At 70.6% G+C, this 115,343-nt stretch carries 92 protein-coding genes and 4 pseudogenes (2 of these 96 running past the window's edge); 44 read left to right on the top strand and 52 right to left on the bottom strand.

Features of this window, described 5'->3' with window-relative positions; genetic code table 11:
• Positions 1 to 663, bottom strand: the 5' portion of a protein-coding gene (locus tag BG482_RS04955) for an SDR family NAD(P)-dependent oxidoreductase (protein ID WP_069767648.1). Its footprint begins 36 nt before the window's first position; the window shows 663 of its 699 coding nt (coding positions 1-663); its start codon is at positions 661 to 663; its stop codon lies off the left edge, out of view.
• 114 nt (positions 664 to 777) lie between these two features.
• On the opposite strand from BG482_RS04955, the gene BG482_RS04950 reads away from it, so the two are divergent.
• Positions 778 to 1,644, top strand: a complete 867-nt coding sequence (locus BG482_RS04950; RefSeq protein WP_079141594.1) for a helix-turn-helix transcriptional regulator — start codon at positions 778 to 780, stop codon at positions 1,642 to 1,644.
• Positions 1,645 to 1,865: 221 nt separating this feature from the next.
• On the opposite strand, the gene BG482_RS04945 is transcribed toward BG482_RS04950, so the two are convergent.
• From BG482_RS04945 to BG482_RS04935, 3 genes are read right to left on the bottom strand one after another with little or no spacing between them, the layout of a single operon-like run.
• Positions 1,866 to 2,534 carry an ABC transporter permease gene (locus BG482_RS04945; protein ID WP_069767590.1) on the bottom strand — a complete coding sequence of 223 codons (669 nt, stop codon included), beginning with the start codon at positions 2,532 to 2,534 and terminating at the stop codon, positions 1,866 to 1,868.
• Entirely contained in the window at positions 2,531 to 3,247 is a 717-nt protein-coding gene (locus BG482_RS04940; protein ID WP_069767589.1) for an ABC transporter permease, read from the bottom strand. The genes BG482_RS04945 and BG482_RS04940 overlap by 4 nt, the downstream gene beginning before the upstream one ends.
• A complete protein-coding gene (locus BG482_RS04935) occupies positions 3,244 to 4,398 on the bottom strand; it encodes an ABC transporter ATP-binding protein (RefSeq protein WP_079141586.1) in 1,155 nt (384 codons plus the stop codon). Before BG482_RS04935 ends, BG482_RS04940 begins: the two co-directional genes overlap by 4 nt.
• A 285-nt stretch (positions 4,399 to 4,683) precedes the next feature.
• Between BG482_RS04935 and BG482_RS44955 the strand changes: the two genes are divergently transcribed.
• Positions 4,684 to 4,818, top strand: a complete 135-nt coding sequence (locus BG482_RS44955; RefSeq protein ID WP_256096259.1) for a hypothetical protein — start codon at positions 4,684 to 4,686, stop codon at positions 4,816 to 4,818.
• 350 nt (positions 4,819 to 5,168) lie between these two features.
• Here BG482_RS44955 and BG482_RS04930 read toward each other — a convergent pair whose 3' ends face one another.
• From BG482_RS04930 to BG482_RS04920, 3 genes are read right to left on the bottom strand one after another with little or no spacing between them, the layout of a single operon-like run.
• The gene (locus BG482_RS04930) at positions 5,169 to 5,894 is read right to left on the bottom strand and encodes an FAD:protein FMN transferase (RefSeq protein WP_079141593.1); all 726 of its coding nucleotides are present in this window, start codon (positions 5,892 to 5,894) and stop codon (positions 5,169 to 5,171) included.
• Positions 5,895 to 5,917: 23 nt separating this feature from the next.
• Positions 5,918 to 6,331, bottom strand: a complete 414-nt coding sequence (locus tag BG482_RS04925) for an FMN-binding protein (RefSeq protein WP_069767586.1) — start codon at positions 6,329 to 6,331, stop codon at positions 5,918 to 5,920.
• 10 nt (positions 6,332 to 6,341) lie between these two features.
• Complete coding sequence (locus BG482_RS04920) at positions 6,342 to 7,679, bottom strand: ferric reductase-like transmembrane domain-containing protein (protein ID WP_079141585.1); 1,338 nt, start codon at positions 7,677 to 7,679, stop codon at positions 6,342 to 6,344.
• A gap of 92 nt (positions 7,680 to 7,771) precedes the next feature.
• On the opposite strand from BG482_RS04920, the gene BG482_RS04915 reads away from it, so the two are divergent.
• From BG482_RS04915 to BG482_RS04905, 3 genes are all read left to right on the top strand, one after another.
• Positions 7,772 to 8,524, top strand: a complete 753-nt coding sequence (locus tag BG482_RS04915) for a response regulator transcription factor (protein WP_079141584.1) — start codon at positions 7,772 to 7,774, stop codon at positions 8,522 to 8,524.
• Positions 8,521 to 9,954 carry a cell wall metabolism sensor histidine kinase WalK gene (locus tag BG482_RS04910; protein WP_069767583.1) on the top strand — a complete coding sequence of 478 codons (1,434 nt, stop codon included), beginning with the start codon at positions 8,521 to 8,523 and terminating at the stop codon, positions 9,952 to 9,954. Before BG482_RS04915 ends, BG482_RS04910 begins: the two co-directional genes overlap by 4 nt.
• A 462-nt stretch (positions 9,955 to 10,416) precedes the next feature.
• Positions 10,417 to 11,355: a lysylphosphatidylglycerol synthase domain-containing protein gene (locus BG482_RS04905; RefSeq protein WP_370745748.1), complete on the top strand. Its 939-nt coding sequence runs from the start codon at positions 10,417 to 10,419 to the stop codon at positions 11,353 to 11,355.
• A 243-nt stretch (positions 11,356 to 11,598) separates the two neighbouring features.
• Here the strand turns inward: BG482_RS04905 and msrB are convergent, their stop codons facing one another.
• The 4 genes from msrB to BG482_RS04885 form a co-directional block, all read right to left on the bottom strand.
• Entirely contained in the window at positions 11,599 to 12,009 is a 411-nt protein-coding gene (msrB, locus tag BG482_RS04900; protein ID WP_069767582.1) for a peptide-methionine (R)-S-oxide reductase MsrB, read from the bottom strand.
• A gap of 13 nt (positions 12,010 to 12,022) precedes the next feature.
• The gene (gene murC, locus BG482_RS04895; RefSeq protein ID WP_079141583.1) at positions 12,023 to 13,408 is read right to left on the bottom strand and encodes a UDP-N-acetylmuramate--L-alanine ligase; all 1,386 of its coding nucleotides are present in this window, start codon (positions 13,406 to 13,408) and stop codon (positions 12,023 to 12,025) included.
• A gap of 315 nt (positions 13,409 to 13,723) precedes the next feature.
• The gene (locus BG482_RS04890) at positions 13,724 to 14,197 is read right to left on the bottom strand and encodes an indole-3-glycerol phosphate synthase (protein ID WP_176741307.1); all 474 of its coding nucleotides are present in this window, start codon (positions 14,195 to 14,197) and stop codon (positions 13,724 to 13,726) included.
• A 191-nt stretch (positions 14,198 to 14,388) separates the two neighbouring features.
• On the bottom strand, positions 14,389 to 15,216 hold the full coding sequence (locus BG482_RS04885; RefSeq protein WP_069767579.1) for a pyrimidine reductase family protein: 828 nt from the start codon (positions 15,214 to 15,216) through the stop codon (positions 14,389 to 14,391).
• Between the two features lie 37 nt (positions 15,217 to 15,253).
• On the opposite strand from BG482_RS04885, the gene zapE reads away from it, so the two are divergent.
• The 8 genes from zapE to BG482_RS44945 all read left to right on the top strand — a co-directional run bounded on the left by zapE (position 15,254) and on the right by BG482_RS44945 (position 23,911).
• Positions 15,254 to 16,360, top strand: coding sequence for a cell division protein ZapE (gene zapE, locus BG482_RS04880; RefSeq protein ID WP_069767578.1), 1,107 nt, complete (start codon positions 15,254 to 15,256; stop codon positions 16,358 to 16,360).
• A gap of 183 nt (positions 16,361 to 16,543) precedes the next feature.
• On the top strand, positions 16,544 to 16,957 hold the full coding sequence (locus BG482_RS04875; protein ID WP_069767577.1) for a hypothetical protein: 414 nt from the start codon (positions 16,544 to 16,546) through the stop codon (positions 16,955 to 16,957).
• A gap of 91 nt (positions 16,958 to 17,048) precedes the next feature.
• A complete protein-coding gene (locus BG482_RS04870; protein WP_069767576.1) occupies positions 17,049 to 17,630 on the top strand; it encodes a carbonic anhydrase in 582 nt (193 codons plus the stop codon).
• An 8-nt stretch (positions 17,631 to 17,638) separates the two neighbouring features.
• Entirely contained in the window at positions 17,639 to 19,147 is a 1,509-nt protein-coding gene (locus tag BG482_RS04865; RefSeq protein WP_069767647.1) for a SulP family inorganic anion transporter, read from the top strand.
• 136 nt (positions 19,148 to 19,283) lie between these two features.
• Positions 19,284 to 20,486, top strand: coding sequence for a slipin family protein (locus BG482_RS44950; protein WP_079141582.1), 1,203 nt, complete (start codon positions 19,284 to 19,286; stop codon positions 20,484 to 20,486).
• A gap of 507 nt (positions 20,487 to 20,993) precedes the next feature.
• Positions 20,994 to 22,367 (top strand): alkaline phosphatase PhoX, encoded by a 1,374-nt coding sequence (locus BG482_RS04855; RefSeq protein ID WP_069767575.1) that lies wholly within the window; start codon positions 20,994 to 20,996, stop codon positions 22,365 to 22,367.
• Positions 22,368 to 22,724: 357 nt separating this feature from the next.
• Entirely contained in the window at positions 22,725 to 23,621 is an 897-nt protein-coding gene (locus BG482_RS04850; RefSeq protein ID WP_069767646.1) for a polysaccharide deacetylase family protein, read from the top strand.
• Positions 23,622 to 23,722: 101 nt separating this feature from the next.
• On the top strand, positions 23,723 to 23,911 hold the full coding sequence (locus BG482_RS44945) for a hypothetical protein (protein ID WP_079141581.1): 189 nt from the start codon (positions 23,723 to 23,725) through the stop codon (positions 23,909 to 23,911).
• Positions 23,912 to 24,077: 166 nt separating this feature from the next.
• Here the strand turns inward: BG482_RS44945 and BG482_RS04845 are convergent, their stop codons facing one another.
• Together BG482_RS04845 and BG482_RS04840 are read right to left on the bottom strand one after the other, a co-directional pair.
• Positions 24,078 to 24,749 (bottom strand): ABC transporter, encoded by a 672-nt coding sequence (locus tag BG482_RS04845; protein ID WP_069767574.1) that lies wholly within the window; start codon positions 24,747 to 24,749, stop codon positions 24,078 to 24,080.
• Positions 24,746 to 25,687, bottom strand: a complete 942-nt coding sequence (locus BG482_RS04840) for an ATP-binding cassette domain-containing protein (protein WP_079141580.1) — start codon at positions 25,685 to 25,687, stop codon at positions 24,746 to 24,748. Before BG482_RS04840 ends, BG482_RS04845 begins: the two co-directional genes overlap by 4 nt.
• 238 nt (positions 25,688 to 25,925) lie before the next feature.
• Here BG482_RS04840 and BG482_RS04835 point away from each other — a divergent pair, with 238 nt between their 5' ends.
• The 6 genes and pseudogenes from BG482_RS04835 to BG482_RS04815 all read left to right on the top strand — a co-directional run.
• A complete protein-coding gene (locus tag BG482_RS04835; RefSeq protein ID WP_069767573.1) occupies positions 25,926 to 26,627 on the top strand; it encodes a peptidyl-tRNA hydrolase in 702 nt (233 codons plus the stop codon).
• A gap of 244 nt (positions 26,628 to 26,871) precedes the next feature.
• On the top strand, positions 26,872 to 28,458 hold the full coding sequence (locus tag BG482_RS43755; protein WP_256096258.1) for a DUF692 domain-containing protein: 1,587 nt from the start codon (positions 26,872 to 26,874) through the stop codon (positions 28,456 to 28,458).
• A 255-nt stretch (positions 28,459 to 28,713) separates the two neighbouring features.
• Positions 28,714 to 29,507, top strand: a pseudogene (locus BG482_RS04825) (DUF4142 domain-containing protein).
• A 218-nt stretch (positions 29,508 to 29,725) separates the two neighbouring features.
• The gene (locus tag BG482_RS04820) at positions 29,726 to 30,523 is read left to right on the top strand and encodes a TIGR04222 domain-containing membrane protein (protein WP_069767572.1); all 798 of its coding nucleotides are present in this window, start codon (positions 29,726 to 29,728) and stop codon (positions 30,521 to 30,523) included.
• A 135-nt stretch (positions 30,524 to 30,658) separates the two neighbouring features.
• A pseudogene (locus BG482_RS46035) lies at positions 30,659 to 31,243 on the top strand (alpha/beta hydrolase); the annotation flags it as partial.
• A 1-nt stretch (position 31,244) separates the two neighbouring features.
• Positions 31,245 to 32,479, top strand: a 1,235-nt coding sequence (locus BG482_RS04815; protein ID WP_141746543.1) for an alpha/beta hydrolase, incomplete at its 5' end; no start/stop codon positions are given.
• A gap of 89 nt (positions 32,480 to 32,568) precedes the next feature.
• Here the strand turns inward: BG482_RS04815 and hemQ are convergent.
• Together hemQ and hemG are read right to left on the bottom strand one after the other, a co-directional pair.
• Complete coding sequence (gene hemQ / locus BG482_RS04810) at positions 32,569 to 33,300, bottom strand: hydrogen peroxide-dependent heme synthase (RefSeq protein ID WP_069767571.1); 732 nt, start codon at positions 33,298 to 33,300, stop codon at positions 32,569 to 32,571.
• 5 nt (positions 33,301 to 33,305) lie between these two features.
• Entirely contained in the window at positions 33,306 to 34,763 is a 1,458-nt protein-coding gene (hemG, locus tag BG482_RS04805; protein WP_069767570.1) for a protoporphyrinogen oxidase, read from the bottom strand.
• 193 nt (positions 34,764 to 34,956) lie between these two features.
• Between hemG and BG482_RS04800 the strand changes: the two genes are divergently transcribed.
• Together BG482_RS04800 and BG482_RS04795 are read left to right on the top strand one after the other, a co-directional pair.
• Positions 34,957 to 36,015: a DUF4349 domain-containing protein gene (locus BG482_RS04800; protein WP_079141579.1), complete on the top strand. Its 1,059-nt coding sequence runs from the start codon at positions 34,957 to 34,959 to the stop codon at positions 36,013 to 36,015.
• Between the two features lie 27 nt (positions 36,016 to 36,042).
• Positions 36,043 to 37,431 (top strand): FAD-dependent oxidoreductase, encoded by a 1,389-nt coding sequence (locus tag BG482_RS04795; RefSeq protein ID WP_069767568.1) that lies wholly within the window; start codon positions 36,043 to 36,045, stop codon positions 37,429 to 37,431.
• Positions 37,432 to 37,577: 146 nt separating this feature from the next.
• On the opposite strand, the gene BG482_RS04790 is transcribed toward BG482_RS04795, so the two are convergent.
• The gene (locus BG482_RS04790) at positions 37,578 to 37,847 is read right to left on the bottom strand and encodes a hypothetical protein (RefSeq protein WP_079141578.1); all 270 of its coding nucleotides are present in this window, start codon (positions 37,845 to 37,847) and stop codon (positions 37,578 to 37,580) included.
• Between the two features lie 125 nt (positions 37,848 to 37,972).
• On the opposite strand from BG482_RS04790, the gene BG482_RS04785 reads away from it, so the two are divergent.
• Positions 37,973 to 38,785 (top strand): rhomboid family intramembrane serine protease, encoded by an 813-nt coding sequence (locus BG482_RS04785; RefSeq protein WP_069767566.1) that lies wholly within the window; start codon positions 37,973 to 37,975, stop codon positions 38,783 to 38,785.
• 245 nt (positions 38,786 to 39,030) lie between these two features.
• Here the strand turns inward: BG482_RS04785 and hemE are convergent, their stop codons facing one another.
• Positions 39,031 to 40,098 carry a uroporphyrinogen decarboxylase gene (hemE, locus tag BG482_RS04780; protein WP_069767565.1) on the bottom strand — a complete coding sequence of 356 codons (1,068 nt, stop codon included), beginning with the start codon at positions 40,096 to 40,098 and terminating at the stop codon, positions 39,031 to 39,033.
• Positions 40,099 to 40,547: 449 nt separating this feature from the next.
• Between hemE and BG482_RS04775 the strand changes: the two genes are divergently transcribed.
• The 3 genes from BG482_RS04775 (at position 40,548) to BG482_RS04765 (ending at position 43,654) form a co-directional block, all read left to right on the top strand.
• Positions 40,548 to 41,174 carry a DUF3000 domain-containing protein gene (locus tag BG482_RS04775; RefSeq protein ID WP_069767564.1) on the top strand — a complete coding sequence of 209 codons (627 nt, stop codon included), beginning with the start codon at positions 40,548 to 40,550 and terminating at the stop codon, positions 41,172 to 41,174.
• A 242-nt stretch (positions 41,175 to 41,416) separates the two neighbouring features.
• The gene (locus BG482_RS04770) at positions 41,417 to 42,076 is read left to right on the top strand and encodes a response regulator transcription factor (protein WP_069767563.1); all 660 of its coding nucleotides are present in this window, start codon (positions 41,417 to 41,419) and stop codon (positions 42,074 to 42,076) included.
• Between the two features lie 291 nt (positions 42,077 to 42,367).
• The gene (locus tag BG482_RS04765; RefSeq protein WP_079141576.1) at positions 42,368 to 43,654 is read left to right on the top strand and encodes a ribonuclease D; all 1,287 of its coding nucleotides are present in this window, start codon (positions 42,368 to 42,370) and stop codon (positions 43,652 to 43,654) included.
• A gap of 271 nt (positions 43,655 to 43,925) precedes the next feature.
• Here BG482_RS04765 and BG482_RS04760 read toward each other — a convergent pair.
• Positions 43,926 to 44,275: pseudogene (locus tag BG482_RS04760) on the bottom strand (ABC transporter permease subunit); the annotation flags it as partial.
• On the opposite strand from BG482_RS04760, the pseudogene BG482_RS04755 reads away from it, so the two are divergent.
• From BG482_RS04755 to BG482_RS04740, 4 genes and pseudogenes are all read left to right on the top strand, one after another.
• Positions 44,271 to 44,822: pseudogene (locus BG482_RS04755) on the top strand (substrate-binding domain-containing protein); the annotation flags it as partial. The pseudogenes BG482_RS04760 and BG482_RS04755 sit on opposite strands and share 5 nt — an antisense overlap.
• Before the next feature lie 156 nt (positions 44,823 to 44,978).
• Entirely contained in the window at positions 44,979 to 46,199 is a 1,221-nt protein-coding gene (locus tag BG482_RS04750; protein WP_069767562.1) for an acetyl-CoA C-acyltransferase, read from the top strand.
• A complete protein-coding gene (locus BG482_RS04745) occupies positions 46,196 to 48,328 on the top strand; it encodes a 3-hydroxyacyl-CoA dehydrogenase NAD-binding domain-containing protein (protein WP_069767561.1) in 2,133 nt (710 codons plus the stop codon). Before BG482_RS04750 ends, BG482_RS04745 begins: the two co-directional genes overlap by 4 nt.
• A gap of 565 nt (positions 48,329 to 48,893) precedes the next feature.
• Positions 48,894 to 49,265: an NTP pyrophosphohydrolase gene (locus tag BG482_RS04740; RefSeq protein ID WP_069767560.1), complete on the top strand. Its 372-nt coding sequence runs from the start codon at positions 48,894 to 48,896 to the stop codon at positions 49,263 to 49,265.
• Between the two features lie 182 nt (positions 49,266 to 49,447).
• On the opposite strand, the gene BG482_RS04735 is transcribed toward BG482_RS04740, so the two are convergent.
• From BG482_RS04735 to ngcE, 9 genes are all read right to left on the bottom strand, one after another.
• Positions 49,448 to 50,980: an amino acid permease gene (locus BG482_RS04735; RefSeq protein ID WP_069767559.1), complete on the bottom strand. Its 1,533-nt coding sequence runs from the start codon at positions 50,978 to 50,980 to the stop codon at positions 49,448 to 49,450.
• Positions 50,981 to 51,137: 157 nt separating this feature from the next.
• Positions 51,138 to 53,072: a 1-deoxy-D-xylulose-5-phosphate synthase gene (gene dxs, locus BG482_RS04730; protein WP_069767558.1), complete on the bottom strand. Its 1,935-nt coding sequence runs from the start codon at positions 53,070 to 53,072 to the stop codon at positions 51,138 to 51,140.
• 264 nt (positions 53,073 to 53,336) lie between these two features.
• Entirely contained in the window at positions 53,337 to 54,728 is a 1,392-nt protein-coding gene (locus BG482_RS04725; RefSeq protein ID WP_370745747.1) for a sugar ABC transporter permease, read from the bottom strand.
• Positions 54,725 to 55,516 (bottom strand): ATP-binding cassette domain-containing protein, encoded by a 792-nt coding sequence (locus BG482_RS04720; protein ID WP_069767557.1) that lies wholly within the window; start codon positions 55,514 to 55,516, stop codon positions 54,725 to 54,727. The genes BG482_RS04725 and BG482_RS04720 overlap by 4 nt, the downstream gene beginning before the upstream one ends.
• A 289-nt stretch (positions 55,517 to 55,805) precedes the next feature.
• The gene (locus tag BG482_RS04715) at positions 55,806 to 56,903 is read right to left on the bottom strand and encodes a sugar ABC transporter substrate-binding protein (protein ID WP_370745746.1); all 1,098 of its coding nucleotides are present in this window, start codon (positions 56,901 to 56,903) and stop codon (positions 55,806 to 55,808) included.
• A gap of 123 nt (positions 56,904 to 57,026) precedes the next feature.
• Positions 57,027 to 58,226, bottom strand: coding sequence for an ROK family transcriptional regulator (locus BG482_RS04710; RefSeq protein WP_069767555.1), 1,200 nt, complete (start codon positions 58,224 to 58,226; stop codon positions 57,027 to 57,029).
• Between the two features lie 676 nt (positions 58,227 to 58,902).
• A complete protein-coding gene (locus BG482_RS04705) occupies positions 58,903 to 59,835 on the bottom strand; it encodes a carbohydrate ABC transporter permease (protein WP_069767554.1) in 933 nt (310 codons plus the stop codon).
• Positions 59,836 to 59,837: 2 nt separating this feature from the next.
• Positions 59,838 to 60,764: a carbohydrate ABC transporter permease gene (locus BG482_RS04700; RefSeq protein WP_069767553.1), complete on the bottom strand. Its 927-nt coding sequence runs from the start codon at positions 60,762 to 60,764 to the stop codon at positions 59,838 to 59,840.
• A 44-nt stretch (positions 60,765 to 60,808) separates the two neighbouring features.
• Positions 60,809 to 62,302, bottom strand: a complete 1,494-nt coding sequence (ngcE, locus tag BG482_RS04695; RefSeq protein ID WP_256096257.1) for an N-acetylglucosamine/diacetylchitobiose ABC transporter substrate-binding protein — start codon at positions 62,300 to 62,302, stop codon at positions 60,809 to 60,811.
• A 432-nt stretch (positions 62,303 to 62,734) separates the two neighbouring features.
• Between ngcE and BG482_RS04690 the strand changes: the two genes are divergently transcribed.
• From BG482_RS04690 to BG482_RS04680, 3 genes are all read left to right on the top strand, one after another.
• Positions 62,735 to 66,523 carry a GH92 family glycosyl hydrolase gene (locus BG482_RS04690; protein WP_069767642.1) on the top strand — a complete coding sequence of 1,263 codons (3,789 nt, stop codon included), beginning with the start codon at positions 62,735 to 62,737 and terminating at the stop codon, positions 66,521 to 66,523.
• Positions 66,524 to 66,636: 113 nt separating this feature from the next.
• Complete coding sequence (locus BG482_RS04685) at positions 66,637 to 67,161, top strand: hypothetical protein (RefSeq protein WP_069767552.1); 525 nt, start codon at positions 66,637 to 66,639, stop codon at positions 67,159 to 67,161.
• A 269-nt stretch (positions 67,162 to 67,430) separates the two neighbouring features.
• Positions 67,431 to 69,425: an alpha-glucuronidase gene (locus tag BG482_RS04680; RefSeq protein ID WP_069767551.1), complete on the top strand. Its 1,995-nt coding sequence runs from the start codon at positions 67,431 to 67,433 to the stop codon at positions 69,423 to 69,425.
• Positions 69,426 to 69,472: 47 nt separating this feature from the next.
• Here the strand turns inward: BG482_RS04680 and BG482_RS04675 are convergent, their stop codons facing one another.
• The 6 genes from BG482_RS04675 to BG482_RS04650 form a co-directional block, all read right to left on the bottom strand.
• The gene (locus BG482_RS04675) at positions 69,473 to 71,470 is read right to left on the bottom strand and encodes a beta-galactosidase (RefSeq protein WP_069767550.1); all 1,998 of its coding nucleotides are present in this window, start codon (positions 71,468 to 71,470) and stop codon (positions 69,473 to 69,475) included.
• A complete protein-coding gene (locus tag BG482_RS04670; RefSeq protein WP_069767549.1) occupies positions 71,467 to 72,141 on the bottom strand; it encodes a hypothetical protein in 675 nt (224 codons plus the stop codon). Before BG482_RS04670 ends, BG482_RS04675 begins: the two co-directional genes overlap by 4 nt.
• A gap of 274 nt (positions 72,142 to 72,415) precedes the next feature.
• The gene (locus BG482_RS04665) at positions 72,416 to 73,924 is read right to left on the bottom strand and encodes a xylan 1,4-beta-xylosidase (RefSeq protein WP_079141574.1); all 1,509 of its coding nucleotides are present in this window, start codon (positions 73,922 to 73,924) and stop codon (positions 72,416 to 72,418) included.
• Entirely contained in the window at positions 73,921 to 75,576 is a 1,656-nt protein-coding gene (locus tag BG482_RS04660; RefSeq protein ID WP_069767548.1) for an extracellular solute-binding protein, read from the bottom strand. Before BG482_RS04660 ends, BG482_RS04665 begins: the two co-directional genes overlap by 4 nt.
• Positions 75,577 to 75,609: 33 nt before the next feature.
• Positions 75,610 to 76,524 (bottom strand): carbohydrate ABC transporter permease, encoded by a 915-nt coding sequence (locus BG482_RS04655; RefSeq protein WP_370745745.1) that lies wholly within the window; start codon positions 76,522 to 76,524, stop codon positions 75,610 to 75,612.
• Positions 76,521 to 77,510, bottom strand: a complete 990-nt coding sequence (locus BG482_RS04650) for a sugar ABC transporter permease (protein WP_069767547.1) — start codon at positions 77,508 to 77,510, stop codon at positions 76,521 to 76,523. The genes BG482_RS04655 and BG482_RS04650 overlap by 4 nt, the downstream gene beginning before the upstream one ends.
• Before the next feature lie 270 nt (positions 77,511 to 77,780).
• On the opposite strand from BG482_RS04650, the gene BG482_RS04645 reads away from it, so the two are divergent.
• Positions 77,781 to 78,773: an acetylxylan esterase gene (locus BG482_RS04645; protein WP_069767546.1), complete on the top strand. Its 993-nt coding sequence runs from the start codon at positions 77,781 to 77,783 to the stop codon at positions 78,771 to 78,773.
• Between the two features lie 731 nt (positions 78,774 to 79,504).
• Here the strand turns inward: BG482_RS04645 and BG482_RS04640 are convergent.
• Together BG482_RS04640 and acnA are read right to left on the bottom strand one after the other, a co-directional pair.
• A complete protein-coding gene (locus BG482_RS04640; RefSeq protein WP_069767545.1) occupies positions 79,505 to 80,569 on the bottom strand; it encodes a lytic polysaccharide monooxygenase in 1,065 nt (354 codons plus the stop codon).
• An 864-nt stretch (positions 80,570 to 81,433) separates the two neighbouring features.
• Positions 81,434 to 84,151 (bottom strand): aconitate hydratase AcnA, encoded by a 2,718-nt coding sequence (gene acnA / locus BG482_RS04635; RefSeq protein WP_069767544.1) that lies wholly within the window; start codon positions 84,149 to 84,151, stop codon positions 81,434 to 81,436.
• Between the two features lie 586 nt (positions 84,152 to 84,737).
• On the opposite strand from acnA, the gene BG482_RS04630 reads away from it, so the two are divergent.
• On the top strand, positions 84,738 to 85,547 hold the full coding sequence (locus BG482_RS04630; protein ID WP_069767543.1) for a hypothetical protein: 810 nt from the start codon (positions 84,738 to 84,740) through the stop codon (positions 85,545 to 85,547).
• A gap of 361 nt (positions 85,548 to 85,908) precedes the next feature.
• The gene (locus tag BG482_RS04625) at positions 85,909 to 86,727 is read left to right on the top strand and encodes an SAM-dependent methyltransferase (RefSeq protein WP_069767639.1); all 819 of its coding nucleotides are present in this window, start codon (positions 85,909 to 85,911) and stop codon (positions 86,725 to 86,727) included.
• A gap of 238 nt (positions 86,728 to 86,965) precedes the next feature.
• Here the strand turns inward: BG482_RS04625 and BG482_RS04620 are convergent, their stop codons facing one another.
• The gene (locus tag BG482_RS04620; protein WP_256096256.1) at positions 86,966 to 87,631 is read right to left on the bottom strand and encodes a hypothetical protein; all 666 of its coding nucleotides are present in this window, start codon (positions 87,629 to 87,631) and stop codon (positions 86,966 to 86,968) included.
• Between the two features lie 326 nt (positions 87,632 to 87,957).
• Between BG482_RS04620 and BG482_RS40540 the strand changes: the two genes are divergently transcribed.
• Together BG482_RS40540 and BG482_RS04615 are read left to right on the top strand one after the other, a co-directional pair.
• Positions 87,958 to 88,158 (top strand): DUF4236 domain-containing protein, encoded by a 201-nt coding sequence (locus BG482_RS40540; protein WP_079141572.1) that lies wholly within the window; start codon positions 87,958 to 87,960, stop codon positions 88,156 to 88,158.
• Positions 88,159 to 88,222: 64 nt separating this feature from the next.
• A complete protein-coding gene (locus BG482_RS04615; RefSeq protein ID WP_069767542.1) occupies positions 88,223 to 89,752 on the top strand; it encodes a UDP-N-acetylglucosamine 1-carboxyvinyltransferase in 1,530 nt (509 codons plus the stop codon).
• 408 nt (positions 89,753 to 90,160) lie between these two features.
• Here the strand turns inward: BG482_RS04615 and BG482_RS04610 are convergent, their stop codons facing one another.
• The gene (locus BG482_RS04610) at positions 90,161 to 90,589 is read right to left on the bottom strand and encodes a DUF6299 family protein (protein ID WP_069767541.1); all 429 of its coding nucleotides are present in this window, start codon (positions 90,587 to 90,589) and stop codon (positions 90,161 to 90,163) included.
• Positions 90,590 to 90,819: 230 nt separating this feature from the next.
• Here BG482_RS04610 and BG482_RS04605 point away from each other — a divergent pair, with 230 nt between their 5' ends.
• A complete protein-coding gene (locus BG482_RS04605; RefSeq protein ID WP_107450349.1) occupies positions 90,820 to 91,038 on the top strand; it encodes a DUF5999 family protein in 219 nt (72 codons plus the stop codon).
• Between the two features lie 26 nt (positions 91,039 to 91,064).
• Here BG482_RS04605 and BG482_RS04600 read toward each other — a convergent pair whose 3' ends face one another.
• Both BG482_RS04600 and BG482_RS04595 read right to left on the bottom strand, forming a co-directional pair.
• Positions 91,065 to 91,484, bottom strand: a complete 420-nt coding sequence (locus BG482_RS04600) for a RidA family protein (RefSeq protein ID WP_069767540.1) — start codon at positions 91,482 to 91,484, stop codon at positions 91,065 to 91,067.
• Positions 91,481 to 92,830 (bottom strand): acyl-CoA dehydrogenase family protein, encoded by a 1,350-nt coding sequence (locus tag BG482_RS04595; RefSeq protein WP_079141590.1) that lies wholly within the window; start codon positions 92,828 to 92,830, stop codon positions 91,481 to 91,483. The genes BG482_RS04600 and BG482_RS04595 overlap by 4 nt, the downstream gene beginning before the upstream one ends.
• 429 nt (positions 92,831 to 93,259) lie before the next feature.
• Here BG482_RS04595 and BG482_RS04590 point away from each other — a divergent pair, with 429 nt between their 5' ends.
• Together BG482_RS04590 and BG482_RS04585 are read left to right on the top strand one after the other, a co-directional pair.
• Positions 93,260 to 94,864: an AMP-binding protein gene (locus tag BG482_RS04590; protein WP_069767539.1), complete on the top strand. Its 1,605-nt coding sequence runs from the start codon at positions 93,260 to 93,262 to the stop codon at positions 94,862 to 94,864.
• A 16-nt stretch (positions 94,865 to 94,880) separates the two neighbouring features.
• Positions 94,881 to 95,693 carry a PaaX family transcriptional regulator C-terminal domain-containing protein gene (locus BG482_RS04585; RefSeq protein WP_069767538.1) on the top strand — a complete coding sequence of 271 codons (813 nt, stop codon included), beginning with the start codon at positions 94,881 to 94,883 and terminating at the stop codon, positions 95,691 to 95,693.
• A gap of 58 nt (positions 95,694 to 95,751) precedes the next feature.
• Here BG482_RS04585 and BG482_RS04580 read toward each other — a convergent pair whose 3' ends face one another.
• Both BG482_RS04580 and BG482_RS04575 read right to left on the bottom strand, forming a co-directional pair.
• The gene (locus BG482_RS04580) at positions 95,752 to 98,055 is read right to left on the bottom strand and encodes a bifunctional salicylyl-CoA 5-hydroxylase/oxidoreductase (protein ID WP_069767537.1); all 2,304 of its coding nucleotides are present in this window, start codon (positions 98,053 to 98,055) and stop codon (positions 95,752 to 95,754) included.
• Entirely contained in the window at positions 98,040 to 98,867 is an 828-nt protein-coding gene (locus tag BG482_RS04575; protein WP_069767536.1) for an enoyl-CoA hydratase family protein, read from the bottom strand. The genes BG482_RS04580 and BG482_RS04575 overlap by 16 nt, the downstream gene beginning before the upstream one ends.
• Before the next feature lie 312 nt (positions 98,868 to 99,179).
• Here BG482_RS04575 and BG482_RS04570 point away from each other — a divergent pair, with 312 nt between their 5' ends.
• On the top strand, positions 99,180 to 99,641 hold the full coding sequence (locus BG482_RS04570; protein WP_069767636.1) for an ATP-binding protein: 462 nt from the start codon (positions 99,180 to 99,182) through the stop codon (positions 99,639 to 99,641).
• A gap of 394 nt (positions 99,642 to 100,035) precedes the next feature.
• On the opposite strand, the gene argF is transcribed toward BG482_RS04570, so the two are convergent.
• Together argF and BG482_RS04560 are read right to left on the bottom strand one after the other, a co-directional pair.
• The gene (gene argF / locus BG482_RS04565) at positions 100,036 to 101,043 is read right to left on the bottom strand and encodes an ornithine carbamoyltransferase (RefSeq protein WP_069767535.1); all 1,008 of its coding nucleotides are present in this window, start codon (positions 101,041 to 101,043) and stop codon (positions 100,036 to 100,038) included.
• Positions 101,044 to 101,149: 106 nt separating this feature from the next.
• Positions 101,150 to 102,373 carry an arginine deiminase gene (locus BG482_RS04560; RefSeq protein WP_069767534.1) on the bottom strand — a complete coding sequence of 408 codons (1,224 nt, stop codon included), beginning with the start codon at positions 102,371 to 102,373 and terminating at the stop codon, positions 101,150 to 101,152.
• Positions 102,374 to 102,565: 192 nt separating this feature from the next.
• Here BG482_RS04560 and BG482_RS04555 point away from each other — a divergent pair, with 192 nt between their 5' ends.
• Positions 102,566 to 103,702, top strand: coding sequence for an SPFH domain-containing protein (locus BG482_RS04555; RefSeq protein WP_069767533.1), 1,137 nt, complete (start codon positions 102,566 to 102,568; stop codon positions 103,700 to 103,702).
• Positions 103,699 to 104,613, top strand: a complete 915-nt coding sequence (locus BG482_RS04550) for an NAD(+)/NADH kinase (RefSeq protein ID WP_069767532.1) — start codon at positions 103,699 to 103,701, stop codon at positions 104,611 to 104,613. Before BG482_RS04555 ends, BG482_RS04550 begins: the two co-directional genes overlap by 4 nt.
• A gap of 48 nt (positions 104,614 to 104,661) precedes the next feature.
• On the opposite strand, the gene BG482_RS04545 is transcribed toward BG482_RS04550, so the two are convergent.
• The 4 genes from BG482_RS04545 to BG482_RS04530 all read right to left on the bottom strand — a co-directional run bounded on the left by BG482_RS04545 (position 104,662) and on the right by BG482_RS04530 (position 111,092).
• Positions 104,662 to 107,256 (bottom strand): polynucleotide kinase-phosphatase, encoded by a 2,595-nt coding sequence (locus tag BG482_RS04545; RefSeq protein WP_069767531.1) that lies wholly within the window; start codon positions 107,254 to 107,256, stop codon positions 104,662 to 104,664.
• Entirely contained in the window at positions 107,253 to 108,818 is a 1,566-nt protein-coding gene (locus BG482_RS04540) for a 3' terminal RNA ribose 2'-O-methyltransferase Hen1 (protein ID WP_069767635.1), read from the bottom strand. Before BG482_RS04540 ends, BG482_RS04545 begins: the two co-directional genes overlap by 4 nt.
• A 252-nt stretch (positions 108,819 to 109,070) precedes the next feature.
• Positions 109,071 to 110,045: a DUF4232 domain-containing protein gene (locus BG482_RS04535; protein ID WP_069767530.1), complete on the bottom strand. Its 975-nt coding sequence runs from the start codon at positions 110,043 to 110,045 to the stop codon at positions 109,071 to 109,073.
• 123 nt (positions 110,046 to 110,168) lie between these two features.
• The gene (locus BG482_RS04530; protein WP_069767529.1) at positions 110,169 to 111,092 is read right to left on the bottom strand and encodes an LLM class F420-dependent oxidoreductase; all 924 of its coding nucleotides are present in this window, start codon (positions 111,090 to 111,092) and stop codon (positions 110,169 to 110,171) included.
• A 244-nt stretch (positions 111,093 to 111,336) separates the two neighbouring features.
• Between BG482_RS04530 and BG482_RS04525 the strand changes: the two genes are divergently transcribed.
• Positions 111,337 to 111,516 carry a hypothetical protein gene (locus BG482_RS04525; RefSeq protein WP_069767634.1) on the top strand — a complete coding sequence of 60 codons (180 nt, stop codon included), beginning with the start codon at positions 111,337 to 111,339 and terminating at the stop codon, positions 111,514 to 111,516.
• A gap of 9 nt (positions 111,517 to 111,525) precedes the next feature.
• Here the strand turns inward: BG482_RS04525 and BG482_RS04520 are convergent, their stop codons facing one another.
• From BG482_RS04520 to BG482_RS04495, 5 genes are all read right to left on the bottom strand, one after another.
• Positions 111,526 to 112,005 (bottom strand): DUF6099 family protein, encoded by a 480-nt coding sequence (locus BG482_RS04520; RefSeq protein ID WP_069767528.1) that lies wholly within the window; start codon positions 112,003 to 112,005, stop codon positions 111,526 to 111,528.
• Positions 112,006 to 112,206: 201 nt separating this feature from the next.
• Positions 112,207 to 112,536, bottom strand: coding sequence for a nucleotide pyrophosphohydrolase (locus tag BG482_RS04515; RefSeq protein WP_069767527.1), 330 nt, complete (start codon positions 112,534 to 112,536; stop codon positions 112,207 to 112,209).
• Positions 112,533 to 113,642, bottom strand: a complete 1,110-nt coding sequence (locus BG482_RS04510; protein WP_069767526.1) for a biotin transporter BioY — start codon at positions 113,640 to 113,642, stop codon at positions 112,533 to 112,535. Before BG482_RS04510 ends, BG482_RS04515 begins: the two co-directional genes overlap by 4 nt.
• 736 nt (positions 113,643 to 114,378) lie before the next feature.
• A complete protein-coding gene (locus tag BG482_RS04500; protein WP_176741305.1) occupies positions 114,379 to 114,768 on the bottom strand; it encodes a cell division protein SepF in 390 nt (129 codons plus the stop codon).
• Positions 114,769 to 115,148: 380 nt separating this feature from the next.
• A protein-coding gene (locus BG482_RS04495; RefSeq protein ID WP_069767523.1) for a YceI family protein crosses the window boundary here: on the bottom strand, positions 115,149 to 115,343 show its end. It continues 321 nt past the right edge of the window; the window shows 195 of its 516 coding nt (coding positions 322-516); its start codon lies off the right edge, out of view; its stop codon occupies positions 115,149 to 115,151.

Here is a 115,343-nt window from a genome sequence, read left to right as displayed (position 1 = left end):
GCGTCCGGTGCCTGCACCGGACTTCTCGGTGGCGAGAGCGACGATCGCGTCCGTGCCTTCGGTGACGGTTTGGGGACCGCTGTGACCGTTGAGGTCGGTCGCGGTGTAGCCGGGGTCGGCGGCGTTGACGCGGATGCCCTCGAGTCCCTTGGCGTACTGCGTGGTCAACATCGTCAGCGCCGCCTTCGAGGAGGTGTACAGCGGCGCGACGACGTGCGACTCGGGCCGGTCGGGGTCGTGGGTGAGGGCGAGGGAGCCCATACCGCTGCTGACGTTGACGATCACAGGGTCGTCCGAGCGGCGCAGCAACGGCAGGAATGCGGTGGTGGTGCGGACGACGCCGATGACGTTGACGTCGAGGACGGCGAAAGCGTCGGCGGCGGTGAGGTCCCCGGGATCGCCGACGGGGCCGTGCACACCGGCGTTGTTGATCAGGACGTCGATCCTGCCCTCGCGTTCGGCGATGTTCGCGGCGGCGGCGGCCACGGACGCGTCGTCGGTCACGTCGATGAGGACGTGGCGTGCGCCGAGGGTGGCCGCGGTCTCCTCGCCCTGCCCGCGGTCGCGGGCTCCGACGAGCACGGTGTGGCCGCACTCGATCAGGCGACGGGCGGTCTCGCGGCCGAGCCCTTTGTTGGCTCCGGTGATGAAGGTGATCGTCATGCGGTCGATGCTCGCCTCGTCGAGGCGGGTGGGCCAGGGACGCTTCGACGGTAGGACGACCAGTACCACCCTTGCGCCCACCCGCACGACCGGGGATGCGGAAGGATGGAGATCATGTCGACGACACCCGGAACCGGACTGGGCGCGATGATCCGCACCTGGCGGGACCGGCTCCCCCCGTCGGCCGCCGGGCTGCCGGTGGCCCGCGGACGCCGGGCGGCCGGGCTGCGGCGCGAGGAACTGGCCGACCTCGCCGGGGTATCGGTCGACTACATCGTGCGCCTGGAGCAGGGGCGGGCCACGACACCGTCAGCGTCGGTGGTGGCGTCCCTCGCGCGCGCCCTGCAGCTGTCCACGGCCGAGCGGGACCATCTGTACCGGCTCGCCCAGCTCGTGACGCCGGTGGGCGGGGCGGTCTCCGACCAACTTCCGCCCGGCGTGCAGCGGGTGCTCGCCCGCCTCGCAGACCTGGCGGTCGCCGTGTTCGCGGCGGACTGGCAACTGGTGTGGTGGAACCGTGGGTGGGCGTCCCTGCTGGGCGACCCTGCCGCCTCGCCGCCTCGGCTGCGCAACTTCGCCCGCGACAGGTTCCCGGTGGACGCCGGCCCCGCCCGCCTCGCGCTGTGGCCGGTGACCGAGACGGACCGCGACGCCACTGATGCCGCCGTCGTCTCCGACCTGCGCCGGGCCACGGGTCGATTTCCTCAGGACAGTCGCTTGGCTGCGCTGATCCGTGAACTGAACGCGGGCAACACGAGGTTCGCCGAGCTGTGGGCGACCGGAGAGGTGGCCGCGCACCGCGAGGACCGCAAGACGATCGACCACCCGTCGGTGGGCCCGGTCATGGTCGACTGCGACGTCCTGACCGACGGCGACCGGGAGCTCAAGATCGTCATCATGACCGCTGTGCCCGGCAGCGAGGACGAGACCAAGCTCCGGCTCACCGCCGTCACCGGTGTGCCGGCCACCGCGCGCGACTGATCCGACCTGTGCGTCGACCGACCGGCCGCATGTGCGCAACCACGATGGAGGAAGACGGTCCGGCGTCCGGTCAACAGGCTCAAGGCCTGGCGAGGCATCGCCGCCCGGGACGACAAGGCCCCGGGCAGCTTCCTCGCCGGCCGTTCGCTACCTGCGCGCCTCGCTGATCCGGCTCCAGGACCTCACGAGGACCACCCCTTCCCCACAGCTCGATACGCGCCCTAGTTGCTCCTGCGCACCCCGGGTGAGACGGCCGCCTTGGTCGCCGCCCAGAACAACGCGAGGGTCACCAGTGCAAGACCGGCGACCAGGGCGGCACCGCCCACGACCTTCTCGTAGTCGTGCTGGTAGAGACCGTCGACGATGTAGCGTCCGAGGCCGCCGAGGCTGACGTACGCGGCGATGGTGGCCGTGGAGACGATCTGGATGGCCGCCGAGCGCAGTCCGCCGAAGATCAGCGGGAGTGCGACGGGCAGTTCGACGCGCAGCAGGACGTCGGTCTCGCGCATGCCCATGCCGCGAGCGGCGTCCACCGGGGACGGGTCGACGGAGCGCACCGCCTCGTAGGTGGTGACCAGGATCGGCGGGACGGCGAGGATGACGAGCGGGATCATCACCGGCAGCATGCCGAAGCCGAGCACGATGGTCGTCACGACCAGCAGGCCGAAGGTGGGCAGGGCCCGGGCCGCGGTGGCCACCAGAGAAAGGACGTTTCCGCCTCGTCCGTAGTGGCCGGTCATCAGGCCCACGGGAAGTCCGATGGCGGCAGCGAGTGCAAGCGCTTCCAGGGAGTACTGGACGTGTTCCCAGACGCGGGTGGGAATTCCGTCGTAACCGTGCCAGTGGGCGCTGTCGCTGAAGAAAGCGCTGACGAAATTGAGTACGTTCACCGGGCTGCGTCCTCCAGGGCGGGCACGGCCGGGTCCGGCCGGACGCCTGCACCCCTGGACCGGCCGCCGCTCGTGCCGCTCGGCATCCAGGGGGTGAGCAGGACGCGCACGACGACCAGGAGGGCGTCGGCCAGGACCGCGAGGGCGGCGCTGGTGAGCACGGAGTTCCAGGCGAGTTCGGGCCGGTTGTAGATCTGCGCGTCGTGCAGCAGGTTGCCGAGCGCGCCCTGGTTGCCGATCAGCATGCCCACGCTGACGAGGCTGATGCTGGACACGGTCGCCACCCGCAGACCGGCGATGATGGCGGGCACCGCGATCGGCAACTGGACCTGGACGTAACGGCGTACGGGGCCGAAGCCCATGGCGGTCGCGGCGGCCAGGGTCTCCTGCGGCACCGAGCGGACGCCGTCGACGATCGCCGGCACGAGCACCACGAGGGTGTAGATCGTGAGCGGGATCATGACGGTGAGCTCGGTCTGCCCGGTGTAGTCGATGAGGACGACGAAGAAGGCCAGGGACGGGATCGCGTAGAGCACGGTCGTCACCCACAGCACGGGCGGGTACAGCCAGCGCAGACGCACGCACAGCTGGGCCAGCGGGAGCGCGAGCAGCAGCCCGGCCAGCACCGGCAGCAGGGCCTCGCGCAAGTGCAGCCCGATCAGGCCGAGCCAGTCGTGCTGGAGGTCGCTCGGGATGTCGAAGAAGCGGTTCACCGGATGACCTTCCGGGTGCCGGCTCCGGTGGTCCGCGGCTCCTCACGGCCCGCCGCGTGGGCGCCGCGGATGGCCTCGGCGATGGAGGCCTGCGAGACGACTCCGGCGGCCCTGCCCTCGTCGTCCACGGCGACGGCCCAGCCGGTGGGCGACAGGACGGCGCAGTCCAGCGCCGCTCTCAGCGAGTCCTGGCCGGCGACGAACGGCCGTCCGCACGACAGCAGTCCGCCGACGTCGACCTGCCCTGCCGTCAGCCGGTCGGGCTCGCTCCAGCCGAGCGGACGGCCGTCCAGACCGGTGACGAGGACGTAGGGGGCCTCGGTCGTGCCGCGGGCGGCGATCTGTTCGGCGGTGGCGTCGATCGCCACGACCGGGGCGGTGAGCAGCTCCAGGTCGGCGGAGGAGAAGAACGACAGGCGCCGGATGCCGCGGTCGGCGCCGAGGAAGTCCTCGACGAACGCGTCGGCGGGGTCGGACAGCAGCTCGGCGGGCGGCGCGAACTGGGCGAGCCTGCCTCCGGTGCGCAGCACGGCGACCATCGTGCCCAGCTTGACGGCCTCGTCGATGTCGTGGGTGACGAAGACGATCGTCTTGCCCAACTCCGCCTGGATGCGCAGAAGTTCATCCTGCAGCCCCTTGCGGACGACCGGGTCGACAGCGGAGAAGGGCTCGTCCATCAGCAGCACGGGCGGATCGGCGGCGAGCGCCCGGGCCACGCCGACGCGCTGCTGCTGGCCGCCGGACAGCTGGTAGGGGTACCGCTTCGCGAACGAGGCGTCGAGCCCCACCCGTTCCATCAGCTCGCGGGCCCTTGTGCGGGCCCTGTCCTTGCTCCAGCCGAGCATCCGGGGCACGGTGGCGATGTTGTCGACGATCGTGCGGTGCTGGAAGAGTCCGGCGTTCTGGATGACGTAACCCATGCCACGGCGAAGGGTGTTGACCGACTGCTGCCGGCTGTCGACGCCGTCGATGAGGATCGCGCCCTCGCTGGGCTCGACCATCCTGTTGATCATCCGCAGGGTGGTCGTCTTGCCGCAGCCCGAGGGGCCGACCAGGACGGTGATCGAACGGTCCGGTATGTCGAGGGAGAGCCGGTCGACCGCCACCGTGCCGTCCGGGTACCGCTTGGTGACTGAATCTATCCGTATCAAAACGCCGAATACCCTTCGGGTCTGGCAATTTCCGCCCGCACTCGACCGATCGAGTCCAGGTCATTGCGGGGAGAGTCTAGACCGCTTACCAGATGAGCTCTCCGTCTCCCGGCCCGCCGGACATACCGCACGGTCGCCACGATGCCGACCGGTCGGGCGCCGATGGGACAGCCGGTGTTGTGAGAACGGTTTCTGCCTGTGCGCGCCTTGTGAGTCCGCCGGATCTCACTCATCCCTCAGGAACGGCTCAGGGTTCCCACAGACAGGCCCCCGATCGTCATGGCCATGAACGAGACGAAGGTGAGAGGCGTCCGACAGCGCTCGGTCGCGGTCGTGGCGCCGACGCCGGCGCCCGACGAGACCCATGCCCTCGCCGACACGGCGCCGGCCTCCTCCCCGCCCGCCCAGGGTCATTCCTAGGGATCAGGCCGACCGGAGAGCGGGATCCGGCGCCGTGCGTCGCAGGGCGGCGGAGGGCTTCATCGCCGAGCCACGGCAACCGACGACGACACCGCGAGGCGCGGCACCGGACCCCACGAACTCGGCGTGTCCCGAACGACGGACGCAAGTGGCCGACACCCACCTGGAGCACGCGTCATGACGACCCTCGCCCCGCCGCCCGCTCCCGCCCGGGAGGACGCCCCTCCGCCTTCAGCGGCACCGGCGTTGGCGCGGTAGGGTGCGTCGTCCTCGGCCCGGGGTCCAGGCGACGACGGCCGCGCCCCATCCGAGGAGCCACACAGCCGTTCCCAGCGCCCCCGCCGTGACGCTCACGCGGCCGCTGCGTCTGACGTCGGGAAGCCGCCGCTGCGCAGTACGCGCCCACCGGGCAACACTGCGTACACCTCGCAATCCTCCTGCGCCGCCGCCCACTCGACGCCCTCCGGGCCCAGGGCGAAGGCGGCGGTCGCGACGGTGTCGGCCTCCGTGAGGGTCGGGGCCACGACGGTGAGGCTGTCGATGCCGGTGACCGGCCGTCCGGTGCGTCCGTCGAGGATGTGGTCGCCGCGTTCGTAGCGTGCGGAGGTGGCGACCGCGGCGTCGGTGAGGTCGAGGACGACGCACAGCCTGTCGGCGAGTTCGGGGTGCCGCACGCCCACCCGCCAGGGGCCGCCGGAGACGACCACGTCGCCGCCGGCGTTGAGGCAGAACCGGCTGAGTCCGGCGCTGGTCAGCAGGTCGGCAGCGCGTTGCACGGACCAGCCCTTGACCACTGCGCAGGGGTCGAGGCCGCGGCCGGGCAGCCGGACGTCGAAGGCGCCGCCGGTGGCCGCCCGGTAGCGCTCGCAGATGTCGAGGACGTCCACGAGGTCGGCGCTGAGCTCGTCGGCCGACAACTCGCCCCGGTCGTACCGGGACACCTCACTGCCGGCCTTGAAGGGGCTGAACCGTTCGTCGACCGCGCGCAGCCAGGCGAACACGGCGTCCCCGCTCTCCCCGGCGGTCTCCTCGGCGACGAGGGGGTCGTCGATCCGCAGGGAGACCGGGAACCCCATGACGTGCTCGACGCGCTGCAACGTCAGGCCCCCTTCGCGTCGATCGCCGCCTGCAGGGACTCCTTGTAGCCGTCGCTGGTGAGGGTCGCACCGGAAACGGTGTCTATGTCCGCACTCTGTGCTGTAAGCGTTTCCGCAATCAGCTTCGGCACTGCGGCCGTCGTCTGCGGATGGTTCGGCTGCTTGAGCATCCTCACAGCCGTGATCTTGTCGCCGTCGTAGGTGACCTGGACCTGCACATCGCCTTTCTCCGTCGTCACGGTCGTGCCGGTGAGGACCGGCGACCCCGAGGGGGAGGTGGAGGACGAGCCGTCGGAGGACGCGGGGGGCGTCGAGACGGCTTGGGTGGTGGAGGTCGTACCGGTCGACGGGGCATAGCGCCAGACCGGGATCAGACCCGCCACGGACAGGACCAGGACAGGCAGTGCTCGCTTCACGATGTCTCTCTCATCCCGCCAGGCTGAAGCGCTCGAAATGGATCTGCGGCTTGGGCACGTCGAGCTCGCGCAGGGTGCCGAGGACCGCGTTCATCATCGGCGGCGGTCCGCACAGGAAGACGTCGCGCTGCGCGATGTCCGGTACCAGCGCGGCCAGTTCGCGAGGCGCCAGCCGGTCGGGGGCCGACGGCCCGGTGACCAGGTGCAGTTCGGCGCCCTTGGCGAGCGCCAGCTCGCGCAGCTCGTCGTAGAGGACGGCGTCGCGCTCGCCGGCCACCCGGTAGATGACGACCGCGTGCCCGTGGATCTCCTCCAGCAGGGCCCGGATCGGGGTCACGCCGACGCCGCCGGCGATGAGCACGGCCTCCGGGCGGGTGCGGTGCATCGCGGTGAAGGCTCCGTAGGGGCCTTCGGCGAAGACGCGGGTGCCGGGTGCGAGGTGACGCAGGCTCGCGGAGCCCTCGCCGGCCGCTTTCGCGGTCAGCCGCAGGCGGGTGCCGTCGGGTGCGGCCGACAGGGAGAAGGGGTTCGCCTGCCACCAGCGGTCCCTGGTAAGGAATCGCCACAGGAAGAACTGGCCGGCCCGGGCGGGCATCTTGTCCAGGTCGCGGCCGGTGATGTACACGCTGACGACGTTGCCGGCCTCGGGTACGACCGCCTCGACGCGCAGTTGGTGCCGCCAGTTCCGCCACAGGGGCAGGACGAGGCGGCCCAGCAGGACGGAGCCCAGGGCGACGCCCCACACCGCGTACCAGTAGGCCGTGGCGGCGGACGACGAGGTGAACGTCGTCCCCGCCGCGACCTGGTGGGTGAAGGCCAGCACCACGGCGACGTAGGCGTACAGGTGGATGAAGTGCCAGGTCTCGTAGGCGAGCCGGCGGCGGGCCCAGCGGGCCGAGGCGCCGCCGATCACCAGGATCAGTCCCATCGCGACGACCGCGCGGAAAACGCCTTCGACGGTTTCGGCGAGGTCGACGATCTGGCTCACGGGGTTCATCGAGGAGGACTCGGCATAACCGAAGGCGATGAAGACCACGTGTCCGACCAGCGTCCACAGCAGACCGAAGCCGGTCCAGCGGTGCCAGTTGGTCAGCCGGTCCATGCCGATGCGGCGGTCCAGCCAGGGCAGCCGGGCCACCAGCAACAGCTGGAACGCCATCAGCAGGGCGGCGTACAGGCCGGCGAACCGGCCTACGACGACGAGCGTGTTGGAGGCGAAGCCCGCCTGCACGGCGAACCAGGTCACGACGGCCGCGTTCGCGGCCAGAACGGCGTACAGGCCTGTGCGGGCCACCACTCTCGGGCGTATCGCCGTGGGGGGCGCGGGAGGCGATTGAACGGTCGTCACGGACGGAAACTCCTAGATCGGGGCCTCAGGTAACAGAGCTTCGCCGTGCTTTGCTGTCGTTTTCCTGTCGTACAACTTTCAAGAGCTTATCGATGCGCGCGCAGGGCGGACGCGGGTCTCGCGTCGGGGGGCGCGTGGCGCACTATGAGCGGGTGGAAAAAGTACGACTCCTCGTCGTGGACGACGACCCGCCGATCGCCGACCTCGTGGCGACGGTCGCCCGCTACGAGGGCTGGGACGCGGTCACCGCGAACTCCGGAGAGGAAGCGCTGCGTCGCGCCGCCGACTTCCATCCTGACATCGTGGTGCTCGACCTGATGCTGCCCGACCTCGACGGCTTCGGCGTGCTCGACCGTCTGCGGCGCTCCGGCACGATGGTGCCGGTCGTCTTCCTCACGGCGCGCGACGGGGTCGCCGACCGCGTGGCCGGGCTGACCCGGGGCGGGGACGACTACCTGGTGAAACCGTTTGCTGTGGAAGAGCTGATGGCGCGGCTGCGGACCGTGCTGCGGCGCAGCGCCGGGCCCGGTTTCCAGCGTTCCGTGCTGCGGGTGGCGGATCTCGTCATGGAGGAGGACACCCGGGAGGTCCGGCGCGACGGAAAGCTCCTGACGCTGACCCCCACCGAGTACGAGGTGCTGCGTTATCTGATGCGGAAGTCCCCGACCGTGCTCACCAAGGCGCAGATCCTCGACCATGTCTGGGAATACGGTTTCGGCGGACGTTCCAACGTCGTCGAACTCGTCGTCAGCCGGTTGCGCCGCAAGCTCGACGCTACGGGCGACGATCCGCTGATCCAGACGGTACGCGGTTTCGGATACGTCATCCGGCAGGCGGCCGAGTGATCGCCTGGCACCGGCAGTCCTACCGGCGGCTGCGGCTCGGCACGCGGCTGGCTCTCGGTCTGGGCGCGCTGTCGCTGGTGGTGTTCGCGGTGGTAGGAACGGCCCTGACCACCTATATGCGCGACTACCTGTCGGCCCAGCTCGACGACCAGCTCGCGATCGCCCAGGTCGCCCAGTCCAAGAGCATCGTGGACTCCGGGTCGCTGGCCGGGAAGAAGTACTGGGGCTGGTACTACGCCGTGTACGACATACGCGCAGGCGAGCCAGTGCTGCGCAAGCCCGAGGACCCCAGTGACGTGCCCCAGGACGTCGACGACCTCACCGCCCTGGCCAAGGCGCAGACCGCCTCCGACGCCGAAGTGCTGAGCACGGGGCACATCACGGGGCAGGGCGACTACCGGCTGCGCGCCTGCGAGGTGGAGCCCGGGGTGGTGCTGGTCAGCGGCGCCCCCATGGACGACCTCGAGGACACCGTCGGCCAGTTGATCACGATCCAGGTCGTCACCTTCGGCCTGGCCCTGCTGGCGCTCGTGGTGTTCGGCCGAGCCCTGCTGCGGCGCGGGCTGAAACCGCTCAGCGACATGGCGCGCACCGCGCACGGCATCGCCTCCCACGACCTGACCGAGTCGGCGTCCCGTGTCCCCCTGCGCGCGGACGCCCTCGGCGGCGGCCCCGAGGTGGAGGAGCTGCGCACGGCCTTCAACACGATGCTGGAGCACTTCGACGACTCCCTCGCCGTGCGCGCCGAGGCCGAGCAGCGGCTGCGGCGTTTCGTCGCCGACGCCTCGCACGAGCTGCGCACCCCCCTGATGTCAGTACGCGGTTACGCCGACCTTTTCCAGTACGCGGCCGCCAACGCGCCCGAGGAGCGTGACAAGCACCTGGCCCGACTGCGCGCCGAGGCCGCCCGTATGGGCTTTCTCCTTGACGACCTGCTGTTGCTGGCCCGTCTGGACGCGGCCGAGGTGGAGACGCCGCTGCGAATGGAGAACGCCGATCTGGTGGAGCTGGTCGAGCAGGCGGCCGACGCGTTTCGCGCGAGCCACCCCGGCCATCCGCTGACCGTGATGCCGGGCCCCGACGCCGTACCGCTGCGGATGGACCCGCACCGCATCCGCCAGGTGCTGGACAATCTCCTCACCAACGCCGCCGTGCACACCCCGGCGGGCACGCCGGTCCGCGTCGAGGTGACCGTCTCGCCGGACGCCGCGCGGGTCCACGTGGCCGACCAGGGCCCCGGCATCCCGCCCGACGATCGCGACAGCGTTTTCGACCGTTTCTACCGCGTCGACAAGGCCCGCAGCCGCGATCGCGGCGGCAGCGGTCTGGGCCTGTCGGTCGCCCGCTCCCTGGTCCAGGCACACGGAGGCTCACTGAAACTGAGCCCCACGGCGAAAACCACGGTGTTCTCGGTGACGCTGCCACTGTGACAGGGGGCGCGGGGTCGCCGGGCCCCGGGGGGCGAGACCTGGCGAGGCTGGGCGGGACGGGTCGGGTCAGGCGGGACCGGGTCGGGCCGACTCCCCGCGAGTGCGCGGCGGCATCACGTAGGCGAGACCCAGCCAAGCCGAACGCGACCTGACGGTCCCTCACCAACCTTCACCGGGAGGGGCCTTCGGTGCTGCCGGCGAGGTGAACCTCCGCGAGTGGCCGGGATGAACCGCGGGGTGCGCGGGCAGAAATCACACAGCCTCAGCGCACCTCTCCTGCGCTTACACAGCACCACCCCCGCACCACCGCTCCGCGGTCACCCCTCGGCCCGCGCTCCCTCGGCCGCCGGACACCGCACCGACACACCCGAGGGGAACCGCTCCCCCGTTCCCTCCCCGGGCTCGCCCTCGATCCGTCACGCCGCCGCCGCGCGGTCACGACGCGGAAGGACGACGTGCGCCGTGTCCCTGCTGCCCCTGGACGAGACCGCGTCGACGCACCCGGTCGCGGACGTCCGCCTAAGCCGCCGCACACCGGGCGCGACCGCGGCCCGCCGCGCCCTCGGCCTGTTTCCGCCGCTGCTCCTCGCGGTGTGGGCAGCGCTCGACCGGCGTGCCGTGCACGACGGCGCCGCCCGGCTGGCCGTCGCCGACCCCTGGTGGCTGCTGGCCGGGCTCCTCCTCACCTACCTGGGTGCGGTCGCCGCGGCGTGTGTCCGTCAGGGCGCGATCCCCGAGCGGCTGCCGCCCGGCCTGCTGGTGGCCTCTCAGATCGCCGCGGGCGCCGCGAACCATGTGCTGCCCGCGAGCATCGGCGCCCACGCGGTCAGCGTCCGGTTCCTGCTGCGCCAAGGCGTCCCACTGCCCCGGGCCACTGCCTCGATCGCCCTGTACTCCCTGGTCAGAGCGGCGGCGAAGACTCCGTTGGTACTGATCTTCGTGCTCGCCGCGCCCACCGCCGCGCCCCCGGTCCGGCTTGTCCCGGAGGGCCGCACGCTGGTCCTGGCCGCCGTCGGCCTCCTGCTGGCACCCGTGGCGGCCGCGGTGGTCTACGTCCTCGTACGGCCTCTGCGCCGGCCCGCCCTGGACTTCGTCCGTACGGCGCTCACCGATGCCCGGCGGCTGCACAGCCGTCCCTCGCGCTTTCTGCCCCTGTGGGGCGGAGCGGTCGCGGCCCCGTTGATCCAGGCGAGCGTGGTGGCCTCGGTGGGAACGGCGCTGAGTCCGCCCCTGTCCTGGCCGCAGTTGCTGTTCGCGTTCCTCGCGGCGAGCACGGCGGCCGGCGCCGTCCCCGCGCCTGCGGCATCGGCCCGGTCGACGCAGCCCTGGTCTTCACCCTGGTCGGCTACGGCACCCCGCTGCCCCTGGCCACGGCGACGGTCGTCGGCTACCGGGCGCTGACCGTGTGGGTGCCGCTGCTGCCGGGGATGCTGGTGCTGTCGGCGCTCGTGCAGCGAGAGCTGCTGTGAGCACCGACAGCGATCAGCGGCCAGCCGTCGCCGAGACCCGTCGTGGTCGCCGTCAGCGGCCGGCCAGCCGTCGCCGAGACCCGTCGTGGTCGCCGTCGGCCCTCGGTCGTCACCGTCAGCTGTCGGGGCCCTGAGCTCGACTCGTCCGCCCTGAGCTCCGCTCGCTCGTCCGCCGTCAGCTCTGGTCGTCCTCCGCGAGCCGCAGCGAGATGCTGTTGATGCAGTACCGCTGGTCGGTCGGGGTCGCATACCCCTCGCCCGCGAACACGTGTCCGAGGTGAGAGCCGCAGCGGGCGCAGCGCACCTCGGTGCGCACCATCCCGTGCGTGCGGTCCTCGATCAGCTCCACCGCGTCGGTGTCCTTGGGGTCGAAGAAGGACGGCCAGCCGCAGTGGGACTCGAACTTGGTGTCGGAGGTGAACAGTTCCGCGCCGCAGGCCCGACAGGAGTAGACGCCCTTGGCCTTCGTGTCGGTGTACTCACCGGTGAACGCGGGCTCGGTCGCCGCCTGACGCAGGACGGCGTACTCGGCAGGCGTCAGCTCCGCCCGCCACTGCTCGTCCGGCTTTTCGACGTCGTACGACATGAGCCTCAGCCCCTCACTGCGAAAGACGGTCCAGGATGCGCGGGCCCAGGTCGGTCACATCTCCCGCGCCCATGGTGAGAACGAGATCACCGGCCTTCGCCATTCCCGCGATCACGGACGGCGCGTCGTCCTTGTCGTGGACGGCCGTCACGTCGGCGCCCGCCGCGCGCGCCGCGTCGATGATCAGCTCGCTGGTCACGCCCGGGATCGGGTCCTCGCGGGCCGGGTAGATGTCGAGGACGACGGATGCGTCCGCCAGGGCCAGCGCCTGTCCCATCTCCGTGCCGAGTTCCTGCGTCCGGGAGAACAGGTGCGGCTGGAAGAGGACGAGGATGCGGGCGTCGCCGACCGCCGCGCGCATCGCTTCGAGGTCGGCCGTCATCTCGGTCGGATGGTGGGCATAGGAGTCCACGACCTGGACACCTGCCGCTTCGCCCTTGAGCTGCAGCCGCCGCTTGACGCCCGTGTACGCGGCGAGAGCCGGGGCGAGCTCCGCGGCCGGGACGCCCAGGGCGACGCCCGCCGCCAGCGCGGCGACGGCGTTGTGCGCGTAGTGGCGGCCGGGCACCGAGACGGCGAAGGTGAGCTCCTCGCCCTCCAGCACGACGGTCACCTCGCTCTTCAGCCCCTGCGGGACGACGGAGAGGACCCGCACGTCGGCGTCCGCGGCCTCCCCGTACGTCACCACCCGCACGCCCTCGACGCGCCGGGTCAGTTCGCGGGCGCCCTCGTGGTCGGCGGTGATCACCAGTGTGCCGCCGGGCACGATCTTCCGGGCGAAGGTCTCGAAGGACTCGTAGATCTCGTCCATCGAGGCGTAGTTGGCGTGGTGGTCGAGTTCGACGTTGAGGACGATGGCGACCTCGGGCGCGTACTTGTGGAAGCTGCGGTCGGATTCGTCCGCCTCGGCCACGAAGATCTCGCCCTCGCCGTGCAGGGCGTTGGAACCGGGCGCGTCCAGGTCGCCGCCGATCGCGTACGACGGGTTCAGCCCGAGCTCGGACAGCGACACCGCCAGCATGGACGTGGTCGTCGTCTTGCCGTGCGTGCCGGCGACGGCGATCGGACGCAGCCCGTCCATCAGCCGGGCAAGCGCGTCCGAACGGTGGACCACCGGAATGCCGAGCTCGGCCGCGCGGGCGAGTTCCGGGTTGTCGGCGCGGATCGCCGACGACACGACGACGCAGCTCGCGTCGTCGGCCAGATGCCCGGCCGCGTGCCCGATGTGCACGGTCGCCCCGAGCGCCCGCAGTGCCGCCGCCGTCTCCGACTCCTTGGCGTCGCTGCCCGCCACCTTCGCCCCGCGCTGGGCGAGGATCTTCGCGATCCCCGACATCCCGGCCCCGCCGATGCCGATGAAGTGCGGTCGGTCCATGGCGGTAGGAAGGCCGGGTGCCATGTGCTGTCTCCCAAGGTGCGCTACGACGGTCCAGTGCGTCCCCACCCTATGGGGCGGGCGCCGCCGCGGCCGACTCGGGCCGCGAGGAGCCGTGCCCCACCTGCCCCCGTCGGCCCACCGGCTCCCCGCATCTGGCCTGTCGAGTTTCCACAGCGCCGCGCCGCGCGCGTTTCCCGGGCCGGGCAGGGCCGAGCAGACGAGCGCGGCGGCGGGCCTCACCCCTGAGCAGTCGCCTCGGCCGCCTGGGCTGCCTGGGCTGCCTGGGGCCACCTCGGCTGCCTGGGCCACCTCGGCCGCCCGGTCCGGCGGCTCGCCCTATGCCTTGCTGTGCGAGAACAGTTTCAGCACCGGCACGCCGACCTTGTGCCGCGCCCGGGAAGCCCAGTCCCGGTGGAAGAACTCCTCCACGTAGTGGGGATCGGTCAGCACGATCACCTCGTCCGCCCCGGCCTCCGCGACGAGGGACTTCAACGCGTCCAGCGGGTGGTCCTCCACCAGCCGGCCCACCGCCGGGCTGCCGGAGGCCTGCAGCGCCTGGAGGGAGACCTCCAGAGCCCGCACGCCGAAGCCCTTGGCCTCGTCGCCCTCCGGCGTCTCGTTCTCCCGGGCCGCCTCGTCCAGTTCGCCGAGGGCCACGTCGTCGATGGCCCGCAGCAAGCGGTCCGCCTGGTCGCCCCGTGGCTGGAGCAGCACGTGGAAGGAGACCGGATCGTCTCCGTGCAAGGTGGTGACGAACTCCACGTCGGCGGACGTCAGGGCCTTCTCGATCATCAACACGCTTGTGAACACCAGCGCCCCATTCTCCTTCGAGGGCCCCCGTGGCCCTCTGTCCTCCGTGGGCCGTTCAGGCCCTGCGGAAACCATCCTTCCCCGTGCTCGCACGGGAGGCTGCGAAACTCAGTGTGCCCGCCGGAGACCAAACGGAACGGTTGATTCCGCCGATTCGGGACCCCGACGCCGACACTGACCCATATCCGGCGTCATGGCCGCCGATACCTGCCGAAGAGGAAACCCTCCTCCTCCAGGAGGGCCGCCAGGGCGAACCGCTGCGGAACCGCGAGCGACGGTCCGCCCGCGATCCGCTGCGCGTCGCCGACGGTGAGCATCGGCGAGACCGTCAGACAGAGCTCGTCCAGCACCCCCGCGGCGACGAACTGCCCCAGCAGCCGGGGGCCGCCCTCGGTCAGCAGCCGGGTGTGTCCGAGGTCGCCGAGGGCACGGACCGCCCGGTCCGGCTCGACGCCCATGCCGTCGCCGGCGATCACCACGCGCGCGCCCGCGCGCTCCGCCGCCGCGACCTTGTCGAGCGCGGCGGCGGCGCCCGTCAGGATCAGGGTGGGGACCAGGGGCGAGGTGAAGAGGGGGAGCGTGAAGTCCAGATCGAGTCCGGCCGTGACGACCGCGACGGCCGGCGCGGGCCCCTGCCCGGCCTCCTCGCGCCGCCGAGCGAACTCGGCACGCGCGCGTGCGGGACGGTAACCCTCCAGGCGTACCGTTTCCGCACCGACGACGACCACGTCCGCGAGCCCTCGCAGTGTGCCGAAGATGCGCATGTCGGCGGCGGTGGAGATGGGCTGCGAGCGCCCTTCGTGCTGGGCCGCGCCGTCGAGCGTGGACACCATGTTCGCCCGCAGCCAGGGCCGCGGCTCCCCGGGGACGGGCTCCGGATAGGCGTAGGCGTCGGCGAGCTCGTCGAGGCTCCACTCACGGTCCTGAGCCGCGTCACCCCCCTCATCCCGGGCCCCGAGAGGGGTCCCGCCGGAGTGGGTCGGCACTGTCTGGTCGGTCACAGGGAACAGCCGTCGCATGTCAGGCAGTCTGGCACGCCCCGTAGCATGGGGAACCGTGTCGTCCTCCTCCCCCGCCCCCGGTCTCAGCCCGATAGCCGACGCGGCTCCGGTGTCCCTCTGCACCCGTCAGCCGCATGTCCCCGCGGACCGGCTGGTGGCCGAGATGGTGCCGCCTCCGCGCTTCGACTCGGTCCGTTTCAGCACCTACGTCCCGGACCCGAACCAGCCCAGCCAGACCGAGGCGGTCGGCGTGCTGGAGAACTTCGCGGCCGGACTGGGCGGGGCGCACGCGACGGGCGCCGCCAGGCGGGGGTTCTTCGGCTTCGGCCGGACGAAGGCGCCCCGCACGCCCGCCGGACCGCGCGGGGTCTACCTGGACGGTGGTTACGGCGTCGGCAAGACGCACCTCCTGGCGTCCTTGTGGCACGCGACCCCGGCCGAGCCCGCGCTCAAGGCGTTCGGCACGTTCGTCGAGCTGACCAACCTCGTCGGCGCCCTGGGCTTCCAGCAGACGGTGCGCACCCTGTCCGGGCACCGTCTGCTGTGCATCGACGAGTTCGAGCTGGACGATCCGGGAGACACCGTTCTCGTGTCGACGCTGCTCGGCAAGCTGGTCGAGGCGGGCGTCGCGCTCGCCGCCACCTCCAACACGCTGCCCGGCAAGCTCGGCGAGGGCCGGTTCGCGGCCGCTGACTTCCTGCGCGAGATCCAGGGGCTGTCGGCGCACTTCCGCGCTCTGCGCATCGACGGCGAGGACTACCGCCACCGGGGCCTGCCCGAGGCGCCGGCGCCGTTCTCCGACGAGCAGGTGACCAAGGCGGCGTACGCGGCCGAGGGCGCCTCGCTCGACGACTTCCCGCATCTGCTGGAGCACCTCGCCAAGGTCCACCCGAGCCGTTACGGCGCGCTGACCGACGGCTTGAGGGCGGTGTGCCTCACGGACGTGCGGCCGGTGCCCGACCAGTCCACGGCGCTCAGGCTGGTGGTCCTGGCCGACCGGCTCTACGACCGCGAGGTCCCGGTCCTAGCGTCGGGGCTCCCGTTCGACCGGCTGTTCAGCGAGGAGATGCTGAACGGCGGTTACCGCAAGAAGTACTTCCGCGCGATCTCCCGCCTCACGGCGCTGGCCCGCGATGCCAGGCGGCTCGTCGAGGTCCATTAAGCGATCATGGATGCCGGGTCAAGAGCCGGTTTCCGCCATCCATCCCTCTTTTTTGAGGCGCACCTCATCTGGAAACGTGGAGTTAACCCTGCAAACAACGTTGCAGGGTTAACGTGTTTCTTGACCAGTCGTTGACCAGCCGTTGGTCTGGACTAGAGACGCGAAGCGTGAGGAGGGAGGCGCATGTTCCGTGGTACGACGGCCCGGACCGTGATCTCGGTCCTCGCCGCCCTGCTCCTCGCCCTCCCGTTCTTCGCACCCACGTCTTCCTTCGCACACGCGCACACGATGCGTCACGCCGAGGCCAAGACCAAGCCCGGAATCAAGCCCTCCGGCAAGGCGATGCGTGAAGAGACCGTCACGCACCGCGACTGCGACCGCTCCGGCGGTCCCGCCGACCCCCTGCGCACCCGCGACCGCAACCGCGCCACCACGAGCGCCTCCGCCGCGTCGACCCCGCAGGAGCCCGAGCGCACGCTGCGGTCACTGGATCCGGCGGCCGCGCATCAGCCGGCCCGGCCCGGCGACGGTCACCATCGCCCGTCGAGATCCTCGACGGCCCACTCCCCGGCGGGACTTCAGGTCTTCCGCTGCTGAGCGAGCAGAGCAGAACAGCACTTCCCCCACCTGTCCTGTGTCCTGCACATCCGACGCGCCCCCACGGCGCGCCAGGAGGAGTCACCACGTCATGCAGCCCCTCATCGACAACGCCCGTACGTTCGGACAGCGCCCTGAGGAGTTCGCCAAACTCGCCGAAGGCCAGTCCCCGCAGGTCCTGTTCATCACCTGCTCCGACTCGCGCGTCGTTCCGGCCCTGATCACGGGCGCCCGCCCGGGCGAGCTCTTCGAACTGCGCACCGCCGGCAACATCGTGCCCCCCTACGGCTCCGACCGCCCCACCGGCGAAGCGGCCACCATCGAATACGCCGTGGAGGTGCTCGGCGTCCGCGACATCGTGGTCTGCGGCCACTCGCACTGCGGCGCCGTGGGCGCGCTGGTGCGCGGCGACGACCTCGACGGCGTCCCCGCCGTACGCGACTGGCTCGCGCACGCCGCGGACGAACCGGGGGCCGCCGACCCCGACGACCCGACGGTCATGCGGGCGGTGCAGAACCATGTGCTCGCCCAGCTGCTGCGGCTGCGCTCCTACCCCTGCGTGGAGAAGCGGCTGGCCGACGGCCGGATCCGGGTCCGCGGCTGGTACTACGAGGTGCACACCGGTGCCGTACGCGAACACCACGTGGACACCGACGCCTTCGAGGCCCTGTGAGCGCCGCGATGAACAACGACGCTTCCGGTCGAATATCCCGGTTCCCCTACCTCAAGCAGGACTTCGCCGCTTCCCTCGTGGTGTTCCTGGTCGCGCTCCCGCTGTGCGTGGGCGTGGCCGTGGCCTCCGGCGTGCCGGCCGAGCTCGGACTCGTCACCGGCATCGTCGGCGGCATCGTCACCGGTCTCCTTCGGGGCAGCTCCCTGCAGGTGTCCGGTCCCGCCGCCGGTCTGACCGTACTGGTCTACGAGGCGGTGCAGGAGTTCGGCCTGCCCGCCCTCGGAGTGATCGTCCTCGCCACGGGCGTGCTGCAACTCGCCATGGGCGCCCTGAAACTGGGCCGCTACTTCCGGGCCATCTCGGTCTCGGTCGTCGAGGGCATGCTGGCCGGAATCGGCCTGGTGCTGATCGCCGGGCAGCTGTATTCGATGGTCGGCGGCAAGGCTCCCGAGTCCGGCGTGGAGAAGATCGCCGGACTGCCCGAGGCACTCGTGGACGCCGTCGGCGACGCCGCCGCGTCCGCCTCGCTCCTGCTCGGCGCCGGCACCATCGCGGTGCTGGTGTTGTGGAAGCGGTTGCCGGCGAAGGTGCGCACCGTGCCGGGCCCGCTCGCCGCGGTGGGTCTGGCGACGCTCGCCGCCCTGCTGCTGGACCTGCCGGTGGCCACCGTCGAGGTCCAGGGCCTGCTGGGCTCCCTCCAGCCCCCGCCGCTCAGCGCCTTCGCAGACCTGGCGAGCATCGGCCTGCTCGGCACGATCATCGCCTTCACCCTGATCGCGTCCGCCGAGTCGCTGTTCAGCGCGGCGGCCGTGGACCGGCTGCACGACGGCCCACGCACCGAGTACGACAAGGAACTGATGGCGCAGGGCGCGGGCAACACGATCTGCGGGATCCTCGGCGCACTGCCGATGACCGCGGTGATCGTGCGCAGCGCCGCCAACGTGCAGGCGGGCGCTCGCACGAAGGCGTCCCGCGTGCTGCACGGCGTGTGGCTGCTGCTCTTCGCGGCCCTGCTGCCCAGTGCGCTGGCCTACATCCCCATCCCGGCGCTGGCCGGCATCCTCGTGCACGCGGGCACCAAGCTCGTGCCCGTGCGGACGGTCGCGGGCCTGTGGCGCGAGCACCGCGGCGAAGCACTGATCCTCGTCGTCACCGCCGTGTCGATCGTCGCGGTCAGCATGTTCGAGGGCGTCCTCATCGGTCTGGCGCTGGCCGTGGTCAAGACCGCCTGGGAGGCCTCCCACCTCAAGCTGGCGATCGTCGACAAGGGGGCCGGCCCGGTCCAGGCGTATCTGACGGGAAACGCGACCTTCCTGCGCCTGCCGAAGATCCTCGACAGCCTGGAGGCCCTCCCCCAGGACCGCCCGGTCGAGGTGGACCTCTCCGGCCTGCACCACCTCGACCACGCCTGCCGTACAGCCCTCGAGACATGGGCCGAACGACACAGCGCGGTCGGCACCGAGCCGGTGAAGGTCACGGAGCCGGTAACGGTCACACAACCGGTCTCACCCGTGTAGCGCCGCCCACAGCGGCAGAACCTGCTGTGCTGCCCGCTGTCCGGCCCGGGGCGTGGCCCCGGGCCGGACAGCGGGCATATCGTTGGCAGAAGCAGACAGAAACGGCTGTCACGAACCTCTGTACGAGGGGGTCGTCATGCTCCAGGAGTTGCTGGGCGCGGCAGCGGCGGTCGCCGCCGGAGCCGCCGTGTACCTCGGCGCCGCCGCACGGGTCGTCAAGCAGTACGAGCGCGGAGTGGTCCTGCGGCTCGGCCGGCTGCACGGAGACGTCCGCGCACCGGGGCTCACCCTCGTCATCCCCGCCGTGGACCGGCTGCGCAAGGTCAACCTGCAGATCGTGACGATGCCCATCCCCGGCCAGGAGGGCATCACCCGCGACAACGTGACCGTGCGGGTCGACGCCGTCGTGTACTTCCGGGTGGTGGACGCCGCAGCCGCGATCATCAACGTCGAGGACTACCGTTTCGCCGTCTCGCAGATGGCCCAGACGTCCCTGCGCTCGATCATCGGCAAGAGCGAGCTGGACGATCTGCTGTCCAACCGGGAGAAGCTCAACGAAGGCCTGGAGCTGATGATCGACAGCCCCGCCGTCGGCTGGGGCGTGCAGATCGACCGCGTCGAGATCAAGGACGTGTCCCTGCCCGACACCATGAAGCGCTCGATGGCCCGCCAGGCCGAGGCCGACCGGGAGCGGCGAGCCCGGATCATCAACGCGGACGCCGAACTCCAGGCCTCCAAGAAACTCGCAGAAGCGGCCAAGGAGATGTCCGAACAGCCGGCCGCCCTGCAGCTGCGCCTGCTCCAGACAGTGGTGGCGGTCGCCGCGGAGAAGAACTCCACGCTCGTCCTGCCGTTCCCGGTGGAACTCCTGCGATTCCTGGAAAAGGCCCAGCAACCGGGGCAGCCGATGCAACCCGCACAACCGATGCAGCAGCCGCCGCAGCCGATACAACAGGCACAGCCCGCGCAATCGATGCAGCAAGGCCAGCCGAGCCAACAAGTGCCATCGGTGCAGCAGGCCGAACCGGCCCAGCCGGTACAGCCCCCGCAAGCAGTGCAAGCCCAGCCCGCGGAAGGGCTGCAACAGGCCCAGCCGGTGCAGCAGGCCCGGCCCGCGCAAGCGGTGCAGCAGGCCCCGCCCGCGCAAGCGGTTCCGCAAGAGCCGCCGGGGCTGGTCGGGGAAGCGGTGCCGCAGATGCCGGGGCTGGTGAAGGAAGCGGTACCGCAACAAACGCCCGGGCCAGTGCCGGAAGCAGGCGCGGAGCGGGGGCCGGGAGGCGCGCCGGTGCAGCAAGTGCCGGTCGCGGATCTAGGGGCCGAAGGGGCAGCGGGGCAGTAAGCGCTAGCGCAAGAGTTACTGGAAGGGGCGCGCGCGGGGGGAGCGGCGGTTTCGCAAGGGGCGTTCGGAGGGGGCGAAGGAGGCGGTCTCTCACCAGCCTGCGGCGAAGTTGCAGCAACCGGTATCGCAAGAGGCGGCGGAGGAGCAGCAGAAACCGCTTCCGCAAAAGCGACGGGACAGCGCTTGGCAACCGCTTCCGCAACACCCGCCGGAGAAGGCATAGGCACCGCTTACGCAACTGCGTCTGCAGCACTGGCCCCCGAATCCGTCGCCGACCCCGTCCTTTGCCGTCTCCACCACCTCCACAACCTCCATCGCCTCTACGGCCACGTCCATCCTCTCCGTGCCTTCCGCAGCTTCCATTCCAGCCTCGCCCTCTCCTCGGCCCGGCTCCGCCGAAGGTTGTCGAGCCCGTGACACGGGCGACAGGCACGGTTCCCGGGGCGCACCCCGGGTGATAGACACAGCGGGATCACAGTTCCTGTCCGCCAGCAGGAAGGTTTTCCCATGTCCGCGACACGACGTCAGATCCTCGCCGGCAGCGGCGCCCTGGGAGTGGGAGTGGGCATCGCGTTCACCGGCGCTCTCTCCGACCTCTTCGCGGGGACCGCGTCCGCGCAGGATCTCGGCCACGAAGGCTACGGCCCTCTCGTGCCCGACCCGAACGGCTTGCTCGACCTCCCCAAGGGCTTCCGCTACCGAGTGTTGTCCCGCGAGGGTGACCCCCTGCGCTCCGGTGAGGGCCTGGTGCCCTCGAACCATGACGGCATGACGGCCCTGCCCGCTCGCGACGGTCGGGTCCACCTGGTGCGCAACCACGAGAACCGCCCCACCGCTGCGCACCCCGTTCCCACAGTCGAGGGCCTGACCTACGACCCGGCCGGCAAGGGCGGCTGCACGGCCCTGACGCTGGACTCCCGGAACAAGGTGCTCTCAGAGCGGGTTGCCATCGCCGGCACGGCCGTCAACTGCGCGGGTGGGCCCACCCCCTGGCTCACCTGGCTGACCTGCGAGGAGACCGAGGACAAGGCAGGCACAAACGGTTATGCAAAGGATCACGGTTTCATCTTCGAGGTCGACCCGTCCGACCCGCGCCGCACCGGGGCCGTCCCGCTGACCGCCATGGGCCGTTTCCAGCACGAGGCGATCGCCGTCGATCCGCACCGCGGAATCGTTTACGAAACAGAGGACGCGTTTCTCAATCCGTTCGGCCTGTTCTACCGCTTCCTCCCGGAGAAACCGCTGGGCGGGGTAGGATCTCTCCGCGCAGGCGGCCGGCTGCAGGCGATGCGCGTCCCCGGCGTGGCGGATCTGTCCTCCATCCAGACCACCGGCGCCGTCTTCGACGGCATCGAGTGGGTGGACGTGCCGGACCCGTTTGCCGCAGAAACGCCGGTCCGTCTGCAGGACTTCGGCCCCAAGGGCATTACCCACGCCCAGAAGCTGGAAGGCTGTTACTGGGGCGGGAGTTGTGTGTATTTCGTCTCATCGTTCGCACGCGGTTCCGACGGATCGGCAGCCGATCACTTCGGCCAGATCTGGCGCTACGACCCGCAGCGCCGTCGCCTCACGCTCGTCGTCGTCTTCGGCCCGGACACGGACGTGCAGCTCCCTGGAGAGTCTCCCGACAACATCTGCCTCGCCCCGAGCGGAGGCCTGATGGTCTGCGAGGACGGCAACGGCGCCCAGCACGTATTCGGCGTGACCAGGTCCGGCGAGGTGTACGCCATGGCACGAGGGCGCCAGAACATCGGAACACCTGAAGCCCCCGAGTGGGGTGAGTTCGCGGGCGTCACCTTCTCTCCTGACGGCGAGACGATGTACGTCAACTGCTACACCCCCGGTACGACGTTCGCGGTGACGGGGCCTTGGCGACGTTGAGGCGTCCGGCGGAGCGGACAACGCGGGCTGCGTGGAACACCGCACCGGGCGGGGCCCAGCCGCGTCGCCTGTTCGCCCACCCAATCCGCCACAATTGAGGAATCGTCAGATTCATTGATTTCGCCCTCAGTTGAGGTGATACGGAGCAGATATGCACCACGTCGGGGTGCGTCAAGCGCGCTGAGCGCCTCTGACACGCCCCGACGTCACCAAGGGGGTCAGTCGGGGCCGGAGTCATGACTCCGGCCCTTCGGTCTTCTACAGGTGCCGCGCGGGCGGCCGGGCGGGTGACACCACCCGAGACGCGGTCATATATCAACACGGACGCCAGCACATTCCTCATATCTTCATACGGTGATCATTCCCGCATGTCGCCGCCTGGCCGCCCTCTGCGCACTCGGCGCCGCTCTCGGAGCCCTCGCCGCCTGCGGCACCGCTCAGCAGCCTCGGGCCCCACGCCCGACGGCCCCGGCCTCGGCTTCCGCCGCCCCGAGCCACCCGTCCACACCCCTTTCCCACGCCCCCGCCGCCCCTTCCCGGCCCCCGACCCTTGCTCCTGGACCAGCCGGCCTCACTCCCGTCTTCCGCAACGCGCCCCATGCCCCGGGCAAGACGGTCGCCCTCACTTTCGATGCCGACATGACCGCTGACCAGGGTGGCAGGGCGGCCGCGGGCGAGCACTTCGACAACCCCGGGCTGATCGCGGCGCTGCGGAAGCTGAAGGTGCCTGCCACCGTGTTCATGACAGGTCGCTGGGCGGATGAGTACCCGGACCAGGCCCGCTCCATCGGTCGTGACCCTCTGTTCGAGGTGGCGAACCATTCCTACAGCCACTACGCCTTCACCGATGACTGCTACGGTCTGCCGACCGTCCCCGAGGGCCGGATGCGAGCGGACCTGGAACGGGCGTACACCGCGTTTCGCAAGGCCGGCGTGCCGGACGCGATGCCGTATTTTCGTTTCCCCGGCGGCTGTTACGACCGGCGAGCGCTGCGCGCAGTGAGCGGCACAGGCGTCACCGCCGTCCAGTGGGACGTAGTGAGTGGAGACGCTTTCGCAACAGATGCCAACGCCGTGGCGCAACAGGTACTGCAGGGCGTGAAGCCCGGCTCGGTGGTCGTCATGCACTGCACCCGCAGTGCAGCCCCGACGACCGAGCAGGTCGTGCGCACGGTCGTGCCGGAGTTGCGCCGCCAGGGCTACCGGTTCGTGAAGGTGTCGGAATTGATCGGAACGACGAGCGCGCGACACTGAATCGTGCGGCTCGTTCGTCTGCCTCACACGACCCGATCTCATGTCTAGGACGGACCTCGTACGCCGATTTCCGGGCGGAGCCGCTTTCGTACGCTGGAGGCATGAGTGACGACACCGAACGGGATTACTGCCTGATCGACGCGGCAACTCCACCCAAGGCAGACGGGCCGCCGTATGCCGAGTGTGTGCTGTGCAGGAAACCCACGGAATACCCGGAGTCGTACAAGGGGATCACGTTGTGCCCGGTGTGCGAGTGGCAGGAGGCGCAGCGGACAGCATGCTCCGGGTAATCGCTTTCAGCCCACCCGCTGCACGCAACCGCTGCGACACCCCCTCCCGCACGCAACCGCTTACAGCACATAACCGCATAGCCAGCACCCGTAACTCTTCGTAACCGATTTCCGCTACCCCGTTGCCACATGTCACATCCCCCTGCCTACATCTCCCGCTTCCCCCTCAAGGTGACCGTCGGGAAGTGAGCGCGCATGCCGCGGCGATTGCCACAGCGCTCAGCAGTGCCGCCGCGGCCAAGGGCAGGACAGGGGTGTGGACCGTCCCCGTGTGGGAGCCGCCGACCAGGCCGCTGACGGCCGCGTGCGCGGGAGAACCGCTCACGACCAGCGCCAGCAGAGCCGCCAGCAGAAGCGCGGGCACCGCCCGGCCGGTCGAACGCAGCACGGGCCAGGCGGTGAGCGCGCCGACGGCCGTGCCGAGCAGAGCGCAGGTCAGGATGGCGAGCAGTCCGGCGCCGGCGGCTTCGAGGACGGGAACGCGTTTCTGGTGGTCGCTGCCGACGGGATCGCTGATCAGAGTGACGATCGCTGTCGTGATCGTGCCGAGCGTGGTGACCGAAGTCAGCGCGACCAGCACAGAGGCCAGGTGCGCCCGGGCCGGACCGACTGCCGCGGCGACCACGGCGCGGGCGGCCGGGGGTTCGTTGGCGACGCAGATCCGCACCAGCCAGGCGGCAACGGGCAGCAGAAAGGCGGCGGCGTAACCGAGCGAGTCCAGGAGTGGCTGGCCGCCCTGTACGCCGACGCCGAGGAAAACGGCGTACAGCAGGAACGGGGGCAGCCAGCGCTGCGACCGCACCAGCAGGGCGCTCTGGTAGCGCAGAAGGGCGGTCATCGGCGGCTCTCGTCTCTGCTCTGGTCTCGGCTCGCGTCTTCACCGGCGTCTCGGCTCGCATCTCCGCTCTCGTCCCGGCCCGCACCTCGGCTCTCGTCCCGGCGGACACTGGCCACGTGCCAGGGCGGGCGGGCGGTCAGAAGAGCGCGTAGCAGGACGTCGGAGTGGGAGGCGGGGACAGTGAGCCAGTGCGTCCCCTCGGCCGTCTCCTCGGCGAGAACGGCCAGGCGAAGCGCGTCCGCGGGAAGTAGGGCAGCCGCGCCGTGCACCTCGACGATCACGTGCGGACCGTCGGAGGCGAGGGTCGGTTCTTCGCCGGTACGGCGGTGGAGGCCGCTGTCACGCACCGTGTAGACGGTGTCCGCGACGTCCGCGAGGCGGCGCGGGTCGTGGTCGACGAACACGACGGCCGAGCCGGCGGCCGTCCGCTCGGCGACCGCCCGCTCCAGCTCGGTCCGCGCGTCCGTGTCCAGGCCGGTCCAAGCCTCGTCCAGGATCAGCAACTCGGGCTCGGCGAGGAGCGCCTGGGCGACGGCGACCTTCTGGCTGCTGCCCTTCGAGAGGCGGGTCATGGGCGTGCGGGCGTAGGCGGCCGCGCCGAAGCGGTCCAGCCACTCGTCCGCGGCCCGCTCGGCCGACGCTCGCGGCAAGCCGTGCACGGTGCCGAGGTGGGTCAGGTAGCCGACCGCGGTGAAGGGAAGGGCGGCGGGAAAGCGTTCGGGGACGTAGGCGGTGCGGGGGCGGCCCGTGACTCTGCCCTCCGTGGGGGCGTCGATGCCAGCGAGGAGCCGGAGAAGAGTGGACTTGCCGCTGCCGTTGGGGCCGTCGATACGAGTGAGGCTGCCGGGAGCCAGTTCCAGGTGCACGTTGCGCAGCACCCAAGGGCCGCGTAAGCCATAGCGTCGGCCCACGTCGTCCAGGCGTAGATCGCGTTCCATGGGGTTCATCCTTTCGCACGACGACCACGTCCCGGCAGCAGTGGAACAGGCGGAAACGATTACAGCGGTTACAGCGGCTGCAGACGGCCCGGTGGAGACCCCGGCGGAGACGCAGACTGCCGAGGGCGACCACGAGCAACGCCACAGAAACACAGAAACACCCGCTGCTGCGGACATGGCTAGCGCGGTGAACGCGGCCGGCCGCTGTGGGAAAGACCGGTTCAAGTAGCCTGCGCCTGTGAGTGAAAGTCCCTTTCAGACCGAGCCCAACCCTCGCGACCAGGCTCCGCAGTTCGTGTTGCCACTCGTCGTGCGGATAGAGAAGTCCGCGCCCCCGGCCCGTACCGACGCCCTGGAGACCGCTGCTCGTGCCGTACTCGTGATGCTCGGCGACGAGCGGTCCGTCGGGGACGGCGAGTGGGCGCAGGTCATGCGGGACTGGCAGGACGCCCGGATCCGCAAGGTGGTCCGGCGGGCCCGGGGGGCCGAGTGGAGACGGGCCGGCGAATTGCCGGGGATCACGGTCACCGGGAAGTCGGCGGAAGTACGGGTGTTTCCGCCCGTGCCGTTGGACGGATGGCCGAAGGAACTGGCGAAGCTGCAGGTTTCTGGAACCGATCTCGACGATCCGGAGCGCCCTGCGGACGTCGAGCCGGGGGCGGTCGTGCTGTGGATGAGTCCGGACGTGGAGATGTCGGCCGGCAAGGCGATGGCCCAGGCCGGGCATGGCGCGCAACTCGCCTGGTGGGAACTGTCCGAGGACGAGCGGGCAGCCTGGCGCGAGGCGGGCTTCCCGCTCGCTGTGCGGACCGCGGATCGGCAGACGTGGCGTGAACTGATCTCGAGCGGGCTGCCGCTGGTGCGGGATGCGGGCTTCACCGAGATCGCCCCGGGCAGCTGCACCGTCGTCGCGGAGCATCCGGCCCTGCGCGCCCGTTGATCTCTGCCTACGCTGATCGCTGCCTCGCTGTTCCTCTTCCCTGTCCCATCCGTTCTCCCTGCCCGTTCGCCTTCTCGGCCGCCTCCGGCCCCCTGCCCGCTCCCCCCTTCTCCTCCTCTCCGTCTCTCCTCTCCCGCGGCCGAACCTCAAATGTTGCTCTGAAGGGGGGTCCCGGGCGGTTCGGTGGACGGCGGCGGGGCCATACCACCGTCACCACGCAGGGGGAACGAAGGAGGCGGGGACCATGAGGCGACTGGGGACGGGGATCGGTTGGCGGCCGGAGATCGCGGACACCGTGGAACGGATGCCGGGCATCGACTGGGTCGAAGCCGTCGCCGAAAACGTGTGCACCGGGCATCTGCCCGATTCTCTGGTGCGGCTGCGCGAGCGTGGGATCACTGTGATCCCGCACGGCGTCTCGCTCGGACTCGGCGACGCGGAGCGGCCCGACCAGGGGCGGCTGACCGCACTCGCCGAGCGGGCCGAGGCGCTGGGCTCGCCGCTGGTCACCGAGCACATCGCGTTCGTGCGCGCGGGCGGCCCCCTGACCGCCTCCCCGCGGCTGGAGGCCGGACACCTGCTGCCCGTGCCGCGGACCCGAGACGCACTCGACGTGCTGTGCGAGAACGTGCGCATAGCTCAGGACGCGTTGCCCGTGCCGCTCGCCGTCGAGAACATCGCCGCTCTCGTGGCATGGCCGGGCGAGGAGATGACCGAGGGACAGTTTCTGTACGAGCTGGCCGACCGTACGGGCGTACGGCTGCTCATCGACGTGGCCAATCTGCACACCAACCACGTCAACCGGGGTGAGGATCCCGCCAAAGCGCTCGCCGAGCTGCCTCTGGAGGCCATCGCCTATGTCCATGTGGCGGGCGGTTTCGAGCGGGACGGCGTCTGGCACGACAGTCACGCCCATCCGGTGCCTCGGCCGGTCCTCGACATCCTGACCGACCTCGCGTCCCGGGTGTCGCCGCCGGGAGTCCTGCTGGAGCGGGACGACAACTTCCCCGAACCAGCATGCCTCGAAAGCGAGTTGGCCGCGATTCGGGAAGCCGTCGAGGCGGGGTCGGGCCGGGGGCCCGGCGCGTGCGCCTCATCGAGCGCGGGAACGCACGGCCTGACACACGGGCCAGTCACCCCTGTCGCCCTCCCCTCCCCTGTGACCATCACCGCTCCGGCCACCCTCGCAGTACCTGTAGCCGTCGCCGCTCCGGTCACCGGCGCCGCCCCTGCCGAGCGCATCGACCCGAGACTCGAGCCCGCACCCTGCGCCGCGCAGACACAGACGGAGCCGCAACCGCAACCGCACGAGCATGCGCAGACAGCGGGGCAGGCTCACACGCGTCCGCACCCCCACCCGATCGCCTCCTGCGAGGCCGCCCGACAGCGTCTCGGGCTCGTCCAGACGGCGCTGCTCTCCGCGCTTGTCGCCGGGACACCGGTTCCCGAGGGTTTCGACCGGGTGCGACTCGGTGTGCAAGCGCGGGCGCTGGCGGCGAAGCGGGCGGACGTGGTGGCGAAGGTCGCACCGGAGCTGCCGCTCATTTTCGGAAACGCTTACCGGGCCGCTTTCATCGCCTACGCCCAGGGGCACCCGATGCGCGGCGGTTACCGGCAGGACGCCCTCGACTTCGCCGAGGAGATGCTGCTGAGAAGCCGGTCGGCGCAGGGGCGGTCCCGTCGCGAGCTGCGCAGCTGGTGGCTGGACCGCTCAGGTCCCGCGCCACGGCGGACGTCGCGCCTGGGCCAAGTGGGACGCCTGGGCCAGTTGGGACGCCTGGGCCAGACAGAACGACTGCGCCAGGTGGGGCGAGCGCTGATCCGGCACTGACGATCGCGGGAGGGCCCCTCCGCCCGGAATGTGCCGGGGTTAACAGCACCTCCGCGCCAGTGCCCGCAGCAACTCCTGCAACCGTTTACCTCCAGTTCACCCCGATTCACCCACCACACCCCCTCCCCTCTTTCGACCGATATGGGCAAAATACAAACCTTCGCCCCTGTACGGCAGTTGGCGGGACCGGCGCAGTAATATGCCAGTCCCGCAACCGAAGCGCACTAGTGTGCAGTGCCGCGAGCAGGAGGCACCATGCGCCCGCGACCCCCGATCCAGGGCAGAGGCATCTTCAGTGGCACCGGGCTCATCATCACCGGCCTGGCGGCGACCCTCGCGGCGCTGATCTTCCCGGTCTGGACGTACTCCGGTCAGCCGACCGCCGGCCCGGACGTACTGAAGGCGGAGGCGGTGGCGACCCAGTACGGGCCGCTGTCCGCGCTGGACCAGGAGTTCATCACCAAGGTCCGGCTGGCCGGGCTGTGGGAGCTGCCCGCAGGTCAGCAGGCGCAGACGAAGGGCACGACCGAGGCGGTGCGGACGGCGGGCCGGCACCTCGTCGAGGGGCACGCCTTCCTGGACCAGCGGTGCGCACCGTCGCCTCCCAGCTGGGTCTCACGCTGCCCGACGAGCCCAACGAGCAGCAGAAGGGCTGGCTGGCGGAGCTGGACGCGGCGCAGGGCGTGGAGTACGACCGCGCGTTCGCCAACATTCTGCGCCTCGCGCACGGCCGGGTGTTCTCGCTCGTCGCCCAGGTGCGGGTCGGCACCCGCAACTCGCTGGTGCGCGAGCTCGCGGACGACGCCAACACCACCGTGCTGGACCACATCAAGATCCTCGAGGCCACCGGGTACGTCGACTTCGACGCGCTCGCCCTGGACCTGGCCACCGGCAGCACACCGACGACCCCCGGCTCCCCCGGCCTCCCTGGCTCCCCCGGTTCGTCGACCGCCTCCACCGGTCCCGGGCCTGTGGTGCCGCTCACGGCGTCGCCGCCCCCCACGTACACGCTCCCGCCGGCGGCCGCGAGCCCACCGCCCGGCTCCTGAGCCCTCGTCCGGGCGCGCAGGCCCCCTCCAGGCCTCCGGGCCCTCCCGGTGCCCGGCCTCTCCAGGCGTGTGGCCCCTCCAGCTGCCCCGCCCCTCCGCGCGTGCGGCCCCTCCAAGCGTCCGACCCCTGTGCGGCGGAAGATCACGTACGCGCGATGCCCGTTCCGGATGTTGAAAAGGCATGGCGTTTTCCGGTGCTCATGACATAGAAACGCGACATGGTCTGGGTGTTTCTGCTCTTGCTGGCGTGGGCCGTGGCGGGCGCGGCGTGCACGCGCCTGTGCCTGGCCGCCGTCCGTGCGGCGAGCGTCGACGAGAACGCCGGGCGCGGCCGTGATCTGACGTTGTACGAGGCGGCCTTCCTGTCCGGCGGCCCGGGGCGGGTGGCCGATCTGACGATGGTTTCCATGGCGCGTGAGCGACGGCTGCTGCTGGCCCGCACCGGCTGGGCGACCGTGGTGGACCCGCGCGGGCGGGACGAGATGGAACGGTCGGTCATCGGGGCCATCGGGCCCGGAGGACAGTCCCGCATCGCCCCGGTCCGGGCCGCGGCGGCGGCCGCGGACGCCGTGGGCGGCCTGGCCGAGCGGCTCGTCGGCGCCGGTCTCGCGGTGACCGACGGCGCCCGTACGACGGTGGCGGCCGGGGTGCGTCAGGTGCGGGCGGCCGCAGTGGTCGTCCTCGCCCTGGGGGTCGTCGCGTTGCTGTTTCCCGCCACCCCGGACCTTCCCCGCGACCTCGTCGCGCTCTGGTTCGCGCTGCCTCTCGCGCTCACCCTGAGCTGCCTGGCCATAGCGCGGGCGGAGGTGCATCCGTACTCGCGGTGGGCATCCCCGGCCGGACAGCGGATGCTGGGCGCGCTGACGCGACGCGCCGCGAACGGGGGCGTGAACGCGGGCACGAGCCCGGGCGACGACCGTACGTATCTGACCTCCGTGGCCGTGCGGGGGATCCGTGCGGTCGGTGAGCCGGACCTGCGGGCCGCCTTCGCGCACCGCCAGCGCGGGCGCGACTGACGGGTCCGGGGCGCGCCCGATCGCCGGGGGGCGCACAGGGGGCATTGGCCCCGACACCCGCCGATGGTGCTTGCCTTCCCACCGGGCCGAACCAAACATCCCTTTTGTCGCCGCCGTACACCGAAGGGACACCCGATGCGAGCCGCCGTCCTCCATTCGGCCGCAGGAGCCCTGCTCCTGACCGCCCTCGCCGCCGTCCCGGCAAGCGGCGTCCCTCACGCCGGCGCGCCCGGCGTGCCGATCGCCCCGGACCGTTTCGTCGTCCCCGGCAGGGCTCTCGGCGCAGGCAGGGCGCTCGCCCCCGCCACCGCGCTCGCTCCCGGTGTGGCGCTCGCCGCCGCGCGGGCCGCCGCGGAGGGCGTCGAGTTCGGCAAGTGCTCCGACGCCCAGGACCTGCCCGGGGCCATGCAGTGCGGAACGGTCGCCGTCCCGCTGGACTACGCGCACCCCGACGGCCGGCAGATCAAGCTGAGCGTCAGCCGGGCGCCGGCCACCCACCGGGATCCGCACAACAGCAAGCGGCGGGTGCCCCGGCAGGGCGCGCTGGTCTTCGATCCGGGCGGTCCCGGCGGCTCCGGCCGGTACTTTCCGCTGGTCGGGCTGCTGCCGGAGTGGAAGCCCATCGCCGCCGCGTACGACCTCGTCGGCTACGACCCGCGCGGCGTCGGCCGGTCGGCGCCCCTGTCCTGCCAGGACCCCAAGCGCTTCTTCAAGGGCCCCNGGCGGGTGCCCCGGCAGGGCGCGCTGGTCTTCGATCCGGGCGGTCCCGGCGGCTCCGGCCGGTACTTTCCGCTGGTCGGGCTGCTGCCGGAGTGGAAGCCCATCGCCGCCGCGTACGACCTCGTCGGCTACGACCCGCGCGGCGTCGGCCGGTCGGCGCCCCTGTCCTGCCAGGACCCCAAGCGCTTCTTCAAGGGCCCCCGCATCGCGCAGGCGAAGGCGTACGCGCGTGGCTGCGCGAAGGGCGCGGGCAGTGCCCTGCGGCACTACAACTCGCTCAACAACGCCCGTGACCTGGACGTGCTGCGGGCGGCGCTGGGCGAGGACCGGCTGACGTTCATGGGGGCGTCGTACGGCACCTACTTCGGGGCGCTGTACGCCACGCTGTTCCCCTCGCACGTGCGGCGGATGGTGTTCGACGCCGCCGTGGACCCGGACCCCGCGCAGATCTGGTATCGCAACAATCTCGGTCAGTCGGCGGCGTTCGAGAGCCGCTGGACGGACCTGCGGGAGTGGATCGCCGCGCACGACGACGTGTACGGCCTCGGCAGCACGGCGGACGAGGTGCTGAACAGCTATGAGCGGGCCCGCGCCCGGCTGGCCGCGGAGCCGGCCGGTGGGAAGGTGGGGCCCGGTCAGCTGCAGGGTGCGTTTCTGCAGGCCGCCTACTACGACGATTACTGGCCCGGTCGGGCGCAGGCCCTGTCGGAGTATCTGAAGGGCGATCCGAAGCAGTTGATCGCGCAGGCGGCTCCGGTGCGGGAGGCTGCCGCCGAGGCGGAGAACGCCAACGCCGTGTACACGGCCGTGGAGTGCAACGACGCGCCCTGGCCGACGGACTGGAAGGTGTGGGACCGCGACAACACGCGGCTCGCGCGGGTCGCTCCGTTCGAGACGTGGGACAACGTGTGGGCGAACCTGCCGTGCGCCTACTGGCCGGCGCCCCGGCAGCAGCCGCTCGACGTGCGGACGGGCCCGGGCGAGCTGCCGCCGACGCTGATCCTGGCCGCCGAGCGGGACGCGGCCGCGCCGTACGCGGGGGCGCTGGAGATGCACCGGCGGCTGTCGGGCTCGGTGCTGGTGACGGAGCGGGACGCGGGCACCCACGGCATCGCGGGTGGGCCCAACCGGTGCGTCAACGGGCACCTCGACGCGTATCTGCTGGAGGGACGGCTCCCGGCCCGGCGCGCCTCCTGCGCGGGACGCGCGGAGCCGAAGCCGAGCGCGGCGCGCTGACGCCGCCCCGGCAGCCTGGGGCGCCGAGGCGGCGAACCCGTCGGCCGTGCGCGTCCGGTCGTACCGTTCCCGCGCTCCCGGCCCGGACGTCAGGCCAGTTCGGCGACCAGGTCGGCCACCGACTTGCGCCGGCCGGTGTAGAACGGCACTTCCTCGCGGACGTGCATACGGGCCTCGGAGGCGCGCAGGTGGCGCATGAGGTCGACGATGCGGTAGAGCTCGTCGGCCTCGAAGGCCAGGATCCACTCGTAGTCGCCCAGCGAGAACGAGGCGACGGTGTTGGCCCGGACGTCGGGGTAGCCGCGGGCCATCTTGCCGTGGTCGGCGAGCATCCGCCGGCGGTCCTCGTCGGGCAGCAGGTACCAGTCGTAGGAGCGCACGAAGGGGTAGACGCTCACGTAGTCGCGGGGCGTCTCGTCGGCGAGGAACGCCGGGATGTGCGAACGGTTGAACTCGGCGGGGCGGTGCAGCGCCATGTTGGACCAGACCGGCTCCAACGCGCGGCCCAGCCGGGTGCGGCGGAAGAGGTTGTACGCCTCCTGCAGCTGGTCGCTGGTCTCCGCGTGCCACCAGATCATCAGGTCGGCGTCGGCTCGCAGACCGGACAGGTCGTACGTGCCGCGGATCGTCACGTCCTTGGCGGCGAGCTGGTCGAACAGCTCCTGGACCTCGTCGGCGTAGCCCGCGCGGTCCTCGGGGAGCACGTCCTTCAGCTTGAAGACGGACCACAGGGTGTAGCGGATGACCTCGTTGAGGTCCTTGGCCAGCTTGCCCTTGTTCGGGATCCTGCCGGGCTCGGTGGTGGAGGCGTCGTCACTCATGGCTCTCATTCTCCCGCTCCGCCGTGCAGACTCTGCACCGGGTCGGCCATGAGCCGCGCCGCGGTGCTCAGGTCGCCGCCGAGCCGGTCCACGGCGGCGTCGGCGCTCGCGATGCAGGCGGGGATGCCCACGCCGTCGTACGCGGCCCCGCACACCGCGATGCCGGGGAGCCCGGCGAGGTGCTCGCGGATGCGGGCCACGCGCGCGTGGTGGCCGACGGGGTACTGGGGCAGTCCGTCCGTCCAGCGGGTGACGCGGGTCTCGAGGGGGGACGCGGTCAGGCCGGTGGCCTCGCGCAGGTCGTGCCGGGAGACCGCGACGAGGTCGGCGTCGTCCTTGTGGAGGATCTGCGTCTCGCCCTGGCGGCCCACGGAGGTGCGCAGCACGACCGTGTCGGGATCCTCGTCGGCGATCCAGCCCCACTTCTGGGAGGCGAAGGTGGACGCCTTGATGGTGTGTCCGTCGACGGGCGGGACGAGGAAGCCGCTGCCGGCGGGCAGGGCGGTGTCGCCGCGCCGGTAGGCGAGGGTGACCAGGGCCATGGAGGCGTACTCCACCGTGCGCAGCTCGGCGGCGGCCTCGGGGGACGCGACGGCGAGCAGGGCGGCGGCGGCCGGCGCGGGGACGGCGACGACCACGGCGTCGGCCCGCAGCTCGCGCTCGCCCGCCGTGACGCGCCAGCCGCGCACGGGGTCGCGGCGCAGTGCGGTGACCGGCACGCGCGTGTGGATCTCTCCGCCGCCCGCCTCGACGGACGCGGCGACCGCGAGCGGTAGGAAGCCCACCCCGCCCTGGAGGCCCATGAAGACGGGCCCGGTCTGCCGGGCCGCCGTCGCCTTGCTCTGGATCTCGCGCACGGCCTGCGTCAGCGAGGTGTGCGTGCGCGCGGCATGGAAGAGCTGCGGGACGGCCGAGCGCATCGAGATGCGGTAGGCGTCGCCGGCGTAGACGCCGCCCAGCAGGGGTTCGACGAGGCGGTCGACGACCTCATGGCCCATCCGCGCCGCCACGTACTCGCCGACCGCCACGTCGTCACCGATCTCGGTGGGCGGCAGGTCGGCGTCGCGCTCGACGCGGGCGAGGCCCTCGTCGGACAGGACGCCGGAGAGGGCCGCGGCGGTGCCGGGGACGCCCATGACATGGCCCTTGGGCATGGGGCGCAGGGCGCCGCGGGTCCAGATCGAGGCCGTGGCGGTGGCCGGCGGCTGCAGACGGTCGGCGAGGCCCACCTCGCGCGCGAGGGTGACCGCCTCGGGCCGGCGCGCCAGCATCGACTCGGCGCCGAAGTCCACGCGCACCCCGGCGATCTCGCCGGGCAGCAGCTTGCCGCCGAGCCGGTCGGACGCCTCCAGCACGGTCACCCGCGCCCCGCGCTGCAGCAGTCGGTGGGCGGCGGCCAGCCCGGCGATCCCGGCTCCGACGACGATGACGTGCTGCCCGGTGACCGTGCCCGTTGCGCTCATGTCCCCACTCTCTCAGACCCCGCTGACACTCCCGCCGGCCCGGGTGTCCCGTCCGCGTCCCGACCGTGACCGCCTGCGGGTGTCCTGTCCGCGTCCCGACCGTGACCTGTTCGGAACCGATCCGGGCCAACGTCCCGGCCCGCCCGGGCGTCGAAGGAGCGTCAGTTCGTCACGATCCCCGGGGGACACCCACATGCGCACACGACGCTCCACCCGACCGGCCCGACGTCCCGTGGGGCGCTGCGCGCCCTCGCAGCGGCCTGCCGCGCGGCCCGCTCACGCGCTGGCCGTGGTCCTGCTGGCCGCGGCCCTCGCGCTCACCGGTTGCGGCGGCGCGGACGACAGCGGCGCGAGCAGCTCGGCCGACAAGGCCGCCGCCGGACGACCCGCCGCCGGAGACGCCGGCGCCGCCCAGGACGCCAAGGAGGGCGCGGGCGCGAGCGGCTCCAAGGCCACCGCGGCGCCGAGGCCCGGGCCGGTGACCGAACGCATCATCCGCACCGCCACGCTCACCGTGCAGGTCAAAAACGTGCCCGAGGCGCTGGACGAGGCCCGCGCGACCACCGAGAACGCGGGCGGCTACGTCGGCGACGAGACGACCGTCCGGGACGAGGACGGCGCCGAGCACACGCGCGTGGTGCTGCGGATCCCGGTCCAGAAGTACGACGACGTCCTGGCCGCCCTCCAGGGCGCGGGCAAGCTCCTGGAGCGCACGGCGAAGGCCCAGGACGTCACGGACCAGGTCGTCGACGTCGAGAGCCGTATCGCTTCGCAGCGCGCCAGCGTCGCCCGGGTCCGCGAGTTGATGGACCGGGCCACGAAGCTCGGCGACGTCGTCACCCTGGAGGGTGAACTGAGCAACCGGGAGGCCGACCTGGAGGCGCTGCTCGCGCAGCAGGCGTCGCTGAAGGACCGCACGAGCCTGGCGACCATCACGCTGACCCTGTCCGAGAAGACGGTGGTGCGGGCCTCCGAGGACGACGACCCGGGGTTCGTGGACGCGCTGGAGGGCGGCTGGGACGCGTTCGTGACGACGCTGCGCTGGATCGCCGTCGCGTTCGGCGCGGTGCTGCCGTTCCTCGCGGCCGCCGTCCTGCTCCTGCTGGCCTGGGTGCGGCTGGTGCGTCCGCGGCGGCGGGCGGCACGGGCGAGCGCGTCCGAGGCGGCCGGGCAGCCCGCGCATCCCGCGTATCCCACGCAGCCCGGGCAGCCCGGGCAGCCCGGGCAGCCCGGGCAGCCCGGGCAGGACTGAACTGGGAGCGCCCCGTAGCGTGTTCGCATGAGCATCGAGCGACTGGTCGTGATCGGCGGGGACGCCGCGGGCATGTCCGCGGCGTCCCAGGCCCGCCGATTGAAGGGGCCCGAGGAGTTGGAGATCGTCGCGTTCGAGCGCGGCCACTTCACCTCCTACTCGGCGTGCGGCATCCCGTACTGGGTGGGCGGTGACGTCGACACGCGGGACGACCTGGTCGCCCGTACGCCGCAGGAGCACCGCGCGCGGGGGATCGATCTGCGGCTGCGCACGGAGGTCGTGGAGATCGACGTGGCCGGGGGGCGGGTGCGCGCGCGGGAGGTGGAGTCCGGGGCCGAGTCCTGGACGTCGTACGACAAGCTCGTCATCGCGACCGGGGCGCGCCCGATCCGGCCGGACATGCCGGGCGCGGACGCGGCGGGCGTGCACGGGGTGCAGACCCTGGACGACGGCCAGGCGCTGCTGGACTCGCTGGCACGCGCGCGGGGCGAACGGGCCGTGGTCGTGGGGGCCGGTTACATCGGCGTGGAGATGGCCGAGGCGCTCATCAAGCGCGGCTACGAGGTGACGGTCGTCAACCGGGGCAGCGAGCCCATGTCGACCCTCGACCCGGACATGGGCCGGCTGGTGCACCGGGCCATGGAGGGCATGGGCATCACCATGGTGAACGACGCCGAGGTCACCGAGGTCCGCACCGGCGAGGACGGCCGGGTGCGGTCGGTGCGGACCGCGGACGCCGAGTATCCGGCGGACGTGGTGGTGCTGGGCATCGGCGTCCGTCCGGAGACCGGGCTCGCACGGGCCGCCGGGCTGCCGGTGGGCGTGCACGGCGGGCTGCTCACCGACCTGGCGATGCGGGTACGCGGTCCCCTGGCCGACGGGCGTGTGTGGGCCGGCGGCGACTGCGTCGAGGTCCTCGACCTGGTGTCCGGCCGGGAACGGCACATCGCCCTGGGCACCCACGCCAACAAGCACGGCCAGGTCATCGGCGCCAACGTCGGTGGCGGGTACGCCACGTTCCCCGGCGTGGTGGGCACCGCCGTCAGCAAGGTCTGCGACCTGGAGATCGCCCGCACGGGCCTGCGGGAGAAGGACGCGCACCGGGCCGGTCTGCAGTTCGAGTCGGTCACCGTCGAGTCCACCAGTCGCGCCGGCTACTACCCGGGGGCCTCCCCCATGACGGTGAAGATGATCGCCGAGCGCAGGACGGGCCGGCTGCTGGGGGTGCAGATCGTCGGCCGGGAGGGCGCGGCCAAGCGCGTCGACATCGCGGCCGTGGCGCTGACGGCCGGCATGACGGTGGAGGAGATGACGGCTTTGGACCTCGGGTACGCGCCCCCGTTCAGCCCGGTGTGGGACCCGGTGCTGGTGGCGGCCAGGAAGGCCACGGCGAAGGTGCACCGCGGCACGCGGTAGGGACGCGGGACACAGCTGCGGCGCGGCACACAGCAGCGGCGCGGGACGCGATCGCGGCCGACCGCCGAACGCCGACCGCGGAGGCGCGCGCCTCGTCCCGCGCCCCGCACGTCGGTCCGCGGCCCCTGACGCGTCCCGCGGGGCGGCTAGGCGGTCCCGCTCAGCCGCGGCAGGGCGGAGACCGGCGCGGCGGCGCTCTGCTCGGCGGGCTTCGCGTGCGCCGCGGCCGCCGGCCGCGACCGCAACCGGTTGCTGACGGCTTCGTCCAGGGTCACCGGGCGCTGCATCTGTGAAGCGAGTCGCCCCGCTTCCTGGCCGAGCCGTGCCACGTCCTCCCAGGGCAGCCTGACCACCAGGGAGATCTCCGCCTCGCCGTCGGGGGTGGCGTGCATGGGGGGAGTAACTCTGTCGTTCATCGCCTGTTCCTCACGTCGTCCCCGCGGCCCGCCTTCCTCGTGCCGCGAGCGGTTGCCGGTTCATACGCAGTGGTGGGGAGACGCGTTCACCGATTCGCCGAACGGATCGGGGGCACAACTTCCTTGTGGTCATCCCCGTGCATGACGTGAACCCCGTGCGCCGCACCCCGGTGGTGACGTACGCGCTGATCGGCGCGAACGTCCTCGTGTTCTTGTTCATGCCCGGCCTGTCCGGCTCCGTGGCGGGCGACAGCAGTCTGGCCCAGACGTGCCATCTGCACGCCTTTCTGGAGCATTACGCGGCTGTGCCACGCGAGTTGATGCACCATCAGCTCGCGCAGCTGGTGCCCACCGGGGAGGTGCGCGGCGCCGGCTGCCAACTGGGGCCGCCGGACTACGTCAAGTCGCCGGCGTTGAGCGTCTTCACCGCGATGTTTCTGCACGGGGGCTGGCTGCACCTGTTGGGCAACATGTTGTTTCTGCTGATTTTCGGAAACAACATCGAGGACCGCATGGGGCACGTCCGCTTCGCACTGTTCTACGTGGTCTGCGGGTATGCGGCTTCGTACGGTTTCGCGTTGTTCAACGCCGACTCCACCGATCCGCTGATCGGCGCGTCCGGGGCGATCGCGGGGGTGCTCGGGGCGTATCTGGTGCTGTATCCGAAGGCCAGGGTGTGGGTTCTCGTCCCGTTCCTGGTGTTCCTGCCGCTTCGGCTGCCGGCCTGGCTGGTGCTGGGCTTCTGGTTCGCGCTGCAGGCGATGTACTCCTCCGGCGAGGGCGTCTCGGGCGAGGGCACGGTGGCGTACGCGGCGCACGTGGTCGGCTTCCTCGCGGGCATGCTGCTCGCCTGGCCGCTCAAGCCGGGCACGCCCCCGCCGCCGGAACCGCGCGGCCTGCTGTTCGGCAGGCGGGCACGCCCCCGGCACACCTGGTGACCGGCGGCCACCACGGCCCCGAGCGCCCGGCGATCCAGTGAGTTCGGTGATCTGTGCGTGCGGTCGTCCGGTGCGTGCGGTCATCCACGGGCGGCGTTCCGGAGCATGCAGCGATCCGGAGCAGGTGGCGATCCGGAGCAGGTGGCGATCCGGAGCAGGTGGCGATCCCGTCCGCGCCGTGACGGGTCAGCCGTGCGGAGCCCGGCGCGCCCGGTGGCGGCGCGCCGGTGACCTGCGCCCGGTGGTCAGCGGGCCGTCTGCGTGTGGACGTACTCCACCAGGCGGGTCAGCGCGTCCGGGTCGGTGGACGGCATGACGCCGTGGCCGAGGTTGAAGACGTGGCCCTCCAGTGCGGCGGCCGCGTCGAGGACCTCGCGGGCCTTGGTCTCGACGGCCTCGGTGCCGGCGAACAGGACGGTGGGGTCGAGGTTGCCCTGGAGCGCCTTGCCGGGGCCGATCCGGCGTACGGCCTCGTCGAGGGGGACGCGCCAGTCGACGCCGACGACGTCCGCGCCGGCCTCGCCCATGAGCCTCAGCAGCTCGCCGGTGCCCACGCCGAAGTGGATGCGCGGGACGCCGTAGCCCTCGACCGCGCGGAAGACCTTCGCGGAGGCGGGCAGCACCGAGCGGCGGTAGTCGGCCGGCGCGAGGGCGCCGGCCCAGGAGTCGAAGAGCTGGACGGCGCTCGCGCCGGCCTCGATCTGCACCTTGAGGAAGGCGGCCGTGATCTCCGCGAGGCGGTCGAGGAGGTCGGCCCAGAGCTCGGGGTCGCCGTACATCATCGCCTTGGCGTTCTCGTACGTGCGCGAGGGGCCGCCCTCGACGAGGTAGCTCGCGAGGGTGAACGGAGCGCCGGCGAAGCCGATGAGGGGGGTGGCGCCGAGCTCGGCGGTGAGCAGGCCGATGGCCTCGGTGACGTAGGAGACGTCCTCGGGGGTGAGGTCGCGCAGCTGGGCGAGGTCGGCGCGGGTGCGGATCGGGCGTTCGACGACGGGGCCGACGCCAGGCTTGATGTCGAGGTCGATGCCGATGGCCTTGAGGGGGACGACGATGTCGCTGAAGTAGATCGCCGCGTCCACGTCGTGCCGGCGCACCGGCTGCAGGGTGATCTCGGTGACCAGGTCGGGCCGCATGCAGGACTCGAGCATCCCGACGCCTTCGCGGACCTTGCGGTACTCCGGCAGCGAGCGCCCCGCCTGCCGCATGAACCACACGGGCGTGTGCGGCACGGGCTCGCGCCTGCACGCCTTCAGGAAGGCACTGTCGTACGTCGCTGTCGGCTGCCGGCCCGCGGGGCTCTCGTTCGCGCTCACGACGGCAAGTCTCGCACGGCGCCGCGGACGGTCGGGCCGCCCCCCGCACCGCCGTCGTCGCCCCTCCCCGCGTCCCTCTCACGCGCTCCGCCACGGGCAGGCCGTACCCCTTCCGTGCCTCTTCCGCGCCGATTCCCTGTCTCTTCCGTGGCTTCTTCCCTGACTCTTCCCTGTCTCTTCCGTGTCTCTTCCGTGTCTCTTTCGTGCCGGTTTCTCGCTCCCGCGCTCCCCCTGGCCTCCCCTTCGTCCTGCCCCGGGCCGCTGCGTCCGCGGCCCGCGCGTCCCTCTTCCGTGGCGTCGCAGGGGCGTCTGCCCGTGCGCCTGTTCGCCCAACGCGCACCCGTCCGCGAGCCGTGCGCGGGTGTCTTGCCCTGCACGAAGGCCCCGTTCCCCTTAACCTTCCCCGCATGGCTGCGGCTCAGGGACGACTGTCGGACGACGCTGGCGGGATGGATGACGCGAACGAGGGAGACCGGGATGGGAGCACGTCGGCTCCGCTGCCCTTCCGGGCCGCCGTCGACGCGCTGAGAGCGGCCCGGCTGCGGCCGCAGATCGAGGTCGAACAGACACCGGCCCCGAAACGGCTCGCCCCGTTTTCCCACGCGCTGGAGGCGACGGTCGTGGACGGCGATCAGGACCTGGCCGACGGCCGGCTGGTGCTGCTGCACGATCCTGCCGGGCACGACGCATGGCGCGGAACGTTCCGGCTGGTCACCCTCGTGCGGGCGGAGCTGGAGCCGGAGATGGCCGCGGATCCGCTGCTGCCGGAGGTGTGCTGGTCGTGGCTGACCGGCGCGCTCCAGGCGCGCGGACTGACGTACGGGGAGCCGAGCGGGACCGTCACGCGCGCGAGTTCGCACTACTTCGGCGGGCTGGCGGAGCGCCCGGCGGCCTCGCAGATCGAGATCCGGGCCTCCTGGACTCCACGTGAGGGCATCGGCGGGGTTCCGGACGCCGGGGCGCACCTGGCGGCCTGGTGCGATCTGCTGGCACAGGTGGCGGGGCTGCCGCCGGCCGGGCCGGGGGATGCGTCGGTGGTGACGCTGCCGCAACGCAGGGGGCCACAGTCACGTTGACCATCTCTTTGTCGATACGACCATTTTCGGTCCCTTAAGACACCCACTTAAACCGACTCGATCTTCGGATGATCGATCGCGTGTCCGAATTGCACGTATTGTTACTCACACGATCGTGATCATTCTCTAAAGGACCCCGGGTTCGCTGCCGAAGACGACTGTGACCTTGAAAGCACGGTTCGTCCCGGCTTCCTCCCCGCAAGCCCCACGAGCCGGCCCCCGTCCCCCATCCAGGAGGCCTGGTGTCCGTTCTCCTCGAGCAGCCCGCAAGCCTGGTCGCCTACCGCCCGAACAAGCCCACCGCCATGGTGGTCGTGGCCGACCCGCGCGTCCGCTCCACCGTCACCCGCCATCTCTGGGCGCTCGGTGTCCGCGACGTCATCGAGGCCTCGTCCATCGCGGAGGCTCGTCCCCGCATCGGCAACCCCCGCGACATCTGCGTCGCCGACGTCCACCTGCCCGACGGCTCCGGCCTCACCCTCCTGTCGGAGACCCGCGCCGCGGGCTGGCCCAACGGGCTCGCCCTGTCCGCCGCGGACGACATCGGCGCCGTGCGCAACGCCCTCGCGGGCGGCGTCAAGGGCTACGTCGTCACCGGCACCCGCACCAACCTCGGCCTCCCCAGCCGGCCCGGCGCCGCCCCCCTCGGCTCGGCCGCCCGTCTGCACCGCCGCCCCCCGGGCGCCCCGGGCCACCCGGGCGGCTACCGCGAGCTCTCCGGCCGTGAGGTCGAAGTGCTGCGGCTGGTCGCGGAAGGCCAGTCGAACAAGGCCATCGGCGTCTCGATGGGCCTGTCCGCGCTGACCGTCAAGAGCCACCTCGCCCGCATCGCCCGCAAGCTCGGCACGGGCGACCGGGCCGGGATGGTCGCGGTGGCCCTGCGGACCGGCATCATCCACTGACCGCGACCCCGGTCGCCGTCGCCCCCTCGCCCCACACCCTTTCCCCGCCTCACGCCCCTCACCCTTCCCCCGCTCCCCCTCCGACTCACCCGGCTCCCCCTCCCCCCCCACTCACCCGCCGGCCCTCGTCGGTCGGCTCTCCACCGCGGTCGTCGCCGGTCAACCCTCGGCCCCCGCAGGTCGGCCGTCCGCCCCGCCCATTCACCGGCCTGACTGGTTTACGCCCCTCCGGCACCCGCCGACGGAACGTTCCGTCGGCGGGTGCCGTCGATACACGGATACCCTTGACAGGTGACCGACGCCCAAGAAACCGCAGCAGCCAGTTCACTGCGAACCACCGGAGGCGCCCCTCCGGACGATGGCGGATCTACTGCTTCCGGGGCGCCGACACCACTGCTGGAACCACGCGAGGGCATTCCGCCCGTGATCGCCGACGAGGCTTCCCTCGCCGAGGTGATCGCCGCGTTCGCCGCCGGCTCCGGCCCCGTCGCCGTCGACGCCGAGCGCGCCTCCGGCTACCGCTACGGCCAGCGCGCCTATCTCGTGCAGCTGCGCCGCGAAGGCGCCGGGAGCGCGCTGATCGACCCCGTGGCCTGCCCCGACCTGTCCGCGCTCGGCGACGCGTTGTCCGACGCGGAGTGGGTGCTGCACGCGGCCACCCAGGACCTGCCGTGTCTGCGTGAGATAGGCATGATGCCGACGCGGCTGTTCGACACCGAGCTGGCCGGACGGCTGGCCGGTTTCCCGCGGGTCGGCCTCGGCGCGATGGTCGAGGGCGTGCTGGGCTTCGTGCTGGAGAAGGGCCACTCCGCGGTGGACTGGTCGACCCGGCCGCTGCCCGAGCCGTGGCTGCGCTACGCGGCCCTGGACGTCGAGCTCCTGGTCGACCTGCGCGACGCGCTGGAGAAGGAACTGGACCGGCAGGGCAAGCTGGAGTGGGCCCGCCAGGAGTTCGACGCGATCGCCTCCGCCCCGCCGCCCGAGCCCCGCAAGGATCCGTGGCGCCGCACCTCCGGCATGCACAAGGTGCGCCGCCGGCGGCAGCTGGGCGTGGTGCGGGAGCTGTGGGAGGCCCGGGACCAGATCGCCCGGAAGCGCGACGTCTCGCCGGGCAAGGTCCTGTCGGACGCGGCCATCGTGGAGGCTGCGCTCGCCCTTCCGGTGAACGTGCACGCGCTGGCCGCGCTGAACGGGTTCGGGCACCGGATGGGACGGCGGCAACTGGAGCAGTGGCAGGCCGCCGTCGACCGGGCGAGGACGCTGAGCGAGTCGCAGCTGCCGCAGCCGGGGCAGCCGGTGGCGGGACCTCCCCCGCCCCGCGCCTGGGCCGACAAGGACCCCGCGGCGGCGGCCCGGCTGTCCGCGGCGCGGTCCGCGGTGTCCGCGCTGGCCGAGGAGCTGAACATGCCGCAGGAGAACCTGATCGCCCCGGACGCGGTGCGGCGCGTGTGCTGGGAGCCGCCGGCCGCCGACCGGGAGGCGGTTGCCGGTGCGCTGACCGGATACGGGGCGCGACCGTGGCAGGTGAAACAGGTCGCGCCGGTCCTCGCCGCCGCCCTGGCCGAACCGGCCGCCTAGCCACATCGGGCGGCCCGACCGTCCCGCCCCATCGGGCGGCCCGACCGACGCCGCACCATGCTGCCCGGCCGGCCGTCGCCGCATCGGGCTGCCCGGCCGCCGCATCCGGCCGTCGGGCCGCCTGGCCGCCTGGCAGCCCCACGGTGGGACGTGGAACGGTCCGTCCTACGGCGGCCCTCGGGAAGGCGTTTCGCAAGCGGTTGCCTCGCGGATTCGCAAGCGGTTGCCTCGCCGTTTCGCGACCGCGCCGCCGCGTCGGTTTCGTAAGCGGTTACCTCGTCGCTCCTCTCATGAAACCGTTGTAGATGTATTTCTGGAGGGCGACGAAGAGGATCAGCGTCGGCAGGATGACCAGGACGGCTCCTGCCGAGATCGTTTCCCAGTGGGCGGAGTAGGGCCCCTTGAAGCGGAACAGCGACGTCGAGATCACGCCAAGATCTTGAGAGGGCATGTAGAGGAACGGGATGTAGAAGTCGCTGTAGACGGCTATCCCCTTCACGATCACGACCGTCGCGATCACCGGTTTCAGCAACGGAAAGATGATCTTCCGGTAGATCGTGAAGGCGGTGGCGCCGTCGAGGCGGGCGGCTCGTCCAGGGAGATCGGGATCGATCGCACGAACGCGGTGACGGAGGCGGTGCGCCATCTCGCCGCCCTCGGGCACCGGCAGATCGCGCGGGTGGGGGGCGCGGCCGCGCTCGGGCACACGGTGATGCGGACGGCCGCCTTCGACGCGGCGGCGCGCACCCTCGGGCCGGCCGGGGCGTGGCAGGTCGCCACGGACTACTCCGGAGAGGCGGGGGCGCGGGCCACCCGGTCGATGCTGACCGCCGCGCCGCGGGACCGGCCCACCGCAATCGTTTACGACAACGACATCATGGCGGTGGCCGGGCCGGCGGTGGCCGGGCCGGCGGTGGCCGGGCCGGCGGTGGCAGCCGAGATGGGGCTCGGCGTGCCGGGCGACGTCTCCCTGCTGGCGTGGGACGACTCTCAGCTGTGCCGTCTCACCCACCCGACGCTCTCCGCGATGAGCCATGACGTGCACGGTTTCGGCGCGGAAGTGGCGCGTACGCTGTTCGGGGTGATCACCGGGTCGGGTCCGGCGTCGCATCCGGTGCCGACGCCGATGCTCACGCCGAGGGGATCCACGGCGCCGCCGCGGTCCTGAGCCAGGATGGTCGTCGAGCGCCGCCGGTGTGACGTTCGCCGCTCCTCCCGACAGGGGTGTGCAGCTACGTTACCCACAAGTAGCATGGGTTCTGAGCGCGCGCTCAGCGCTTGCGTGCCGCAGCAGTGCCATCCCGCACCCTGGAGGAGAGCCATCGTGCCTCGTACCGTCAGGGACGTCGTCTTCGTAGACGGCGTCCGTACCCCGTTCGGCAAGGCGGGCCCGAAGGGCATCTACCACGAGACCCGGGCCGACGACCTCGTCGTGAAGGCGATCCGGGAGCTGCTGCGCCGCAACCCCGGTCTCGACCCGAAGAAGATCGACGAGGTCGCCATCGCCGCGACCACGCAGATCGGCGACCAGGGCCTGACCCTCGGCCGCACCGCCGGCATCCTGGCCGGTCTGCCGACCTCCGTGCCCGGCTACTCCATCGACCGCATGTGCGCGGGCGCCCTGACGGCCGTCACCGCGGTCGCCGGCTCCGTCGCCTTCGGCGCGTACGACGTCGCCATCGCCGGCGGCGTCGAGCACATGGGCCGCCACCCGATGGGCGAGGGCGTGGACCCGAACCCGCGGTTCGTCAGCGAGAAACTGGTCGACGAGTCCGCCCTGTTCATGGGTATGACCGCGGAGAACCTGCACGACCGCTACCCGCAGATCACCAAGCAGCGCGCCGACGAATACGCCGTGCGCTCCCAGGAGAAGGCCGCCAAGGCGTACGCCAACGGCAAGATCCAGGCCGACCTGGTGCCGATCTCGGTGCGCCGCACCAACGCGGAGGCCGGGGAGACGGGCTGGGGCCTGGTCACCGCCGACGAGCCGATGCGCCCGGGAACGACGCTGGAAAGCCTTTCCGGCCTCAAGACCCCGTTCCGCGTCCACGGCCGGGTCACCGCCGGAAACGCGGCCGGTCTGAACGACGGTGCAACCGCTTCCCTCATCGCTTCCGAGGACTTCGCCCGCGAGAACGACCTGCCCGTCAAGATGCGCCTGGTGGCGTACTCCTTCGCGGGCGTCGAGCCGGAGGTCATGGGCTACGGCCCGATCCCGGCCACGGAGAAGGCCCTCGCCCAGGCGGGTCTGTCCATCTCCGACATCGGTCTGTTCGAGATCAACGAGGCCTTCGCCGTCCAGGTCCTGGCCTTCCTCGACCACTACGGCATCGCCGACGACGACGAGCGCGTCAACCAGTACGGGGGCGCGATCGCCTTCGGTCACCCGCTCGCCTCCTCCGGCGTCCGGCTGATGACGCAGCTGGCCCGCCAGTTCGAGGAGCAGCCGGATGTGCGCTACGGCCTGACGACCATGTGCGTCGGCTTCGGCATGGGCGCGACGGTCATCTGGGAGAACCCGCACTTCGATGGAGGCGACAAGTGAGCACCACCACCGCTGAGCTTCTGAAGGGCGCGGCCGAGCTGTTCCCGGACGAGGTCGTCACCCAGGCGCACGTACGCCACCTGGACCTGCCGTTCGGCGCGGGGCGCTTCGCCCTGATCACGCTGGACAACGGCCTCGACCACACCAAGCCGACCACCTTCGGCCCGCAGTCCCTCGCCAACCTCGACCTCGCGATCGACCAGGTCGAGAAGGAGGCAGCGGCCGGCGAGATCGTCGGAGTCGGCGTCACCGGCAAGCCGTTCATCTTCGCCGTCGGCGCGGACCTCAAGGGCGTCGAGCTCCTCAAGGAGCACGAGGACGCGCTCGCCATCGGCAAGGGCGGCCACGAGGTCTTCAAGCGCCTCGCGGACCTCGCGGTCCCCACCTTCGCCTACTACAACGGCGCGGCGATGGGCGGCGGCGTCGAGGTCGGCCTGCACTGCCGGTACCGCACGGTGTCCGCGGCGCTCCCCGCGTTCTCGCTGCCCGAGGTCTTCCTCGGTCTGGTCCCCGGCTGGGGCGGCTGCACCCTGCTGCCGAACCTGATCGGCGCGGACAAGGCCGTCTCGGTGATCATCGAGAACTCGCTCAACCAGAACAAGCAGCTCAAGGGCGTGCAGGTCTACGAGCTGGGCATCGCCGACGCCCTGTTCGAGGGCGCGGACTTCCTGGAGCAGTCGCTGCTGTGGACGGCGTCCGTCCTCAAGGGCGAGATCGTCGTCGACCGTCCGGTGATCGACCGCGGCGAGGCCTGGGACCAGGCCGTCGCGCGCGGCCGGTTCATCGCCGACAGCAAGGTGCACGGCGCGGCCCCGGCCGCCTACCGCGCCCTCGACATCATCGCCGCCGCCAAGAACGGCGACCTCCAGCAGGGCTACGACGCCGAGGACGTGGCGCTCGCCGACCTGATCATGGGCGGTGAACTGCGCGCCGGCATCTACGCGTTCAACCTGGTGCAGAAGCGCGCCAAGCGCCCGGCCGGCGCCCCGGACAAGTCCCTGGCCCGTCCGGTCACCAAGGTCGGCGTGGTGGGCGCGGGTCTGATGGCCTCGCAGCTCGCGCTGCTGTTCCTGCGCCGCCTGGAGGTGCCGGTCGTGCTGACCGACATCGACCAGGAGCGCGTCGACAAGGGCGTGGGCTACGTCCACGCCGAGATCGACAAGCTGCTCGGCAAGGGCCGGATCAACCAGGACAAGGCCAACCGCCTCAAGGCGCTGGTCTCCGGCGTCCTGGACAAGGCCGAGGGCTTCTCCGACGCGGACTTCGTCATCGAGGCCGTGTTCGAGGAGATCGGCGTCAAGCAGCAGGTGTTCGCGGAGGTCGAGGCGGTCGCCCCGGCGCACGCGATCTTCGCCACCAACACCTCCTCGCTGTCGGTCTCCGAGATGGCGTCGAAGCTGAAGCACCCCGAGCGGGTCGTGGGCTTCCACTTCTTCAACCCGGTCGCGATCCTCCCGCTGCTGGAGATCGTGCGCGGTGAGCAGACCGACGACGCCTCGCTGGCCACCGCCTTCGCCGTCGCCAAGAAGCTGAAGAAGACCGCGGTTCTGGCGAAGGACGCCCCGGCGTTCGTCGTCAACCGCATTCTGACCCGTTTCATGGGCGAGGTGCAGAACGTCATCGACGAGGGCACCCCGGTCGCCGTGGCGGAGAAGGGCGTGGAACCGCTCGGCCTGCCGATGTCGCCGCTGGTGCTGCTGGAGCTGGTCGGCCCGGCCATCGGTCTGCACGTCTCGGAAACGCTCAACCGTGCGTTCCCGGACCGTTTCACGGTCTCCCCGAACCTCGCGGCCGTCGTCAAGGCGGGCAAGCGCGGTTTCTACGTCTACGACAGCGGCAAGCCCGAGCTGGACCCGGAGGTCTCCGCGCTCCTGCAGCAGGGCGACACCGTCCTGACGGAGGAGCAGGTGCGGGCGCGCGTCCTGGACGCGGTGGCGCAGGAGATCGGGCTCATGCTCGACGAGGGCGTCGTCGCCGAGGCGCAGGACATCGACCTCTGCCTGATCACGGGCGCGGGCTGGCCCTTCCACCTGGGCGGCATCACGCCGTACCTGGACCGTGAGGGCGTCTCCGAGCGCGTCAACGGCAAGAAGTTCCTGGCGCCGGGTGTGGCGTCGGTGCCGGCGTAACGGTAGTAACCGTGTGCACGTCGTGCACCTGAAGAGGGCCTCCGCTCACGGGCGGGGGCCCTCTGTGCATGGCGCGGCGGGCCCCCGTCGCGGCGCGCCACCCGACCGCCCGATCCCCGCCCGACCGCCCGATCCCCGCCCGACGGCCGGCCCGCCCGACCGACCGCCGACCCGCCGATCCGCCGACCCGCCCGCCATACGAGCTGTGGCCACCGTGCCGGCCGCTCCCCTCGTGTGCTCACGCCGTGCGCCGCGCGGAGGCCGGACGAGCGCCGCTCCCCTGCTGAGGGCGACGTCCGCCACCGGATGGTCTGCCAAGCGGTCAGGGCGAGGTCCGACTCGGCCTCGCGGCGGGCGACCGCGGAGCACCGGTCGACAGGGATGGGGAACGGGTACGGGGGCGACGTCGGGGGCTGGACCGCTGCGACCGCCCGGTCCCGGTGGCCCTGCGCGGCGCCGGCACGGCGTCGGCCGGGGGGGCCGGCCGACCGGTCATCCCTGAGGGGCGGGCGGTGTGCGCCCGCGCGGGTCACGGTCCGAGGGCCGTCCGTGGGACGGTGGCCGTATGGACGACAACATGGCGCTGCTCGTGATCGTGGACGCCGCGAACGTCGTCGGGTCGGTGCCCGACGGCTGGTGGCGGGACCGGCGGGGGGCCGCCGAGCGGCTGCGCGACCGGCTGGCCGCTGAGGGGCTGCCGGAGAGCTTCGGGCCGGTGGAGATCGTCCTCGTGGTCGAGGGTGCGGCGCGCGGGGTGGAGCCGGTGTCCGGCGTGCGGGTGGAAGCGGCGTCGGGCAGCGGTGACGACCGCATCGTGGAGCTGGTCGCCGCGGCCGGAGCGCGGCCGCGTCTGGTCGTGACGGCCGACCGCGAGCTGCGCCGCCGGGTCACGGAGCTCGGTGCGGACGTCACCGGGCCGCGATCGGTACGGGGCTGAGGCAGGACGGCGCACAGGGCGTCCGGCACGACCGACGGCCGGCCCCGCACACCGTGTGCGGGGCCGGCCGTGTGGGCGGCTGTGTGGGCGTCTGCCGAGCCGGCTGCGGACCGGCGGACACCCGACGGACCCGACCCGCCGAGCCGCCCCTCTGAAGGGCCGTGAGGGCGGCTCGGGGGCCGTCAGACGGTGTCGTCGCGGGCGGTCCCGCCGGAGCCGGCCTGCCCTGCGGAGACCTCCTGCGGGCGGCGTGCGAGACGGCTGTGGGAGCGGCCGTACAGGAAGTACACGGCGAATCCGATGACCATCCAGATGCCGAACCGCAGCCAGGTCTCGGCGGGCAGGTTGAGCATCAGCCACAGCGAGGCGCACACCGAAACGATCGGCAGGACCGGCACCCACGGGGTGCGGAAGGACCGCGGCAGGTCGGGGCGCGACCTGCGCAGGAGGATCACGCCGATCGCGACGACGATGAACGCGAACAGGGTGCCGATGTTCACCAGTTCGGCGAGCTCGCTCAGGCTGGTGAAGCCGGCCAGGATCGCGATGAGCACGCCGAGCAGGATCGTCGGCCGGTGCGGGGTCCTGAACCGCGGGTGGACGTGGGAGAAGAAGCGCGGCAGCAGTCCGTCGCGGCTCATCGCGAAGAAGACCCGGGTCTGTCCGAGGAGCAGGATCATGCAGACCGTGGTCAGGCCGACGGCGGCGCCGAAGCTGATGAAGCCCGCGAACCAGGGGTGCCCGGTGGACTTGAAGGCGTCGGCCAGCGGGGCGCTCACGGACAGCTTGGTGTAGTGCTCCATCCCGGTGACGACGATCGACACGGCCACGTACAGGAGCGTGCAGATGATGAGCGAGCCGATGATGCCTCGGGGCATGTCGCGCTGTGGGTTCCTGGTCTCCTCGGCGGCGGTGGCGACGACGTCGAAGCCGATGAAGGCGAAGAAGACGACGGAGGCGGCGGTGAAGATGCCCATGACGCCGAAGTTGGACGGCGCCCAGCCGAAGATCAGCTGGATCAGCGGGGCCTTGAGGCCGCCGCCCGCGTCGACGGGCTGCGCGTCGGGGATGAACGGGTGGTAGTTCTCGCCGTGGATCAGGAAGGCGCCGGCGACGATCACCGTGAGGACGACGGTCACCTTGATGGCGACCACGATGGAGGTGACGCGCGCGGAGAGCTTCGTGCCGATCACGAGGATGGCGGTCAGCACGAGGACGAGCGCGGCGGCGAGGATGTCGAAGCCGAAGCCGTGGGCGCCCTCCCGGCCGCTGAGCGCCGCCGGCAGGTGCCAGCCCGCGTTGTCCAGCAGCGAGGCGATGTACCCGGACCAGCCGACGGCCACCACCGCCGTGCCGAGCGCGAACTCCAGGACCAGGTCCCAGCCGATGATCCAGGCGGGCAGTTCCCCGAGCGAGGCGTAACTGAAGGTGTACGCGGAGCCCGCCACCGGGACCGTGGAGGCGAACTCGGCGTAGCAGAGCGCGGCGAGCGCGCAGACGACCCCGGCCACCACGAAGGCCAGGGCGACGGCGGGACCGGCGTTGTTCTTGGCGACGGTGCCGGTGAGGACGAAGATCCCGGTGCCGATGATGACGCCGACGCCGAAGACGGTCAGATCGAGCGCGGACAAGGACTTCTTGAGCGCGTGTTCTGGCTCCTCGGTATCGAGGATGGACTGCTCGACCTTCTTCGTCCGGAAGAGGGTGCTGCTCACGGGTACCTCCCACGCTGTGTCGTCCTCGACATGATCGAGAGGTGGCGTAGACCGTATGCCCCGCCGCGGGCCGGTTAACGCGAACGGACCGGTTCCACCACTCTTCACAGTGGTGGGAACCGGTCCATCCGGGCGTGTCGGCAGGTCTGCGACGGCGTCAGTCGCGGGCGGGCTCCACGGAGTCGACGTCGGAGGCCGCGCTCCCGTAGCGGCCGTACCGGCCGTCGAGCTTGGAGACGAGTCCGGTGACCTGGCGGGCGACGTCGGGGGCGGTGAGCCCGATCTCGGCCATGACCTCCGCGCGGGAGGCGTGGTCGAGGAAGCGCGGCGGGATGCCGAAGTCGCGCAGCGGGACGTCGACGCCGGCGTCGCGCAGGGCCTGGGCGATCGTCGAGCCGACGCCTCCCACGCGCGAGTTGTCCTCGACGGTGACGACCACCCGGTGCCGCTCGGCGAGGGGGGCCAGGGCCTCGTCGACGGGCTTGACCCAGCGCGGGTCGACGACCGTCGTGGTGATGCCCTGGCGGTCGAGGAGGGTCGCGATCTCCAGGCACATCGGGGCGAGGGCGCCCACGGAGACCAGGAGGACGTCGGGGGTGTCGGTGCCGCTGTCGCGCAGCACGTCCATGCCGCCGACGCGTCCCACGGCGGGCACGGCGGGGCCGACGGCGCCCTTGGAGAACCGGACGACGGTCGGGGCGTCGTCGACCTGGACGGCCTCGCGCAGCTGGGCGCGGACCTGGTCGGCGTCGCGCGGGGCGGCCAGCCTCAGGCCGGGGACGACCTGCAGGATCGACATGTCCCACATGCCGTTGTGCGAGGCGCCGTCGGTGCCGGTGACACCGGCGCGGTCCAGGACGAAGGTCACACCGCACTTGTGCAGGGCGACGTCCATCAGGACCTGGTCGAAGGCGCGGTTGAGGAAGGTGGCGTACACCGCGAACACCGGGTGCACCCCGCCCGTGGCCAGGCCCGCCGCGGAGACGGCGGCGTGCTGCTCGGCGATGCCGACGTCGTAGACCCGGTCCGGGAAGGCCTTGGCGAACTTGTCGAGGCCCACCGGCTGCAGCATGGCGGCGGTGATCGCGACGATGTCCTCGCGCTCCTTGCCGAGCGCGACCATCTCCTCGCCGAAGACGGACGTCCAGTCGGCGCCGGAGGTGGCGATCGGCAGACCGGTGTCGGGGTGGATCTTGCCGACGGCGTGGAAGCGGTCGGCCTCGTCCTGGAGGGCGGGCTGGTAGCCGCGGCCCTTCTCGGTGAGGCAGTGCACGATGACCGGGCCGCCGAAGCGCTTGGCGCGCGCCAGGGCCGACTCCAGGGCCTCGATGTCGTGGCCGTCGATGGGGCCGACGTACTTCAGGCCGAGGTCCTCGAACATGCCCTGGGGGGCGATGAAGTCCTTCAGGCCCTTCTTGGCGCCGTGCAGGGTCTCGTAGAGGGGCCTGCCGACGACCGGGGTGCGCTCCAGGAGGTCCTTGCCGCGGGCGAGGAAGCGCTCGTAGCCGTCCGTGGTGCGCAGGGTCGCCAGGTGGTTGGCGAGGCCGCCGATGGTGGGCGCGTAGGAGCGCTCGTTGTCGTTGACGACGATGACCAGCGGGCGGTCGCCGTCGGCGATGTTGTTCAGCGCCTCCCAGGCCATGCCGCCGGTGAGGGCCCCGTCGCCGATGACGGCGACGACGTGGTCGCCGCGGTCGAGGATCTGGTTGGCCTTCGCGAGGCCGTCGGCCCAGCCGAGCACCGTGGAGGCGTGGCTGTTCTCGATGACGTCGTGCTCGGACTCCGCCTGCGACGGGTAGCCGGAGAGGCCGCCCTTCATCTTCAGCCGGGAGAAGTCCTGGCGGCCCGTGAGCAGCTTGTGCACGTAGGACTGGTGGCCGGTGTCCCACAGCACCTTGTCCTTGGGCGACTCGAAGACCCGGTGCAGGGCGATGGTGAGCTCGACCACGCCGAGGTTGGGGCCGAGGTGGCCGCCGGTCTTGGAGACGGCGTCGACGAGGAAGGTCCGGATCTCCCCTGCCAGCTGGTCCAGCTCCTCCAGGCTGAGCCGGTCCAGATCGCGCGGTCCCCTGATGCGGGTCAGCAGCGGCACCCGTGCCTCCTTGCAGTAAAAGCTGATCGAGCTGTTGCCGGGCTTGTCGAGTCTAATGTTCCGCCCGGGCGGCCGGTGTCCGGCCCGTGCGTCATACGTCACGCGAACGGGCGTACCCGGGATCGGCGCTCGTCATGACACGACCGCGCGCCCGGGCCCGGCGCGGCGACGCCCGGCCGGGAGCACGACTGTGCCCGGCATCCGCCGGGATGCCGGGCACAGGAGTCGTGCGAGTGCGGGAAAGCCCTACTCCGCGGACACGGTCTAGCCGCGGCCTGCGGCCTTCTGGCTCTTGCGGGACACCGAGTCGATGACGACGGCGCCGAGCAGAACACCACCGGTGATCATGTACTGGATCGAGGTGTTCATGTTGAGCAGGTCAAGACCGGTCTGGATCGACTGGATGACGAGCATGCCCAGAAGCGCCGACCAGACGGTGCCGCGTCCGCCGAAGAGGCTGGTGCCGCCGATGACGGCCGCCGCGATGGCGAGCATCAGGGTGTTGCCGCCGCCGGCGCTCAGCGACGCGCCCGCGGTCTGACCGGCGAAGAACATGCCGCCGACCGCGGCGAACCCGCCGGAGATGGCGAACACGGTGATCCGGACCAGCGGGACGTTGATGCCGGCACGGCGGGCGGCCTCGATGCCGCCGCCGACCGCGAACACCTTGCGGCCGTACGTGGTGCGACGCAGCACGAAGTCCACGATCACCAGCGCCGCCAGGAAGATCACCAGCGCGTTGGAGACACCGGAGGCGTTGTTCAGCACGGCGGCCGAGACGAACGCGGCGAGCGCGAGCAGGCCCACGCGCAGCAGGATCTCGCTGGTCGCGCGGAACGGCACGCCGGCGGCCCGGCGTCGGCGCTGCTCACCGAAGTTGCCGACCGCGGAGAGCACGACCGCGAGGCCGGCCAGGATGTAGGCGCCGATGATGGCCTGGTCCATGAAGAACGAGTTCTGGCCGAGCAGGTGGATCGGGCCGGAGTCCGACGGCAGGTTGATCGTGCCGCTGGAGCCCAGCAGCCACAGCATCAGACCGTTCCAGCCGAGGAAGCCGGCCAGGGTCACCACGAACGCCGGTACGCCGATCCTGGCGAAGAACCATCCCTGCAGGGCGCCGACGGCGATGCCGGTGAGGACCGCCAGGACCAGCGACACCCATGGGTTCACGCCGTGGTCCGTCACGAAGACGGCGAACAGCGCGGACGCCAGACCGCTCACGGAACCGACCGACAGGTCGATCTCGCCGAGCAGCAGCACGAACACCAGGCCGATGGCGAGCATGCCGGTGGCCGACAGGAAGTAGCTGATGTTGGAGAGGTTGGCGGCGCTCAGGAAGCGGTCGTTCTGCAGCTGGAAGATCGTCCAGATGACGATCAGGCCGAGGACGACCGGGATCTGGCCGAGCTCACCGCCCTTGACCTTGCGCTTGAACTCGGTGAGGTAGCCCTTGAGGCCCTCCTCGCGGATCAGCAGCCGGGGGTCGACGACGGTGACCGGCGCGGCCGTCGGGTCGTCGGCGGGGGCCACGGTCTCCTGGCCGTCGACCACGCCGTCGGTCGTGCCGACCTCGGTCGCCGTCGCGGCCTTCTCGGTCCTCGTGCCCTTCACGGGCTCCGAGGAGTCGCTCTTGACAGGCTTCGACGTGTCGCTCACTTTGCCGCCTCCGCGGTGCGACGCCCCGCACGACGGGTCACGGCGTTGTCCGTGGCACCCGTGATCGCGGCGATGATCTCTTCGTGGCTGGTGTCCTTCACGGGGAAGGAGCCGTTGTTCTTGCCCAGACGCAGGACGGCGACCGTGTCGGCGACCGCCTTGACGTCGGCCATGTTGTGGCTGATGAGGATGACGCCGAGGTCGCGCTCGCGCAGCCGCTCGACCAGGTCGAGGACCTGCGCGGTCTGCTCCACGCCCAGGGCGGCCGTGGGCTCGTCGAGGATGACGACCTTCGGGTCGCCGATCAGCGCGCGGGCGATGGCGACGACCTGACGCTGACCGCCGGAGAGGCTCGCGATCGGGATGCGCACGCTCGGGATGCGGATGGAGAGCGTGGACAGCAGCTCCCGCGCGTTCTTCTCCATCGTCACCTCGTCGATGACGCCGCGGTGCAGCAGCTCACGTCCGAGGTAGAGGTTGCCGACCACGTCGAGGTTGTCGCACAGCGCGAGGTCCTGGTAGACAGTCGCGACGCCGAGTCCCTGGGCGTCGTGCGGCTTGGTGATGCTGACGGGCTTGCCCTCCCACTCGATGACGCCCTCATCGATGGGATGGACACCCGCGATCGTCTTGACCAGGGTGGACTTTCCTGCGCCGTTGTCGCCCACCAGGGCGACCACTTCTCCGGCGTGAACCTCCAGCTCGACATCGGTGAGTGCCTGTACCGCACCGAATCGCTTGGAGACTCCGCGCAACGCCAGCACGGGCGTAGCGGACACGTGAACCATCTCCTTCGCCGCCTGACCGGCGGGGATGCCGCGCGCAAAGAACAGGCGCGGAGGGATGTGCGCGACGCGCGGGTGACGCGGCGTCGACGCACGAGGTTTACAAGATGAACATGCGCGAATCCGCTGCTCTTGGCAACGGTTCCGTCCGACGCCCGCCCCGGCAGCGGGGTGTGAAGGTGGGGCGGGCGTCGGACAGGTCTCGCGGGACCGCGGGGCGGTCGACGGGTCCCGAGGAGCGGACCGAGGGCGGCTCACGGCCGGCTCGGAGGGTTCCCCGGGACCGGGGCTGCTACTGGAGACCGGCGGCCTTGCAGGCGGCCGCGTACTGCGGGGTGCAGATGTCGGCGACGGTGTACAGCCCGTCCTTGACCACCGTGTCCTTGATGTTGGCCTTGGTGACCGACACCGGGGTCAGCAGCTGGGAGGGCACCTTGTCACCGGAGCCGCTGGTCAGCGTGGCGGTGGCCAGGGACTTGATGTCCTTGCCCTCCAGCAGGTTGACGGCGAGCTGCGCGGCGGTCTCGGCCTCGGGCTTGTAGGCCTTGTAGACCGTGGCGGACTGGGTGCCGGCGACGATCCGCTGGATGGCCGCGAGCTCCGCGTCCTGACCGGTCAGCGGGATGTTGCTGATCTTCGCACCCTTGAGGGTGTTGGCGATGCCGCCGGCCATGCCGTCGTTGGCGGCGTAGACGCCCGCGATGTTCTTGGCGCCCAGCTGGGTGATGGCCGCGGACATCTTCTGCGCGGCGACGGTGTCCTTCCACAGGCCGGACTGCTCGTAGGCGATGTTGACCTTGCCGTCGAGGATCTTGTGCGCGCCCTCCTTGAACTGGGCGGCGTTGGGGTCGGCGTCGTCACCGTTGATCATGACGACCTTCGACGCGGGGGTGGCCTTGGCGCCGAGGGCGTCGAGCAGGGCCTGGCCCTGGAGCTCGCCGACCTTGACGTTGTCGAAGGAGACGTAGGCGCTGACCGGGCCCTGGGCGAGACGGTCGTACGCGACGACCTTGACGCCCTTGTCCACCGCGGACTTGATGGAGGACTTGATCGCGGCCGAGTCCTGGGCGGAGATCACGATGACCTTCACGCCCTTGGTGACCATGTTGCTGACCTGCTGGGCCTGCTTGGCCGGGTCGGCCGCGGCGTTCGCGTACTCCAGCTTGCAGTCGGAGCAGAGCGCCTTGACCTTGGCGTCGAAGTACGGCTTGTCGAACTTCTCGTACCGCGCGGTGACGCTGTCGGGGAGCAGCAGGCCGATGGACTTGTCGCCCGAGCTGCTGCTGCCGGAGTCGCTGCCCTTGTCGCCTGCCTTGCCGCACGCGGCAATCGACAGTGCCATGGAGACGGCGGTGGCGCCGATCACGACTCTACGCATCGTTGCGTTCATTTGGGGTGTGCCTCCCTGACAGGGCCGCAACGCTGCGGCCGAGGTGGCTGGAAGTCAACTCGGCCACACGTGCGACGTCAAGAAGTAAATACTTAACGAGATGGCAACGGCGTCATTCGTTCTCTAAGTGAAGGCAGGTGTGGCGGCGGTCAGCGTGCCGTCCAAAAGGGTCGAATCACCCATCTCGCTCAGTGCGAGAGCGAGTGCTCCGAGCACCTCGGCACGCCCCCCAAGTGCCCCGGGGAGAACGGAGAGTTGACGCGCCGCACTCGGGATCGCGTAGCGGCCGACGGACTCCCTTATCGGACCGAGCACCAGCTCACCGGCCTCGGCGAGATCGCCGCCGAGGACCACCCGGCTCGGGTTCAGCAGGTTGCAGAGATTGGCGACTCCACTGCCGATGTGTCGACCGACGTCGGCGATCACCCGACGGCAGCCCGGATCTCCGTCCCTGGCCAGTCGCACGACGCCTTCCATCGTCAGATCCGTGCCGTGGCTGGACTGGAGGAGCGGCAACACATAGCGCGCGGCCGCGAAGGTCTCCAGGCAGCCCCGGTTTCCGCAGCGACAGACAGGGCCGGACTCATCGAGTGTAATATGTCCGATTTCTCCCGCAGTACCACCGGGCCCGCGGTAGATCTTCCCGTCGATCACCAGACCGGCGCCCACACCGCTCGCGACCTTGATGTATGCAAGATCACGCACCCCCCTGCCGCTGCCCCAGACCATCTCGCCGAGGGCGCCGAGGTTGGCGTCGTTGTCCACATGCACGGCGACGCCGAGCCGGCCCTTCATCTCCTCGGCGGGCCGGGTGCCGATCCAGCCGGGCAGGATGGCGGAGGAGCCGAGCGTGCCGGACTCCAGATCGATCGGCCCGGGCACGCCGAGCCCCACTCCCGCGACCTTCGTACGGTCCACCCCGGTGGCCTCGATCAACCGGCTGACCAGCTGTTCCGCCCGGTCGAAGCCCTGAGTGGACGAGGCATCCACGTCCAGGGGCTCGGACTCCTCGGCGAGCACCTGATGGGCCAGGTTGCCCACGGCGACACGGAGATGGGTATGGCCGAAATCGACCCCGATGACGATGCCCGCGTCACCGCTCAGACTGACGCTGCGGGCCCTGCGCCCGCCGGCCGAGGTGGGCGTCACCTCTACGGTGCCGCCGTCCTTGAGCTCACGCACGATATTGGAGACGGTCGCGGCCGACAGACCGGTCGTCCGGGCGATCTCCGCCTGTGTGAGGGACCCGGCCAGGCGCACGGCGCGTACGACTCGCTCCAGGTTGGCTCGGTGCAGCGACGACTGCGACCCCGGAGTCTCCACGACGACCTCCTGCGCGCGGGACCGCTTCGATGAGGCCCCGTCTATGTCCAACTAGTGAACTCTAAGCTGAGCTGTTCGGGTCGCCTCCCGTCAAGAGGTTGAACAGTATCCGCGTGCTTGCAGAGAGACACGGAGGGTGGCCGAGCCGTCGGTCGCGGGGTGTACGGGGCCGGGCGCAGGCCGTGGCGAGCGGGACGGAGCAGAGCGCGTCACCCGCTCTCACCGCTTCGGCCCATCACCCCTCACCCACTCGCCCCACGGCTGTCCCGACGCCCCGCGCGGACGGCGGGCCACGGAGAGGTGGGAGCGGCCCGTGACGAGGGAGGAGCGGGCGCGGCGACAACGTGCGTCGACGGGCGCAACGGGGGCGCGACCGACGGGACGCGCGGGATATGAACGGGGGCGCGCGGCGGAAGGGGCCGGGGGCGTGCCCGGAGGTCCGGCGCGGCAGGACGTCGGGGCAGGTCCGGGGCCGGACGGCGGCCGGCCGGCCGGGGGCATGCTCGGAGGTCCGGCGCGGCAGCGCGCCGGGCAGGACGTCGGGGCAGGTCCGGGGCCGGACGTCGGGCTTCGGAGCCGGTCGGGCAGGCGGGTGAGGCTCGGTCGCGACGGTTGAGCAGGGCGGGGCCGAGGGGGGCCGGGCGGGTGAGCGTCTCGCTGCCGCCCGGCCGTGCCGCTACTTCAGCGCGCCCGCCGTCAAGCCCTGCACCACCTGTCGTTGGAAGACGATGTACGCGGCCAGCACCGGCAGCATCGCCATCACCAGTCCCGCGAACAGTCCCGACCAGTCGCCCTTGTACCCCTGACTGACGGCCAGTTGGACCAGCCCCTGGGTGAGAACGCGTTTGTCGGGGTCGGTGTTGAGGACCGTGGGGAGCATGTACTGGTTCCACTGGCCCAGAAAGTTGAAGATTCCGACGCTGATCAGACCGGGTTTGGCCATCGGCAGCATGATCTGGAAGAACGTGCGGCTGTGCGAGGCGCCGTCCACGAAGGCGGCCTCCGCCACCGACGTGGGCAGCGTGCGGAAGAAGGCCGTCAGGAAGAACACCGTGAACGGCAGCGAGTAGGCGATGTAGACCAGGATCAGACCGTGGATGGTGTTGAGCAGCCCCATGTTGTTCACGACGTAGAACAGCGGGACCAGCGCCAGCATGATCGGGAAGCTCATGCCGCCGATGAAGAGGTAGTAGATGAAGCGGTTGCCGGGGAAGTCGAAGCGGGCCAGGACGTAGGCGGCCATGGATCCGAGGGCCAGGGTGCCGATGAGCGAACCGCCCACCACCAGCACCGTGTTCAGGAAGTAGTCGCTCATGTCGGCCTCGGTCCAGGCCCGCGACCAGTTGTCGAAGTGCAGGGTGTCCGGCAGCGACCAGGGCGAGCCGAAGATGGAGCTGTCGTCCTTGAAGGAGGTCATCACCGCCCAGAGCAGGGGCAGCACGACCATGATCGCCCAGAGGACCAGAATGCCGTGAGAAAAGGCGTTGAGAACCTTTCCTTCCTTTTTCTCCGCCGTCGGCCCCTTTTCCGGGGGTGGGCCGACCTTCGTGACGGACATGCCGGAGCCGGCGTCAGCCGGCAGGGGCGCGGAGGTCTCGGTCGTCTTCATCGTCAGTACTCCAGCCGCTCGCGCCGTCCCAGCCGTAGCACGACCGCGGCGAAGGCCAGCGTCACGATGAGGAGAGCGACGCCGATGGTGGTGGCGTAGGCGGCCTGACCGTCGCGGAAGGCCTTCTGATACACGTACAGAACCATGACGGTCGTCGAGTAGTCGGGGCCGCCCGGTCCGGTCGTCATGATCTGCACGACCGCGAACGACTCGGCGCCGAGCGCGAGAATGCCCATGTAGACCCATCCCGACCGCACCGTGTCCCAGAGCAGCGGGAGGGTGAGGCGGAAGAACGTGGTGGCCCGGTTCGCGCCGTCGAGCAGCGCGGCCTCGTAGAGGTCCGCCGGGATGGAGGCCATGCCCGCCGAGAACAGGACCACGAAGAATCCGACCGTCGACCAGACGAGCACCGCCATCACGCACCACAGCGCGAGGTCCGGATCGCCGAGCCAGAGGGGCTGTACACCGTCCAGCCCGATCCCCCGCAGAAACGCGTTGATCGCGCCGCTGTCCGGGTTGTACGCGAAGTTGAACAACAGCGCGACGATGGCGATGGAGAGCACCTGCGGGAAGAAATACACGATCTTGTAGAAGGAGGAGCCCCGGACGCCGGAGATCACCGGGCCGCCCCTCCGCCGCCGCCCGCCGACATTGATCATGAAGGCGAAGAACAGCGCCAGCCCGATCGTCACCAGCGGCAGCACGATCGCGAACATCAGACTGTGCTGCAGGGATTTCCAGAAGATGTCGTCGCCCAGCATCCTGCGGTAATTGTCCAGGCCGACCATCTTGAATTCGGGGCTGAGGCCGGTCCAGTCCGTGAACGAGTAGTAGATGGACTGGATGAACGGCCACACGACGAAGAGCGCGTAGAGCCCCAGGGGCAACGCCAGGAACCCCACGATGAACCGGTACTTGCCGTGCTGCATCGCCACTCCGGTGCTTTTGCGGACGCTTCGCGGTGTTTCTGTCGTCACTGGTGCTTGTAATGCTTGATCGACGTGTCCTTGGCCGTCGCGTCGGCGTAGTCCTGGATCTTCTTGATCGCCTCGGCGGGCGTGATCCGGCCGGCCATCATCTCGCCCAGACCGGACACGCCGATCTTCTCCTTCTGCAACTGGACGTACCAGTCCTGCAGCCGCGGATTCACCACATTGGAGCCGGCCTTGTCCAGTGCGGCGACGCCCGACTTCAGCCCCGGAGTCAGTGTGATGCCGTCGGTGCCGCCGTTGTAGGCGGTCAGCGACTTGACCTTGGAGGTGAAGTTCTTCGACGACGCCTCGCTGAGCATGATGCGCAGCTGCTCCATGCCGCCGGCGGTGTTCCTCGCCTTGGCAGGAACGATGAACGGCTCGCCTCCGGAGGCCCAGATGGTGCCGAACGGCATCTTGTCGGAGGAGTCGATGCCGGTGGGTGCGGACACCGCCAGGTCGAAGTCCTTCGGGATGACGTTCGCCGACTCGTTCTCCACCCAGGAACCATTGGGGATGAACAGCGCCTTGCCCTTGGCCCAGGCGGTCTGCGACTGGATGTGGTCGAGCCCCGGGGTGCCCTGGAGAACGTAACCCTTCTTGTAAAGCTCGTAGTACGCGTCGAAACACGCCTTCACGGCGGGGTGTTTCCAGGCGTTCGGCTCCAGGTTGTCGATGGCGTCGAGGACCTCGCGGCCGCCCACCTTGCCGATCATCGGGTAGAGCGAGAAGGGGAGGTAATAGGGGTACTTGCCCGCATATGTCCAGCCGGCCATGCCCTTCTTCTTGGCCTTCGCACAGACCGCGAGCATCTCGTCCCAGGTCTGCGGATACGTGGCGTCGAGGGAGTCGAGGGCCTTCTGCGAGTACCAGACGCCGTAGACGGTGTAGGCGTAGTACATGATCCAGACCGGGGCGCCGTCGAACTGGCCCATCTCGACGATCCCGGGCCGCAGGGTGTCACGGACCTTCTTGTTCGGATCGTCGTAGGAGGCCGCGTCGAGGAGCGGCGTGAGGTCGGCGAGCTGTTTCTTGCCCACCAGGACGCCCATGTCCATCTGCTCGGCGCCGGAGTTGTCGATGAGGTCGGGCGGGGTGCCCTGGTTGAAACGGGGCTGGAGCGTCGACTGGATCTTCTGTGTGGCCGAGAACTTCACCTTCGCCTGCGGGAAGTCCTTGCCGTAGATCTTCACGGCGTCCTCGGCGTACTCCTTGCCGAAACCGCCGTCGAACAGGACGAATTCCATCTGGGCGGTCTCGTTGACCGCGAGCGGGTTCTTCGCCGTCTTCTTTCCGGCCTCGGCCTTGTCTTCGCCACCCCCGCCGCTGCTGGCACAGGCGGCCAGAAAACCCATCGTGGGGACGGAGATCAGGCCCAGCGCCGCCGATCTCCTGATCAGGTCCCTGCGGCCGAGGCCCGCGACGCCGCTCTTCTCGAAACCGTTCTCCTCGATGCCCTCGTACTCGGAACCGTTGTACTCGGAGTGGGATCCCATGCTCAAGTCCTCGCCTTCTCCAGGACTCAGGCGGTGCACCGGATCCTTCCCGGCACCGCGGTCGGGTCAAGCAGGGTCGTACGGAGCGCGTGGTGCGAAGGTCTCGCGGCCTGGACGGTGAATTGCCGACAGGTATAGTCCAGTCCTGGTCGGCGAGGCAAGATCGAATACAAGGTTGGCCATGGGTCTTTTCCGAGTCGAGACCTCCTGGAAATATGACCGGCGGATGGGCGCCTTGCCGGAGAATTGCATGAAATGACCCCTCGCTGACGCAATCAACATCCTTGACATCACTGTCCACTTGCCCACCTACTGATTCCTGCGCAACCAGGAGGACAACGTTGTCCGGGGTGTGGTCCGGCGCGGGGAGGGTGCTCACGCATGCAGCGGTCTGGACGGTGGTGGGCGGTCGTGGTCGCGGCCGCTCTGGTCATGACGGTCGGCGGCGCACCGGGAACGGCGGCCGCGCTGCCGGCCCAGGGAACGCTCCCCGACCGGAGCTTCGCCTCGTCCTTCGAGGCGGGTGAACGCGCCCCCGACTGGCAGAGCACCGTCGAGTCCGTGCCCGGCGGCGGCAAGCGAGCCTCGGGCGTCGACGGCGGGTACGGCGGCGGGCTTCCGGGCGACGTGACCGACCGTGTCACGGACGTCCGGGCGAGTGCCGAGAACACGGCCGGCGGCGAGGTGAAGGAGAACCTCGTCGACGGCGAGGCGAGCACGAAGTGGCTCGCCTTCGCCGCCGACGGGTGGGTGGAGTTCGACCTGGACCGGCCTGCCCGGGTAACCGCATACGCACTTACTGCCGCGAACGACTTCGCGGAGCGCGACCCCGCCGACTGGACCCTGTCGGGCTCGGCGGACGGCGCCACCTGGAAGCCGCTCGACAGCCGCACCGGGGAAACGTTTGCTGAACGGTTCCAGACCCGCACCTACAGCCTCGCGGCCCCGGCCGAGTACCGGCACTTCCGCCTGGATGTGTCCAGGAATCACGGCGCTGACATCCTGCAACTTGCGGACGTGCGTTTCGGCACGGGCGGGAGCGGCGGTCCCGTCCCGCCGGACATGCTCACCGTCGTGGACCGCGGCCCCAGTGGATCGCCGACCGCGAAGGCCGGCGCCGGATTCACGGGACGACGGGCGCTGCGCTACGCCGGCCGGCACACCGCCGCCGGCCGGGCGTACTCGTACAACAAGGTCTTCGACGTGAACGTGCGGGTCGGCCCGCGCACCGAGCTGGCCTACCGGATCTTCCCGGCGATGGCGGACGGCGACCTGGACTACGCCGCCACCCACGTCTCCGTGGACCTGGCCTTCACCGACGGAACGTATCTGAGCGGGCTCGGGGCGAGTGACCAGTACGGGTTCCCGTTGTCGCCCCGCGGACAGGGCGCGGCGAAGGTGCTGTACGTCAACCAGTGGAACGACGTCGTGTCGGGGATCGGCGCGGTGGCGGCCGGGAAGACCGTCGACCGGATCCTGCTCGCCTACGACTCTCCTGGCGGGCCCGCCCGGTTCCGGGGCTGGGTGGACGACGTCGCGCTGCGCACGGCGGCCCCGGAGCCGAAGAAAGCACACCTCTCGGACTATGCGCTGACCACGCGCGGCACCCAGTCGAGCAGCGGCTTCTCTCGCGGAAACACGTTTCCCGCCACGGCGGTGCCTCATGGCTTCAATTTCTGGACGCCGGTGACGAACGCGTCCTCGCTCGGCTGGCTGTACGACTACGCCCGGGCCGACAACGCGGACAACCTGCCCACGATCCAGGCGTTCGGCGCGAGTCACGAGCCGAGCCCGTGGATGGGCGACCGGCAGACGTTCCAGGTGATGCCGTCCGCCGCGGCCGGTGTCCCGGACACCGGGCGGACGGCCCGGGCGCTGGCCTTCCGGCACACGAACGAGACCGCTCGCCCGTACTACTACGGTGTGCGTTTCGAAAACGGTCTCACGGCCGAGCTGGCCCCGACCGACCACGCGGCCGCCCTGCGGTTCACCTATCCGGGCGCGGACGCGAGCGTGGTCTTCGACAACGTCACCGACCAGGCCGGACTCACTCTCGACAAGGACACCGGTGTCGTAACCGGTTTCTCGGACGTGAAGTCGGGGCTGTCTACGGGAGCGACCCGGCTCTTCGTGTACGGCGAGTTCGACGCGCCGGTGACGGAGGGGGCGTCGAACGGGGTAAAGGGTTACCTGCGTTTCGACGCCGGCGCCGATCACGCCGTCACCCTGCGTCTGGCGACCTCGCTCATCAGCGTCGACCAGGCTCGCGACAACCTCCGTCGGGAAATCCCGGCGGACACCGATTTCGAAACGGTCAAGGCGCGGGCTCAGCAGCAGTGGGACGAACTCCTGGGCAAGGTGGAGGTCGAGGGCGCGAGCCAGGACCAGCTGACGACGCTGTACTCCAGCCTGTACCGGCTGTACCTGTATCCCAACTCCGGCTTCGAGAAGGTCGGTGCGACGTACCGGTACGCCTCACCCTTCTCGCCGATGCCGGGTCCGGACACACCCACGCACACCGGCGCGAAGATCGTGGACGGCAAGGTCTACGTCAACAACGGTTTCTGGGACACCTACCGGACGACCTGGCCCGCGTACGCGCTGCTCACCCCGGCGCAGGCCGGCGTGCTGACCGACGGCTTCGTGCAGCAGTACAAGGACGGCGGCTGGATCTCTCGCTGGTCCTCCCCCGGTTACGCCGACCTGATGACCGGCACGTCCTCCGACGTGGCCTTCGCGGACGCCTTCGTCAAGGGGGTGCACTTCGACGCCGCAGCGGCCTACGAGGCGGCGCTGAAGAACGCGACGGTCGTGCCGCCGGCCTCGGGGGTGGGCCGCAAGGGCATGTCGACCTCCCCCTTCCTCGGCTACACGAGCACGGCCACCCACGAAGGGCTGTCGTGGGCGCTGGAGGGATACCTCAACGACTACGGCATCGCCCGGATGGGTCAGGCCCTGTACCGGCAGACCGGCAAGAAGCGGTACCGCGAGGAGTCCGACTACTTCCTGAACCGCGCCCAGGGCTACGTGCACCTCTTCGACGCCCACGCTGGGTTCTTCCAGGGCAGGAACGACAAAGGCGACTGGCGCACGGCCTCCGCCTACGACCCACGGGTGTGGGGCTACGACTACACCGAGACCAACGGCTGGGGTTACGCCTTCACCGCTCCGCAGGACAGTCGGGGCCTGGCCGGCCTGTACGGCGGCCGCGACGGCCTGGCGAAGAAACTCGATGACTACTTCTCCACTCCAGAAACCGCTTCCCCGGAATTCGCGGGCTCGTACGGTGGAGTGATCCACGAGATGACCGAGGCCCGGGATGTGCGGATGGGCATGTACGGGCACTCCAACCAGGTCGCCCACCACACGATCTACATGTACGACGCGGCCGGACAGCCGTGGAAGGCGCAGGCGAAGTCGCGCGAGGTGCTCTCCCGGCTCTACACCGGCAGTTCGATCGGACAGGGTTACCACGGTGACGAGGACAACGGCGAGCAGTCGGCGTGGTACCTGTTCTCCGCCCTCGGCTTCTACCCGCTGGTGATGGGCGGCGGCGAGTACGCGGTCGGCTCCCCCTTGTTCACCAAGGCCACCGTGCACCTGGAGAACGGCAAGGACCTGGTGGTCAAGGCGCCGAAGAACAGTGCGAGGAACGTCTACGTGCAGGGCCTGAAGGTCGACGGCCGTCCCTGGACGTCCACCGCGCTTCCCCACGCCCTCCTCGCCAAAGGCGCGGTCCTGGAGTTCGCCATGGGGGCGCGACCCTCGACGTGGGGTACCGGAAAGGACGCGGGTCCGGTCTCCATCACGCGGGGCGACAAAGCGCCGACGCCCCGCACCGACGCGCTGAAGGGCGGCGGGGGAGCGCTCTTCGACGACACGTCGGCAACGCAGGAAGCGGTGTCAGGAACTCTCTCCCTGCCGGTCACGGCGCGGACCAAGGCGCTGCAGTACACCCTGACGTCCGCCGATCACGCCCAGGCTCCCGGCGGTTGGGTGCTGCAGGGGTCCGTCGACGGACTCACGTGGACCGACCTGGACCGGCGATCCGGGGAGACGTTCCGATGGGACCGCCAGACACGGGCCTTCACGATCGCCCGACCCGGCGACTACGGGCACTACCGACTTGTCCTCGACGGAGAAGGAGTTACCAGGACCACGGCGGGTGGGGGCAGCGCGGCGGCCGAACTGCACCTGGCTGAGGTCGAGTTGTTGTCCTGATCCGGTAACCAACAGCGATCCTCCGCTGTACCGGGCGTCACCCGTGTTTCAGAATGGGCGAGCCGCGCGCGAACATCGCGCGTCGCGCGGTCCGCCACGGAGGGGAAGCGGGAATGGGCATCACCGGAAAGTTCACGGGACTGGTCGCGGGCGCAGCGCTGGCGACGGGGGCACTCTTCGCCACCGCGGCTCCGGCCCAGGCGTACAGTCCGAACCCGACGTTCCACACGTACTACTACGACACCGGCGGCTGCCCGTGCAGCGGCGGCAACCTCACCGACCCGTTCGACAACACGTACTTCGCGCAGGACGCCGGCGGTTACGCCGTGAAGATGGAACTGACGAACGCCGGTGCGTTCGTCGGCAAAGTGGAGTTCCACCCGAACGACGAGAAGCTGTGGGTGTACGACACCGCCAACGACGGTGACACGTTCTACGTCAAGGTCAGCTACACAACCGGTGGCACGACGCGCAACCTGGGCACCTTCAGTCCCTCCGGCACCTCGGCGGTGCTGGACTACGAGGTGGAGGACTTCGATCTGCCGGAAGGCGCTTACGTCGACATTTCCGTGTACGACGACGCAGGACTCACCGACCTCATCGGTGCCGCGCGCGGCACCGGAGCAGCCATCGCGTAGACGCTTCGCCCGGGTCGGTCGGTAACGGTCGGGAACAATCGAGATCGGCGAACGGGGGCCGGGGCCCTAGGGCCGGTCGGTGACGGTCGGCCTCTTCACGGACGAGGAATGGCGTGCCCGTGAGGCGGAGGACGGAGCCCGGGCGGCCCCTGCGGCCGTCGGCGCCGTCGGCAAGGCTCGGCACGGTGAGCCCGGCCAGGCCGCGGTTCCACGCACTCGGCACGATTCAGACGACGGACCCCATGTCGGCTCGCATCACCGGAGGGACCATGCCGAGCACCGTGCCCGCCCTGCCCGAGGGAGTCGACCCCGCCTGGTTGCCACCGGACGCATTCCGGGCGCTGGGCAGCCGGCGGACCCTGATCCAGGGCTCGGGGCCACTGGTGGAGACGGTGCACGGCGAAGTCGCCCTCGCCTGCTCGCAGTTCGGCGGGGAGGTCGTACGGGAAGCATCGCGTTCCCCGTACGACCTCGTGCTGCGCGTGGCCGACGACGCCAGTGGGGGCGCCGGCGAGGAGGGGTTCCTCCATGAGCGTGCCGCCGGGACGACCACCGTCACGGCGGCCGGGCAACGCGGGCTGCTGTACGGGATGTTCCATGTCGTGCGGCTCGGAGAGGACGCCTTCCGTGGTGCGCGTCCACGTGAGGCGCACCGACCGGCGACGGCCCTGCGGATGCTGGACCACTGGGACAACGTGGCCGTTCATCCGGTCATGGGACAGGTGGAACGGGGATACGCCGGCGGCTCGCTGTTCTGGCGGGACGGACGGGCCCGTGGTGATACCGAGCGCGTCAGGGCGTACGGCAGACTGCTGGCGGCCTGCGGCGTCAACGCCGTCTCGGTCAACAACGTCAACGTCCACGACGTCGAGGCGCACCTGCTCACCGACCGGATCGGCGAGGTGGCGCAGATCGCCCGGGCTTTGCGGCCGTACGGCATCCGGACGCACCTTTCGGTGACCTTCGCCGCGCCTGTCGTGCTCGGCCGCCTGCCCACCGCCGACCCCCTGGACGGCGTCGTGCGCGACTGGTGGGCGCGAGCCGTACGCGCCGTCTACGAGGCGATCCCTGATTTCGGCGGGTTCGTGGTGAAAGCCGACTCGGAGGGCCAACCGGGCCCGTTCACCTACGGCCGCACACATGCGGACGGCGCGAACATGCTGGCCGCCGCCCTCGCCCCGTACGACGGCACGGTCCATTGGCGGGCCTTCGTGTACGACCACCGTCAGGACTGGCGGGACCGGTCGACGGACCGGGCTCGCGCCGCGTACGACCATTTCGCGCCGCTCGACGGGGAGTTCGCCGCCAACGCCGTGCTCCAGGTGAAGCACGGACCCATGGACTTCCAGGTCCGCGAACCGGTCTCACCGGTGTTCGGCGCGCTTGCGCGGACCCGGGTCGCCGTGGAGGTGCAGGCAACCCAGGAGTACACCGGGCAGCAACGGCACGTGTGTTGGCTCGGGCCGATGTGGAGCGAGGTGCTGCGCTTCCGGCCGGACGGCGAACAGGGCTTGTCCGTGAGCGAGTTGGCATCAGGCGGTTCGGTGGCCGTGTCCAACGTGGGCGACGACCCGTTCTGGACCGGGCACCCGCTGGCCCAGGCGAACCTCTACACCTTCGGCCGGCTCGCCTGGCAGCCGGAGGCCGACCCGCTTCGGATCCTGGACGAGTGGATCGCGCTCACCTTCCCCGCCGCCCCCGAGCGGCTGACGGCAGGTCTGCGCACGGTCTTGCGGAACTCCTGGCGGACCTATGAGAAGTACACCGCGCCGCTGGGCGTGGGTTTCATGGTGCAGCCCGGGCATCACTACGGTCCCGCAGTCGACGGCTACGAGTACAGCCCCTGGGGGACGTATCACTTCGCTGACCGGGACGGGATCGGCGTCGACCGGAGCGCGGCGACCGGCACCGGTTACGCAAGCCAGTACAGCGAGCCCTGGTCCACCTTGTACGAGTCGGCGGACTCGTGTCCGGACGCCTTGCTGCTGTTCTTCCATCACGTGCCGTACGGGCATGTTCTGAAGAGCGGGAAAACGGTTGTGCAGCATATCTATGACACGCATTTCGAGGGCGTCGAGGAAGCGGAACAGGCTCGTCGGGTGTGGGCGGGCCTCGCGGATCTGGTGGAGCCGGCACGGCACGCGCGCGTCGCGGAACGCTACGACGAACAGGTACGCGGCGCACGGGAGTGGCGGGACCAGGTGAACAGCTACTTCCTGCGGAAGTCGGGCGTCCCCGACGAACGGGGGCGAACGATCTACTGAAGCACGAGCACGACCACGCCGAGAGGGTCCAGGGTCAGGGCGTCGCCCTAGTCGAGCCGCTTGCCCGTGAGGAGGTCCCTCGCCGAGGCATGGACCGCCACGTCGGTCGATGCCGAACCGTGGTTGAGCAGGAAGAGCAGGCGGATGCCGTCGGGAGCGACGCGGGTGGCCGTCTCCACGGCGCGGTGGTCGGCATAGGGGCCGATGAGCGCGTGACGTGCCAGGACGCGCCGGACGACATGCTCGACGCCGGACCGGTCGAGAGCCGTCGCCACGTACCAGCCCTCTCCCCCGCTGGGGCCGAAGCGGTTGCGGGTCACAGCCGGGGTGCCCGCGTAGAAGTCCGCGCCGTACAGGGCGACCGGCTCGGCTCCGCGCAGCTGGACGATCTCGAAGACGAGCCGCGCCTGTGCGGTGAGCTCCCCCAGCCGCACCGGCTGTACGACCTCTTCCGGTCGTGCGTCCCACTCGTCGACGCGGATCCCCATGAGGGAGGCCAGCGGGCCGGGGACGTCGGTGAGGAAGGCACGGTCGTGCTCGTCGCACCGGGCGGTGAGGAAGGTGGCGAGCACGCTCCCGCCGCGCCGGGCAACCGCTTCCAGACGCGTTGCCAGGTCCCGCTTGACGAGGTGGAGCGCCGGCGCGAGGACCACGTCGTACGATGTCAGATCTGCGGTCACTGGCACGACGTCCACATCCGCGCCCGCCTCCCGAGCTGCACGATAGTAAGCGTGTACGACGTCCGGGTAACGGATCAGCCGGGAGGGGCCGTCGGAGATCTCCAGCGCCCACCAGCTGTCCCAGTCGAAGAGGAGAGCGGTACGCGCAGGCGTCCGGGCACCGAGCGTCATCGCGCCCAGCTGCGCCAACTCGGTTTCCAGGGCGGCCACTTCGGAGAAGACCCGGGTATCGGCTCGGCCCGCATGGCCGATGACCGCGCCGTGGTACTTCTCGCACGCACCGCGTGAGGCGCGCATCTGGAAGTAGAGGACGGCGTCCGCTCCGTGCGCGACGGCCTGCCAGGTCGCGAGCCGGAGTTCGCCCGGGCGGCGCAGGGGGTTGACGTTGCGGCAGGCGGTGGTGGAGGGCGTCTGCTCCATCAGCCAGAAGGGGGCCCCGTCCTTGAGGCCGCGCATCAGGTCGTGGGCGAGGGCCGGCCGCGTGGGCGGGGCGTCCGCCTGGGGGTAGTTGTCCCACGAGGCGAAGTCGAGGTGCGGCGCCCACCGGTGGTAGTCGATCGGACGGTAGGCGCCCATGAGGTTGGTGGTGACGGGCGTGTCCGGGTCGTGGAGGCGGATGGCGTCCTTCTCGGCGGTGAAGCAGCCGAGCAGGGCGTCCGTCATGAAGCGCTGGTAGTCGAGGGTGATGCCCTGGAAGGCGGTGTGATCGGGTCCGCGCCAGTGCTCCGTCAGCGCGCTCGGCGGTTCGACCTCGTCCCAGTCGGTGAATCGGTGCGACCAGAACGTCGTGCACCATGCGTCGTTGAGAGCGTCGAGGGTGCCGTGCGCGTCTCTCAGCCAGCCACGGAAAGCACGGGCACATACCTTGCAGTAACACGATCCGCCGTACTCGTTGTTGATGTGCCAGGCCAGCAACGCAGGGTGTTGGGCGTAGCGTTCGGCGAGCCGAGCGGCCAGTGCCGTGGAGAGCCGCCGGTACGCGTGCGAGCTGGGGCAGAAGTTGTGCCGTTGCCCGTACCCGTGACGGCGCCCCTCGAAGTCGGTGCGGTTGACCTCGGGGTACTTCTTCGCGAGCCAGGGCGGGACGGCTGCGGTCGCGGTGGCCAGACACACCTGGCGTCCCTCGGCGGCGGCACGGTCGAGGACGCCGTCGATCACAGTGAAGTCGTACACGTCCTCGGCGGGTTGCATGACCGACCAGCAGAAGACGCCGACGGTGAGCGTGTCGACGCCGGCCTGCGTGAACAGACGGTGGTCGTCGTCCTGGACGTCCCGCGGCCACTGTTCGGGGTGATAGTCGCCGCCGTACGGGATCTTGGCGGTGCACGGAAGCCGGCCGTCGTTTGCGGTTTCGTGCTCGGTCATGCGGTGAAGTCCTCCTGCGTCTCGACGATCACCGGGCGGCTCGACTGCAGCAGCGAGAGCAGCAGCGGTGCGGCCAGCAGGACGGTCAGCGCCTCCGTGAGAGTGACGGTCAGACCTGCGGCCAGCGTCAGCAGCGATGCCGCGCCAAGGGTGACGCGCCGCCGCCGGAGCAGGAAGTACGCGGCGAGGCGGGCGGTGTCCCGGGCCCGGAACGTGAACAACGAGGTGATGACGAGTGCATGAGCCCCCCAGAGCAGGGAGGCGACGCCGACGGCCCCGAGGAACACCGCCCACCAGACGGGCAGCCCCGTGGCCGCGAAGTGGGTGAGGGTGAAGACGATCACGGTCAGCCACGCCGACAGCGGCATCCAGAGCCTCAGCGCGGGCAGTGCGTTCAGGCGCAGCCCGCGCCGGAAGGCCCGGGCCGGGTGCAGGTCGGTGAGGTCGCGGCTGCGGTGGTGTAAGGCGTACAGCGCGGCGGAGGCGGCCGGGCCGAGCGGTGAGACGCAGACGGCGACGAGGGGCAGGTTGGCGGGGTCGGGGCCCAGCGCGAGCAGAGCGGCCAGACCTGGGGCGGCCGTGACGAGGAACAGTGCCTCGACCGTGAGCAGGGTGTGCAGCAGGGCAGTTGCCCGGGAGAGCGGTCCTGTTCCGAAACCCACGGTGCTCATGAGGCCCCCTGGCGGACGCTCGGCGGCGGAAACGGAAGGTGGCGGGGCAACCGGTTCCGCAAACAATCAGCTCGCTCCTTCTGACGCTCGCGGGCTGCCGGACACGGGCTGCGGGGTGTTGGGGCTGGTCGTAACGGGTGAGGAAAACGGTTTCGAGATCGTTCAGGGCGGGCGCCTCGTCGGGCGTGTCGGGCGTTCCCCGGCCGTGTTTTCTCGGTGCGAGCTGTGGGAAGGGGCTGCCGTCGAGAAAGCGGTATCGCAGCGTTTCTCACGCTCATGGCACCGACCGGCCCAGCAAGCGTTGCTCGTCCCACCAGGACGGTGTCTCGTCGGTCACCGGTGTGAGTTCCACGAGGGTGATCTCGTGGCGTGCCAAGGTGAGGTCCAGTTCCGCGCGGCCGTCCTGGACGGAGAGCCGCCGGTGGCTGCGGGCGGGCTCGGCAGCCTCCTGGAGGACGTCCAACTGCCCGAGCCGTGGCGAGCGCGGGCTGCCCATGTGCCGCCAAGCGGTGTACGCGTTGCCTCGATCCTCGTCGACGGTGGACCGGCGGACGAAGAGCTCCCGGGCCGCGGCCGGAAGTGACAGGCGCAGCGCATGCCGGTCGGGGCCCGCGGTCCGCCCCGTCGGGTCGACGGGCGCCCAGGCCAGGACCGCGATCCGGCCGTCCGCGTGGCGGGTGACGAGGTGATCGTCACCTCGGGCCAGCAGATCGGGACCCATCCGGGCCATGAAGGCATAGAGGTAGTACGTCGGTTTCTTGAGCTGCCGGTGGGTGAGCAGTCCGAAGCCGCCGTGGAAGAGAGCCGTGGGGACACCGCTTTCCTCGAACATGTCGCTGAACGTCCAGTAGGAGAAGGAGTCCGCGAGGTCGCCACCATGGGCGAGCACGGGGGCGAGGTAGGCGGCGTGGAACGCGGTGTCGTGGATCGGGTTGTCGGGCCGGTAGGAGGAGTTGAACTCCGTTATGTGCAGCGGCAAGCCGGCCAGTGCGGTGCCCTTGAGACGTTCACGGGGAGTGGCGAACTGATCGAGGAGATCGGAGGCCGGGGCCAGCGTCTGGTGGACGCCGAACGGGACGTGCTGGGCAGGGCCGGAGGAGTAGGCGTGCTTCGACACGAAGTCGACGGGAACGTCCCGTCGGTCGATGAACTCGGCGAACCTGTCCAGCCAGACATCGGCGCCCGGCGAGATCGCGGGGCCACCGACCTGGAGACCGGAGTCCACCTCTTTGACCGTGTGTGCGGTGATCTCGTACAGCCGGTGGTACGCCGTTTCGTCCGCGTCCTGCCAGAAGTCGCGCAGGTTGGGCTCGTTCCACACCTCGATGGGCCAGGTCCGGACCTCGTCGAGACCGTAGCGGTCGACGAGGTGGGTGAGCGTCGCACGCACCAGGTCGGCCCACTCGTGGGGGGAACGGGGTGGAGTGACGTTGCCGCGCCACCAGAAAACCGTCTGCTCGCCGGAGGCCAGCCCGGCGGGCATGAATCCGAGTTCCAGGAACGGCTTGATACCGGTTTCCCTGTAGGCGTCGAGTACTTGGTCGACGTAGGTGAAGGAATGGTGGACTCGGCGAGCACCCTCGTGATCGTAAGGCCGGTACACACCCATGCCGTCGCTGAGCAGGCCGTGACCACGGATGTGCCGGAAACCGATGTCGCGCTGAAGCAGGCGGAGGGAGTCCTGGTAGTCGCGGCGTAGGGCGAGTTCGATCCGGCCGGTGCCGACGCATTGTCGCCAGGCGTCGGAGAACCGGCCCGTCGGATCGGCAGGGACGCGGATCACCCGTTCTCCTTCTTGAAGCGCTCGCGCGCCTGGTTGTGCAGCCCGACGAACCGATCCATGTTCTTGGCCTTCAACTCGGTCACGTAATCGCCCCATTCGGACAGCGGGCGCTTTCCGAGGACGAACTTGAGCATGTTCTGGGTGACGTGGTCCCTCAAAGGGGTGTCCCAGAGAGAGGCCTGCTCCTGCTCCACGGACTGCAGCGGGTGGGCCGGGTCGATGGGCAGTTGTTCGCGCTGAGCCATGGCGTCCTGGAACCTCTTCTCGTCCGGACCGAAGGACGAGGAAACGAGCGCCCAACTGCCGCCGTAGGTGAACACGCCGTTGAAGAACCCGTAGTCCTTCTGCAGGTCCTTCGGCGCGTCCGGGTCCGACCCCATGAGGCTGATGCCGGGCTCGAGCTTGTACTGGCTGCCCGAGTAGGTGTACGTGGTGCCCTGCACGCCCCACTTGGCGAACCGCTGGCCCTCGTCCGAGTACCAGAGCCAGTCGACGAACTGCATCATCGCGACGAAGGTGTCGCTCTTGAGGGCCTTGGTGGAGATCATGACGCCGTTCTCCAGCCGAGCACCGCCCATCACCACAGGGCCGGCCGGGCCGAGCGGAACCGGCACCATCTCGATCTTCGCGCCCTTGACCTGCTTCTCCAGGTTGTAGCGGTAGTTCTGGACCAGCTCCTGTGGATTGGCGCTGATCGCGAAGGACTTCTGGCCGAAAAGTTTCTGAGCAGCTTCGTCGTCTGTCTGGGTGAAGCTCTCCGGGTCCATCAGCTTTTCAGCAACCAGTTTCCTCAGGTACTCGACCACCTGGCGGTAACCGTCCGTGGCTCCGGTGAAGACGAACTCTCCGCTCTTCGCGTCGAAGCTGATGTTGTCGTAGGTCCAGCCGGCCTTCACACCGTGCGCCTGCCCGAGGTAGCTGAGCAACGCGGCGGCCGGAAAGGGCGTGTTGGTGCTCCACCGGTCGGAGAAGGGATAGAGATCCGGGTGTTCGGCCTTGATCGCCTTGAAGACGTCGTAGACCTGGTCCCAGGTCGTGGGCAGGTCCAGACCGAGCCTGTCGAGGACGTCAGTGCGCAAGGACAGCGAATATCCAGATTTCACCTTCTCGTGCAGCCCTGGGAGCAGGTAGTACTTTCCGTCGGACTGACGGATGGAATCGAGCTCGGGCTCCAGTCTCCATTTTCTGACCTTGTCCCGGAAGTTGGGCATGAGGTGCACGTAGTCGCTGACCGGGAGGATCGCACCCGAGGAGACGAAGGCCACCTCCGACGGGTGGTAGGTCTTGGGGATCAGGAACGGCGCGTCGCCCGCCCCGATGAGGACACTGCGCTTCTTCTCGTAGTCGCTCAGCGGAACGGCGATCGGCTTCAGGGTGATCCCGGTGCGCCGGGTGAGCTCTTTCCAGAAGAGCCAGCCGTCCTTCATCGGGTAGACCGGGTTGTTGTTGTGCAGAATGGAGAAGGAAAGGGCTTTCTCCGCCTTGAACTGCTGCCCGACGCGGTATTCCTTCATCGCTCCGTTCTGCTTCTTGGAGAGGTCCTTGCTGTCACCTCCATCGTCTCCGCTTCCACAGCCGGTGAGCGCGGCAAGACCGACGAAGCCTGCGGCGGACAGCATCTGACGTCGTGACAGCTGGCCTGCGTTCTTCACGGAGACTCCTTTGTTCCGTAAGGGGTACGGCTCTCAGCCCTTGACCGCGCCGAGCGTGACGCCGGAGACGAAGTAGCGCTGGACGAACGGGTACACGCAGAGGATGGGCAGCGCCGTCAGCACGATGGTGACCGCCTGGATGTTCGCCCCGACCTGGCTGAGCTGATCTGTTCCCGCACCGGCGTTGCCGCCGGTCGTGGCACCTGAGATCAGGTTGCGCAGATAGACCGTGGCCGGCATCAGTTCGGTCCGGTCCATGTACAGATACGCCGAGAACCAGGAGTTCCAGAAGGACACCGAGTAGAAGAGGACCATCGTCGCGATGACCGCCTTGGACAGCGGCAACACGATTCTGATCAGGATCCCGTAGGTGCTCAGCCCGTCGATCTCCGCGGCCTCCTCGAGTTCGCTCGGCAGGCTCTCGAAGAACGCCTTCATCACCAGCAGGTTGAAAACGCTGATCGCGTTGGGCAGGGCGATCGCCCAGACCGAGTTCTTCAGGCCAAGGCTGGTGACCAGGACATAGTTCGGAATCAGCCCGCCGGTGAAGAACATGGTGAACACGGCGACGCCGACCAGCAGCCCTCGCCCCTTCAGATTCCTTTTCGACAGAACGTAGGCGTAGCAGGTCGTCAGAACCATGGCGATGACGGTGGAGACGGTCGTGTACAGAACCGTGTTTCCGTAGTTGCGCCAGAACATCGAGTCATGAAAAACGATCTTGTAGGTGGTGAGGTTGAACCCCTTGGGCCACAGGGTCACTTCGCCGGCGCGGATCTGACGTTCCCCGCTGAAGGACCGGGCGATGATGTTGACGAAGGGATACAGGGTCACGAGCACGACGAGGGTGAGGATGACGGCGTTGACGCCCTGAAAGACGCGGTAGCCACGCGTGGGTTGGTGCACCGAGGTGCGCGGGCGCGGAGCACGGGCGGTCAGGAGGTTCACCACAGGCTCGTCCCCACGCTGCGACGGGACAACAGGTTCGCGCTCGTGATCAGCACGAGGCCGATGACCGCCTCGAACAACCCGATCGCGGCGGCGTAACTGAAACTGTTGGACTCGACACCGGTTCGGTACAGGTAGGTCGAGACCACGTCGGCGGTCGGGTAGGTCAGCGGGTTGTACAGCAGAAGGACCTTCTCGAAACCGACCGCCATGAAGGTGCCGATGTTGAGGATCAGCAGCGTGATCATGGTGGGGCGGATGCCCGGCAGAGTGACGTGCCAGATCTGCCGCCAGCGGCTCGCACCGTCGATGCGGGCGGCCTCGTAGAGGTCCTCGTCGATGGTAGTGAGCGCCGCGAGGTAGAGGATCGTGCCCCAGCCGGCGGTCTGCCAGATCTCCGACCCCACGTAGATCGTGCGGAACCATCCGGGTTCCTGGATGAAGCGGACGGGTTCATGACCGATCCAGGTCAGTACGTGGTTGACCGGACCGTCCGTGGCCAGCATCTGCAGGGTGATGCCGGCGACGATCACCATCGACAGGAAGTGAGGAAGATACGAAATCGATTGCACAAACCGTTTCAGCGAGCGCCGCCGTACCTCGTTGAGCAGCAACGCCAGGACGATCGGGATCGGAAAGCAGAACACGAGTGTGAGCCCGCCGAGCCACAAGGTGTTGCGGAAGACCTGCCAGAAGGTGGGGTCGGTCAGGAACATCCGCACGTATCGGAGTCCCACCCACCGCTCCCCCAGAATCGACCCGCCCGGTTCGAAGCGGCGGAAGGCGATCACGTTGCCGATCATCGGCAGATAGCGGAAGACGAGGAAGAACAGAAGCGGCAGCACGGCCAGCGAATACAGCTGCCAGTCCCGGCGCAGCGCCCGCCCCCAGCCGCGGCGCACGACCGGTCGTGCCGGCCCGTGCCGGGGCTTCGCAAGCGGGTGCCGGGTTCCTGGCGGTGGGGCCGACCTGGTGGAGGTGCTCATGCTCGGGCCTCCCGGGGCATCCTTCGAAACGCTCGATTCGACGTGCGTGATCTCGAAACTTTCGTGCCCTTACCGGTAACTCTGCGGCAACGTAAGGGTTCGCGGAAAGCGCTGTCAATGGGTGCTGCACGGTGGGCTGGTGGGACGTCGGGTGGCGTTGTGGAATCCTCGAAGGCGGGGTAGAACCGGGAAGTCGACTGCTCCGTCCCCCGCAAATTTCTGGCTGACCTACGCAACAATCGCTCCCCCACGACACTGCGAGGTGGCACTGTGCCCGCGTTCGACCTACCGCTACCCGAGCTGGAACGCCATCGCCCAGAACTCGACGAGCCCGCCGACTTCGACGCGTTCTGGGCCGACACCCTGCGCCAGGCGCAGCAGCGAGAACCACTGGTTTCCGTGCGTCCCGTCGAAACCGGTCTGCGTCTCGTCCAGACGTGGGACGTCGCGTTCCGAGGCTTCGCAGGTGATCCGGTCAGGGCATGGTTCACCCGCCCGACCGACACGCGGGAACCGCTTCCCACGGTCGTCGAGTACGTCGGCTTCGGGCGCGGGCGCGGGTTCCCACACGAGCGGCTGACCTGGGTGAACGCGGGCTACGCGCATCTCCTCATGGACAACCGCGGCCAGGGCGACCAGTACGGCGACGGAGGCGTCACCCCCGACCCGCACGCCACCGCGCCGGGCGGTCCGGGCCCTGCCGCACGCGGCCTGCTCTCACCGCAGGACTATCACTATCGGCGCCTGATCACGGACGCGGTGCGTGCCGTGACGGCCGTCCGCGCGCTGCCCGGTGTCGATCCCGCGCGCACGGTCGCCGCCGGAAACAGCCAGGGCGGCGGGCTCGCCCTGGCCGTCGCGGGCCTGGTCCCCGATCTCGCCGCCGCACTCGTCACGGCCCCCTTCCTGTGCGGCATCCGGCGCGCTCTGGACCTCACCGACGCGGGGCCGTACGGAGAGATCGCCCGTTACCTCTCCGTCCATCGGGGTGCGGAAGAAGCCGCTTACCGCACGCTTTCCTATGTAGAAGGCGTTTCCTTCGCTCGGCGGGCCCAGGCCCCGGTCCACTTCGGCACGGGCCTGCGCGACATCGTCTGTCCTCCGAGCGGGGCGTACGCCGCGTTCAACCGTTACGGCGAGCTCAGCAGTGGGGCCCCTGCCCGCAAAGAGATCCACACGTATCCGTTCAACGGGCACGAGGGGGGCGAGGGCGCGCAGGTGAGGCGACAACTCCACTGGTTGGCAGCACAGTTGGCTGAATGATGCGCCGGCCGTCCTTCACCGTCCGCCCGGCACCCCTCCCTCTCTCAGCTCCAGCCGACAGCCGGCAGCCGGTGAACCGCGCCGCATCCGGCGGTCGTGGGTGACCAGCACCAATGCGCCCGCATAGTCGGCAACCGCCTCATCCACGTCCTCGACCCAGGCGGGTGAGAGGTGGATTGGTGGACTCGTCCAGCAGAAGAGGTCAACGGGTTCGCTCACCATCCGTGCCCCTGCCCCACTGTGTTCGCAGCGCCCACATCCGGTAGCAGTTCACCTGCGCGCACGTGCAGGAAGGTGGTCTTGACGCACCGTTCGGACCAATGACCTACCGGCGTTCGGTGGAGCCGAGCCGAAGTTCCGGCACGGACGGTCGACCGTCCACGAACACGCCGTCCAGTCGCGCGATCGGCCCTTCGACAGTCGTCGCCCAGGTGTCGATGCGGGCCCCGACCGGGAGCCACTCTGGAGGCGGCGACACGGGGGCGGCGTCAGCCCTTCGGTCCGGTTCGAGATGGCGAATCAGGCAGCCCGGGCGCCCCGAGCAATCAGGGCGGCTAGTGGGACCAGTGCGACCAGTGCGACCAGTGCGACCAGTGCGACCAGTGGCATCGTCCGGTCGAGGACGCTCCGGATCGCTTCGCTTTTCCCTTGCAGGGCCGGTCCCCGTCCGGTTCGCGGGCCCGGTGAGCACTGACCGCCCACCGGGTCCTCCACTACGGCAGTTGGACTGCTCAACCGACCCTGCAGGGCAGGCTTGTCGTGCTGTCTCCGCCCGAGCCGGAGGTGACGTACCCGAAGGTCGTACTCTGGCCTGGACTCAACGAGCCGTTCCAGTCGGCGTTATGGACCATCGCCGCCTGCCCGTTGTACGTGGCGTTGCCACTCCACAGGCTGGCGATCGACTGCCCTGACGGCAGCGTCCAGTCGACCATCCAACCGAGCATCGGGACGTCGCCCGAGTTGGTGACGGTCACCTCGGACTGGTAGCCGCCGTTCCAGGTGTTCGTGGTCCTGCGGGTTGCAGTGCAGGTGCCTGGGACCGGCTCGGTCGGATTGCCCGGCTCATGGATACCGGTTACCTCGCCATTTCCTCCGTCGAAGACGACGTCGGAGCAGGAGTAGAAGGTCTCCGCGCTGTCCGATCGCTGCCAGACCATGTAGATGATGTGCCGACCGGACTTGTTGGCCGGAAGTCGGCCGGTCCAGGAGTAGTTGGCCTCGACCGTGCCAGGGCTGCCGTGGAGCGGCGGGTGGTCGACGGAGAGGAAGGGCTGGCTCTCGATGTCGTCCCAGGTGAGTGCCCGAGTCGGGTCGAACCCGTCCTTCGTGACGTAGACGTAGAACCAGCCCGGGTGCGCTGCCCAGGCGTTGTAGGAGAAGTCGACAGTTGAGCCTGCGGTGAGATGGGTCAGGGGCCAGTCGTTGCGCGGCGCGTTGAAGCCGGTGAAGTTGGTGTTGCCGCCGCTGCAGAGTTGACCGTCGGGCACAAAGCCCCGGGTGCGGCCCGCGCCGTCGGAGCGCAGCACGGAGAACCAGTTGTAGAACGGCGTGGTACCGCTTACCTGCTGTGCGTTCTTGCAGGCCGGATTGATCGGCTTGATCTCACCGGTGTCGGTCAGCGCGTCCTGCCAGCACAGAAATGTGCGGCTGGCGGGTTTCATGGGAGTGCCGTGAGCCTCGGCCTTGCCACCGGCCGTGACGATCAGACCGAGGGCGGGAACGGTGGCCAGCAAGGCCAGCAGGACGAGGAACAGGGCTCGGGTGCGTAACCTTGATTTCTCGTTTGGTGTGATCATGACAGCTCGGGTGACAGATCGCATGACAGATGAGTCCGCCTTCCGTGTACGGACCGTGCAGGCATGAGGTGCACTGCGGATGCGGTAGCGGTTCGCGTACCTGCGGGGTACCAGCGGGTGTGGGCGAGTTCTTGCGATGGCGAAGTGGGAGCGTCCCACTCCCGTCCGGCAGGTTCCGGTCCACCGGACGCGAGCACATGGGAGCGCTCCCACTTCACCTGTGGCGGAAGATAGCGCCGTATGGCCCACTTGTAAACGGGCTCGTACGGTTTCTCGAGCATCGGGCCGTCAGCAGGGGTGCAGTGACACCGGAACGCGTCGTGGCCAGGAACCCCACGACGACGGCTCCGGCGACCGGCGGGCGGGCACGGCAACCCGTTGTCGAGCGATGCCGCGTCGTCTGCGCGGCGCAGAGGGCTCGTCGGCCGCCGCGAGCCCACCGGCCGAGGACGCGCACCGAAGACGCGCACGAGGCGTCGGTGCGGGATCATGTCGGTCCGACCGGCGCAGCCGCACAGCGCCGGCGCGGGCAGTGCGCCCATCGCCAGTGCGCCCATCGGCAGTACGGCCTCCGCCACGGAAAACGGTTTCGCATCACGTCCGACGGTGGACGCGAGGACGCGACCGGTGCGGGACCCTCTGGGGTGCCGGTTGCCACATCCTGGGGTGCCGGGACCGGGCCCCGGGGGCGCCGGGCGCAGGTCTTCTCCCGGTGAGCGTCCCGGGTGCCTGCGGTGACCCCGACGCCTGGGGCCCAAGGGCCGGTGGCGGGTGGCCCTGGACGGCGGACACGGTTCAGGGCCACACCCCCGGCGATGGGGGGTGCGGCCCTGAACCGCTTTGCGTTACCGCTTACTCGTCCGCTTACTTGCGGATCAGGCTGCGGAGCACGTACTGCATGATGCCGCCGTTGCGGTAGTAATCGGCTTCACCGGGGGTGTCGATGCGGACGACCGCATCGAACGCGACGCCCGTGTCGGTGGTGACCTTGACCGTGCGCGGGGTGGTGCCGTTGTTGAGCTCCTCGACGCCGGTGAAGGAGAAGGCCTCCTCGCCGGTCAGGCCGAACGACTCGGCGTTGGTGCCCTCCGGGAACTGCAGCGGGAGGACGCCCATGCCGATGAGGTTGGAGCGGTGGATGCGCTCGTACGACTCGGCGATGACGGCCTTGACGCCGAGCAGCGCGGTGCCCTTGGCGGCCCAGTCACGCGAGGAACCCGAGCCGTACTCCTTGCCGGCCAGGATGGCCAGCGGGACACCCTGCTCGATGTAGTTGCGGGAGGCGTCGTAGATGAACGACACCGGACCGCCGTCCTGCGTGAAGTCGCGGGTGTAACCGCCTTCCGTACCCGGCGCGATCTGGTTGCGCAGGCGGATGTTGGCGAACGTGCCGCGGATCATGACCTCGTGGTTGCCTCGGCGGGAGCCGTAGGAGTTGAAGTCACGACGCTCCACACCGTGCTCGGTGAGGTACTTGCCGGCCGGGGTGTCGGCCTTGATGGCGCCGGCCGGGGAGATGTGGTCGGTGGTGACCGAGTCGCCCAGCTTGGCCAGGACGCGCGCGCCGGTGATGTCGGAGACCGGGGTGGTCTCCATCGTCATGCCCTCGAAGTACGGGGGCTTGCGGACGTAGGTCGACTCGGCGTCCCACTCGAAGGTGTTGCCGGTCGGGATCGGCAGCGCCTGCCACTGCGCGTCGCCCGCGAAGACGTCCTGGTAGGACTTGTTGAACATGTCCTCGCCGATGGCGTTCGCCACGACGTCGTTCACCTCGGCCTCGGTGGGCCAGATGTCCTTGAGGAAGACCGGGTTGCCGTTCTGGTCGGCGCCCAGGGCGTCCTTGGTGATGTCCACCTTCATGGAACCGGCGAGGGCGTACGCGACGACCAGCGGCGGGGAAGCCAGGTAGTTCATCTTGACGTCGGGGTTGATCCGGCCCTCGAAGTTGCGGTTGCCGGAGAGGACCGACGTGACGGCGAGGTCGTGGTCGTTGACGGCCTTGGAGACCTCCTCCGGCAGCGGACCGGAGTTGCCGATGCAGGTGGTGCAGCCGTAGCCGACGAGGTTGAAGCCGACCTTGTCGAGGTACGGAGTCAGACCTGCCTTGTCGAAGTAATCGGTTACGACCTTCGAACCCGGGGCGAGGGTGGTCTTGACCCACGGCTTGCGGGTCAGGCCCTTCTCCACGGCCTTCTTCGCGACCAGCGCGGCGGCGACCATGACGTACGGGTTGGAGGTGTTGGTGCAGGAGGTGATCGCCGCGACCGTCACCGCACCGTGGTCGATCTCGTACGTCGAGCCGTCGGGGGCGGTCACGGTGACCGGCTTGGACGGGATGCCGTTCGGGATCGTGGACGGCGCGTCGGAGCCGGGGAAGGACTCCTTGCTGGCCTCGTACTCGTCGTTGACGTAGTTGAGGACGTCCTTCTTGAACTGCTCGGCGGCGTTCGCGAGGACGATACGGTCCTGCGGACGCTTCGGGCCGGCGATGGACGGCACGACGGTCGACAGGTCCAGCTCGAGCTTCTCGGAGAAGTCCGGCTCGGCCTTCGGGTCCAGCCAGAGGCCCTGCTCCTTGGCGTACGCCTCGACGAGCGCGACCTGCTGCTCGGAGCGGCCGGTGAGCTTGAGGTACTTCAGGGTCTCGTCGTCGATCGGGAAGATCGCGGCGGTGGAGCCGAACTCCGGCGACATGTTGCCGATGGTGGCGCGGTTCGCGAGGGAGGTCGCGGCGACGCCCTCGCCGTAGAACTCGACGAACTTGCCGACGACGCCGTGCTTGCGCAGCATCTCGGTGATCGTGAGGACGAGGTCCGTGGCGGTGGTGCCGGCGGGCAGCTCACCGGTGAGCTTGAAGCCGACGACGCGCGGGATGAGCATGGAGACCGGCTGGCCGAGCATCGCGGCCTCGGCCTCGATGCCGCCGACGCCCCAGCCCAGCACACCGAGGCCGTTGACCATGGTGGTGTGCGAGTCCGTGCCGACGAGGGTGTCGGGGTACGCCTGGCCGTTGCGGACCATGACGGTCCGGGCCAGGTGCTCGATGTTCACCTGGTGGACGATGCCGGTGCCCGGCGGGACGACCTTGAAGTCGTCGAACGCGGTCTGGCCCCAGCGCAGGAACTGGTAGCGCTCCTTGTTGCGGCCGTACTCCAGCTCGACGTTCTGCGCGAAGGCCTCGTTAGTGCCGAACTTGTCGGCGATGACGGAGTGGTCGATGACCAGCTCGGCCGGGGAGAGCGGGTTGACCTTCGCGGGGTCGCCGCCGAGCTCCTTGACGGCCTCGCGCATGGTGGCGAGGTCGACGACGCAGGGCACGCCGGTGAAGTCCTGCATGATCACGCGGGCCGGCGTGAACTGGATCTCCTGCGACGGCTGGGCCTGGGAGTCCCAGGTGCCGAGCGCACGGATGTGGTCGGCGGTGATGTTCGCGCCGTCCTCGGTACGGAGCAGGTTCTCCAGCAGCACCTTCAGGCTGTACGGAAGGCGAGCCGAGCCTTCCACCTTGTCCAGCCGGAAGATCTCGTACGACTCGTCGCCCACCTGCAGCGTGCTGCGGGCGTCGAAGCTGTTCGCCGACACGACAGTCTCCTTCATTGATGTGCGCGTACCACCGCATCCTGCCGTCACGCGGGCTTGGCCGATCCGCTGAGGTCAGGCTAAGTTAGGTTGCCCTTACCGGGTGGCGGCTGCGGTGCGCCTTCGGCAGATATCTCGATGTCGAGATAACTCTAGTACATGGGGGCTGAATGGTCATGCCCGGGCTCGCTCGTCCGCTGTCATCGAATGTCATCCGATCGAGGCGTCCGACAGCGAACCCGGCCGTCCCGGCTTCCCGGCCGGCGGAACCCGTTCGTACGAGGGACGCGCTGCGGGGTGCCGGGGGGCCGTACCCCGTCGGGACGGATCTTGCGGAACCGTACGCAGAGCCGTCGTACGTCGTACGTGCATCCTGTACGCGAGCGTCGGCGGCGTCCGCCTGGACTGCGCGGCGGCCCGGTGCCGGTACGTGGCTGCGGTGCGGCCGCTCCGCTGCTCGCGTGGTGAGCCTCAGGGCCGGGGCGAGGCCCGAGACGGAGCAGCCCGTCGGGCGTAAGCGTTCGGCATCGAGTCCCTTGCGCGAAAAAGCCACTGGAGCGGCCCTCGGTGACTTCCGTACTTTGCTGCCATGACGGACGCGGAGGAACCGAAGCTCTACGTGAACCGCTGGGGCGACACATCGGATCCAGCCCCGGAGCGGCGGGGACCCCGTCAGGACGCGTGCTCCTGCTTCGACCAGTCCAGGCCGCGCCCGCCAGCCCGCGTCGAATTCCACGCCGAACGGCAGGACACCTCTGCCCCGGGCTGGCAACACCTGCTGGAGCTCGTCGATGAGGCCGCCGCCGACGGGCGCGAAGAGTTCCGTCCCCTCACCGAGCTGAGCCCGGAAGAGCGGCGGCAGGTCATCACGCTGCCTCCGAGTATCGCCAGGCTGACCGCGGTCAGACACCTGGTGCTCTACGGCAGCAACCTGGTCCGCATCCCGCCCGAGATCGGATCCATGTCCAGCCTGGAGGAGTTCACCCCGTACACCTCGTACCGACTTCACTGGTTCCCCTACGAGATCACGCGATGCCGGAAGCTGACCCGTAGCACAGTGAGCACGCGCGCGTCGTTCGGCAACGAGAAACTGCGGCCGCCCTTCCCGAGGCTTCAGACTGCCCAGGACTCCGTCGCGGACCTCGATCTGGAGAATCTGGATCCCCGGCGATGGGGCATCACCGCCGTCCGACGCTGCAGTGTCTGCAACCATGCGGTCCCGCAGAGCGGATTCCACCAGGCGTGGATCTCGCTGCGCGTGGCCACCGACGTGCTTCCTCTGCTGGTCAGCGCCTGCTCGCCGGCATGTGTGGCCGAACTGCCCGAGGGGGCGAAGGACTACATCCCCACACCGCACACGGGCGGCCGGGTCGATCAGCCGGCGTCCGACTGGGACTGACCGGTTGTCATCCGGCCGAGGCGTCGAGCGGCGTCGCGGCGCCCGCCGCTGGACTGTGGGTGACGGCCCGGTTCGAGGATGTGCCCGCAGGGTCGCCGCTCCGCTGGTCGCGTTGATGAGCGTCACGTCACGGGCTGGTACCGGGCTGCGACGACCGGGCAGCGCGTCGGTCTCGGGGCGCGGCCGAAGCGGGGCCGGCTTCTGTTCGACGTCGGCTCCCAGGCGTCCTCGCTTTCGCGTCCCCGGCCGACCGGAGGACGCAGGACCGGAGGACCGCAGGACCGCAGGACCGGAGGACCGGAGGACCGGAGGACCCCAAAACGAGGGTGCACAGGGGGCGTTGCGGGGAAGAATGGCCGCCATGACGTACGAAGGCTCCTCCATCGACCCGGCCAAGCCCAGCATCGCCCGCGTCTACGACTACCTGCTCGGCGGCAAGGACAACTACGCCGTGGACCGTGAGATCGGCGACGTTTTCAAGCGCGACCTGCCCGGTTCGGTGGCCATCGCCTTCGCCAACCGCGCGGCCCTGACCCGGGCGGTCAGGGAGATCGCGAAGACCACCGGCATACGGCAGTTCATCGACCTGGGCAGTGGCCTGCCGACCGCGGACAACGTGCACCAGGTCGCGCAACGGCACGCTCCCGAGTCCCGGGTCGTCTACGTCGACATCGACGACCAGGTGTTGGTCCACGGCCGCGCACTGCTGGAGAACAACGACCGGACCCGCGTCGTCGCGGTCGATGTGCGCAACCCCGAAGGCATCCGGACTCATCCCGACACCCTCGACATCATCGACTTCACCCGCCCGGTCGCCGTCATCCTCAGTGCGATCCTCCACCACGTCAACGATGACGAGGACCCGGCCGGCATCGTGCGTTACTGGCGCGACCATGTCCCCTCCGGGAGCTACTTCTTCATCAGTCACTTCCGTTCCGGCAACAATCCGGAGACCGAGGAGGCCGAGAAGGTCCTCCAGCAGACGTTCGGCCGCGGTCGGTGGCGTACGGACGCGGAGATCGCCGCCCTGCTGGACGGCCTGGAGATCGTCGACCCCGGGATCGTCCCCGCGTCCTTGTGGCATCCCGACGAAACCGAAAACCCGTGGAGCGGCGGCGGAAAACGCGAGCTCACGGTCTGGGAACACCTGATCGCGGCCGGACTGGCCCGGAAAGCCTAGACCTGACCCCCGGATGGCATTGGCCGGAGCCGCGGGTACGACAGGGCCCTGGATATGCCGGAGCCGCGGGTTCGGCGGAGTCGGGGGTGCGGCGGAGTCGAGGGTGCGGCGGGACGGCCCTTCGCACCCCGCGAGGCTGAGGACCCCACGCCGTCCTGTGGCAAGTGGGTGGCCGCACGGCAGACACCTCGGCAGTGACGTCGGTCGCCTCGGATCGGGGCGCCGACATCGGCCGACTTCAGTGCCCAAGGGCATCGCCGTCCGCTTCCGGTGAAAGACGGATTCCGTACTCGTCGAGCCACGCCCGTAGCTCCCACCGGGTGGCGCGGACGAGCCTCCCGCCGGTGAAGCGCACGTCAGCCGTGACCTCTGCCACGCAGGCCGGGGGAAACGCGAAGGCAAGCGCTTCCTGATCGTTGCCGAACTCGGCCTCCGCCAGGACGAGGCCCGCCAGAGGGCCATCGAAGACATCGACGCCCAGGGGCGGCAGGCTGAGCCGCGTCTTGGACAACACAGCCGCCGGCAACGAGGCGAGAAGGTCGTATTCGCTCTGCGACAGATAGGTGTTCGTGATCAGTCCCTGCACGGCGCCCGGCCGATCTGACGGGATCTTCTGGGTCAGCTTGAACTCCGGGCCGTCGGCGTCCGGCCTGTCGACGCGTCTGAGCCGCAGACGCGTGCCCTCCAGATACCGGTCCCGAATCAGGCGGGTTGCCGTGACCGGCGCTGAGGCCGGGGGGCCCGCCATCAGAAACCTTCTCTCCCGTTCGATCCGCGCGTACTTCTGCTCGTGCTGCCTGTCTGGCCGCCGGTCCGGTCGCTGCTCGGCATTGCGCTCGGGATAGCGCTCGGGATTGCGCTCGGGTTGCTTCTCAGGGTTCCACTCGCGCTGCCGGTTCTCCATGCCCCCAGGCTCCTCCCCGAGCCTCCGAGGGGCCGTGGTGGTCACCGGGCGGCGTGATGTTCGGTGTGTATGAGACGCCCCCCCGCCCCCCGCCAAGGAGACGACCACCGTGCGGGAGGCGGCTGCCGCGAAGTGACCGGCTGCCTTGGAGGAGCCAGCACTCTGGACAGCGCGGCCGACCGGTCCTGATGACATGAACCCGACTCGCGCCGCTTGCCGGACCCGGCGGGCAATGTGCGCAGAGACCGGTTTCTGAATGGGCGTCATGGGCCTGTCGTGCCGGGGTAGACGAGAGCGGACAGGCACCCCCGACGAAGGAGGCTCCGATGCCCCTCACCTTCCGCAAGAGTTTCCGCATCCTCCCCGGCGTGCGGCTGAACATCAACCGGCGGTCATGGTCGATCACCACCGGCGGCGGGCAGCACGGCCCCCGTCACACGCACAGCAGCACGGGACGTCGTACGACATCGATGGATTTGCCGGGACCTTTCGGGTGGCGTCGTACGCGTAACGCCAAGCGCCATTGACGGGCTGTCACCCGAACGGACCCCCCGAGAGGCGGCATCTCATATCTGAGATAACCTCAGCCTCATGGCAGACGACTACCTCGTACGCATCGGCAAGCTCATCCGTGACGCCCGTCAGCACCGGGGCTGGACACAGGCACAGCTGGCCGAAGCGCTCGGAACCAGCCAGAGCGCCGTCAACCGCATCGAGCGGGGCAACCAAAACATCAGCCTTGAGATGATCGCTCGAATCGGTGAAGCCCTGGACAGTGAGATCGTCTCTCTGGGCTACGCGGGTCCCATGCACCTGCGTGTCGTGGGCGGCCGTCGGCTGTCGGGCGCGATCGACGTGAAGACCAGCAAGAACGCGTGCGTGGCCCTGCTGTGCGCCTCGCTGCTCAACCGCGGGCGCACGGTGCTGCGCCGGGTCGCCCGCATCGAGGAGGTCTACCGCCTGCTCGAGGTTCTCAACTCCATCGGTGTGCGGACCCGGTGGATCAACGACGGCGTCGACCTGGAGATCGTGCCGCCGGCCGAGCTGGACATGGCGGCCATCGACGCCGAGGCCGCCGTACGCACCCGTTCCATCATCATGTTCCTCGGCCCCCTGCTGCACCGTATGGACCACTTCAAGCTGCCCTACGCCGGCGGCTGCGACCTCGGCACGCGGACCATCGAGCCGCACATGATCGCGCTGCGTCGGTTCGGGCTGGAGGTGGCGGCGACGGAGGGGCAGTACCACGCCGTCGTCGACCGCGCCGTCCGCCCGGACCGCCCGATCGTGCTGACCGAGCGCGGCGACACGGTCACCGAGAACGCGCTGCTCGCGGCTGCCCGGTACGACGGCGTAACCGTTATCCGCAACGCTTCTTCGAACTACATGGTCCAGGATCTCTGTTTCTTCCTGGAGGCGCTCGGCGTCAGGGTCGAGGGCATCGGCTCCACGACGCTCACCGTGCACGGTGTGGCGAACATCGACATCGACGTGGATTACTCCCCCTCCGAGGACCCGGTCGAGGCGATGAGCCTGCTGGCCGCCGCGGTCGTCACGGAGTCGGAGCTGACGGTGCGCCGGGTGCCGATCGAGTTCCTGGAGATCGAGCTCGCGGTCCTGGAGGAGATGGGCCTCGACCACGACAGGACGCCGGAGTACCCGGCCGACAACGGGCGGACCCGGCTGGTGGACCTCACGGTCCGGCCCTCCAAACTGGAGGCCCCGATCGACAAGATCCACCCGATGCCGTTCCCCGGCCTGAACATCGATAATGTCCCCTTCTTCGCCGCCATCGCGGCCGTCGCCCAGGGCAAGACCCTCATCCACGACTGGGTCTACGACAACCGCGCGATCTACCTGACGGATCTGAACAGGCTCGGCGGCCGTCTGCAACTCCTGGACCCGCACCGGGTACTGGTCGAGGGACCGACCCGCTGGCGGGCCGCCGAGATGATGTGCCCGCCGGCCCTGCGCCCTGCGGTGGTCGTGCTGCTGGCGATGATGGCGGCGGAGGGCACGTCGGTCTTGCGCAACGTGTACGTGATCAACCGCGGTTACGAGGATCTGGCCGAACGGCTGAACTCGATCGGGGCGCAGATCGAGATCTTCAGGGATATCTGACGGTTGCGTACGGCATCCGCGGTTTCCGCGAAGGTGAGGGCCGGGCTCTGCCGCACCTCCGCGCCTCCGCACGTCGGGGCTCGGGCCGTGCCCCGACGGCGGCGGCGAGGGCGACAGGGTGCGGGCGCGCCACACCCGAGACAGCCGTGCGACGGCCACCTCTTCACCGACGACGGAAAGCGCACGGCGCGGAAGCCCGTGTTCTCTTCCGTCACCGGATGTCCCGATGTCCCGCGATGGCCCGACGGCTCGCCGTCACCGGTGGCCCGCAGTCCCGCCACCGCCGTCGAACAGGCCCTGACCGGGGCCGACCAGACCCCGATCAGACCCCGATCAGACCCTGATCGGATCCCGACCAGACCTCGATCGGACCCTGACCAGACCCAGGTCAGACCTGATCGAGTGAGGTCAGACCTTGGTCAGGGTGATGTCCTGCTGCTGGACGGCGTGGAAGCGGGGCAGGGGAAGGCCGCTGTCGGGGCGGAGTTCCATCAGGGTGGCCTCGACGTGGGCGGCGCCGGGCTTGAGGTCGTCCGGGGTGGCCTTGCCGGTGTTCTTCCAGCTGTGTTCGGCGCCGTCGCACACCGCGCGAGTGCCGCCGATGCCGTGCCGGGCTCCGTCGGCGCTCTGGCCGACGGACGAGCTGACGAAGACCGGGCCGCTGTTGCCTACGCAGCGGTAGGTGCCGGAGAGCGTGACGGTGCCGTCGGCGGCGATGCGGCCGGCCGGGTCGACGGTGACGGACTCGGTCGGGGCCGCGTGGGCGGTGACCGCCGGGGCGGCCAGCAGGAGCAGGGCGGCGCCGGCGGCCGCGGACAGTACGGGACGCATCGACATGGGAGAACCTCCTGTTATGGGGGCCTCCACTGGTACCGGGCGGACCGGCCCTGGGCGATGATCGTCACTCCTTCGGTGGCGAGTCCGCACCCGTCGTCGACGAACGGTCCTGGGCTTGTCCTGGTGCTGTCACGTTTTCGGGCGGTCTCTGGCGATGGCTCCCGGCCGGGCGCATGGTCTGTCCATACGGGCCGGCCGGACGGCCGATCCCGTCGACGTGGAGGTGCGAAATGTGTTCCCACCTGTTTCCCGGCGTTTCTGCCCACGCCCACGCCCGGCCCTCCGCCGACGCCCGCCCGGGGCATGTCGTCGCCGCCCACCCCGAGCAGGGGTGGAACCTGCTGTGCGACGGCACGATCGTCTTCGACGACTCGGGTGAGCTGCTGCCCGACGGCCGGGTCGTGGACCCGCACCGGGTGACCGTGGAGGGCCTGGCGGTGGCGGCCTGATCCGACGGGACCGTCACTCACGCGGGTCAGTGCGGGGTGGACGGCGGCGGGCCCAGTACGGCGATCCCGTCGAGCTCGACGAGCGCCTGTTCGTCCCAGAGCCGCACGACCTCGACGACGGCCATGGCCGGATAGTCCCGGCCCGCCAGGTCGCGCCAGATCCGCCCGAGTCGTGGCGCGTGCCCACGGTAGTCGGCGACGTCGGTGGCGTGGACGGTGACCCGGGCGAGGTCGGCCGGGACGCCGCCGCAGCGACGCAGAGCGGTGAGGAGATTGCCCAGGGCCTGCTCGAACTGCTCCGGGAGCCCCTCACCGACGATCTTTCCTTCGGCGTCGAGCGCGGTTTGTCCGGCCAGGAAGACGATGCGCTCGCCGGTGGCGACGACGGCGTGCGAGAAGCCGGTGGGCGGGGAGAGCTCGGACGGGTTGACGCGCTCGGCACTCACGTGGCCTCCTGATCGACGTCCATGACTGGTAGGACCTGTTCGCCGGACTCGGACCGCCGGTCCATCTCGTCGCAATGCCCGCCTGTTTCCGTCCGCTCCGCGTACAACTCCCGCGCGATGATGTCCCGTTGGACTTCGCTCGCACCCTCGTAGATGCGGGGTGCGCGCACCTCGCGGTAGAGGTGTTCCAGCAGGTGGCCGCGGCGCAGCGCCCGTGCGCCGTGGAGTTGGACGGCGGTGTCGACGACGTACTGGGCGGTCTCGGTGGCGAGCAGCTTGGCCATCGCGACCCGTTTGCGGACGTCCGGTTCCCCGGCGTCGTACGCCGTCGCCGCGGCGTGGACCATCAGTCGGGCGGCTTCCGTGCGCAGGGCCATCTCGGCGACCTGGTGGGCGACCGCCTGAAGGTCCATCAGCTTGCCGCCGAACGCGTCTCGTCGGGCGGTGTGGGAAAGGGTGGCGTCGAGGGCGGCGCGGGCCATGCCGACGGCGAAGGCGCCGACGCTGGCGCGGAACAGATCGAGAGTGCCCATGGCGACGCGGAAGCCGCGGTCCGGCTCGCCGAGGACGTCGTCCGCGGTGACGGGGACGGCGTCGAAACGCAGGGCGCCGATGGGGTGTGGGGAGAGCATGTCGAGGGCGGAGCCGCTGAGTCCCGGGCGGTCGGCGGGAACGAGGAAAGCGGTTACGCCACGGGCTCCGGCTCCCGGTGTCGTCCGGGCGAAAACCGTGTAGAAATCGGCTTCTGGGGCATTGGAGATCCAGCATTTCTCGCCGGTGAGGCGCCACCCTCCGGCCCCGGCTCCCGCCCCGGCCCCGACCCCGGCCCCGACCCTGGCTCTGCTCCCGCCCCCGACCCCGCTCGCGCTCCCGGCCTCGGCTCCTGTCCTGCCGCCTGCGCCACGCCCCGCTCCGCCCGCTGTTCCGCCGGCCGGCCCGTCGCGCTCCGCGGCCAGCGACAGTGCCGCGGCGTCCGAGCCCGCGCCCGGCTCACTCAGGGCGAACGCGGCCACCGCGGTGCCGTCGGCGACTCGGGGCAGCCAGCGCCGCCGTTGCGCGGGGGTGCCGTGGGCGTGGACGGGATACGCGCCGAGTCCCTGCAACGCGAGCGCGGTCTCCGCCTCGGTGCAGGCGTGGGCGAGGGACTCGCGCATCAGGCAGAGGTCGACGGCGCCGGAGGTGAACAGCCGGGACAGCAGGCCGAGTCGGCCGAGTTCGGCGATGAGCGGGCGGTTGACGCGGCCCGGCTCACCCTTCTCGGCCAGGGGGCGCAGCCGGTCGGCGGCCAGGGCGCGCAGTTCGGCGCACCATGCGGTCTGTGCCGGTTCGAGCGCGAATGCGGGCATCGCGGTCCCCTCTGCCATATCGGCTGTCCTTGCCCGACCGCGCCTCGGCGGCGCCGGTCGGCCGGTCACGGCTGTCTCCGACGAACCGGTCACGGCCCTTCGACGGCCGTCCACCGCCTTTCCCCACGACCGGTCACGGCCCTTCGACGACCGTCCACCGCGTGTCGCTGCGACTGGTCACCGCCTTTCCCACGACCGGTCCCGGCCTTTCGGCACCGACCAGTCACGACCTTTCCCCACGACCGGTCCCGGCCTTTCGGCGCCGGCCGTCACGGCCCTTCCCGACGGCCGGTCACGGCTTCACCCCGACGGTATCGCGTACCGTTGACTGCCGTCACCAACGCGATACGCTCCTTGCGCGACCCCTCACGACGAAGTCCGTCCGGGCAGCCCGGGCGGAGGTCCATCCAGGCAAGGGGACGAACGCCGATGAACGTCTCGGCCCATGTCGACACCTTCGCGCGCGATCACCTTCCGCCGCCCGCCCAGTGGCCCGAGCTGCGCTTCGATCTGCCCGAGCTGGACTATCCCGACCGGTTGAACTGCGCCGCCGAACTGCTCGCCCACACGGCGCCGGACCGGGTGGCGTTCCGCACCCCTTCGGGACCCTTTTGGACGTACGGGGAGCTGCGCGCCCGCGTCGACCGGATCGCGCACCTGCTCAGCGGCGACCTCGGGGTGATTCCGGGAAACCGCGTACTGCTGCGCGGGCCCACCACGCCCTGGCTGGCGGCCTGCTGGCTGGCGGTGCTGAAGGCGGGGGCGATCGCGGTGACCGTGCTGGCTCAGCAACGGCCGCACGAGCTGCGCACCCTGTGCGAGATCGCGCGGGTGGAGCACGCGCTCTGCGATGTCAGGGCCATGGACGATCTCGTCAAGGCGGAGATACCCGGACTGCGGATCACGGCGTACGGCGGGGACTCCGCCGGGGATCTGCTGAACCGGCCTGCGTCGGTCGAGCCGTACCGAGCCGTCGAAACCGCTTGCGACGACGTTGCGCTGATCGCGTTCACCTCCGGCACCACGGGTCGCCCGAAGGGCTGTCTGCACTTCCACCGGGATGTGCTGGCGATCGCGGACACCTTCTCGCAACATGTGCTGAAACCGCTTCCCGACGATGTCTTCGCCGGCAGCCCGCCGCTCGGCTTCACCTTCGGTCTGGGCGGGCTCGTCGTCTTTCCGATGCGGGCCGGCGCGAGCGCGCTGCTGCTCGAACAGGCCGGGCCCCGGCAACTGTTGCCGGCGATCGCGGAACACGGGGTGAGCGTGCTGTTCACCGCCCCCACCGCCTACCGCGCGATGCTCGAGGAGCTCGACGGGCACGACCTGTCGTCGCTGAGGCGCTGTGTCTCGGCGGGCGAGAACCTGCCCGCCGCGACCTGGCGGGCCTGGCACGAGCGGACCGGGCTGCGGCTGATCAACGGCATCGGCGCCACCGAGTTGCTGCACATCTTCGTCTCCGCCGCCGACGACGACGTCCGGCCCGGCAGGACCGGCGTCCCGGTGCCGGGGTGGCGGGCCCGTGTGCAGGACGCCGACGGCGCGCCCGTGCCCGACGGCGAGCCCGGACTGCTCGCCGTGCGCGGCCCGGTCGGCTGCCGCTATCTCGCCGACCCGCGGCAGCAGCAGTACGTGCGCGACGGCTGGAACGTCACGGGAGACACCTACGTGCGCGAGGCCGACGGCTATTTCCGGTACGTCGCCCGTGCCGACGACATGATCATCTCGGCCGGGTACAACATCGCGGGGCCCGAGGTGGAGGAGGCGCTGCTGCGTCACCCCGACGTGGTCGAGACGGCGGTGGTGGGGCGGCCCGACGAACGGCGCGGCCAGGTGGTCGTCGCGTTCGCCGTGCTCCGCGAGGGCGCCCGGCGCGACACGGAGGCGCTGCGCGCGTTCCTGAAGGAGGAGCTGGCACCGTACAAGTGTCCGCGCGAGATCGTCCTGCTGGACGCGCTGCCGCGCACCGCCACCGGAAAACTGCAGAGATTCCGATTGCGCGCAAGCGGTTGCACCAATGGTGACCAGCAGTGATGCCGAAGACCTTAAGATGATCAACGTGTCCGACCAGCCCGCACCTCGGTCTCTCATCGTCACGCTCTACGGCGCGTACGGACGCTTCGCCTCGGGTCCGGTGCCCGTCGCCGAGCTGATCCGGCTGCTCGCCGCGGTCGGCGTCGACGCGCCCTCCGTGCGCTCTTCGGTGTCCAGGCTGAAACGGCGCGGTCTGCTGCTGCCGGCCCGTACGGCGCAGGGCGCGGCCGGCTACGAGCTCTCGGACGAGGCGCGGCAGCTGCTCGACGACGGCGACCGGCGCATCTACGCCACCGCGCCTCCCGCCGACGAGGGCTGGGTGCTGGCGGTGTTCTCCGTGCCGGAGTCGGAGCGGCAGAAGCGGCACGTGCTGCGGTCGCGGTTGGCGGGACTGGGCTTCGGCACGGCCGCCCCCGGGGTGTGGATCGCCCCGGCGCGGCTGCACGAGGAGACGCGGCACACGCTCCAGCGGCTGCGTCTGGACGCGTACGTCGACCTCTTCCGGGGCGAGCATCTCGGTTTCGCGCCGACCCTGGAGGCGGTCGGCCGCTGGTGGGACCTGGCGGCGATCGCCAAGGAGCACGAGGCCTTCCTCGGCCGGCATGCGCGGGTGCTGGATGCCTGGCGGACACGGTCGGACACCCCGCCGGAGGAGGCCTACCGCGACTATCTTCTCGCCCTGGACGCGTGGCGCCACCTGCCGTACGTGGACCCGGGCCTGCCTGCACGGCTGCTGCCGCACGACTGGCCCGGGACCCGTTCGGCGGCCGTCTTCCAGGGGCTGCACGAACGGCTGCGGGACGCGGGAGCAGAGTTCGCCGGAGTGTGAACCCACCCCGGCGTCCGCTCCTGCCGGTTCCGAGTGTCGTGCCGGTTCCGAGTGATCGTCAGTTCTTGGGTCGCAGACGGGGTTTGGGTACATCCGTGCGTCCGGTCCGCGGGGGACGGCTGCCCGCCCGGTACGGGGCCGGCCAGGGAGCGCCCGGTCCGGTGTAGCCCTGTTCGGCGGCCGCGTGCAGGGTCCAGTTGGGGTCGTACAGATGGGGGCGGCCGAGGGCGCAGAGGTCCGTACGGCGGGCGAGGACGAGGGAGTTGACGTCGTCCCAGGAGGAGATCGCGCCGACCGCGATCACCGGGACGCCCACCTCGTGCCGGATACGGTCGGCGAACGGCGTCTGGTAGGAGCGTCCGTACTCGACGCGCTCGTCGGACACCACCTGCCCGGTGGACACGTCGACGGCGTCGACGCCGTGGGCGGCGAAGGCCCGGGCGATCTCGACGGCGTCGTCGGCCGACGTCCCGCCCGGCGCCCAGTCGGTGGCGGAGACACGGACGGTCATCGGCCGTTCCGCCGGCCATGCCTCGCGGACCGCGTCGAAGACCTCCAGCGGGAAGCGCAGCCGTGCGGCGAGCGAGCCGCCGTAGGCGTCGGTGCGGCGGTTGGTGAGCGGGGAGAGGAAGCCGGACAGCAAGTACCCGTGTGCGCAGTGCAGTTCGAGCAGGTCGAAGCCGGAGCGTGCGGCCCGCCGGGTGGCGGACGCGAACTGCTCACGCAGGTCGGTGAGTTGGGCTCGGGTGAGTTCTCGGGGCGTCTGGCTGTGCGGTGTGTACGGCAGGGGGGAGGCGGCGACGAGCGGCCAGCCGCCGTCGGGCAGCGGCTCGTCCATGCCCTGCCACATCAGCTTCGTCGAACCCTTGCGGCCGGAGTGGCCGAGCTGGACGCCGACGGCCGTCCCCGGCGCCCGTTCGTGGACGAAGTCGGTGATCCGTCGCCAGGCGTCGGCCTGTCGGGCGGTGTAGAGGCCGGTGCAGCCGGGCGTGATGCGTCCCTGCGGGGAGACGCACACCATCTCGGTCATCACCAGTCCCGCCCCGCCGAGGGCGCGGGCGCCGAGGTGGACGAGGTGGAAGTCGCCGGGGACGCCGTCCACCGCCGAGTACATGTCCATGGGCGAGACGACGACCCGGTTGCGCAGGGTGAGGCCGCGCAGCCGGAACGGGGTGAACATGGGCGGGGTGCCCGGTGGACAGCCGAACTCCCGTTCCACGGCGTCGGTGAAGCGGGAGTCGCGCAGGCGCAGGTTGTCGTGGGTGACCCGGCGGCTGCGGGTGAGGAGGTCGAAGGCGAATCCGCGGGGCGGCTGGTCGAGGTGGAGGCCGACGTTCTCGAACCATTCCAGGCTGGCCCTGGCGGCGCGCTGGGTGGAGGCGACGACGGGCCTGCGTTCCGTCTCGTAGGCGGTCGTCGCGGTGCTCGGGTCGGGGTGTTCGTCCAGACAGGCCGCCAGCGCCAGCGCGTCCTCGACGGCGAGCTTGGTGCCGGAGCCGATGGAGAAGTGGGCGGTGTGGGCGGCGTCGCCCAGCAGGACGATGTTGCCGTGCGACCAGCGCTCGTTGACCACCGTGCGGAACGTGGTCCAGGTGGAGTCGTTGGATCTGAGGGGGCGTCCGCCGAGGGCGTCCGTGAAGATCTTGGCGCAGCGTTCCACCGATTCCCGCTCGTCGAGTTCGTCGAAACCGGTTGCCCGCCATACCTCCTCGCGCATCTCCACGATCACGGTGGAGGCGTCGGGCGCGTAGGGGTAGGCGTGCAGTTGCACGACGCCGTGCTCGGTCTCGGCGATCTCGAAGCGGAAGGCGTCGAGGGCGAAGTCGGCGGCGAGCCAGATGTAGCGGCAGCGGTGGCCGGTCAGCCGGGGCCGGAAGACGTGCGCGTACGCCGCACGGGTGGTGCTGTGCACGCCGTCCGCGGCGATGACGAGGTCGTACCGTGCGGACAGCGACGCGGTGTCCGGGGCCTTCGTGCGAAAGCGCAGGTCGACGCCGAGGGAGCGGCACCGTTCGTGCAGTATCTGCAGAAGACGCTTTCTGCCGAGGGCGGCGAAGCCGTGCCCGGTGGAGGTGTGGCGGGCGCCCCGGTGCACGATGTCGATGTCGTCCCAGCGGACGAAGTGCTGTCGGAGGGCGGTGTAGACCTGCGGGTCCGCGTGCTCGATGCCGCCCAGGGTCTCGTCGGAGAGGACCACTCCGAAGCCGAAGGTGTCGTCGGGGGCGTTGCGTTCCCACAGGGTCACCTCGCGGGCCGGGTCGAGGCGTTTCAGCAACGCCGCCGCGTACAGTCCGCCGGGGCCGCCGCCGACGATCGCGACGCGCAGGGGCACGTCGGTCGTCCTCGTCACCGTCCCCTCCATTCGGGCGGGCGCTTCTGCGTGAACGCCTCGTGGAACTCCGCGTAGTCCTCGCCGTTCATCAGCAGGGCCTGGGTGGCGGCGTCCAGTTCCACCGCGGCCGCCAGCGGCATGTCCAGTTCCGCCGTGAGGAGGGCCTTCGTCTGCGCGTAGGCGAGTGCGGGCCCGTCGGCCAGGCGGCGGGCCAGTGCCCGTGCGGCCTCGTCGGCCCGCCCCTCCTCCGTCAGCCGGCTGATCAGGCCGATCCGTTCGGCCTCGGGGGCGCGGACCGGTTCGCCGAGCATGAGCAGCCGGGTGGCGTGGCCGAGGCCGACGACGCGGGGCAGGAGGTAGGCGGCGCCCATGTCGCCGCCGGAGAGCCCGACGCGGGTGAAGAGGAAGGCGAAGCTGGCGCCGGGGTCGGCGACCCGGAAGTCGGCGGCCAGGGCGAGGACGGCGCCGGCGCCGGCGGCCACGCCGTGCACGGCCGCGATCACCGGAAAGGGGGCTTCGCGCACGGCGCGCACGACCTGGCCGGTCATCCGGTTGAAGTCGAGGAGCCGGGCGGTGTCCATGCCGAGGGTGGCGCCGATGATCTCGTCGACGTCTCCTCCGGAGCAGAAGCCGCGGCCCTCGCCGGCCAGCACCAGGGCGCGCACGGAGCGTTCCCGGGACAGTTCGGCGAGCAGGTCGCGCAGGTCGGCGTAGGCGCCGAAGGTGAGGGCGTTGAGTTTCTCGGGGCGGGCCAGGGTGACGGCGGCGATGCCGTCGGCGAGCTCGACGTGCAGATGGCGCCAGTCGGAGGTGCGGGCGGCGGAGCCGGTGAAGGGACTCATGAGGGCGGCCTCCTCGACGGTCCCTCGAAGTTATCACTCCCTTGTGACTGCCGTCATGAGTACGCGATAGGGCGGACGGGAAGAATCGCCGTGTCACCGCACGCCATGCCCCCGTCACACACGTCACCGGTCGTCGATAAGGCGGTAACAACGGGATCAGGTGCGCGAGGGCGGGCGTTGTCCCGGGTAAGCCGACCGGCAACGGGGCCGGAGGTCCCGTACGACGCCGCCGAGCGTTTCTGCCGGAGGCCGCCGTACCATTCCTGAAGTCGAAGGCAGGACCGTCTGATGTCGATCACGGGAACCTGCGCCATGAACGGACTCGCCTTGCACGAACGCCCCTCCGACGCAGCCGCCTCCTGGCGGATCGCGCTGCCGCACTCCGCCGCGGCCGTGCCGGTGGCCCGTGCCCTGGTCCGTACGGCGTTGGCCGAGCTGAAGCACGTCGCGTACAGCGACACCGCGGAGCTGCTCACCGCCGAGCTGGTGGCCAACGCCGTGGAGCACACCTCGGGGGACGCGCCGATAGAGCTGGTGGTGGAGCTGCGGCCGACCGGCTGCCAGATCGAGGTGCACGACCCGGACCCGGGGGCGCCCGGCGACCTCACCCGTCCGTCCGGCGAGGAGCCCGACCCCTGGCAGGAGCACGGGCGTGGACTGCTGCTGATCCGCGCCCTCAGCTCGTCCTGCGGACACCGGCCCACCGAGCAGGGCAAGGCGGTGTGGTTCAGGCTGGCCGCGGTCCCGCCGCAGCGCGGCCCCGGCCCGGCGTGATCCGGTGCGGCGTGTTCCTGCCCGGCACGCTCCTGCCCCGCGGGCGGCGTGGCGGGTCGCCGGCAGGCGTGCGGTCCGCAGGCGTTCTCCCGGCAGGCGGGCCCCCGCAGCCGTCCCGTCGGCGGTCGCGGTCCGGCCGGCCCGGTTCACACAGGCGCTCTCCCGACCGGCATCGCACACGCGGGTGTGATCCCGACCGGCCTCGCACACGCGGGTGTGATCCCGACCGGCCCGCCGCGGGCGGGCGTGATCGCGGCCGACCGGGCGCGCGCGGGCGTCCTGCCGACCGTCTCGCAGGCAGGCGCGTTCTCCACCGGCTCGCCGCGGGCAGGGGCGCTGCCGTCCGGTGCGACCTCGGCCGGCCGAGTCGCGGCCGAGGTGCTGCCGGGGAGCGTCAGGCGAGGGTGGCGACCAGGACGGCCTTGATCGTGTGCAGCCGGTTCTCCGCCTCGTCGAAGACGACGGAGTGGGCCGACTCGAACACCTCGTCCGTCACCTCCAGGCAGTCCAGGCCGTGGCTCTCGTGGATCTCGCGGCCGACTTCGGTGCCGAGGTCGTGGAAGGCCGGAAGGCAGTGCAGGAACTTGACGTCGGGGTTGCCCGTGGCGCGCAGGACGTCCATGGTCACCGCGTACGGGCCGAGGGCCGCGATCCGCTCGTCCCAGACGTCCTTGGGCTCCCCCATGGACACCCACACGTCGGTGGCGACGAAGTCGGCGCCGAGGACGCCCTCGGCGAGTTCCTCGGTGAGGGTGACGCGGGCGCCGCTCGCCTCGGCGAGCTCGCGGGCTCGGTCGACGATCTCCTGGGCGGGCCAGTAGCTCTTCGGGGCGACGATCCGCACGTCCATGCCGAGGAGGGCGCCGGTGACCAGGTAGGAGTTGCCCATGTTGAAGCGGGCGTCGCCGAGGTAGGCGAAGGCGATCTCGGTCAGGGGCTTGGCGCTGTGCTCGGTCATCGTGAGCACGTCGGCGAGCATCTGGGTGGGGTGCCAGTCGTCGGTGAGACCGTTGTAGACGGGGACGCCCGCGTGGGCGGCGAACTCCTCGACCTTGTCCTGGCTGTCGCCGCGGTACTCGATGGCGTCGTACATCCGGCCCAGCACCCGCGCGGTGTCCTTCACCGACTCCTTGTGGCCGATCTGCGAGCCGGAGGGGTCGAGGTAGGTGGTCGACGCGCCCTGGTCGGCGGCGGCGACCTCGAACGCGCAGCGGGTGCGCGTCGAGGTCTTCTCGAAGATCAGCGCGATGTTCCTGCCCTGCAGGCGCCGGTTCTCGGTCCCGGCCTTCTTGTCGGCCTTCAGTTCGGCGGCCAGGGCGATCAGACCGCGGAACTCCTCCCCGGTGAAGTCCAGCTCCTTGACAAAGTGGCGGCCGGCGAGGGCGGTCGGGACTGTCGCCATGGGGTCGCTCCAGAGATGCGGTGAAAACTGCCGTGAACGGTTGCTGCAATGACAGACCTCGGAAGTCTATACGAAGCTCAGCATTTTTATACAGCCACATGTGCGCCTATACGGCGCTCCGTTCGACCGGGCAGCTCATGCAGCGCGGACCGCCCCTGCCCCGGCCCAGCTCGCTGCCCGGGATCTCGATCACTTCGACGCCCTGCTTGCGCAGATGCGTGTTGGTGGTGACGTTGCGTTCATAGGCGACGACGACACCCGGTTCGACGGCGAGGACGTTGCAGCCGTCGTCCCACTGCTCACGCTCGGCCGCGTGGACGTCCTGGGTTGCGGTGAGCACGCGGATCTCACTGAGCCCGAGGGCCGCGGCGATCGCGCGGTGCATGTGCTCCGGCGGATGGTCGGTGACCTTCAGCTCCTTCTCGCCGGCGCCGGGCTCGATGGTGTACGACCGGAGCATGCCGAGCCCGGCGTACTGGGTGAAGACGTCGGCGTCGACCATCGTCATCACGGTGTCGAGGTGCATGAACGCCCGCCGCTTGGGCATGTCGAGCGCCACGATGGTCTGGGCCGAGCCCGCGGCGAACAGCTTGTGGGCGAGCATCTCGACGGCCTGCGGGGTGGTGCGCTCGCTCATGCCGATCAGCACGGCGCCGTTGCCGATGACGAGGACGTCGCCGCCCTCGATGGTGGACGGATAGTCGGCCTGCCCCTCGGACCAGACGCGGAACGTCTCGGCGCGGAAGAGCGGATGGTGCCGGTAGATCGCCTCGAAGTGGACCGTCTCGCGCTGCCTGGCCGGCCAGCGCATGGCGTTGATGGCGACGCCGTCATAGATCCAGGCGGAGGTGTCCCGGGTGAAGAGGTGGTTGGGGAGCGGGTCGAGGAGGAAGTCGTCGAGTTCCATGACGTGGAAGCGCACGGAGGTGGGTTCGGGATGCGCTTGCAGAAACTCCCGCTTGGTCATGCCGCCGACCAGGGCCTCGGCCAGTTCCGGGGCGGGGAGGGTCTCGAAGGCGGAGCGGAGGTGGTCGGTGGCGAGCACCCCGTACTCCTTCTCGTCGAAGACGCGGTCCAGGACGAGCGCTCGGGCCTGCGGGATCTCCAGGGCCTCGGTGAGCAGGTCACCGAAGAGATGGACGGCGACACCGCGGTCGCGCAGCACGTCGGCGAACCCGTCGTGCTCGGCGCGCGCCCGGCGCACCCAGAGCACGTCGTCGAAGAGGAGGGCGTCCTTGTTGCTGGGGGTGAGCCTTTTGAGCTCGAGATCAGGCCGGTGCAGGATGACGCGGCGCAGCCGCCCGGCCTCGGAGTCGACGTGGAATCCCATGCCTCCATCCTGACCACAGTGGACCGTCTTCACCCCCCACTCGGCCTTCTTGGACCGTTTCCGCACGAGCTTGTCCCACCTCGTCCCGCCCTGAATCTGTCACCCGTTCTCGTCCCCTTGACGAGAAGAGGAGGCGCGGATATCGTTTTCTTATCGTCGCAGTGACGAGAAAAGGAACGAGGGGGGCCTTTCATGGCCGACATCACCCGGCGCCTGGGCTGGCGCCATCTGCGCGGTGCTCCGACGGCCCATGTGCGCCACCACCGCTCCGGCAAGCTGGCGCACGACGGTCCGGGGCTCAGCTTCTGGTTCCGCTCACTGAGCGCCGCCCTCTCCGAAGTGCCGGTTGACGACCGGGAGTTGGCGATGACCTTCCACGCCCGCACGGTCGACTTCCAGGATGTGACGGTGCAGGCGACGGTGACCTACCGGGTCAGCGACCCGGCCGTCGCCGCGGCCCGCCTCGACTTCTCCATCGACCCGGACACCGGGATCTGGCGCGGCGCGCCCCTGGAGCAGCTCGGCACCCTGCTCACGGAGACGGCTCAGCAGCACGCGCTGGACGTCCTCGCGCGCACCCCGCTGTCGTCGGCGCTGGTGGACGGCGTGACGGCGGTGCGGGAGCGGGTGGCGGCGGGGCTGGCGGCGGAACCGCGTCTGCCGGCCACCGGCATCGAGATCGTCGCCGTCCGGGTCGTCGCGCTGCGTCCGGAACCCGAGGTGGAGCGGGCGCTGCGGACCCCGGCGCGCGAGCAGATCCAGCAGGAGGCCGACCGGGCCACCTACGAGCGGCGGGCGGTGGCCGTCGAGCGGGAGCGGACGATCGCCGAGAACGAACTCGCCAGCCAGATCGAACTGGCCCGCCGTGAGGAGCAGTTGGTCGAGCAGCGGGGTACGAACACCCGCCGCGAGGCGGAGGAGAACGCGGCCGCGGACAAGGTGCGGGCGGAGGCGGAGGCGACGCGGTCCGTGCGGCTGGCGGAGGCGGAGGCCGCGCGGTCGGTGAAGCTCGCCGAGGCGGAGGCCGACAGGCAGGTGCGCCTGGCGGACGCCGAGGCCCAGCGCACCGAGCGGCTGAGCCAGGCGGAGGCGACGCGCACGGTCCGGCTCGCCCGGGCCGAGGCGGAGGCGGCGCGCGAGGTCGGCGAGGCGCGGGCCGAGGCACAGGCGGCCTGGCTGCGGGTGCACGGGGACGTCGACGTGGCGACCCTGCACGCGCTCACCGGGACACGGCTCGCGGAGAACCTGCCGCACATCGACAGCGTGACGATCTCGCCGGACGTCCTGACCGGCCTGCTGTCGAGGCTCGGGGCCGGAGAACGGGAATGAGTCTCGCCCCGCGGGCCGTGCTGGTCCACCGCACCACGGAGTACGAGGAGTTGGTGGCCCGGCACGGCACGCACGGCCAGGCCGCCTTCTTCCTCTCCTCGCGGGGCCGGGACATCGAGGAGGTCGCCGAGCGCCACCGCCGCATGCGGCGCGCGCTGGCGGAGGTGACGGCGGCGATACCGCTGACCTGGCGTCAGAGCCGGGTGGAGCGCGCCGATCTGGACCGTTTTCTGTTCGCGCCGGAGGACGTGGTGGTGGTCGTCGGCCAGGACGGGTTGGTGGCGAACGTCGCCAAGTACCTGTCCGGGCAGCCCGTGGTGGGCATCGACGCGGACCCGGGCCGCAATGCGGGCGTCCTGGTCCGCCATCGCCCGGCGGACGCGCCGACGCTTCTGCCCGGCGCGCTCGCGGCCGGCACCGGAACGACCGAGCTGACCATGGTGGAGGCCGTGGCCGACGACACCCAGCGGCTGCTGGCCCTCAACGAGATCTATCTCGGCGCCGCCGGCCACCAGACCGCCCGCTACCGCCTGGGCCTCGACGACGACGGGGGTGCCGTCGAGGCCCAGGCCTCCTCCGGGGTGCTGGTGGGCACGGGCACGGGGGCGACCGGCTGGATCCGGTCGGTGTGGCAGGAGCGGGGCGGCGGCCGGACGGACGGCGACCTGCGCCTGCCGGCCCCGACGGAGCAGCGGCTGGTGTGGTTCGTGCGGGAGGCGTGGCCGTCCCCGGCCACCGGCACCTCGCTGGTGGCGGGCGAACTGGCGGCCGGCCACCGGCTGACCCTCACCGTCGAGTCGGAGCGGCTCATCGCCTTCGGCGACGGCATCGAGACCGACGCGGTGGAGCTGACGTGGGGTCAGCGGGTCCGTGTCGGGGTGTGCGAGGAGCGGTTGCGGCTGGTGGGGTGAGGACACGCGAGGCCCGGTCCGCGCCGACGGCACGGACCGGGCCGGGGCTCACAGCCGCGGGTCCACCGGCTCCGACTCCAGAGCCAGCACGCCGAACACCGCCTCGTGGACGCGCCACAGTGGCTCGCCCTCCGCCAGACGGGCCAGGGCCTCCAGGCCGAGGGCGTACTCGCGGATCGCCAGCGACCGCTTGTGGTTCAGGAAACGGCCACGCAGCCGGGCCAGGTTGTCAGGGCGGGTGTACTCGGGGCCGTAGATGATCCGCAGGTACTCGCGACCCCGGCACTTGACGCCGGGCTGGACCAGGCGTCCGCCCTCGCCGCGGACCAGGGCGCCCAGCGGCTTGACGACCATGCCCTCGCCGCCCCGGCCGGTCATCTCCAGCCACCAGTCGACACCGGATCGCACCGACTCGGCGTCGCCCGTGTCGACATACAGCCGCCGGGTGGTCTGGAGCAGGCCCGTGTTGTCGTGTTCCACCAACCGGTCGAGGAGCGCCAGCTGCTCGTCGTGCGGCAGCGCCGCGAGGCTGCGGCCCTGGACGGCGAGGATCTGGAACGGGGCCAGCCGTACGCCGTCCAGGCCGTCGGTCGTCCAGCAGTAGCGGCGGTACGCCTCGGTGAACGCGGCCGCGTCCGAGGCGCGTTCACGCTGGCGTGCGAGCAGGCCGGCGACGTCCACACCTCTGGCCGCGGCGGACTCCAGGGCGGCCACCGCGCTCGGGAGGACGGCGCCGGACGCGGCCCCCACGGCCGCGTACTGGGAGCGCAGCAGGCCCGACGCCTTCAGCGACCACGGCATCAGCTCCGCGTCCAGCAGCAGCCAGTCGGTGTCCAGTTCCGACCACAGGCCGGCCTCCTCCACCGCCGTGCGCACCCGCCCGAGGATCTCCTCCGTCACCGTCTCGTCGTCGAAGAACGGGCGACCGGTACGGGTGTACAGGGAGCCGGTGGGGCCTCCCCCGCTCCCGGTCGCGCCCGGGCGGGAGGCGCCCCCGGCGCCGAAACGCTTACGTGCTGTCTCCGCGTCGCGGCAGACCAGGACCACCGCCCGGGATCCCATGTGCTTCTCCTCGCACACGACCCGTGCGACGCCGTCGCGGGCGTACTGCGCGAACGCCTCCGCCGGGTGCTCCAGGTAGCCGTCCACATGGCTGGTGGCCGTGGGGGCCATCGTCGGCGGGAGATACGGCAGCAGGCGCGGGTCGACCGCGAAGCGGCTCATCACCTCCAGGGCCGCCGCCGCGTTCTCCTCACGGATGGAGACACGGTTGTGGCCTTCGTAACGGGTTTCTACGATGCGTCGGCCATGGACGTCCGCCAGGTCCAGCGGACGGCCGTCGTGTCCGCCGGGCGCCTCCGAGCGCAGCGGTCTCGCCGGCTCGTACCAGACCTGCTCCGCCGGTACGTCGACCAGCTCGCGTTCCGGCCAGCGCAGCGCGGTGAGCTTGCCGCCGAAGACGGCGCCGGTGTCCAGGCAGATCGTGTTGTTCAGCCAGGTCGCCTCCGGAACGGGCGTGTGGCCGTAGACGACCGCCGCGCGCCCCCGGTAGTCCTCCGCCCACGGGTAGCGCACGGGCAGGCCGAACTCGTCGGTCTCGCCGGTGGTTTCGCCGTAGAGCGCGTGCGAGCGGACCCGGCCGGAGGTGCGGCCGTGGTACTTCTCCGGCAGGCCGGCGTGGCAGACGACGAGCCTGCCGCCGTCGAGGACGTAGTGACTGACCAGCCCGTCGATGAACGTGCGCACCTCGGCGCGGAACTCGTCGCTCTCCCCGTCCATCTGCTCGATGGTCTCGGCGAGCCCGTGCGTGTGCTGGACGTTGCGGCCCTTGAGATACCGGCCGTACTTGTTCTCGTGGTTGCCGGGCACGCACAGTGCGTCTCCGGACGCGACCATCGACATCACGCGGCGCAGCACCCCGGGGCTGTCCGGGCCCCGGTCCACCAGGTCGCCGACGAAGACGGCCTGGCGGCCTTCGGGGTGCACGCCGTCCGTGTAGCCCAACTTGGCCAGCAGCGACTCCAGTTCGGAGGAGCAGCCGTGGATGTCGCCGATGACGTCGAAGGGCCCGGTGAGGTGGGTCAGGTCGTTGTAGCGCTTCTCGGTGACGACGGAGGCGTTCTCGACGGCCTCGGCGCCGCGCAGGACGTGCACCTTGCGGAAGCCCTCGCGTTCCAGGTGCCGCAGCGAGCGCCGCAGTTCGCGGATGTGGCGCTGGATGACCCGGCGGGGCATGTCGGCGCGGTCGGTGCGCGACGCGTTGCGTGCGGCGCACACCTCTTCCGGGACGTCCAGGACGATGGCGATGGGCAGCACGTCGTGCTGCTTGGCGAGGTCGATCAGCCGGCGGCGGGCGTCCGGCTGCACGCTGGTGGCGTCGACCACCGTGCGGCGGCCGGCCGCGAGCCGCTTGCCGGCGATGTAGTGCAGGACGTCGAAGGCGTCCCGGGTGGCGCTCTGGTCGTTCTCGTCGTCGGAGACGAGGCCTCGGCAGAAGTCGGAGGAGATGACCTCGGTGGGCTTGAAGTGGCGACGTGCGAACGTGGACTTGCCGGAGCCGGACGCGCCGACGAGCACGACGAGGGACAGGTCGGTGACGGGCAGGACACGGCCCGGCGTGGCGGAAGCCTGGGTGTCGCTCATGCCGCCTTCGCCTCCTTCGCGCTCTTCTCGGAGCCGTTCCCGGCGCCCTCGTTCCCGGCGGCCTCGTCGGCGCCTTCGTTCCCGGCGTTCTCGCGTCGGGTGGTCCTGTTCTTCGCGCCGGGCGCGTTCATCTCGAACACGGCCATCTGGGTGGGCGGGCCGACCTCGGGGTCGTCCGGGCCGACGGGCACGAACCGGACGTCGTAACCGTGCCGTCGGGCGACCGCGGCGGCCCAGGCGCGGAACTCCTGCCGGGTCCACTCGAAACGGTGGTCGCCGTGCCGGCGGTGGCCGGCCGGGAGGCTCTCCCAGCGGACGTTGTACTCCACGTTCGGGGTGGTCACCAGGACCGTGCGCGGACGGGCCGAGCCGAACACCGCGTACTCCAGCGCGGGCAGCCGGGGCAGGTCGAGGTGCTCGATCACCTCGCTGAGCACGGCCGCGTCGTAACCCTTGAGACGGGTGTCGGTGTACGCCAGCGAGCCCTGCAGGAGCTGGACACGGGAGGCCTGCCGCTCCCCCATGCGGTCCAGCTTCAGCCGGCGCGAGGCGATGGCGAGGGCGCGCATCGACACGTCGACACCGACGATCTCGGTGAACCGCGGGTTCTGCAGCAGTGTCTGCACCAACTGGCCCTGGCCGCAGCCGAGGTCGAGGACCCGGGCGGCCCCGGCGCGGGTCAGCGCGGTGACGACGGCCTCGCGGCGCTGATCGGCCAGCGGCGTCGGCTTCTCCTGTGTCTCGGCCTCCGCCTCGACCGCGTTGTCGATGTCCTCGACGTCGCTGTCGTCGGACTCGGCGAGACGGACCAATTCCAGCCGCTCCATCGCCTGCCGAGTCAGCGACCAGCGGCGGGACAGGAAACGGCTGGTGATCAGCTTCTGCTCGGGGTGGTCGGGCAGCCAGCCCGCACCGGCGCGCAGCAGCTTGTCGACCTCGTCGGGCGACACCCAGTAGTGCTTGGCGTCGTCGAGGACCGGCAGCAGGACGTACAGGTGGCGCAGGGTCTCGGCGACGGTGAGCGTCTCCGATTCCAGGGTCAGGCTCACGTACCTCGAGTCGCCCCACTGCGGGAACCGGGGGTCGAGGGCCACCGGTTCGGCGCTCACCCGCCAGCCGAGCGGTTCGAAGAGGGCATGGACCAGACCGGGGCCGCCACGGGCAGGCAGTGCGGGTATCTCGACGCGCAACGGCCTTGTCTGCGCGGGGAGTTCGGGCCTCGCGGCGCACACGCCGCGCATCGCGCTGGAGAACACCCCGCTCAACGCGACCGCCAGCAGCGAGGAGGCCGCGTAGGGGCGGTCGTTGACGTACTGGGCGAGGGCCGCGTCGGGAGCGCCGCCGCGGCCCTTGCCCTTGCCGCGCCGGACCAGCGCCACGGCGTCCACCTCCAGCAGCAGCGCCGCCGTGCAGCGCTCGGCGTCGGCCTCGGGATAGAGGACGTGGGCCGTGCCGTAGGAGGTGGAGAACGCCTGCGATTTTTCGGGATGCTTGTGCAGCAGGAAGCCGAGGTCGGTCGCGGGGCGTTCGGGAGCGCCGGTGGTGCTGATGGTCAGGAACACGATGAGTGCCTTGGAGAGGTGGGATGGGAACGGGAGCGCCGACAGTGCGCCCGCACGCCTGCACAACGTACCGAGAACAGGTCGGCGGCACCCGGGAATTTCGATGCCGGGGACACCCGTCCGGGCTGGTCAGGTGCAGGACACGGGACACGGGACACGGGACACGGGGTCCGCGGGACGTCGGGTGGGGCGGGGCGGACGAACCCCCTACGGGCCGGACGGCCGGGCGGGCGGGCGGGCGGGCCTGTCCCGTCAGGGGGAAACTGCGCCGGGCGCACCCTGCTGCTGCGCCGGTCTGTGCCAGGCGCTGACCCCGAGTCGTCCGGTGGTCCCGAGATCGAGGTGCGGGGTGATCGTCACGGGGGCGGCGCGCGGCGTGGCCCGCACCCTGACGTACGGGACGTCGACGGCCGTGCCGAAGCCGGTGGTGTTGCGCCACATCAGGCCGGCGCTCGCGCGCTCGCCGGGTTCGAGGGTCACGGTCCGGGGCGGGTCGTCGAACCCGGTGACGGTGGCGATGCCCCCGCTGCCGCGAAGGACCCTGACGCCGTCGACCGGCTGCCGGTCCTCGTCCAGCAGGGTGACCTGCGGGTAGCCCGTGACGGTGTAGTCCCGTTCGCCGCAGTTCTCCAGGACCAGCCCCACCACGCGCAGTCCCATCGCGGCGTCGCCGTCGTCGGCCGTGACACGGATCCCGGAGGGCGGGCAGACGCCGGACGCGGCCGGCGCCTCGGCCGCCGGGACCTTGGTCACCTGGGCGACCTTCACCCCCGTCACCGACGGCGCTCCCGGCGGAAGCGCCGCCATCCGTACGGTCCCGCCCGTCGTCCGGCCCGGCCCGACCGGGCCCACGGTGACCTTCTGGTTGGTCACGGCCCCGCCCCCGTTCGTCGTGAAGTCGAAGAGGACGGTGTAAGTCAGCTCCTCTGCACCGGAGTTGGTGACCTCGTAATCCGCCGAGACCCCTGAGCCCGCCGCACCTCCGACTGTGAGGGACTCGGCCCCGACGACGCCGTCCGCGGCGCCGGGGCTCGCGGAGGGGGAGGCGGTCGGGATGGTCACCGAGGTGATCCGCACCCCGTCCACCGCGGGCCCGGAGAGCGCGGTCCCCGGCGCCGAACCGCTTGCGCCGACACGACCGTCGTGGGTGCCGGCGCGTTCCGATCCGCACGCCGTGAGCAGCAGTGCGGCGGCGATGACCGAAATGAGCGGGGTGGTTCTGCGCATCCGGCCACCTCATCAGGACCCCGCTCATCCGACTGTGGCGGAAGCCATACTTCCGGTCACAGCCGTGTCACAGACGGCCGTCACGCGGGCACTCTGCCGGAGGTTGCGCCCGCGTCCGCCGTCCTACGACAGCTGTGCCTGCACCTGGCCGGAGACGAGCTCCAGGTGGTCCAGGTCGTGCAGGTCGAGAACCTGGAGGTAGAGCCGTTCGGCGCCGGCCTCGGCGTAGCGGCCGATCTTGTCGACGACCTCGGCCGGGGACCCCGCCAGCCCGTTGGTCCTCAGCTCGTCGACCTCGCGGCCGATCGCGGCGGCACGCCGGGCCAGCTCCTGGTCGTCCTTGCCGACGCAGACGACGAGTGCGGTGGAGAAGGTGATCTCGTCGGCCGCGCGGCCGATCTCCGCCGCCGCGTCCCGCACCCGGGCGAACTGGCGTCCGCTGTCCTCGACCGAGCCGAACGGCATGTTGAACTCGTCGGCGAACCGGGCGGCCAGTCGCGGCGTGCGGGTCGCGCCCGTGCCGCCGATCAGCACCGGGATCTTCGCCTGTACGGGCTTGGGCAGCGCGGGCGAGTCGGCCAGCTCGTAGTACGACCCGCGGAAGTCGAAGGTCTTGCCGGGCCCGGTGGCCCACAGACCGGTGACGATCTCCAGCTGCTCCTCCAGGCGGCCGATCTTCTCCTTCGGGAAGGGGATGCCGTACGCCTTGTGCTCCTCCTCGTACCAGCCCGCGCCCAGACCCAGTTCGACGCGCCCGCCGGACATCTGGTCCACCTGCGCGACCTGGATGGCGAGGACGCCGGGGAGCCGGAAGGTACCGGCGGTCATGAGCGTGCCGAGGCGGATGCGCTTGGTCTCGCGGGCGAGGCCGGCGAGCGTGATCCAGGCGTCCGTGGGGCCCGGCAGGCCGCTCACGTCCCCCATCTTCAGATAGTGGTCGGACCGGAAGAAGGCGTCGAAACCGAGGTCCTCGGTGGCCTTCGCCACGGTGAGGAGGGTGTCGTAGGTCGCCCCCTGCTGGGGCTCGGTGAAGATACGAAGGTCCATGCCTCCATCCTGCACGCCGGCCCGTCCGTCGATCCCACCGGTCCCCCGCGCCCCGCGCGCCCAGTGCGTCCCCGGGCGGGTGGAAAACGTCCGTGCCCCGCGTGGGGGGCTGCCCTGGCCGGTGACCCGCCCCCGCGATGATCGTTGGCCGGGGCGGAGCCGGACAGCCCGGCGTCCGTTCCCGGCAGGCCGACGCCGGGACGTCACCGTGTCGGCTCACGGGGCCGGGGCCGAGGAGGCCGTCATGTCCGAAGAGACCTTCCCACGGCAGGGCGGGACCGCCGCCGCCCCGCCGAAAGGATTGCCGCAGCAGATGGAGGAGTTGATGGCTGACCTGAACGCGGACCTCTCGGCGCTGGACGCCGATCTGCAGTCGACCGGAATGTCGCAGCGGACGGCGGGCGAAGAGGGCGCGGCGGGCTGAGCGGCCCGCTCATCTCTCCGGCAGCGCGCCCTCCCTCTCCTCCCGTTCCTCTCTCGCCGCCAGCTTGCGCAGCATCTCCAGGACCCGGTCCCTGGACTCGTCCGCCGCGTCGATGGCCTCCATGCACTGCCAGTACGTGCCCTGGTCGTCCACCGAACTCGCCAGCGCGACCAGGGCGATGCCCACCTCGCCGAGCAGGCCGCTCAGGTCGAGCAAGGCTCGGCGGGCGTCGTCCAGTTCGGTGAGCCGGGCGGCCAGCAGGTCCCCCGGGTCGAGGTCCGGCGGGCCCAGGACGCCGCATCCTCTGCCCGCCAGTTCCGTCAGTCCCAGCGCCTCGCCCCGCAGTTCGGGCGGGCCCGAGACGGCCAGGCGGCTGCCGATCGCCTGTGCCAGGGCCTGCGCCTGCCAGACCTCCGTGAGAATCCCCGCGCGCCCGCCGCTGCCGGCGAGCGCGCGCCTGCTCGTCAGGATGAGCCGCACCGCGTCCATGCGCCGCCCCCGTCTGCCCCGGCGTGCTGCCGGCACGCCGCCCGAACATGACTGTTCACTACCCAGAGTGAGGGTGTGCGGGGCGAAAAGCCAGAGGTAGACCGAAATCTGTGGACAACAAATCGATTTCGGTCCGCTCTTCGACTGCGGAGAGTGAAAACGGATCGAGTGGCTCCCTTCTCGGCCCTTCCGGCCGGGGAGCTAGGGCGCCGGGAATCTGAGTTCGTTGCGGTCGATCTTCGCGGCCAGCGCCGTCAGCGGATCGACGCCGAGCACCTCGCACAGTTGCAGCAGGTAGGCGAGGACGTCGGCGACCTCGTCCGTCACCCGGTGCGCGGTGTCCGGGTCGTCCATCACGCGCGTGGACTCCTCCGGCGTCAACCACTGGAAGATCTCGACCAGTTCGGACGCCTCGACGCTGAGCGCCGCGACGAGGTTCTTGGGGGTGTGGAAGGGCTGCCAGTTCCGCGCCGCCGCGAACTCGGCCAGTCTGCGCTGCAGCTTCGCCACATCGAGGTGTTGTTCTGTCACGGCCCCAGGTGTACCACCGTCACCCCGTGCGTCCGGGCGGCCCGGGCTCCGTCGCTGACCGCGCCGACGCAGCGGATGTGTCCGCGCTCGGCCATCCGCACGGCCAGCCGCAGCAGTTCCCCGCCCTGGCGTGCGTCGAGGCCGCGGTCGAGGCCGTCGGCGAGCAGGGTGAGGGTCTGCATCGCGGCCGGCACCTCGCCGGCCGGGTCCACGTCGAGGACGCCCGGCCCGGTGAGCAGCACCAGCGCGAGGGCGACGTAGCGCAGTTCGCCGTATCCCAGCCGGGCGAGTTCCGTCCGGGCGCCGTCGGCGCGGTCGAGCACCGCCCGGACCGTGCCGTCGTCGAGCGGCTCGGCGCGCAGGTCCACGACCGGTGCGGTGGACCCGGCGGACAGGGCCGCGACGAGTTGCGCATGCCGTCGGCCGCACTCCTCCCGGGTGCGCCAGAGGACGTCGGCGAGGTTGTCGCACCCGGTGAGCAGCCGACCGGTGCCGATGGGCACGGGTGCGCCCATCCAGTCGGGCTGGGGGTCGCAGGCGAACACCGACCGCAGTGCGACCACCATCTGCTCGGCTGCCGCCAGAACCTGCCGCTGCCCGTCGGTCTTGCCGGCCACGCGCAGCGGCAGCAGCGCGGTGCCGAGCCGGTCGTCGGGCAGCGGGGCGCGGGTCACCGGTGCGGGGCCGCCGGTGTGCCAGGCGGCCTGCACCGTGCGGCGCCCGGGGTCGCGCAGGGCCGTCTCCAGCAGGACGACGCCTCCCGCGCTCAGCCGCTCCCCCACGATGCGCAGTTCGGGTTCGGCCTGCACGGCGACGTCCAGCCGGACCGGGCCGCCGGGTCCGTCGGCCGTGCACCCGATGCGGAATCCCCGGCGGCGCTGGGCGTCGGGCCGCGCACCCTGCGGCACGCACGCGACCGGATCGGGGAAGACCTCGCCCAGCAAGGCCCCGCCGCCCAGCCGCGCCAGCGCCTCGTAGGCACGCAGCGCACTGCTCTTGCCGCTGCCGCTGGCCCCGGCGAACAACGTGACGGCGCCCAGCGGGAAGCGGGCCCGGCGGTGTCCCGCGAACGCCGACAGCCGCAACTCCGTGACGCACGGCCGCACATACCGGGCAGGGGCGGTGGGCGGAGCTCCCCCGGACGCCGAGTCGACCGACGGGACGGAGTGGACCCCCGGGAGGGAGTGGACCGGCGGGACGGGGTGGACCGGCGGGACGGGGTGGACCGGCGGGTCTGCCGGCGGGAGGGCGCCGGGTGGCGGCGCTGGTGCGGTCGTCGAGTCAGACGAGCCCGTCGGCGCGGCGGGGGCCGTCTCCGGGGGCGGTTCGGAGCCGGCCGTCGCCCGCGGGTCGGCTCCGCGGGAGGCGCAGCCCACCTGCGTGGACGGGGTGCGACCGGACGTGGTCGTGGCGAGGGCGCCGCCGGGCGGGAGCCGCCGGACCTCGGCGTGCGGCGCCTGCGTCGGCACCGTGGGAGAGGCCGGCCCGGACGGCGGACCGTCGGACGCGGGCTGGGGGGAGGGCGCGGAGGACGAGCGTGGGGCGGGTGTCGAGGAGGACCGCGGCGGGGGCGCGGAAGGGGTCGGCGGGGCGGGCGCGGAAGCGGACTGCGGGGAGGGCGCGGAAGCGGACTGCGGGGAGGGCATATGCGGACGGTAGGACTCCGCCGGCGGGCGAACCGTTCCGCCCGGGAAAGCTTCCTACGATCGGGCGACCGTGAGGGGTGCGCGGCCCTTCAGGCCCTCTTCCCCTTCTTCGCGCGGCCACGGAGCCGCCTGCCGGTGCGGAGCACCGCGCACCGGCGGACGGCCGTTCGACGCGGTCGCCCGCCCCCGTCCTGTCTCAGACGCCGGGCGCCCCCGCCCCTTCCATGAGTCCGCTCACCTCGGTGCCCGGCGGGGTGAGGAGGAAGACGTTGCGGTCGACCCGGTGCATACCGCTGGCCAGCCCGAAGACGACCCCGGTGGAGAAGTCCAGGACGCGCTTGGCGGTGTCGGTCTCCGCTCCCGTCAGGTCGAGCAGCACCGGAATGCCCGCCATCAGCGTCTCGGCGACCTCGCGGGCGTCCGCGAAGACGTTGACCCGCAACACGACGAAGCGGCGTCTGGTCTCCGTCTCGGCGTCCGGCAGCGAGCGGTGGTCCACCGCCGACGGCCATGCGTCCCGGCCGCGCAACGGAACGACTTGAGCGAGCCCTTCCCACTGTTCATCGGTGACGTCGTAACGGTTCACCGGCACCCCCCGAACTGACTCGCCTTCAATGCATGCACCAGTCAATTCTTACGCCAAGTCACCCGTTCGGCCCAACAGCGACACGGTCGGCCACCTGCCTGGACGCAGGACGAAGGCCGCCCACCCCGGCACACGGGAACTTCCCCCTCCGAGCGCACGGCGTTCACCAGCCCTGATCACGGTGCGGAACCGCGTATGCGGCAGAGACACCGCTGATGACGACGGACCGGGAACCCGCCCCGTCGACGACCGTCGACGGTCAAGGGCTGCCCGAACCGTGGCACCGCGTCGCTGCGAGCCTTCACCGCGACGCCCCCGACACTGTCGAGCACGGATGTGGGAACAGCCCTGCGCGACGGTTTTGCGTTGACGACGGCGCGTCAGGCGCCTGTGCGCGTGAAGCGGAGCGTGGCGCTGACGGCGGTCAGGCCGCGCATCATGCCCAGCTGGTTCCAGCCGATGCCGAACTCGGCACGGTCCACGGTGAATTCGGCGTCCAGAGTGACCGCGTCGGCGTCCGCCCGGGTCAGCCGCGCGGTGAATGACGTGGGCCGGCTGATGCCGTGCACGGTCAG

The organism is Streptomyces sp. LUP30 (assembly GCF_001746365.1).
In the GTDB taxonomy this organism is placed as follows: domain Bacteria; phylum Actinomycetota; class Actinomycetes; order Streptomycetales; family Streptomycetaceae; genus Streptomyces.
The sequence above is the reverse complement of the archived record's forward strand: the minus strand, read 5'-3'. Positions and strand labels throughout refer to the sequence as shown.

What these genes read in the sequence shown, in the direction of transcription:
- BG482_RS04950 (WP_079141594.1), top strand. Translation starts at nt 778, where the DNA reads ATGTCGACGACACCCGGAACCGGACTGGGCGCGATGATCCGCACCTGG.
- BG482_RS44955 (WP_256096259.1), top strand. Translation starts at nt 4,684, where the DNA reads ATGAACGAGACGAAGGTGAGAGGCGTCCGACAGCGCTCGGTCGCGGTC.
- BG482_RS04930 (WP_079141593.1), bottom strand. Translation starts at nt 5,894, where the DNA reads ATGGGGTTCCCGGTCTCCCTGCGGATCGACGACCCCCTCGTCGCCGAG.
- BG482_RS04915 (WP_079141584.1), top strand. Translation starts at nt 7,772, where the DNA reads ATGCGCGCGCAGGGCGGACGCGGGTCTCGCGTCGGGGGGCGCGTGGCG.
- msrB (WP_069767582.1), bottom strand. Translation starts at nt 12,009, where the DNA reads ATGTCGTACGACGTCGAAAAGCCGGACGAGCAGTGGCGGGCGGAGCTG.
- murC (WP_079141583.1), bottom strand. Translation starts at nt 13,408, where the DNA reads ATGGCACCCGGCCTTCCTACCGCCATGGACCGACCGCACTTCATCGGC.
- BG482_RS04885 (WP_069767579.1), bottom strand. Translation starts at nt 15,216, where the DNA reads ATGCGACGGCTGTTCCCTGTGACCGACCAGACAGTGCCGACCCACTCC.
- BG482_RS04875 (WP_069767577.1), top strand. Translation starts at nt 16,544, where the DNA reads ATGTTCCGTGGTACGACGGCCCGGACCGTGATCTCGGTCCTCGCCGCC.
- BG482_RS04870 (WP_069767576.1), top strand. Translation starts at nt 17,049, where the DNA reads ATGCAGCCCCTCATCGACAACGCCCGTACGTTCGGACAGCGCCCTGAG.
- BG482_RS04865 (WP_069767647.1), top strand. Translation starts at nt 17,639, where the DNA reads ATGAACAACGACGCTTCCGGTCGAATATCCCGGTTCCCCTACCTCAAG.
- BG482_RS44950 (WP_079141582.1), top strand. Translation starts at nt 19,284, where the DNA reads ATGCTCCAGGAGTTGCTGGGCGCGGCAGCGGCGGTCGCCGCCGGAGCC.
- BG482_RS04855 (WP_069767575.1), top strand. Translation starts at nt 20,994, where the DNA reads ATGTCCGCGACACGACGTCAGATCCTCGCCGGCAGCGGCGCCCTGGGA.
- BG482_RS44945 (WP_079141581.1), top strand. Translation starts at nt 23,723, where the DNA reads ATGAGTGACGACACCGAACGGGATTACTGCCTGATCGACGCGGCAACT.
- BG482_RS04845 (WP_069767574.1), bottom strand. Translation starts at nt 24,749, where the DNA reads ATGACCGCCCTTCTGCGCTACCAGAGCGCCCTGCTGGTGCGGTCGCAG.
- BG482_RS04840 (WP_079141580.1), bottom strand. Translation starts at nt 25,687, where the DNA reads ATGGAACGCGATCTACGCCTGGACGACGTGGGCCGACGCTATGGCTTA.
- BG482_RS43755 (WP_256096258.1), top strand. Translation starts at nt 26,872, where the DNA reads ATGAGGCGACTGGGGACGGGGATCGGTTGGCGGCCGGAGATCGCGGAC.
- BG482_RS04820 (WP_069767572.1), top strand. Translation starts at nt 29,726, where the DNA reads ATGGTCTGGGTGTTTCTGCTCTTGCTGGCGTGGGCCGTGGCGGGCGCG.
- hemQ (WP_069767571.1), bottom strand. Translation starts at nt 33,300, where the DNA reads ATGAGTGACGACGCCTCCACCACCGAGCCCGGCAGGATCCCGAACAAG.
- hemG (WP_069767570.1), bottom strand. Translation starts at nt 34,763, where the DNA reads ATGAGCGCAACGGGCACGGTCACCGGGCAGCACGTCATCGTCGTCGGA.
- BG482_RS04800 (WP_079141579.1), top strand. Translation starts at nt 34,957, where the DNA reads ATGCGCACACGACGCTCCACCCGACCGGCCCGACGTCCCGTGGGGCGC.
- BG482_RS04795 (WP_069767568.1), top strand. Translation starts at nt 36,043, where the DNA reads ATGAGCATCGAGCGACTGGTCGTGATCGGCGGGGACGCCGCGGGCATG.
- BG482_RS04790 (WP_079141578.1), bottom strand. Translation starts at nt 37,847, where the DNA reads ATGAACGACAGAGTTACTCCCCCCATGCACGCCACCCCCGACGGCGAG.
- BG482_RS04775 (WP_069767564.1), top strand. Translation starts at nt 40,548, where the DNA reads ATGGATGACGCGAACGAGGGAGACCGGGATGGGAGCACGTCGGCTCCG.
- BG482_RS04740 (WP_069767560.1), top strand. Translation starts at nt 48,894, where the DNA reads ATGGACGACAACATGGCGCTGCTCGTGATCGTGGACGCCGCGAACGTC.
- BG482_RS04720 (WP_069767557.1), bottom strand. Translation starts at nt 55,516, where the DNA reads ATGGTTCACGTGTCCGCTACGCCCGTGCTGGCGTTGCGCGGAGTCTCC.
- BG482_RS04715 (WP_370745746.1), bottom strand. Translation starts at nt 56,903, where the DNA reads ATGAACGCAACGATGCGTAGAGTCGTGATCGGCGCCACCGCCGTCTCC.
- BG482_RS04705 (WP_069767554.1), bottom strand. Translation starts at nt 59,835, where the DNA reads ATGAAGACGACCGAGACCTCCGCGCCCCTGCCGGCTGACGCCGGCTCC.
- BG482_RS04700 (WP_069767553.1), bottom strand. Translation starts at nt 60,764, where the DNA reads ATGCAGCACGGCAAGTACCGGTTCATCGTGGGGTTCCTGGCGTTGCCC.
- ngcE (WP_256096257.1), bottom strand. Translation starts at nt 62,302, where the DNA reads ATGGGATCCCACTCCGAGTACAACGGTTCCGAGTACGAGGGCATCGAG.
- BG482_RS04690 (WP_069767642.1), top strand. Translation starts at nt 62,735, where the DNA reads ATGACGGTCGGCGGCGCACCGGGAACGGCGGCCGCGCTGCCGGCCCAG.
- BG482_RS04685 (WP_069767552.1), top strand. Translation starts at nt 66,637, where the DNA reads ATGGGCATCACCGGAAAGTTCACGGGACTGGTCGCGGGCGCAGCGCTG.
- BG482_RS04680 (WP_069767551.1), top strand. Translation starts at nt 67,431, where the DNA reads ATGCCGAGCACCGTGCCCGCCCTGCCCGAGGGAGTCGACCCCGCCTGG.
- BG482_RS04675 (WP_069767550.1), bottom strand. Translation starts at nt 71,470, where the DNA reads ATGACCGAGCACGAAACCGCAAACGACGGCCGGCTTCCGTGCACCGCC.
- BG482_RS04670 (WP_069767549.1), bottom strand. Translation starts at nt 72,141, where the DNA reads ATGAGCACCGTGGGTTTCGGAACAGGACCGCTCTCCCGGGCAACTGCC.
- BG482_RS04650 (WP_069767547.1), bottom strand. Translation starts at nt 77,510, where the DNA reads ATGAGCACCTCCACCAGGTCGGCCCCACCGCCAGGAACCCGGCACCCG.
- BG482_RS04640 (WP_069767545.1), bottom strand. Translation starts at nt 80,569, where the DNA reads ATGATCACACCAAACGAGAAATCAAGGTTACGCACCCGAGCCCTGTTC.
- BG482_RS04630 (WP_069767543.1), top strand. Translation starts at nt 84,738, where the DNA reads ATGACGGACGCGGAGGAACCGAAGCTCTACGTGAACCGCTGGGGCGAC.
- BG482_RS04625 (WP_069767639.1), top strand. Translation starts at nt 85,909, where the DNA reads ATGACGTACGAAGGCTCCTCCATCGACCCGGCCAAGCCCAGCATCGCC.
- BG482_RS04620 (WP_256096256.1), bottom strand. Translation starts at nt 87,631, where the DNA reads ATGGAGAACCGGCAGCGCGAGTGGAACCCTGAGAAGCAACCCGAGCGC.
- BG482_RS40540 (WP_079141572.1), top strand. Translation starts at nt 87,958, where the DNA reads ATGCCCCTCACCTTCCGCAAGAGTTTCCGCATCCTCCCCGGCGTGCGG.
- BG482_RS04615 (WP_069767542.1), top strand. Translation starts at nt 88,223, where the DNA reads ATGGCAGACGACTACCTCGTACGCATCGGCAAGCTCATCCGTGACGCC.
- BG482_RS04610 (WP_069767541.1), bottom strand. Translation starts at nt 90,589, where the DNA reads ATGTCGATGCGTCCCGTACTGTCCGCGGCCGCCGGCGCCGCCCTGCTC.
- BG482_RS04605 (WP_107450349.1), top strand. Translation starts at nt 90,820, where the DNA reads ATGTGTTCCCACCTGTTTCCCGGCGTTTCTGCCCACGCCCACGCCCGG.
- BG482_RS04595 (WP_079141590.1), bottom strand. Translation starts at nt 92,830, where the DNA reads ATGCCCGCATTCGCGCTCGAACCGGCACAGACCGCATGGTGCGCCGAA.
- BG482_RS04590 (WP_069767539.1), top strand. Translation starts at nt 93,260, where the DNA reads ATGAACGTCTCGGCCCATGTCGACACCTTCGCGCGCGATCACCTTCCG.
- BG482_RS04585 (WP_069767538.1), top strand. Translation starts at nt 94,881, where the DNA reads ATGATCAACGTGTCCGACCAGCCCGCACCTCGGTCTCTCATCGTCACG.
- BG482_RS04580 (WP_069767537.1), bottom strand. Translation starts at nt 98,055, where the DNA reads ATGGAGGGGACGGTGACGAGGACGACCGACGTGCCCCTGCGCGTCGCG.
- BG482_RS04575 (WP_069767536.1), bottom strand. Translation starts at nt 98,867, where the DNA reads ATGAGTCCCTTCACCGGCTCCGCCGCCCGCACCTCCGACTGGCGCCAT.
- BG482_RS04570 (WP_069767636.1), top strand. Translation starts at nt 99,180, where the DNA reads ATGAACGGACTCGCCTTGCACGAACGCCCCTCCGACGCAGCCGCCTCC.
- argF (WP_069767535.1), bottom strand. Translation starts at nt 101,043, where the DNA reads ATGGCGACAGTCCCGACCGCCCTCGCCGGCCGCCACTTTGTCAAGGAG.
- BG482_RS04560 (WP_069767534.1), bottom strand. Translation starts at nt 102,373, where the DNA reads ATGGGATTCCACGTCGACTCCGAGGCCGGGCGGCTGCGCCGCGTCATC.
- BG482_RS04555 (WP_069767533.1), top strand. Translation starts at nt 102,566, where the DNA reads ATGGCCGACATCACCCGGCGCCTGGGCTGGCGCCATCTGCGCGGTGCT.
- BG482_RS04550 (WP_069767532.1), top strand. Translation starts at nt 103,699, where the DNA reads ATGAGTCTCGCCCCGCGGGCCGTGCTGGTCCACCGCACCACGGAGTAC.
- BG482_RS04545 (WP_069767531.1), bottom strand. Translation starts at nt 107,256, where the DNA reads ATGAGCGACACCCAGGCTTCCGCCACGCCGGGCCGTGTCCTGCCCGTC.
- BG482_RS04535 (WP_069767530.1), bottom strand. Translation starts at nt 110,045, where the DNA reads ATGCGCAGAACCACCCCGCTCATTTCGGTCATCGCCGCCGCACTGCTG.
- BG482_RS04530 (WP_069767529.1), bottom strand. Translation starts at nt 111,092, where the DNA reads ATGGACCTTCGTATCTTCACCGAGCCCCAGCAGGGGGCGACCTACGAC.
- BG482_RS04525 (WP_069767634.1), top strand. Translation starts at nt 111,337, where the DNA reads ATGTCCGAAGAGACCTTCCCACGGCAGGGCGGGACCGCCGCCGCCCCG.
- BG482_RS04520 (WP_069767528.1), bottom strand. Translation starts at nt 112,005, where the DNA reads ATGGACGCGGTGCGGCTCATCCTGACGAGCAGGCGCGCGCTCGCCGGC.